The following is a 111,686-nucleotide window of genomic DNA, read 5'->3' as shown; positions in this document are numbered from 1 at the left end:
CGTGACCCTCAACGTGTTGTCGCTGATGGGCCTGCTGCTGGCGGTGGGCATGCTGGTGGACAACGCGGTGGTGGTGGTCGAGAGCATCTACCAGGAACGCGAGAAGATGCCCGAGCAGCCGCAACTGGCCTCGATCATCGGCACCCGCCACGTCGCCATCGCACTGTCGGCCGGCACCTTGTGCCACTGCATCGTGTTCCTGCCGAACCTGATCGGCGAGACCAACAACATCAGCATCTTCATGTCGCAGATCGCGATCACCATCTCGGTGTCGCTGCTGGCGTCGTGGCTGGTCGCGGTCAGCCTGATCCCGATGATCTCGGCGCGCATGAAGACGCCGCCGGCGGTCAACAAGACCACCGGCCTGATCCCGCGCCTGCAGCGCAACTACGCGCATTTCCTGCGCTGGACTCTGGAGCATCGCGGCCTGAGCGTGATCGGCATCATCCTGGTGGTGGCGCTCAGCATCGTGCCGATGATGCTGACCAAGTTCGACATGTTCGGTAACGACGGCGGCAAGGAAGCCTTCATCTCCTATCACTGGAAGGGCAACTACACCCGCGATCAGATGTCGGCGGAAATCCTCAAGACCGAGCAGTTCCTGGAACCTCGGCGCAAGGAATTCCACATCAAGCAGATCTACTCGTTCTTCAGCGAGAACAACGGCGGCAACGCCGGCACGCGCCTGCAGTTCGTCGATGGCGAGGTGGAAAACACCAAGGCCATGACCGAGCGCATCAGCAAGGTGCTGCCCAAGTCGGCCAAGGCCGAAATCGTCGTCAGCCTGGACGGCGGCGACGGCGGTGGCGGCGGCGGGCAGGACGGCAAGAGCGTGCAGGTGCAACTGGTCGGCGATTCGACCGAAACCCTGTCGGAACTGGCCGGCGATATCGTGCCGATCCTGTCGCGGCGTTCGGAACTGCGCGATGTGCGGGTGGACGTGGGCGATCGCAATTCCGAGCTCAACGTGCGGGTGGACCGCGAGCGCGCGGCCTCGTTCGGTTTCAGCGTCGAGGAAGTCTCGCGCTTCGTCGGCCTGGCCTTGCGCGGCGCCCAACTGCGCGATTTCCAGCGCGGCGAAACCGAAGTTCCGGTGTGGGCACGTTTCGCCGGCGCGGAGAAATTCGGGATCGAGAACCTGTCCGAATTCACCGTGCGCTCGCCCGACGGCCGCAGCGTGCCGCTGTTGGCGATGGTCGATGTCAACGTGCGCCCGACCGCCAGCCAGATCAACCGCAACAACCGCCAGACCACGCTGACCATCCAGGCCAACCTCAACGCCAAGACCACCACGCCCGAAGCGCGCAAGGCGATGGAGGAGACGCTGAAGAAGGTCGCGTTCCCGGCCGGCTACAGCTACAGCTTCGACGGCAGCTCGTTCGAGCGCGACGACGACGCGGGCAAGCAGATGATGATCAATCTGGTGCTGGCGCTGGTGATGATCTACGTGGTGATGGCGGCGGTGTTCGAGTCGCTGCTGTTCCCGGCGGCGATCATGAGCTGCGTGGTGTTCTCGATCTTCGGCGTGTTCTGGCTGTTCTGGCTGACCGGCAGCTCGTTCACGATCATGGCCTTCATCGGCATCCTGGTGCTGATGGGCGTGGTGGTGAACAACGGCATCGTCATGGTCGAGCACATCAACAACCTGCGCCGGCGCGGCTTGTCGCGCAACGAGGCCTTGGTGGAAGGCAGCCGCGAACGTCTGCGTCCGATCATGATGACGATGGGCACGGCGATCCTGGCGATGATTCCGATCTCGCTCAGCGACACGGTGGTGCTCGGCGGCCTGGCGTATTCGCCGATGGCGCGCGCGGTCGCCGGTGGCCTGGCGTTCTCGACCGTGGTCAGCCTGCTGTTCCTGCCGACGATCTACGCGATCCTCGACGACATGCGCGAAGGCACCTCGGTGCTGGTGAGTCGCGCGCGCGGCAAGCCCGCGCGCGGCGGTGAGGCGCCGGCGTTGGCGTAATCGCCGACAGCGGTGCCGTCTCGATGAAATGCAGTTCCCCCCTTTGAAAAAGGGGGGGCTTCTACCCGCGCAAGCTCACCGACCCGCGTCCAACACGCAAAGCAAATCCCCCGCGCGACGATTCAGCCCGAAACGAACCACCGTCGGGCGCTCGCCCCCTTTTTCAAAGTGGGCACCGATTCAAAGGGGGCGCCGAATTCCGGCAGCAGCGCTGTCTCGATGAGAGGCAGTTCCCCCCTTTGAAAAAGGGGGCACGGGGGATTTGCTTCTACCCGCGCAAGCTCACCGGCCCGCGTCGAACGCGCAAAGCAAATCCCCCGCGCGACGGTTCAGCCCGAAACGAACCCGCGTTGGGCGCCTGCCCCCCTTTTCAAAGTGGGCACCGATTCAAAAGGAGGCGCCGAATTCCGGCAGCAGCGCCGCATCGATAAGAGGCAGTTCCCCCTTTGGAAAAGGGGGGGGGGCAGGGGGGATTTGCTTCTACCCCACCAACTTGCTGGCAATCCGAAACCCCGCCAACCAAACCCCGATACCCGTACCGATATTGGTCAGCATGAAATTCAAAACCACGCGCGCCACCCGATTGCGATACCACCCCTTCACCGTCTGCGCATCGTCGCGCAAGGCCATGAAATCGCCGTAAGCCGGCTTGCGGCGATGCACTTCCACCAACGCGCTCAGCGCGCCGGTCGGAACGCCGGGACGGAACGGCTTGAGCGGCGCGACCACAGCGGCGGTGATGATGCTCAAGGGATGGCCGCCGGCGATCAGGCAACCCAGCGCGGCCAGACCGCCGGTGAACAGCACCCACTGCAGCAGCAGGTCCGCGCCCATCGCCGCGCCGCCCTTCCAGAAGCCCCAGCCGATGCCGGCCAGGATCAGCGAGGTGATCACGATCATCACCCACGGCACCTTGCTCTTGGTCTGCACCTGCTCCAGCGCGGTGCGCTGCGCGATCGGGTCTTCCTTGTCTTCGCGCAGATGCTTGGCCAGACCCTGCAGGTGGCCGGCGCCGATCACCGCCAGCACTTCGCGCGACTCGCCGACGGTTTCGCGCAGGCGCGCGGCCATGTAGCTGTCGCGCTCGGCGATCACGGTTTCGTACAACTGCGGGCTCTCGGCGGCGAACTCGCCGAAGCTCGATTCGAGCATGTCGCCCTGCTTGAGCTTCTCGATTTCTTCCTCGCCGACCTCATCGGCGGCGAACAGGCTGCTGATCAGGCCGACGCCGAGCTTGGCCCGGCCCCAGAAACCCAGCCGCTGCGAAGCGCGGCGGAAGGTCAGGCCGACTTCGCGGTCGATCAGATGCACCGGCAGCTCGCGCTGGCGCGCTTCCAGCACCGCGCGCTTGAGTTCGGCGCCCGGTTCGATGCCCAGTTGCTCGGCCAGCCGGCGCTGATACGCGGCCAGGGCCAGATTGGCCGCGAACAACGCGGTCTTGCCCGAGCGGATCACCTGGATCAGGTCGAGCTTGGCCAGTGCGTCCGGATCGGTCAGCGCCTGCAGGCGCTGGGCATCGAGCTCGACCGCGACCGCGTCGTACCGGCCGCTGCCGATCGCGTCGCGAACCGCATCGACGCTGGCCTGGGAGACGTGCGCGGTGCCCAGCAGGGTGTAGCGGACGCCGTCTCGTTCGACGATGGCATGCGGTTGGCCTTGCAGGCCGTCGTTCAGCGGTTCATTCATTCGGGATCGGGCTTCTGGGCTCGCGCGGCGAAGTGCTGTGCCGGAGCACAGAAAGGCCCGCAGCATAGAGGCTGCACGGGGTGCCGGCAAACCCGCGACGGCGGTCTCGGCAAGGCCCGCGGCGGCTGCCCAGGCGGGCGCCGGTCACCGCCGCCACCGGCTAAAGCGCGGTTCGGCGGATCGGTTTGCCGAATGAGCGAACGGCCTGGCCGAAGCGGGAGGGGGAGCCTCGGCCAGACCGATCGCGTTTGCTCGTCGGCTTTACGTTGTTAGATGAGCCGCGCGGCTTGAACAGCGCGGCGCGAACTCGAACGACAGCGCGGCTCGGACAACGCCGCTGCGTCAGGCGAACCCGTAAGGCAGGTTTTCGCTCGAAACCACTTTGTCGCCGACCTGCTCGCCGTGCAGGAACCGCAGTGCCGCGCCGATCACGTTGCCGTCGTCGGCGATGCGGTTGTGGCCCAGCCCCTGCGTGCTCAGCAGGCGCGAGTCCGGCCAGTAACGCGCGTAGCGTTCGCCTTCCGACCAAGGCACTTCGCGATCGTCCAGGTCGTGCACGATCAATGCCGGACTGGCGATGGTCGGCGCATTGCGATGCGCCTGCTGCGAATCGAAGCTGATGCCGATGTGCGACTCGTAGTAAGCGAACATGCGCCGGCAGATATCCTCGCCGACCCACAAAAAGCGCGCAAAACGCTTCACCGCGGCGACCGGATCGGCGGCCGGCGCGATCAGCACCACGCGTTCGGCGCGCATGCCGCGCGCCATTGCGAGCAGCGCCGCCGCGCCGCCCAGCGAATGGCCGATCACCAGCGCCGCCGGGCCGTAGTGCTCGCCGACCGCGAACAGGTGACGGGTGAAATCGGGCAGGGTGGCCAGGCGCCCGCCGCTGCGGCCGTGGCCGAGCTGATCGAAGGCGACCACGGCGTAGCCTTCCGCGCGCAATTGCGGCAACCACTTGGCGACGCGGGTGCCATGGCTCGACCAGCCGTGTGCAAACAGCACATACGGCTGCTGCTGCGGATCGCCCCAGACATAGGTGGCGATGGCGTGGCCGTCGATCTGGAGAGTCTCTTCGCGCGCACCGAAGGTAGGCGCAGCCAGGGCGCGCCGGCGCGAGGACGCGAACGGCGTGCAGAACAGCGTCGCGGCGCGGTGCATGGTCGCGTTGGGCGCGAGCCAGGCGCCGAGCAGGAAGCCGAAACGCAGCCGGTAGAGCTTGATTGCATTACGAACGGTCGTGCTAATTTTGGCGATAAGCGGATACATGACGGAACCTCGTCGGTCGCTCAGGCGGTGGGGGAAGCGTAGGAGCGGATCAGGCGCTCGAAGGCGCGGCGGCCGCGTTCGGTGGCCGAGTCGTAACCGAACAGACCCGAGTCGTGGTGCACGACCAGGGCCAGTCCGTAGATTTCGAACGCCAGCTGCGCGGTATCGGTGTCGGCGCCGAGTTCGCCGCTGTCGATGGCCAGTTGCACGGCCTTGCCCAGGACCTGATACCAGCGTTTTTGCTGATCGACCACGGCGGTGCGCAGGGCGCCGGGGCGGTCGTCGTACTCGCTGACCGCGCCGAGCAGCACGCAGCCGCCCTCGGTGTGGCGGGCCCAGTCGAACCAGTTGTCGGCGATGGCGCGCAGCCGCGGCAGACCGCGCGGCTGCTTCAGCGCCGGCATCATCACGTAATCGACGAAGCGCTGGCTGGCCATGTCCAGCACCGCCAGTTGCAGATCTTCGCGCGAGCCGAAGTGGGCGAATACGCCGCTCTTGGACATGCCCACCGCGGCCGCGAGCGGGCCGATCGACAAGCCTTCCAACCCGGCCGAGCAAGCGATGCCGTAGGCCTGGTCGAGGATGGCCTCGCGGGTGGCGGCGCCTTTATTGGTGGCGGTCAGAGCTGACATGGGGCGAAAATAGCACGTCCGTTCGTTTTATTGCGACCGTTCGTCGGTCGAACGGGCAAAGTCAGCATAGCGAGTTCGAGGTGCCGCAGCCGGGCCGTGCGGCACACAGAATGTGTTCAATTGTGTTTGCCGAGGCCGGCGCGGCGTTGGGCGCTGTTGCGGGGTGCGCGCGCCGCGAGCCGCGACAGCGCGTCAGCCGCGCGACGTGGGTGAAACGCCTAGCGCAGCGGCAGCCCGGGCACGTTCTCATCCGGCTCGCCGACCTTGCCGTCGCCGAGCGCGAGTACCATCTGCACGGTATCGAGCCAGCGCCCGTGCTTGCGGCCGATGCCGGGAAACACCCCGGCCAGCTGGAACCCGAGCCGCTCGTGCAGGCTCACCGAGGCCGCGTTGCTGCCGTCGCCGATCACCGCGACCATCTGCCGGAAGCCCAGCGCGGTGCAGTCCTGGATCAGCTGCCGCATCAGCGCGCGGCCGACGCCGCGGCCGTGGCAGGCGGGTTCGACATAGACCGAGTTCTCCACCGTCCAGCGATAGCCGATGCGGGTCCGGTACGAGGTCGCATAGGCATAGCCGGCGAACGTGGCGGCGCCGGCATCGACGAACTCCGCGACCAGATAGGGATAGCCGGCCTCGACGATCGCGCGCCAGCGACGACGCATTTCGGCGTCGTTGGGCACGTCGTACTCATAGGTCGCCACGCCCTCGCGCACTTCGCGGGCGTACAGCGCGGCGATCGCGGCCAGGTCGGCCTCGACGGCCGGGCGCAGCCGCAACTCGGGGTGCGGCGCGGCGCTCAATCGCGATACCGCTTGAGCAGGTCGCCGTAGGCGTCGATGCGGCGGTCGCGCAGGAACGGCCAAATCCGCCGCACCTGCTCGCTGCGGCCCAGATCGACTTGCGCCATCACGATTTCCGGCTCGGCGGTCTTGGCTTGCGCAAGGAACTCGCCCTGCGGCCCGAGCACATGGCTGGAGCCCCAGAACTGGATGCCCGAGGCGCCGATCGGCGAGGGCTCGTGCCCGACCCGGTTGACGCTGAGCACCGGCAAGCCGTTGGCGACCGCGTGGCCGCGGTGGCTGAGGATCCAGGCCATGCGCTGGCGGTCTTTTTCGTCCTGCTGATCGTCCGGGTCCCAGCCGATCGCGGTCGGGTACAGCAGCAGTTCGGCGCCGGCCAGCGCCATCAGCCGCGCGCCTTCCGGGTACCACTGGTCCCAGCACACCAGCACGCCGAGGCGGCCGACCGAGGTCTGGATCGGCTCGAAGCCGATATCGCCCGGAGTGAAATAGAACTTCTCGTAGAAGCCCGGATCGTCCGGGATGTGCATCTTGCGGTACTTGCCGGCGATGGAGCCGTCGGCTTCATAGACCACCGCGGTGTTGTGATACAGCCCGGCCGCGCGGCGCTCGAACAGCGAGCTGACCAGCACCACGCCGTGCTGCTTTGCCAGCGCGCCCAGGCGCTGCGTGCTCGGGCCCGGGATCGGCTCGGCCAGATCGAACTCGGCCACCGACTCGTGCTGGCAGAAATACGGCCCGTTGTGCAGTTCCTGCAGCAGGACCAGCTTGGCGCCCTGCTTGGCGGCTTCGCCGACGCGGCTTTCGATGTTGGCCAGGTTGGCCTCGCGCGAGCCGTGGTCGCGGTCCTGGATCAGGGCGACGGGGAGGGTGGTGTGCTTCATCGAATCGGATCCGTTTTCGTTGGACGCTATGGTAGCTTGCCGGCCATGAGCGGACTCACTCGCAGCCCACGCGGCCGGCGCTTTGCGGCGGCTGCATTGACAGCGCTGGCGCTGTCTTCATCCATCCAGGCCGCGGCCGGCGAAGCCGGATCGAGCCGCTATTCGAGCCTGATCGAAAAAGATTGCACGGCCGCGCCGGTGCCGAAGGACGAGGAAGGGCAAGGCGGCAGTTCGGTCTGCCCGGGCGTGGACGGCTATCGCTTGCAGGTGCTCGACGGCGATGCGCGCATGTCGATCGATGTGGTGACGCCGGCCGGCAAGATCCTGCCGCTTGAGTTCTGGAGCACGGTGGGTTCGGGGTTCAGCAGCCTGGGCAACTCCGCCGAGTGGCGTTATCCGGCGTCCGGCGGCCGTGTCCCGAAGGCCTTGATCGTGCGCCTGAACATCAGCGAGAACCCGGAGCGGTCCGAGCTCACCACGTCCTATCTGGTGGTCAGCAAGCTCGGCGCCGACAGCGCCTGCGTGACCGCCAAGGTCGCGCCGGGCAAGGGGCAGAACGAAGCGGCACGCAAGGCGGCGGATATCGCGCCCGCTGCGCCGTGCCTGCGCTCGAAAGACTGAGGCGGCCCGCCGCCGGGCGGGCACCGTTCGAATCGATTCGTACCGGCCGCAGGGCGGGGCGCCGAAGCGGCCCCGCTCAAGCGGATCAGCCGGCGACCACGCCCTGCGGCAGCTGCATGGTCACGCAATGCAGGCTGCCGTTCTGCCAGATCAAGGGCCGGCAGGGCACGGCGACGATCTCGCGATCCGGGAAGGCCTGCGCCAGCACCGCCTGGGCTTCGCCGTCGCGGGCGTCGCCGTAGGCCGGCATCAGCACGGCTCCATTGATGATGAGGAAGTTGGCGTAACTGGCCGCCAGTCTTCGGTTTTCGTCGATGATCGGCTGCGCCCACGGCAGCGCGAACAGGCGGTAGGGTCGGCCGTCGCGGGTGCGCAGGGCGGCCAGCTCGGCGGCCATGGCCTGCAGCTCGGGATAGTGCGAGTCGGCCGGGTCGTCGCAACCCTGGTAGACGATCGCATCCTCGGCGGCGAAGCGGGCCAGGGTGTCGATATGGGCGTCGGTGTCGTCGCCTTCCAGGTAGCCGTGATCCAGCCACAGCACCCGGTCCTGCTGCAGCCAGGCCGACAGCTTGGCGGTGATCTCTTCGCGGCTGGCGTCGGGGTGGCGCTCGTGCAGGCACTGCCAGGTGCTCAGCAAAGTGCCGGCACCATCGGTCTCGATGCCGCCGCCTTCCAATGCAAAATCAATATTTTGGCGATCACTCTTCGCGAAGATTCCCTGGTCGTGCAGGCGTTCGACCAGCAGATCGTCCTGGCTGGCGTCGAACTTGCCGCCCCAGCCGGTGAAGCGGAAGTCGAGCAGGCGGAAGCCGTCGCCGGCCTTGAGCGTGATCGGGCCGGAGTCGCGCAGCCAGGTGTCGTCGTAGGGCGCATCGATGAAGCGCACCCGCTCCATGTCGATGCGCGCCGAGGACAGGCGCGCGCGGGCGTAGGCCTGGACGTCGTCGTCGGCCACGCAGATCAGCACGGGTTGGAAGCGGGTGATGGCCGCGACCAGGGCGATGTAGGTCTCTTCGACCTCGCCCAGGCGTTGCGCCCAGTCGGTGTCGGCGTTCGGCCACGCGATAAGGACCGCGGACTGGGGTTCCCACTCCGCGGGGAAGCGCAATGCGTTGTTAGTCATAACCTCAAAGGATAGGCGGTTTCGGCCCGACTTCGTTGGCGTCGGCCTTGTTCGCGACCACGTCGATCACCCGGCTCTTCTCGAAATACACGGTGAAGGCCGGATAGACCCAGCGGTTGATCTGCGGCCACTGCTTCTTCTGGCCGCCGCGCGCATCCAGGCGCTGAGTGGGCTCGCCGTAGCGGGCCTTGACCTGGTCCATGCTCTGGCCGCGCGAGGGCAATGCGGACTTGCCCTCCTGCTGCACGCGCTGGATCAACAAAGTCTCGGCCGAGGCGGTGCCGCAGAGGGCGAGCAGGGCGAGCAGCGGTGCAACGGCAATGCGCAGTTTCATGGCAAATCCACCTCGTCAAAGGACGCGGGATTCTAGGCACAAGGTGACGCTTAACGGCAGCGTGCGGCCGTCACGGTTTTGCGAAGCTGGGGGCGAAAGGGGTGGAATAACGAAGAAAGCCGCCTCGCGGCGGCTTTCGACTTGAACCTCGGGCGGCGGCTGACGCCGCCGGCGAGTCTTAGCGCTGACGCGCCTTGAAACGCGGGTTCGACTTGCAAATCACGAAGACCTTGCCGCGGCGGCGGACGACTTTGCAGTCGCGGTGACGGGCCTTCGCCGACTTCAGGGAGGACAGGACCTTCATGACAGACCTCGGCAAAAAATAGGTGGAAGAAGCGGGGTGGAAAAGTTAGCCCGCGATTATAGAGGACAAATCTTCGCCGGATCAAGTGCTTGCGTAGAAAAAATCCAGCCGGCGCCGGCGAAGGGTCTTGGAAAGCGGCAATTGCCCGGATAAAGCGGGCCGGCGCAGCGCCGGATCGGCCGGCCGCGGCGGCGATCGCGCCCCGGTCCGGGCGGCGCGAGCGCGGCGCAGGATAGCCGATCCATCCGCCGCCGAATCGAAACCGCGTCCGGCCGCCGCATAATAGGCCGCATGAACAGCGCATCTTCCGACAACAGCAGCATCCCCGTCCTCACCATCGACGGGCCCTCGGGCTCGGGCAAGGGCACCATCAGCCGTCTGGTCGCGCAGCGACTGGGCTGGCATTACCTGGACTCGGGCGCCTTGTACCGGGCCGTCGGCGTCGCCGCCGGTTGGGCCGACCTGGACCTGGCCGACCCGGCGGCCCTGGTTCGCTGCGCCTTCGACACCCGTATCGGCTTTCGCGACGACGAAGCCGGTGAGCTGCGGGTGCTGGTCAACGAGCAGGACGCCACCGACGAATTGCGCACCGAAACCGCCGGCGCGGCCGCCTCGGCGATCGCCGCGATTCCGGAGGTCCGGGCCGCCCTGAAGGACCGCCAGCGTGCCTTCCGCCAGCCGCCGGGGCTGGTCGCCGACGGTCGCGACATGGGCACGGTCATCTTCCCGGACGCCCCGTTCAAGGTCTTTCTGACCGCCAGTGCCGACGAGCGCGCGGAAAGGCGCTATAAGCAGTTGAAAGACAAAGGGGTTTCAGTTACTTTAGATGGTCTGCTGCGGGAGATTCTTGCCCGCGACGCCCGTGACGCCCAGCGCGCGGTGGCTCCCTTGCGACCGGCTGAAGATGCCGTCCGCATCGATACCACCGGGCTTGGAATCGACACGGTAGTCGAACAGGTGCTGGCGTTGTTGCCTGCGCGCTGAACGACGCGGCGCGAGCCGGGCGCTGTCGCAGCGGAAGGCGTTACCCCCAACCATCCCATCGCAATTCCGCGATGGATCAACCACAACACATGATGCAGTTCCACCGCATCACATAACGGGTGGGTCGACCACGTTCTGCTTGCGTTGCCACGACGGCAACGATGTCAAACGGTGCGATCCGTGTGTTCAACTGAGATATTCAATCCAATGACCGAATCATTTGCCGAACTGTTCGAAGCCAGCCAGCAATACCTGGCCAAGCTGAAGCCGGGCGCGATCGTCACCGGTACCGTTGTGGAAGTCCGCAGCGACGTGGTGGTGATCAACGCGGGCCTGAAGTCTGAAGGCATCGTGCCGATCGAACAGTTCCGTAACGACGCCGGCGAGATCGACGTCGCCGTGGGCGACGAAGTCAAGGTCGCGCTCGACTCGATCGAGAACGGCTTCGGCGAAACCGTACTGTCGCGCGAGAAGGCCAAGCGCGCCATGGTGTGGGACGAGCTCGAAGAGGCGCTCGAAAAGAACGAAACCATCACCGGCCGCATCAGCGGCAAGGTCAAGGGTGGTTTCACCGTCGACATCAAGGATGTCCGCGGCTTCCTGCCCGGTTCGCTGGTGGACGTGCGCCCGGTGCGCGACTCGGCCTACCTGGAAGGCAAGGAACTCGAGTTCAAGCTCATCAAGCTGGACCGCAAGCGCAATAACATCGTCGTCTCCCGCCGCGCGGTGGTCGAGAGCGAGTACAGCGTCGAGCGCGAACAGCTGATGGAGAAGCTGCAGGAAGGCGCGATCCTCAAGGGCGTGGTCAAGAACCTCACCGATTACGGCGCGTTCGTGGACCTGGGCGGCATCGACGGCCTGCTGCACATCACCGACATGGCGTGGAAGCGCGTGCGTCACCCGTCGGAAGTCGTGGAAGTCGGTCAGGAACTCGACGTGCGCGTGCTCAAGTACGACCGCGAGCGCAACCGCGTCAGCCTCGGCCTCAAGCAGCTGGGCGAGGATCCGTGGGACAACATCGCCCGTCGCTACCCGGCCAACACCCGCGTGTTCGGCAAGGTCAGCAACGTCACCGATTACGGCGCGTTCGTCGAGATCGAGCCGGGCGTCGAAGGCCTGGTCCACGTCTCCGAAATGGATTGGACCAACAAGAACGTCAACCCGTCCAAGATCGTGCAGGTCGGCGACGAAGTTCAGGTCATGGTGCTGGACGTCGATGAAGAGCGTCGTCGTATCTCGCTGGGCATGAAGCAGGTCACCTCGAACCCGTGGGAGACCTTCGCGGCCATCCACAAGAAGGGCGACAAGGTCGAAGGCCAGATCAAGTCGATCACCGACTTCGGCATCTTCATCGGCCTGGACGGCGGCATCGACGGCCTGGTGCACCTGTCGGACATCAGCTGGAACACCACCGGCGAAGACATCGTGCGCAACTTCAAGAAGGGCGACACGCTGGAAGCCGTGGTTCTGGCCGTCGATCCGGAGCGCGAGCGCATCTCGCTCGGCGTGAAGCAGCTCGAGCAGGACCCGATGGGTCAGTACGTGGCTTCCAACGCCAAGGGCACGATCGTCAAGGGCGTGGTGAAGGAAGTGGACGCCAAGGGCGCCACGATCGAACTCGCCGACGGCATCGAAGGCTACGTCGCCGCGCGCGACATCGCCAAGGAACGCGTCGAGGATGCCTCGCAGTACCTGAAGGTCGGGCAGGAAGTCGAAGCCAAGATCATCGGCACCGACCGCAAGGGTCGCAGCATGCAGCTGTCGATCAAGGCCAAGGACGAAGCCGAGCAGCAAGAGGCGCTGGCGGACTACAACCGTCACTCCGAAGCGGCCACCGGCACCACCAGCCTCGGCGCGCTGCTGCGCGAGCGTCTGGGCGGCAAGTCCGAGTAATCGCGGTATCGCCTGCCGTCCCGGTCCTGCCGGGGCGGCGGCAACAGGTAACAACGGCGCCGCTGGCCGGCGCCGGTTTTTGCAGTCAGAGGTAAGGCAGTGCGGTCCGGCGGTTGCCGGACGGCGCTACCTCCGCCAGGGCGGCCCGGCCAAGCCGGTCCGCTCCGGCCTGCGGCAGGGGATCGCGCATGAGCGCGGTGCCGCATCTTCTTCAACGACCTTCTATAAGGCCAGGCAACACTCCGCATGACCAAATCCGAGCTCATCGAGATCCTTTCGCAGCGTCAGGCCCACCTCAAGGGCGACGATGTGGATCTGGCGGTGAAGGCCTTGCTGGAAATGATGGGCGGTGCCCTGTCGGCCGGCGAGCGGATCGAGATTCGCGGTTTCGGCAGCTTCTCGCTGCACTACCGTCCGCCGCGCCTGGGCCGCAACCCCAAGACCGGCGAATCGGTCGCGCTGCCCGGCAAGCACGTGCCGCACTTCAAGCCCGGCAAGGAATTGCGCGAGCGCGTCAGCGGCGTAACGCCGTTGGACGAGGAAGCCTGAGAGCGGTTGAGCAGTGAGTTGAGAGGAGTGAGAAGTGAGCGAAAGCCGCTTCTCGCCGTCCCTCCCATGCCCGACAGCGCCTAGCCTGCACCCGGACGGCTCGGTCCCGATGCCTTCGGCTTTTTACTCGTTCCTCACTCCTCTGAACTATTCGCTGCTCCCAAAGTCGGCCGCAGCCCCCGCATGCCCCCTATACGCGGTGTCCATCCGTGTCCGTTAAGCTAGGCGCGACACGCACGAGATCGTGCACGACTGATCGGAACCCCACATGCGCGTGATCCGTCTCCTCATCGCCCTGGTCTTTCTGGCCACCGGCGCGATCCTGGGCGCCCTCAACCGGCAACTGGTCAGTATCGACCTGGGCATCGGCTTCATTCCGGCGACCTCGCTCGGCATCGCCCTGATCGTGGCGCTGCTGATCGGCGCCTTGATCGGCGGCCTGGCCATCAGCGCCAGCGTCGTGCTGCCGCTGCGCCGCCGTCTGGCCCGCGCCGAACGCGACGCGCGCGGCGGCCCGGCGACCAGCGCGCCGACGCTCACCGGTCCCGAGGTCTGAGCATGGAATTCATCAGCCAGTGGTTCTGGTTCTTCCTGTTGTTGCCGATCGCCGCCGTCAGCGGCTGGGTGATCGGCCGCCGCGGCGGCGAACGCCATAGCGACAATCAGGTCAGCCGCCTGTCCACCACCTATTTCCGCGGCCTGAACTACCTGCTCAACGAGCAGCCCGACAAAGCCATCGAGTTGTTCCTGCACATCGCCGAACTCGACAAGGACACCTTCGAAACCCAGGTCGCGCTCGGCCATCTGTTCCGCCGCCGCGGCGAAGTCGATCGCGCGATCCGCCTGCATCAGGCGCTGGTGCAACGCCCCGGGCTGAGCGACCAGCAGAAGGTGCAGGCGCTGCTGGCGCTGGGCGAGGACTACATGCGCTCGGGCCTGCTCGATCGCGCCGAAACCGTCTTCAGCGATCTGGTCGCGCTGGACATGGCGCCGCTGGCCTTGCGCCACCTGATCGGCATCTACCAGTCCGAACGCGACTGGGACAAGGCGATCGAGAACGCGCAGCGCTTCGAAGCGGCGACCGGCGAGCCGATGGGCAAGCTGATCGCCCAGTTCGAATGCGAACTGGCCGACCGTTATCGCGCCGCCGGCGACAGCGACGCGGCGCGCGCCGCGGTCAAGCGCGCCTACGAGGCCGACGCCAATTCGGTGCGCGCCGGCATGCTGGAAGGACGGATCGAAGTCGAGGCCGGCAACGACACCGCGGCGATCCGCGCCTTCGAAAGGGTGGCCCGCGCCGATCCGGACTATCTGCCCGAAGTGCTGCCGGCGCTGCTGAGCTGCTACGAGCGCAACGGCGATCCGACCGGCGCGCGCGCGTTCCTGGCCGAGATGTGCGAACACTACCGCGGCATCGCGCCGGTGCTGGCGCTCACGCGTATGGTCGAGGCCGAGGACGGCGTGCCGGCCGCGCGCGCGTACCTGGCGCGCCAGCTCAAGGATCGCCCGTCGGTGCGCGGCGAGGCCGCGCTGATCGACCTGACCCTGGCCGAGAACGCCGACCCGCTGGCGACCCTGCACGATCTCAAGCACATCACCGACCAGTTGCTGGTGCGCAACCCCAGTTACCGTTGCAACCGCTGCGGCTTCGGCGCGCGCAGCCATCACTGGCAATGTCCCAGCTGCAAGGAATGGGGTTCGATCAAGCCGCTGCTGAATTACGCGGTGGTCTGAGTCATGGGGTCATGGATCGCGATCTTCGCGGCGCTGGGCGCGGCGGGCACCTGGCTGGCGCGCGCCTACGCCTTGCGCCGCAATATGGTCGACGAGCCCGGCGAGCGCCGCAGCCACGCCGTGGCCACGCCGCGCGGCGGCGGCATCGCCATCGTCGCCGCGCTGTTGGTCGCGGCGATCGCGCTGGGCCTGCGCTTTCCTTCCTACGCGCCGAAGGCGCTGGTGTTCGGGCTCGGCCTGAGCCTGGTCGCGGCGATCGGCTGGGTCGATGACCACCGCCCGCTGTCGCCCTGGCTGCGCCTGGGCGTGCATGCGCTGGCGGCGGCCTTGCTCGCCTTCGCGCTCTGGCACGGCGGCAGTCCGAACTGGCTGGTGCTGGCCGCGTTCGTGTTGGCGCTGGGCCTGACCAACGTGTGGAACTTCATGGACGGGATCAACGGCCTGGCCGCTTCGCAGACCGTCCTGGTCGCGCTGGCGGTGGCCTGGATGGGCGGCGGGGAGGTCTGGCGCTGGCTGGCGCTGGCCCTGCTGGCCGCCAGCCTGGGCTTTCTGCCGTTCAATTTCCCACGCGCGCGGATCTTCATGGGCGATGTCGGCAGCGGCGCGATCGGCTTTGCCGTGGCGGGGCTGATCGTGCTGGGGGCCGACGCGGCCCGGCCCTGGCGCGGCATGACCCTGGCGCTGCTGCTGATCCCCCTGGCCGCATTCATGGTCGATTCCAGCCTGACCTTGCTGCGGCGGGTAAGGCGCGGCGAACGCTGGTGGACCCCGCACACTCAGCACGCCTATCAGGTGTGGGCCAGGCGCATCGGTCACGCCCGAGTCACCTTTGCCTATGCGGTTTTCACGGGGCTGGCCGTAGCCTCCCTAAGCCTTGTGACCGAAGTCCGATTCGGTTTCATGCTGTGTATGGGAGCCGGGTGGTATATATCCGGCGCTTTTTTTTGGTGGCTGATCCAACGGACCGAAACCGGTTCCGGCGGCGCGGACAGCTGAGCGAACCGACGATATGTATTGCAGACGAGGCAGGGAATGAGCTCATTGCGTGATCGACTCAAGAGCGGACTGCCCCGATTGGCGGTGGTCGCGCACGATCTCGCGATGGTCTGGCTGGTCTGGCAAGCCCTGCACAAGCTGCGCTTCGGCATCGTCGCCACGCCGCCGCCCCTGCCGCTGTGGTCCACCGAGATCGCCCTGGTCCTGGCCGCGCAAGGCCTGGTGTTCTGGCAGGTCGGTCTGTACCGCGGCCTGTGGCGCTTCGCCGGCGTCCCCGATCTTTGGAACATCTTCAAGGCCTGCATGCTGGGCCTGTTCGCGATCGTGCTCGGCCTGTTCCTCTACAACCGCGTCGACCAGGTGCCGCGCACGGTGCTGGTGCTGTATCCGCTGGTGCTGATGGGCATGCTCGGCGCGCCGCGCCTGTTGTACCGCGCCTGGAAGGACAGCCGCATCGACAATGCCAACTCGGTATCGGTGCGCATCCTGATCCTCGGCGCCGGCCGCGCCGGCGAAGCGCTGGTGCGCGACCTGCGCCGCTTCGGCACCTATCACCCGGTCGGTTTCCTCGACGACGCCGCGCGCCTGCGCGGCAGCAAGGTGCAGGGCGTGCCGGTGCTGGGCAAGGTCGATGACGTCGCCGAAATCGCCCGCGAGACCGCGGCCAAGCTGCTGGTCATCGCGATGCCCTCGGCCGACGCCAACGCGATGCAGCGCATCGTCATGGCCTGCGAACGCACGGCGGTGCCGTTCCGCATGGTGCCGCGTCTGCAGGACGTGCTGGAAGGGCGTTCGCTGCCGGGCGAGCTCAAGGAAGTCGCGATCGAAGACTTGCTCGGCCGCAAGCCGGTGTTGCCCGACTGGAAGGCGATTCGTGGCTGGCTGGGTTCGCGCTCGGTGTTGGTCACCGGCGCCGGCGGTTCGATCGGTTCGGAACTGTGCCGCCAGTGCGCGCGCCACGGCGCCGGCCGCATCGCTCTGATCGAGATCGACGAACTGGCCCTGGTCACCACCGAGACCGCGCTGCGCCGCGATTTCCCCGACGTCGAATTCATCCCGATCCTGGGCGACTGCGGCGACAAGGCCGTGATCGAATACGCGCTGAAGCTGGCCGAGCCCGATGCCGCCTTCCACGCCGCCGCCTACAAGCAGGTGCCGCTGCTGGAAGCGCAACTGCGCGAAGCGGTGCGCAACAACGTGCTGGCCACCGAAACCGTCGCGCGCGCCTGCCGCGCCGCCGGGGTGGGCACCTTCGTGCTGATTTCCACCGACAAGGCGGTCGATCCGGTCAACGTGCTCGGCGCGACCAAGCGCCTGGCCGAGATGACCTGCCAGTCGCTGGCCGACCAGCGCAAGACCCGCTTCGTCACCGTGCGCTTCGGCAACGTGCTCGATTCGGCCGGCAGCGTGGTGCCGCTGTTCCGCGAACAGATCCGTAGCGGCGGCCCGGTCACTGTCACCGACCCGGAAGTCACGCGCTTCTTCATGACCATCCCGGAAGCCTGCCAGCTGATCCTGCAGGCCTCGGCGATCGGCACTCACGAAGCCATCTACACCCTCGACATGGGCGAGCCGGTACCGATCCGCCTGTTGGCAGAGCAGATGATCCGCCTGGCCGGCAAGCAGCCGGGACGCGACGTGGCCATCGTCTACACCGGCCTGCGCCCGGGCGAGAAGCTGCACGAGACCTTGTTCCACGCCGACGAGCGTTACCGCCCGACCGTGCATCCCAAGATCCTGCAGGCCGAGCCGCGCGACGTGTCGACCAGTTCGCTGGAGCATTCGCTGCAGCAACTGCGCGAGGCCTCGATCCGTTACGACCGCGAAGCGCTCGGCATCTTGCTGCGCATCGCCGTTCCGGAGTTCCAGCCGGTGGGTGAACACCCGGATTACAAGGAATCGGCTACCGTGGTCGCATTCCCCGCCCGTAACGCCAGGAAGATTTGATGGCTGCACGCATCCGCAAAGCCGTTTTTCCCGTCGCCGGCCTCGGCACCCGATTCCTTCCCGCCACCAAGACCGTTCCCAAGGAAATGCTGCCGATCATCGATCGGCCGCTGATCCAGTACGCCGTCGATGAAGCCATCGAAGCCGGCTGCGACACGCTGGTGTTCATCACCAATCGCTACAAGCACGCGGTCGCGGATTACTTCGACAAGGCCTACGAGCTCGAACACAAGCTCGAACGCTCGGGCAAGCTGGAACAACTCGAACTGGTCCGCAACGTGCTGCCGCCGGGCGTGCGCGCGGTGTTCGTGACCCAGGCCGAAGCGCTGGGCCTGGGCCATGCGGTGTTGTGCGCCAAGGAAGTGATCGGCAACGAGCCCTTCGCGGTGCTGCTGCCCGACGACGTGATCTGGAATCGCGGTCCCGGCGCGCTCAAGCAGATGGCCGACGCGGCCCAGGCCACCGGCGCCAGCGTGATCGCGGTGCAGGACGTTCCGCACGAGCAGACCGGCAGTTACGGCATCGTGGCGACGCAGAGCTTCGACGCACGCCAGGGTCGCATCACCGCCATCGTCGAGAAGCCCAAGCCCGAGGTCGCGCCCAGCAACCTGGCCGTGGTCGGCCGCTACGTGCTCAATCCGGGCATCTTCGAACTGCTGGAAAACACCACTCCGGGCGCCGGCGGCGAGATCCAGCTCACCGACGCGATCGCGACCTTGCTCCAGCGCGAGACCGTCAACGCCTACCGCTTCCAGGGCACGCGTTTCGATTGCGGCACGCATATCGGTTTGATCGAGGCGACCATCCGCTACGCGCTGGATCACGAAAAGCTCAGCGACTCGGCGCGGCAGCTGATGCAGAACGCGCTGGCCGAACTGGGCGTGGAAGACCTGGAATAAGCGCTGCGGCATTCTCTCCGGACCCTTCTCCCGAAAGCGGGAGAAGGTGGCCCGAAGGGCCGCATGAGGGCCCGCGAGGTTTCACGATTGCGGCGATGCCGGCAGTTGCGCACCCTCACCCCAGCCCTCTCCCGCGCGGCGGGAGAGGAGGCTCGAAGCAAGGCATGTATGGGTCGGTTCGCTTCTCACCGCCGCTCAGCTGAGCCAGAACCACGCCGCCAGCGTCGCGGCCGCGAAACCTCCCGCGGCATACAACGCGATCCCACCCATGCGCTCAGTGCGTCGCGACCAGTCCTGGGCGGCGCGATCGCGCAGCACGCGCACGTCGCGATAGGTTTTCCATTCGCGCGGCGGAAAGCGGTTTTCCGCCTGCGCGGCCGCGCCCAGGCGACGCAGGCTGCGGCCCCACAGGGACAGCGGCAGCGACGGCGCGAACACCACGCCGGCGATCGCCCAGCGCAGCCAGCGCCGCGCCTGTTCGGCGTCGCCGGCCTGCACGTGGCTCTGCACGACCTGCAGCCACCCGTGCAATTGCCACAGCCCGACCGCGCACAGGCCGACTATCGTCGACAACAGCCACAGGCTGCGTCTGCGGTAGGCTAAGTCGGCGCGGTGGATTTCCATCGTCTCGATCCCGGCAAGCGACGGCACGGTCCGCGATGGACGGCGCTGCGGTCGCAGGCCGCCATCAAACCGTTCCGACCCGTCCATGTCCATACCCGCCGAAAACTATTACCGCGCCAGTGTCGGCCACGACCGCCGGTGGCCGCCGCTGGAAGGCCCGGCGCAGGCGAGGGTGTGCGTGATCGGCGGCGGCTTCGCCGGGCTCAACACCGCGTTGGGACTGGCCGAACGCGGCGTCGACGACGTGCTGCTGATCGAGGCGCAGCGCATCGGCCATGGCGCCTCCGGACGCAACGGCGGCTTCGTCTTCGGCGGCTTCTCGCGCGGCGAGGACGCGCTGCTGCGCGAGCTGGGGCCGCAACGCGCGCGCGCCCTCTACGCCGGCAGCCTGGAGGCGGTCGAGCTGATCCGCTCGCGCATCCATCGCCACGGCATCGACTGCGATGCGACCGAGGCCGGCATCATCTGGGCCAACTGGTTCCGCGATCCGGACGTGCTGCGCTCGCGCCAGCGATTGCTGGCCGAACACTACGACACCCACTGGCAATGGTGGCCGCGCGAGCGCCTGCGCGAACGCGTGCGCAGCCAGCGCTATCACGATGCCTTGTTCGAACCGCAGGCGTTTCATTTTCATCCGCTCAAGTACGCGCAGGGCATCGCCGCGCTCGCAGCCGAGCGCGGCGTGCGCGTGCACGAGGGCACCGCGGCGCTCGCGCTCGAACGCGGCCCCTCGGGCTGGCGCGTGCGCACCGAGCGCGGCGAGATCCATGCCGAGCAGGTGGTGCTGGCCTGCGGCGGCTATCTGGCCGGGCTGCGACGCGAAGTCGATGCGGCGGTGATGCCGATCGCGACCTATGTGATGGTGACCGAGCCGCTCGGCGATCGCCTGGACAGCGCGCTGCGCACGCGCGCGGCGGTCTACGACAGCCGCTTCGCCTTCGACTACTACCGGCCGCTGGCGGACACGCGGCTGCTGTGGGGCGGGCGCATCTGCGTGCGCGAGCGCTCGCCGCGGCAGGTGCAGCGCCTGCTGTATCGCGATCTGCTCAAGGTATTTCCGCAACTGGCCGGGACCCGGGTCGATTACGCCTGGTCCGGGCTGATGAGTTACGCGCGGCACCAGATGCCGCAGATCGGCCGGGTCGATGACGGCCTGTGGCTGGCGCAGGCCTTCGGCGGCCACGGCGTCGCCCCGACCACGTTCGCCGGCGAAGTGCTGGCCGCGGCGATCGCGCACGGCGACGAGCGCTGGCGCGAATTGTCCGATTACGGTCTGGTCTCGGCGATGAAACCCGCCGGTCTGCTGGCCGCGCAGCTGAGCTACAGCTGGGCGCAGTTCAAGGACCGATGGAAAGACATGACAGAAGGAAGCAAACGATGAGTCACGGCAATGCGGGCGAGGGCGGCGGCGAACAGGCGCACGGCCTGATCGCGTGGAGCGATTTCGAGAAGGTGCTGATCTGCGCCGGCACGGTCACCCAGGTCGAGGAATTCCCGCAGGCGCGCAAGCCGGCGTGGAAGCTGTGGGTGGATTTCGGCCCGCACGGGCTGCGCAAGACCAGCGCGCAGATCCGTCATCTGTATTCGGCGGAAGAACTGCTCGGACGGCAGATCGTCGGGGTGATCAATTTTCCGCCCAAGCAGATCGGGCCGTTCGTGTCCGAGTTCCTGCTGACCGGTTTCCCGACCGAGGAGGGCGTGGTGATCACCACCATCGAACGGCCGGTGCCGAACGGAACGCGGCTGGCCTGAGGTCACTGCGCGGTGCGGGGCTTAGCGCCACAAAGCGCTCAAGCTTGCGCCGTTGCTGCGGATTGGCCGCAGCGAAGACACAACTTACGGGCCCGGTTGCCACTCCCGGGCCACACCAATACAAAGCGGGCCGCAAATTAATCGGGTTCATTAAGTAAATTTAATGCCACTAACACGCAATAGCGGCACATCGATTGCTAGCATCCGGCTGCGATCCACATTCCGGTCGCGTTTCAGGGAGATCCTCTATGCGCCGTACGCTCGCCGTTTCGCTCGCTTCCCTCCTTCTGTCCTTGAGCCTCGGCGCCGTCGCCGCGCCGCAGCCCGCGCCCGCCACCCAGCCCGCACCCACGACCAAGTCGGCGCCGGCCGCCACCACCGGAGCCAAGCCCATCGCCGCAGCCCCCGCCAAGTCGGCGCCGGCCAAGGCCGCGACCGAGCGTTGCCGCGACGACAAGGGCAAGTTCATCGCCTGCGCCAAGAAGGCCGAAACCAAGCATTGCCGCGACGCCAAGGGCAAGTTCACCGCCTGCCCGAAGTAAGCCGCGCCGCATCGGCTCGCGTTTTATTTGCCAGACCGCCAGACCGCCAGACCGCCGGTCGCGCGCTTGCGCGGCCGGCACTGACGACCCGCTCCGGCGGACGATCAGCGTCCGCCAGGGTTTTTCCTGAGATCCGGGCCGTCGCCGAGGCGGCGGAATCGCCCGACGGATCGGCAACGCAAGCCGAGGCCACTGGCAGCCAGCGAACACCGTCGCGGCCGCGAAGCGGTGGATGCGAATCCAAACGCGGCCAACGCGCTTCAGAACACGCCCGGCACCAGCCACCAACTGCGCTTCTTGTACGCGGCCCATTGCGGATAACGCGACATGCTGGCTTCCTTCATCGCCATGTTCACCGCGAACAGACCCAGCCATACCCAGGCCAGCACCAGCGCCGGCAGCCAGTGCCAGACCATCAGCGCGAAGCTGCCGTAGATCATGATTTCGCCGAGATAATTCGGGTGGCGGACATAACGGAACATGCCGTCGTCGATCAGGCCACGGCGCAGGCGCAAGGTGAAATACTTCTGCGCATCGGCGGCGATCATGATCGCGCAGCCCAGGATGCACAGGCTGATGCACAGGCAGAACCAGGCCGCGTCCGGCAGCGGATAGTCGGGCCGCGCGGTGCCGGAGATCAGCAACCAGCCGAACACCCAGTACCAACCCAGCACGCTCAGGAACGAGTTGATGCCGCCGCCGATCGTCACCTTGACCTGCCAGCTCGGGTCCGGAAACGTCAGGTCCTTGATGATCCAGACCAATCCGTAACTGCCGTGCATCGCCAGATAGATCCATGCCGCGGTGGAGGTGTTGTGGTAGCAGGCGATCAAGGCGCCTAGAAAGAAGAAGGTGCCGGCCTTCTGGAAATTCACTACCCAGGCGAGTTTCCATGGCCGCGGGCCGCCGAGGAAATCCTGCGACAGGTAAGTGGTGAAGCGGCGCATCGCAACGGCCCAGGCGGGCGGGGCGGACGGCGAGACTGATTCGCTCATGGGGGGCCGGTTCCGAAGGACGTGCGTATCGACGCTGCATCCCATCATGCCGCCCGCGTCGGATACAGGGGCGGATGCGGCCAAATGCGCAGGCAAAAAAGAACCCCGGGTTTTGCCCGGGGTTCTTTGACGTAAAGCGCGATGCCGGATTCGACTTACAGCGACTCGAACACGCCCGCCGCGCCCATGCCGGTGCCGATGCACATCGTCACCAGGCCGTACTTCTGCTTACGGCGCTGCAGGCCGTGCACGATGGTGGCGGTGCGGATGGCGCCGGTCGCGCCGAGCGGATGGCCGAGCGCGATGGCGCCGCCGAGCGGATTGACCTTGGACGGGTCCAGGCCGCTGTCGCGGATCACCGCCAGCGCCTGCGCGGCGAAGGCTTCGTTGAGCTCGATCCAGTCGATCTGGTCCTTGCTCAGGCCGGCCTGCTTCAGCGCCTTCGGAATCGCCGCGATCGGGCCGATGCCCATCACTTCCGGACGCACGCCGGCGACCGAGAAGCTGACGAAACGCGCGAGCGGAGTCAGGCCGTAGTCCTTCACCGCCTGGCCCGAAGCCAACAACACCGCCGCGGCGCCGTCGCTCATCTGCGAGCTGGTGCCGGCGGTGACGCTGCCGCCGAACTGGCCGTTGCGGAACACCGGCTTGAGCTTGGCCAGCGCTTCCAGCGACGCGTCCGGACGCGGACCTTCGTCGAGCTCGACCAGGGTCTTGCGCAGCTTGATCAAATTGCCGGACAGATCGGGCTGATGCGAGATCACTTCATACGGGCTGATCTCGCTCTTGAACTCGCCGGCCTGCTGCGCGGCGATGGCCTTCTGGTGCGAGGCCAGCGCGAACGCATCCTGATCCTCGCGCGAGATCTTCCATTCCTCGGCGACTTTCTCGGCGGTGATGCCCATGCCGTAGGCGATGGCGACGTGGTCGTCGTTGAACACCGACGGCGACAGCGCGACCTTGTTGCCCATCATCGGCACCATCGACATCGACTCGGTGCCGCCGGCCAGCATCAGGTCGGAATTGCCCAGGCGGATCTCGTTGGCCGCCAGCGCCACGGCCTGCAGGCCCGACGAGCAGAAGCGGTTGATGGTCTGCGCGGCGATGGTGTTGGGCAGGCCGGCCAGCAGCACGCCGATGCGCGCCACGTTCATGCCTTGCTCGCCCTCGGGCATGGCGCAGCCGATGATCGCATCGTCGATGCGGTTGACGTCGATGCCCGGCGCCTGCGCGATGACCGACTTGAGCACATGCGCGAGCATGTCGTCGGGACGGGTATTGCGGAACACGCCGCGCGGGGCCTTGCCGACCGGGGTGCGGGTGGCGGCGACGATGTAGGCGTCTTGAACTTGCTTCATGTGCTTTCTCCGAAAGCGGGATTCGGGATTAGGGATTCGGGATTAGGGGAGAGGATTCGGAATTCGCTTTTGCGAATCCCGAATCTCGAATCACCAATCTCAGTTCCTCAACGGCTTGCCGGTCTTGAGCATGTGCGCGATGCGCTCCTGGGTCTTGGGCATCTGCGCCAAGGCCACGAAGTGTTCGCGCTCGAGCTTGAGCAGCCATTCCTCATCGACCAGCGCGCCGCGATCGACTTCGCCGCCGCAGATCACGGTGGCGATGCGGGTGGCGATCTCGTAGTCGTGGGGCGAGATGAAACGGCCTTCCAGCATGTTGACCAGCATCATCTTGAAGGTGGCGATGCCGACGTCGCCGGCGACCTGGATGCGGCGGCCGGGCAGGGGCGGGCGGTAGCCGCTTTCGGCCAGCGCGCGCGCCTGCGCCTTGGCCACGTGCAGCAGTTCGAAGGCGTTGAACACGACGCGGTCGCCTTCGCGGGCCAGCTTGAGTTCGCGCGCTTCGAAGGCCGAGGTCGAGACCTTGCCCATCGCCACGCTCTCGAACGCGGTCTTGAGTTCGGCGAACACGTCGCCGCCCGGACCGGCCGCTTCCGAAGCGCGCACCGCGAATTCCTTCAGGCCGCCGCCGGCCGGCAGCAGGCCGACGCCGGCCTCGACCAGGCCGATGTAGCTTTCCAGCGCGAACACGCTGCGCGCCGAATGCATCTGGAACTCGCAGCCGCCGCCGAGCGCGAGACCGCGCACCGCCGCGACCACCGGCACCAGCGAGTACTTGATGCGCTGGCTGGTGGCCTGGAAGTTGGCGACCATCGCCTCGAAACCCTTCAGATCGCCGGCCTGCAGCAGGCCCAGCGCGCCGGACAGGTCGGCGCCGGCCGAGAACGGCTCCTTCGGCTGCCAGATCACCACGCCCTTGAACTTCTTCTCGGCGATGGCGATGGCTTCCTGGATGCCGTTGAGCACATGGTCGTTGACCGTGTGCATCTTGGTCTTGAAGCTGATCACCGCGATGTCGTCGCCGTCGTCGGCCCACAGGCGGATGCCGTCGTTCTCGAACACGGTCTGGCCCTGCGAGAACTTCTCGCCGAGCAGCGCATCGGGGAAACGCTGGCGCGCATACACCGGATTGGACGAACGCGGCACCTGGGCGTTGCGGCCCGGGCTGTAGCTGCCGTCCTTGCCGTGCACGCCTTCGCGGCCGTCGAACACCCAGTTCGGCAGCGCCGCGCTGGCCATGGCCTTGCCGGCCACGATGTCTTCCGCGATCCAGTCGGCGACCTGCTTCCAGCCCGCGGCCTGCCAGGTTTCGAACGGGCCCAGCGACCAGCCGTAGCCCCAGCGCATGGCGAAATCGACATCGCGCGCGGTGTCGGCGATCGATTCCAGGTGGAAGGCGCTGTAGTGGAAGCTGTCGCGGAACACCGCCCACAGGAACTGCGCCTGCGGGTTGGTGCTGGCGCGCAATGCGGCGAACTTCTTCGCCGGATCCTTTTCCTTCAGCAGCGCGGCGATGTCGGCATCGAGCTCGCCGGCGCTGACGCGGTAATCCTGCGCCTTGAGGTCGAGAACGAGGATGTCCTTGCCCTTCTTGGTGTAGAAACCGGCGCCGGCCTTCTGGCCAAGCGCGCCTTTCTCGACCAGCGCGGTCAGCCACTTCGGCGACTTGAAGTACGGGTGCCACGGATCGTCGGGCAGGGTGTCGGCCATGGTCTTGATGACGTGGGCCATCGTGTCCAGGCCGACCACGTCGGCGGTGCGGTAGGTGGCCGACTTCGGACGGCCGATGGCCGGACCGGTCAGCGCATCGACGGTGTCGAAGCCCAGGCCGAATTGTTCCGTGTGGTGCATGGCGGCCAGCATCGAGAACACGCCGACGCGGTTGCCGATGAAGTTCGGGGTGTCCTTGGCGATCACCACGCCCTTGCCCAGAGTCGTGGTCAGGAAGGTTTCCAGGCCTTCCAGGACCGAGGCGTCGGTGGTCTTGGCCGGGATCAGCTCGGCCAGGTGCATGTAGCGCGGTGGGTTGAAGAAGTGCACGCCGAGGAAGCGGTGGCGCAGCTGCTCGGGCAGCACTTCGGAAAGCTTGTTGATGCCAAGGCCGGAGGTGTTGGAGGCCAGCACGGTGTGATCGGCCACGAACGGGGCGATCTTCTTGTACAGGTCCTGCTTCCAGTCCATGCGTTCGGCGATCGCCTCGATGATGAGGTCGCAGCCGCGCAGTTGTTCCAGGCCGGTGTCGTAGTTGGCGGCGGTCAGGCGCTCGGCCAGGGCCTTGCTGGCCAGCGGCGCCGGGCTGAGCTTGGCCAGATTGGCGATGGCCTTGTTGACGATGCCGTTGGGGTCGCCTTCTTTCGCGGCCAGGTCGAACAGGACCGTATCGACGCCGGCATTGGTGAGGTGCGCGGCGATCTGGGCGCCCATGACGCCGGCCCCGAGGACCGCGGCGCGACGGACTAGCAATTGGTTGGACATCGTCTACAACTCCTTGAAGGAATTCGAGAATCTGGGACGTGGCGAGGGGAGGTGCTCACGCGGGCACTGGCTGGATCCAGCGCGGGCTCGCTGAGCGCGGACGGGTGGAATTCACCGGTGCACTGGGCACGCCGGCGGCGCCGGTCCCCGCCGGGACCGGGCCTGCGCCGCTCAGCTCTTGAAGCCGGCGGCGGCGAAACGGATCAGTTCGCGGGCAGCGCGTTCACGATGCGCCGCCTCGGTGACACCGGCGGGACGCTTGATCAGGCCGAAGTCGGCCATGGCGTAGGTCAGCGAGCCGGCCAGGAAGTCCAGGCGCCAGTACAGCTCTTCCTTGGTCAGCCCGGGCACCGCCACGGCGATGGCCTTGGCGAACTCACGCAGCACGTGGCCGTAGTGGTCGGACAGGAACTTGCGCAGGCTGTCGTTCTTCTCGGCGTAGGCGCGGGCGATCACCCGCACGAAGGCGCCGCCGCCGTTGCGGTCCTGAGCCAGGGCCAGGGCGGGTTCGACGAACGCGGCCAGGATCGGCTCCAGTTCGCCCGGGTGCTGGGCGACGGCGGCCTTGAGCGCGCTCATGCGCTGCTCGGTCATCTCGTCCATGCGCCGGCGGAATACCTCGTTGACGAGGTTTTCCTTGCTGCCGAAGTGGTAGTTGACCGCGGCGATATTGACATCTGCGCGGCTGGTGACCTGGCGCAGCGAGGTTCCGCTGAAGCCGAACTGGGCGAACAGCTCTTCGGCGGCGCCGAGGATGCGGTCCTTGGTGGAAAAATGCGCGGTAGTGGACATGCGGTCGGGCGGACTCCGGAAACAGTGGGGGACGGCTGGCGGCGGTCTTGAAGCGGCGGCATGAATCAAACGCTTGTTTGATGCTAGTCCCCGGGGCGAGGGCGCGTCAATCCGCCCGCCTGACCGGATCGGTCGGTTCGCAGGCCGGCCGGGGTGCCGGCAATGTGTCGTGGTTTGCACAATCGTGTGCCGGCCGCTCCGGAGCGATCCCGGTCTCATCGCGAAATCGACTTTGGTGTCGCCGGAAACCGGTGTGCCATCGCATCACGGGTGTGGCGACGGGCTCGCGGTTACATGTAGAATTACGGGAGCCATATCGGCTAAACCCGCGTTTCGTCGCGGGTTTTCTGTTATTCTCAGGGCCGACCGTAAGCGGCCCGCCTACCCGGAGACTTTCCATGGCGCTGGAGCGCACCCTGTCCATTATCAAGCCCGACGCCGTCGCCAAGAACGTCATCGGCGAGATCTATTCCCGTTTCGAAAAGGCCGGCCTGAAGGTCGTGGCTTCCAAGATGAAGCACCTGTCGAAGCAGGAAGCCGAAGGCTTCTACGCCGTGCATCGCGAGCGTCCGTTCTTCGCCGCCCTGGTCGAGTTCATGATCAGCGGTCCGGTGATGATCCAGGCGCTGCAGGGCGAGAACGCCGTGCTCAAGCACCGCGACCTGATGGGCGCCACCAATCCGAAGGACGCAGCGCCGGGCACGATCCGCGCCGACTTCGCCGACAGCATCGACGCCAACGCCGTGCACGGCTCGGACAGCCTGGAGAATGCCGCGATCGAAATCGCGTACTTCTTCCCGGCCACCGACGTGTATCCGCGCTAAGCCACGCAACGAGTACGAAGTGAACGATATCCGCGACACCGCAAACGATCTTCCGCTCGCCGGCGACACGCCCACGACGGACTCCGCTGCGCGCGCGGACATCGAGATCGTGAACGTTACCGGCAAGACCACGGCGCCGATGTCCCTCGGCGCCATGGTCCCCGACAACGGCAAGACCAACCTGTTCGACCTCGACCGCATCCAGCTCGAAGATTTCTTCGAGCAGACTCTCGGCGAGAAGCGCTATCGCGCGCATCAGGTGATGAAGTGGATCCATCACCGCTACGTCACCGATTTCCACGACATGACCGATCTGGGCAAGGTGCTGCGCGCCAAGCTCGAAGCGCATGCGCAAGTGCGCGCGCCGATGGTCGTGTTCGATAAACCCTCCACCGACGGCACGCACAAGTGGCTGCTCGGCATGGACCCGAAGAACGCCATCGAGGCGGTCTTCATCCCCGACAAGGGCCGCGGCACGCTGTGCGTGTCCTCGCAGGTCGGTTGCGCGCTGAACTGCCAGTTCTGCTCGACCGCGACCCAGGGCTTCAACCGCAATCTGTCGACCGCCGAAATCATCGGCCAGGTCTGGGTCGCGGCGCGTCACCTCGGCAACGTCCCGCATCAACAGCGCAAGCTCACCAACGTGGTGATGATGGGCATGGGCGAGCCGCTGGCGAATTTCGACAACGTCGTGCGCGCCATGAGCATCATGCGCGACGACCTGGGCTACGGCCTGGCCAACAAGCGCGTCACCCTGTCCACCGCCGGCATGGTGCCGATGATCGACAAGCTCGGCGAGGTCAGCGACGTGTCGCTGGCGGTGTCGCTGCACGCGGCCAACGACGAGTTGCGCAGCCAGCTGGTGCCGCTCAACAAGAAATACCCGATCGAACAACTGATGGACGCCTGCGTGCGCTACGCGCTGCGCAAGCGCGGCACCTCGGTCACCTTCGAATACACCCTGATGAAGGGCGTCAACGACCAGCCGACCCATGCGCGCCAACTGGTGCGCCTGCTGCGCCAGTTCGACAACGCGGTGCAGATGAAGGACGCGGCCAAGGTCAACCTGATCCCGTTCAATCCCTTCCCCGGTACGCGCTTCGAGCGCCCGGACGAAGCGGCGATCCGCGCCTTCCAGAAACTGCTCAACGACGCCGGCATGATCGCGCCGGTGCGGCGCACCCGCGGCGACGATATCGACGCGGCCTGCGGCCAGCTCAAGGGTCAGGTCATGGACCGCACCCGGCGCCAGGCCGAGTTCCGCAAACAACTGCAAGCCCAGGGCTTGGATGGACAGAACACGGATGTCGGCGATGCCGCGGCTTGATTCACCGTTTCAACCTTCGCAAGGGCGCGGCGTTCGCGCCGCCCGCTGGGTGCTGTTGTCGGTCTTGGTCGTGCTGGGCGCGGGCGCCTGCAACCGACTGAGCTTCATCAAGCCGAACTTGCAGCGCCACGACTTCGAGCACACCGGACCGACCTACGATTTCAAGGACAAGCGCAAGGACGCCGACGGCAAGGGCGCGGCGACCGGCCGGGCGTTGTCGGCTCAGCGTTACCTGGAAGCCGGCGACGTGCCCAAGGCCCGCGAAGAGCTCAAGCAGGCGCTCAAGTACGACCCCCGTTCGGCCGAGGCCTACAGCCTGATGGCGTTGCTGGCCGAGCGCGACAACCAGAACGCCGAGGCCGGCGGCTACTACCGCAAGGCGGCCGAGTACGCGCCGACCCGCGGCGCGGCGCTCAACAATTACGGTGTGTGGCTGTGCGCCAACCAGCGCGCCAGCGAGGCGATGGCGTATTTCGATCGCGCCCTGGCCGATCCGCAGTACTCCACGCCGGCGGTGGTGCTGGCCAACAGCGGCGCCTGCGCCGACAAGCTGGGGCAGGGCGAGCGCGCCGATGCCGACCTGCGTCTGGCGCTGTCCATCGATCCGGGCAATTCGATGGCGCTGGGCGCGATGGCCAGGCGCCAGCTGCGCCTGGGCAACGCCTTCGAGGCGAGGGCGTTTTCTGAACGGCGATTAGCCGCGGGCCCTATTTCAGCTGAAGCGCTGATGACTGCGTCACAGATCGAACAAAAACTCGGCGACACGGCAGCCGCCGCGAGATACGTTCAGCGAATGAGGGCGGAGTTCCCTGACGCGCAGGGCTCCGAATCGGGGGATGGCGGTAAGTGATGATGCAGTCGAACGAATTCGCGACTGAGGTCGGCGGAAGCTGTGGCGCGCGTCTCAAACAGGCTCGCGAAACAGCGGGGCTGTCCATCGAGGACGTGGCCGCACGGCTGAAAATGCCGTCGCGTGTCGTCAGGTCGCTGGAAAGCGACGACATCGCCAGTCTCGGCGCGCCGGTCTTCGTGCGCGGCCAGCTGCGCAGCTACGCGCGCCTGGTCGGCATCGACCTGGAAAGCCAGCTCAGCGGTACGCCGGTGGCTTCGACCGCGCCGTCCGAACTGGTCAGCCACACCCACACGCCGCGCTACCGCCGCGTGTTCGAGCAGACCACGCGCCGCGCCGTCTACATCGTCATGACCGCGGCTATCGCGGTGCCGATCTGGATCGCCACGCGTCATCCCAACAGCAATTCCACCGTGCAATCGCTGGACATGGCGGCGTTGCCGGCCGGTCCGGCGGGCGCCGCGCCGTCGCAGACGGGCGCCGCCGCGCCAGCCGATTCGACGCCGCCGCAGCGCACGCCGCTGATCGCTTCGATGACGCCGCCGCTGCCGCAGGCGCAAGCCCAGGCCGCGAAGACCCTCAATTTGAAGTTCAGCGGCGACAGCTGGGTGCAGATCGTCGGCACCGACGGCAGCAAGCTGGAAGAAGGCATCCTCGGCGCAGGCCAGGAGCGCAGCTACACCCCGGGCGACGTCGCCAGCGTGCGTCTGGGCAACATCTCCGCGGTCGAAGTCCGCAACGCCGGCCAACCGGTCGATCTGGCACCGTTCAGCCGCGCGAACGTCGCGCGCTTTACGCTATCCTCTGACGGTTCCCTCGCGCCGGTCTCCGACTGACCCGCGCTGCGGGTCCGCGAACACCTTCATCGGCCCGACGCTGCATCGAGTGCGGCTTCGGGCCGGTCCATTACGGCCCATTCCACCGCGCCCGCGCGGCGGCGGGCCGTTCAGTCAGCTTACCGACGGCGCATCATGGCGATTGACGACCTGCTCGACGAACACGAACAAAGCGAACGCGTACTGTCCTGGTTGCGCGCCAACGGCGCCGGCCTGATCGGCGGCATCGCCCTGGGCCTGGCCGCGATCGGCGGCTGGAAGTGGTGGGGCAACCACCAGCTCGAAGAGCACGGCAAGGCCGCCACGCAGTTCCAGGCCGCGACCGACGCGGTCGATGCCAAGGACAAGGCCGCCGCGGCCAAGGTCAAGGCGCTGCCGGACGGCATGTACCGCACGCTGGCATCGCTGGATCTGGCCAAGTCGCAGGTCGAGACCGACCAGCGCGACGCCGCCATCGCCACCTTGCAGGGCATCAAGACCGACGACGCGGCGATCGCCGAGATCGTCAACCAGCGCCTGGCGCGCTTGCTGATCGACGCCAAGAAGCCGGCCGATGCGATCAAGCTGCTCGGCAAATCGACCTCGCCGATGGCGATGGAAGTCCGCGGCGACGCCCAGCTCGCGCTCGGCAAGGCCGATCTGGCCCGCAACGACTACACCGCCGCGCTCGGCAAGCTCGATGAAGCCTCGCCGCGCCGCCGCCTGCTCGAACTCAAGCTCACCGAAGCCGGCGGCACGCCGGTCAAGCCCGAGGCCAAGTCTTAATGATCCAAGCCCAGAAGATGTCCTCCGGCGGCGCCGTCGTGCGCGCCACCGCCGCTGTCGTGTTGTGCGCGTTCGCACTGAGCGGCTGCTCCACCGTCAAGGGCTGGTTCGGCGGCAAGAAGAAGGACGACGGCAAGCCGAACGAGCCGACCGAACTCACCGATTTCACCCCCAGCGTCAAGGTCGACAAGATCTGGTCGGTCAACGCCGGCAAGGGCGAGGAGCGCATCGGCGTGGGCCAGGGCCCGACCGTCGCCGACGGACGCGTCTATGCCGCCGCGCTCAAGGGTGGCGTGCACGCCTACGACCTGCAGACCGGCAAGGAAGTCTGGCACTACGTGCCCATGCGCAAGGACAAGGACAAGAAGGACAAGGACATCCGCCTGTCCGGTGGTCCCGGCGCGGGCGAAGGCCTGGTCGTGATCGGCGGCCTGGACGGCGAAGTGATCGCGCTCGACGCGGCCACCGGAGCCGAGAAGTGGACGGCCAAGGTCACCAACGAAGTCATCGCCGCGCCGAGCATCGGCCTGGGTCTGGTGTTCGTGCGTTCCAACGACGGCCGCGTCACCGCGTTCGACGCCGCCAGCGGCGAGCGTCGCTGGTTCTGGAACCATGAAGTGCCGATGCTGTCGGTGCGCGGCAACGGTTCGCCGGCGGTGGGCCCGGGCTTCGTGTTCGTCGGCAACGACGACGGCACGGTCAGCGCGCTGGCCTCCAGCGACGGCCACACCACCTGGGACCAGTCGGTGTCGCAGCCCGAAGGCCGCAGCGAGCTCGATCGCATGGCCGATGTGGACGGCACTCCGGTGCTGGAAGGCACCACCTTGTACGCGACCAGCTTCAAGAAGCAGACCGTGGCGATCGACGCGCCGAGCGGCCGTCCGTTGTGGTCCAGCGAGCACGGCGGCGTCGGCCGTCTGGGCCTGAGCAGCGACAAGCTGATCGTCAGCGATCCGTCCGGCACGGTGTACGGCCTGGACAAGAACGGCGGCAGCGCCCTGTGGTCGCAGCCGTCGCTGGCGCGCCGCAACCTGACCGGCGCGGCGGTGCAGGGCGATTACGCCGTGGTCGGCGATTTCGACGGCTACGTGCACTGGATGAAGCTGGACACCGGCGAGTTCGCCGCGCGCGCCCGCGCCGGCGGCAAGCCGCTCAAGGCCGCTCCAGTGGTTGCCGACGGCGTGCTGATCGTGCAGAACATCAAGGGCGAGCTGACGGCGTTCAAGCTGCAGTGAAGTGAGCCAGGCAGCGCGGAGTCGGGAATAGGGAATGGACGGTTCGGCGCGGTCTTACCGCTGCGCAGCCTTCGTTCCGGTTCCCGATACCACGTCCCGGCATGCGCGGCCCGGGCGGCGAACAGCCGTTCCGGGCCGTTCGTTTTATCGGTATCCATCCGCCGGGGGCCGTTCGGCGCCCGCGGCGATCCGGGCGGGAGCACGGTTCGGCGGGCGTGCGAAAGCGTCTTCGCGCCCGCTCTGGCACTATGGCGGCCTGTTTCATGACGGCCGGCCTCGCAGAACCGGTTTCATGGCCGCCGGATTCCCGTCGATCCGACGGCATGACGGCGGTTCGACCATGGTCTGCTCCGCAAACCCGCGCTACATGAATTAGTTCCGTCGGGATCCGAAGGCCGACGCCGCTGCCCGCAGCCGCGCACCTTCCAGTCCCGATTCCCCATTCTCCATTCCCGGCTTCAAACACATGCTGCCCCTAGTCGCCCTCGTTGGCCGCCCCAACGTCGGAAAATCCACCTTATTCAATGCCCTCACGCGTACCCGCGACGCGCTCGTCCACGACGAGCCCGGGGTCACCCGCGATCGCCACTACGGCGTGTGCCGGCCCGAAGGCCAGCGACCGTTCGCGGTCGTCGATACCGGCGGCATCGCCGGCATCGATGAAGGCCTGGCCGGCGCCACCGCGCGCCAGGCCCGCGCCGCGGCGGAGGAAGCCGATCTGGTCCTGTTCGTGGTCGATGGCCGCGAAGGCGCCTCGGCCCTGGACGACGAAATCCTGGCCTGGCTGCGCAAGACCGCGCGGCCGACCCTGCTGGTGGTCAACAAGACCGACGGCCTCGACGTGCGCGCGGCGATCAACGACTTCGCCCGCTACGGCATCCGCGACGCGATCGGCGTGTCCTCGGCGCATCGCCAGGGCATCGACGAACTGCTCGCGGAAGTGTTCGCGCGCCTGCCCGAAGAAGGCGTCACCGCCGAGCTCGACAACGATCCCAACCGCATCCGCGTGGCCTTCATCGGCCGCCCGAACGTGGGCAAATCGACCCTGGTCAATCGCCTGCTCGGCGAAGAACGCATGATCGCCTCCGAAGTGCCGGGCACCACCCGCGATTCGGTCGCGGTGGATATGGAGCGCGACGGCCGTCTGTACCGGCTGGTCGATACCGCCGGCGTGCGGCGCAAGTCCAAGGTCGAGGAAGCGGTCGAGAAGTTCTCGATCATCAAGACCCTGCAGGCGATCGAGAACTGCCAGGTCGCGGTGGTCATGCTCGACGCCGGCGAAGGCGTGACCGACCAGGACGCCAGCGTGCTCGGCTACGCGCTCGACTCCGGCCGCGCGCTGGTGGTCGCGGTGAACAAGTGGGACGGGCAGACCGAGTACCAGCGCCAGCAGACCGAAAACCTGCTGATGCGCAAACTCGCCTTCGTCGAATGGGCGGAGAAGATTCGCATCAGCGCCAAGCATGGTTCGGGCCTGCGCGAGTTGTTCGCCGCGATCCATCGCGCGCACGCCTCGGCGACCACGGAAATCGGCACCAGCGAAGTCACCAAGGCGATGGAAGTCGCCTACGAGACCAATCCGCCGCCGGTGGTGCGCGGACACGTGGCCAAGCTGCGCTTCGCCCATCCGGCCGGTTTGAATCCGCCGACCTTCGTCGTCCACGGCACCCGTCTGCGCACGCTCGCCGACAGCTACAAGCGCTATCTGGAGAACTTCTTCCGCAAGCGCTTCAAGCTGGTCGGAACGCCGGTGCGCTTCGTGTTCAAGGACAGCACCAATCCGTACGAAGGCAAGAAGAACGTGCTGACCGAGCGGCAGGTGGCCAAGAAGAAGCGTTTGATCCGGCATGTGAAGCGCGGCAAGTAAGCGCCTGGGCTTTTGGCGGCCTCGTAGTAGTTGCGGGCAGTCGCATCTCGTGCCGGGGCTGAAGCCTTTCCCACAAAAAACCTCGCGGCTTGCGAGGTTTTTTGTTTTTCGGCGAGGCATTGGAATGCATTCGGTTCCGTGTTTCAGCCAACGCATCGAAGCGTTGCGAAGCACCGAGGCCTTTTGTGGGAAGGGCTGAAGCTTCACGGGCGAAGTAAGTCCAAACAACGCCAAGGCCTTACGAGGCAACGAAGTCTTTTGCGGGAGGGGCTTCAGCCCCGACTCGAAGCCCCGACGGCGAGGCAAGCCCGAGGCAACGCCGACCTTCAGCGGCCGCCTCCCCATCGCGACACGCCTCCCACCGCGGCCATCCGGATCAACGGCACAATACGAAGCGAATCCCGCGAGCCCGAACGCATTCCCCATGACCATCGCCGCCTCCGAGCTGACCCTGACCCTGGGCCTGTTGGCCGGCGGCCGCGCCTCGCGGCTGGGCGGCATCGACAAGGCCTGGCTGCGGCGCGACGGCGAAGCGCAGGTGCTGCGCCTGGCGCGTGCCCATGCGCCGCGGGTCGCGCAGGTGCTGGTCAGCGCCAACCGCGACCCGCAACGCTATGCCGCCAACGGTCTGCGCGCCGTCGGCGACGCCACCCCTGATCTCGGCCCGCTCGGCGGGCTCGACGCCCTGGCCTCGGCCTGTGCCACGCCCTGGTTGTTCACCCTGCCGGTGGACGCGGTGAACCTGGACGAAAACCTGTTGCCGGCGCTGATCGCCGCGCAGACCGGGCAGGGTGCCTATGCGATCGACGACGACGGCGTGCAGCCGCTGTTCGCGCTGTGGCCGGTCGAACCGTTGCGCGCGGCGCTAGCCGAAGCCCTGCAACGCCGCGCGCTGGCGGTGCGCGCGCTGCAGGCCGCACTCGGCATGACCGCGCTGCGCCTGGATGGCCTACGCTTCGGCAATCTCAACACGCCCGAGGATCTGGCCGCGGCCGGCTTCATCGCCGATCCGGATCCGTGACGCCCACATTCACCCGTTGCGCGCCGCGCGACCGCAGAGCGATACGCCCATGACCGATTTCCCGACCGGCCTGTTGTTCGACGAGGCGATGACGATCCTCGCGCAAGTCGCCGCCGAGCACCGGCTGAACGCCGAAACCCTGTCCTTGCCGCGCTGCCACGGCCGCGTGCTGGCCCAGGACGTGGACGCGCCGCTGTCGCTGCCGCCGTTCGACAACAGCGCGATGGACGGCTTCGCCCTGCGCCATGCCGACTTGGACGGCGAGCACACCGCATTGAGCCTGATCGGCGAACAGTTCGCCGGTCTCGCCGCGGGCCTGAGCCTGGGCGCCGGCCAATGCGTGCGCATTACCACCGGCGCGCCGATGCCGGCCGGCGCCGACACGGTCGCGATCAAGGAAAACGTGCGCATCGAGGGCGATCGGGTGATCGTGCCCGCGCTGGCGCGCGGCCAGAACGTGCGTTACGCCGGCGAGGACGTGGGCGAGGGCGAGCGCGTGCTGCGCGCCGGCCAGGTGCTGACGCCGGCGCGCGTGTCGCTGGCCGCGTCGATGGGACTGGCCTCGCTGAGCGTGCGGCGGCGGCCGACGGTGGCGGTGTTCACCAGTGGCGATGAACTGGTCGAACCGGGCATGCCGCTGGCGCCGGGGCAGATCTACGACAGCAACCGCGATCTGCTGATGGGCCTGCTGCGCGCCGACGGCCTGGAGCCGACCGCGTGGCCGCGTCTGCCCGACGATGCCAAACAAGTCGAGATCGCGTTGCGCGACGCGGCCTGCGCCTTCGATCTGGTGTTCACCTGCGGTGCGGTCTCGGCCGGCGAAAAAGACCATATCCCGTCGGTGCTGCGCGAATTCGGCCGCATCCATTTTTGGAAAGTGAAGATGCGTCCGGGCATGCCGTTGTTGTTCGCCAGCATGGATCAGGCGCGCATGCTCGGCTTGCCGGGCAATCCGGTGTCGGTGATGGCGACTTACCTGAGTTTCGGCCGCGCGTTGATCGACGGTCTGCAGGGCCGCGCCGAACCGCGCACGGTATTGCGCGCGAGGCTGGTCGGGTCGATCGAGAAGACCCATCCGCGCCGCGAGTTCATCCGCGCGCGTCTGCTTAGCGACGACGACGGCGTGCTGCGGGTGGATCCCAACCCCGCGACCGGCTCGCACCGGCTGCGCGCGGCGGCCGATTCGGATGCGCTGATGGTGGTGCCCGAAGGGCCGCAGCGTCTGGGCGAGGGGGCAGTGATGGATGTGTTGCCGTATTCGTTGGGGTGAGTGGATTCGATCGTGGCTCGCAGCCACGCGGCCCTCACCCCAACCCTCTCCCGCAAGCGGGAGAGGGAGAGGGAGCCAAACTACGGGTAGCGGGCGGACAGTCTGCGAAAGCGCTCTTAGCCCCTCTCCCGCTTGCGGGAGAGGGGTTGGGGTGAGGGCCGCCGCCGCGCAACACAGCATCGCGCCCCACGCCCGCCGCCGCTCCCGCCACAGGCGATAATCCCCGCATGAGCATCGAATCCATTTCCCCGGCGCAGGCGCGCCGGCGGCAACAGGCCGGCGCGATCCTGATCGACGTGCGCGAAGCGCACGAGCGCGCCGCCGGCCACGCCGAACATGCGCGGGGCATCGCCAAGGACGCGCTGGAAGCCGACCCGCACGCGAGCCTGCCCGACCACGAAGCCGACATCCTCCTGATCTGCCAGTCCGGCGCGCGTTCGCTGCGCGCCGCGCAGACTCTGCTCGATGCCGGCTACGCCCGCGTGGCCTCGGTAGAAGGCGGCACCACGCGCTGGCTCGCCGAAGGCCTGCCGATGACAGTGCCGCAACAGTCCGAGGACGAGCGCGACTTCCACGACCGTTATTCGCGCCATCTGCGCCTGCCCGAGGTCGGCGAAGCCGGCCAGCGCAAGCTGCAGGCCGCGCGCGTGGCGATGGTCGGCGCCGGTGGCCTGGGCTCGCCGGCCGCGTTCTATCTGGCCGCCGCCGGCATCGGCACGCTGGTGCTGGCCGACGACGACGTGGTCGATCGCAGCAATCTGCAGCGACAGATCCTGCATACCGAGGACCGCATCGGCGTGTCCAAGGTCGAATCGGCGCGGATCGCGCTGGCGGCGCTCAATCCGCGGGTGAAGGTCGAGACCTTCGCCGAGCGCATCGGCTCGGACAATGTCGAGCGCCTGATCGGCGCGGCCGACGTGGTCTTCGACGGCGCGGATAATTTCCCGGTGCGCTATCTGCTCAACGACGCCTGCGTGAAGCTCGGCAAGCCGCTGGTGTACGGCGCGATCCATCGCTTCGAGGGCCAGGTCAGCGTGTTCGACGCCGGACGTCATCGCGGCGTGTGTCCGTGTTACCGCTGCCTGTTTCCGGAACCGCCGCCGCCGGAAGCCGCGCCCAATTGCGCCGAGGCCGGCGTGCTCGGAGTGCTGCCGGGCGTGGTCGGGCTGATCCAGGCGACCGAGGTGATCAAGCTGATTCTGGGCCTGGGCGAATCGCTGGCCGGGCGTTTGCTGCACTTCGATGCGCTGGGCATGCGATTCCGCGAGACCCGGCTGCGGCCGGACCCGGAATGCCCTCTGTGCGCGGCTGGGCGCGAGTTTCCGGGGTATATCGACTATCAGGCGTTTTGCGCAGCGCAGTGACGGCCGCGCGTTTGCGAATCACGAGAGAGAGGATGATGACGAAAACTTCGGCTGTGGCTGCCGGCGTGGACCGGAGCGGTGCGAGCGCGATTGACCCGAATGGCTTCGCCGGTCGGCGTGGGCGAACATTGTCCGCGTTCGCCATCGCCGGGTTGTTCGCGTTGAGTCTGTGCACGATTCGTGGCGAGGCCGCCGAAGCGCCGACCGCGATGAAGCGTCTGGCCGAGCTGAGCGCGCAACGCGTGCTGCTGGCCGATACGGTCGCGGCGAGCAAGCGCCAGTCGGGCAAGCCGGTCGAGGATGCGGCGCGCGAACAGTCGCAGTTGGAACAACTCGGTGCGCAGGCCGCCGCGCTAGGTTTGGCGCGCGAGCAGGCCACGGCGTTCTTCAAGGCGCAGATCGAGGCGAACAAGCTGGTGCAGTACCGTTTGCTGGCGCAGCCCTCGCGCAAGCCGGCCGCGGCGATCGATCTGGGGCCGGTGCGGCAGCGGCTGGATGGGATCAATGCCGAATTGCTGACTGCGCTGGCGCCGGCCTTGGCGGAAGCGAAGGAAGAAGGTTGCCTCGTGCGCGCCCATGAAGCGCAGCGGCAAGCGGCGCGGCTGCATCGGCTCGACGATCTGCATCGCATCGCGTTAACGCGTGCGTTCGGCGATTTGTGCGCGATGCCTTGAACCCGGTGGTGGTGGGATCGTTCCATCACCTCTGCGCTTGCATAAGCCGATTTAGTACAAGCGCGATCGGTGCGCGGGGTCTGTTGTGGGAGGGGCTTCAGCCCCGATGCTTTTCGATCAGCCGCCTTGGATCAGCGCAACCTGAGCGAACAGCATCGGGGCTGAAGCCCCTCCCACAATAGACTTCGCAAGTCCGCGCCCGGGGGTGCCAGGTCGCGCCTGGTAACGCGACCTGAGCTTGCGGATCGTCATCGAATTCCGGACTGCGAACCCTCGAAACTCCGAATCCCGAATCAGGCCGCCGCCACCGCCTCGATCTCGACCATCCAGCCTTCCTCGTACAGCTCGGCGATGATCACCGTCAGCGCCGGCGTGTGTTTGCCGAGGATTTCATGGCGGATTTCGTAGTTGCGCTGGCGCAGGCGGCGCTCGGTGAGGTAGGTCGTGACCTTGACCAGGTTGCTGAAGTCCATGCCGGCCTGCTTGAGCTGCTGCTCGACGTTGGCCCAGGCGCGCCGGCATTGGCCGTCGAAGTCCTTCGGCAGGACGCATTTCTCGCATTGCGGCAATTGGCCGCTGATGAACAACAAGCGCTGGAAACCACTGATCTCGTGCGCTTGGGCATACGAAACTTCGGTAGGCTGGATCGCGTTGCGTTCCATGATTGCGCCTTCGTGGTTGTACCGCGTTGGAAAGTGAGCGGCGAGGGCGAAAGCGCGGCCGGGCACTGTCCCGGCCATGGCTGTCGAGGGCTCGCGCTCGCCGTGTCGCTCAGTCGATGAACTCCTTCAATGCCTGACCGTACTCCGGATACAGAGCGATGTTGTGATGGTCCGCGCCTTTCAGCTGGACCACGTCCACGCCTTGCGGACGGGTCTGCAGCGAATGGATCAGACGGGTCGTGTTGGCCGGCGGTACTACGTCGTCGGCGGTCGCGCGCACGACCAGGATCGGGCCGAAATAGCCACGCAGGTTCGCGATGGAGTCGTAGCGGTCGCGCACCAGCCAGCGCGTGGGCAGCCAGCGGTAGTGCGCCTGCGCGGTTTCGCTGAGGCTGTCGAACGGGGTCACCAGCGCCAGCCGCTGCACCGGCCGCTTGCCGGCCACGAAGCTGGCCACGCCGCTGCCCAGGCTGCGGCCGATCACTGCGATCGGTTGTCCGGGATGCTCGCGCGCGACCTGATCGAAGATCGCCAGCCCGTCGGCGACCAGCGCCGCTTCCTCCGGCGCGCCGTCGCTGGCGCCATAGCCGCGGTACGACAGCAGATAGATGGTGCGATCGGGAAACCACTGCGCCAGGGTCTCGCGCATGTTCTCGATGCGCTCGGCGTTGCCGCCGAAATAGATCAGGGCCTTGTCGCGCCCGGCGTTGAGGCGCCAGCCGCGCAGGACGATGTCGCCGCGCGCGATGGTGTAGTCGGTCATGTCCACGCCCAGGCGCGTGCCCTGGGGGAAATACATGAGCTCGCGTTGCTTGAAATACATCCAGCCGCAGATGCTCAGATATCCGGCGGCGGCGACGCCGGCCAATGCAGCCAGCGATTGAAGCATTCGGGGATTACGTGCCATCGATGCGGAAGCCTTCCTAGCGATGCGGAGGACGCGCGGTCTGCGGCCGCAGACGGCCGCCGGCGCGGTGTGCGATTACCGCGACGATAACCCGCCGCGACGATACCCGCCAGCGCATCGTTTGCATGACAGCGCGACACGATCACGCGACTTGCACGGACAATGGCTAGGCTGGCCGCAGGCGGGCTCATCCAGTCGTGCCAGCAACCCTGCGTTCGCCGATGTCGCGGACGCATCGCCCTGCGGAGATCGCCGATGTTGCACAAGTTCGCCCTCGCTTTGCTGATCCTGGCCGCGCTGAGCGCGCCGTCCGGCGCCGCCCGCGCCGCCGACCCCTGTCCGGCGCTGCGGACGCAGGGCGGGGCGGCCGACACCGCGACCCGTATCGCCGCCGCGGCGTGCCTGGAAAACCTGCAGTGGTTCCGGCCTTTCATCGACACGCAGGGCCGGCTGGCCAGCGCCAGCGTGAGCGAAGCGGAAACCTCGCGCCTGGAAGACGGCGCCACCGAAACCTGGCGCCGCACCGCCAGCTACTGGCGCGACACCGGCCTGCTGCAGCGCATGGGCGGCTTCGCCGGCGCCGAGCAGTGCTTCGATCCCTACGGCAGCGGTTATTCCACCGTGGCCTGCCGCGCGTTTTTGATCGACAACCCGTGGTCGGCCGCGTTCGTGTCCTACGTGATGATGAAGGCCGGCGTGCGCGGCTTCCGGCCCTCGGCCAGCCATTACGACTACGTGCGCGACGCCTACCGGGCGCAGGACCAGAGCCCGTTCCTGTACCTGGACCCGGCCAGCTCGACCGCCGCGCCCGGCGATCTGCTGTGCGCGGTGCGTTCCAGCAACCGCGTCTACGGCTACCAGGGCCTGATCGCTGCGCTCGATGGCGGCAACGGCGGGCTCAACATGCATTGCGACGTCGTCGTCGGGGTCAATCCCAATAACGACGGCAAGGCGTACCTGATCGGCGGCAACGTCCAGCAGGGCGCGACGATGCGGCTGATGGCGGTCAACCGCAACAACCAGTTCTGGCCGCTGCCGCTGCGCAGCGAGACCCAGGTCGAGTGTTCGCCCGACACCGTCGCCGCCTGCGACATGAACAAGCTCGACTGGGCGGTGCTGCTCAAGCTCAAGCCCGAGGCCGCGCTGGCCCAGCTGGCGCCGCCGACGCCGTTGTTCGCGCCGCAGCAGGCGCCGGCCTCGGCGCAGCCGTCGGGTTGTTGCGTGCAATGCGTGCTGGGGTCGAACGTGCCGCGCTGTCCGAATCCGAATGCGCCGGGGATCAAGCCGCAGACGCAGGACTGATCGTCGCCGTCGCGGTCGCGGTCGCGCCGGTCGGCCGCTCAGCCGTGATGTTTCTGCGACGCCTCGAACGCCGCCAACTGCTCCGGCGTCGCGTCCTTCTGGAACTGGGCCTTCCATTCGCCGAACGGCATGCCGTAGACGGCCTCGCGCGCCTCGTCCTTGCTCATGCTGATGCCGCGCGCCTGCGCCGCTTCGCGGTACCAGTCGGCCAGGCAGTTGCGGCAGAAGCCGGCCAGGATCATCAGGTCGATGTTCTGCACGTCGCTGCGCTCGTGCATCAGGTGCGCGAGCAGGCGGCGGAAGGCGGCGGCCTGCACGGCGATGGTTTCGTGATCGGCCGGGGCGTGGCCGGAAGTCGGGTCGGGCAGGCTCATGACGGGGCTCGCGGTGCGATTAAGGGGCGGGATCGGCGAAAATCGCGCGAACGAATGGGGGATAATGCGCGGCCACGACTTTACCGCAGAGCCTTCGACCCCGCATGACGCCCGCATCGCACCCGGCCCGCATCCTCGACGGCAAGCGCATCGCCGAGGACCTGCTCGACAACCTCAAGGCCCAGATCGACGCGCGCGTCGCCGCCGGCCTGTCGCGGCCCGGGCTGGCGGTGGTGCTGGTCGGCGCCGATCCGGCCTCGGCCGTGTACGTGCGCAACAAGCGCCGCGCCGCGCAGAAGATCGGCATCCGCGCCATCGACTACGACCTGCCGGCCGACACCGGCAACGATGAACTGCTGGCCCTGATCGACCGGCTCAACGCCGATCCCGATGTCCACGGCATCCTGGTGCAGTTGCCGCTGCCGGACCGGCGCGACGCGACCGCGCTGATCCACCGCATCGACCCGAAGAAGGACGTGGACGGCTTCCATCCGGAAAACGTCGGCCACCTCGTGCTGCGCCAGTTCGGCCTGCGCCCGTGCACGCCGCGCGGCATCACCATGCTGCTGGGCTATACCGACCGGCCGGTACGCGGGCAGAGCGCGACCATCGTCGGCGTCAGCAACCACGTCGGCCGGCCGATGGCGCTGGAGCTGATGATCGCTGGCTGCACGGTCACCAGTTGCCACAAATTCACCCCGCCGGCGGTGCTGGAAGCCTCGGTGCGCGGCGCCGACATCCTGGTGGTGGCGGCCGGCCGCCCGGGCCTGATCCCGGGCGAATGGGTCAAGCCGGGGGCGGTGGTGATCGACGTCGGCATCAACCGCCTGGACGACGGCCGCCTGGTCGGCGACATCGGTTTCGAGGCCGCGGCCCAGCGCGCCAGCTGGATCACCCCGGTGCCGGGCGGGGTCGGGCCGATGACGGTCGCGACCCTGATGCAGAACACGCTGGAAGCGGCCGAGGCGGCGGATCGGGGCTGAGCGGGACGCGCAGACGGCTGGGACAGGTGGTCTCGGTCGTGCGCCGCTTTGTTGCTCGTCATGTCCGCGAACGCGGGAATCCAGTGACTTTAGCCGGTACTTTCCTGGCCCAGGTTCGGCCGGACTTCAAGCGTTCTCGCGCGAAAGGCCCTGGATTCCCGCGTTCGCGGGAATGACGAGCAAAAACGCCCAAGCCGAAGCCCAAGCGCCACTCGGCCCCCAGCACCCAAAGCCCCGCTTAATCCCCTGCGAAAAGCCGCAAACAGAACGCCCCTTTCCGCCCGCAACCCCAGCGCCGGACCCCCGGTTCGGGTTAGAATGGCGCGCTTCATCCTCCCGGGCCCGCCCATGCTGCGCATCCAGGCTGAAGCGCTTACTTACGACGATGTCTCTCTCGTCCCCGCGCATTCGATCGTCCTGCCTAAGGACGTAAACCTCTCCACCCGCCTGACCCGCGACCTGTCGATCCGTCTGCCGATCCTGTCGGCGGCGATGGACACCGTCAGCGAAGCCCGCCTCGCCATCGCGCTGGCCCAGCTCGGCGGCATCAGCATCATCCACAAGAACATGAGCCTGGAAGCCCAGGCCGCGCAGGTCGCCAAGGTCAAGAAATTCGAGGCCGGGGTGATCCGCGAACCGTTCACGGTGGGGCCGGAAACGACCATCGGCGAAGTGCTCAAGCTGACCCGCGCGCGCAACATTTCCGGCGTGCCGGTGGTCGACGGCGGCCAGCTGGTCGGCATCGTCACCAGCCGCGACATGCGTTTCGAGACCAAGCTAGACGATCCGGTCCGCCACATCATGACCAAGCGCGATCGCCTGGTCACCGTGCGCGAAGGCGCCAGCGACGATGAAGTCGTGCAGTTGCTGCACAAGCACCGCATCGAGAAGATCCTCGTGGTCAACGACGGCTTCGAGCTGCGCGGCCTGATCACGGTCAAGGACATCCAGAAGAAATCCGACAACCCCAACGCCGCCAAGGACAGCGCCGAGCGCCTGCTGGTCGGCGCGGCGGTCGGCGTCGGCGGCGACACCGAGGCGCGGGTGGAAGCCCTCGCCGCGGCCGGCGTGGACGTGGTCGTGGTCGATACCGCGCACGGCCATTCGCAGGGCGTGCTCGACCGGGTGAAGTGGGTCAAGACGCGCTTCCCGCAGTTGCAGGTGATCGGCGGCAACATCGTCACCGGCGAAGCGGCGTTGGCGCTGATGGATCACGGCGCCGACGCGGTCAAGGTCGGCGTGGGCCCGGGTTCGATCTGCACCACCCGCGTGGTCGCCGGCGTCGGCGTGCCGCAGGTGACGGCGGTGGCGATGGTGGCCGAGGCGCTGCAGGATCGCATCCCGCTGATCGCCGACGGCGGCATCCGCTATTCGGGCGATATCGGCAAGGCGCTGGTCGCCGGCGCGTCCACGGTCATGGTCGGCGGCCTGTTCGCCGGCACCGAGGAAGCGCCGGGCGAAATCGAACTGTTCCAGGGCCGCAGCTACAAGAGCTATCGCGGCATGGGCAGCATCGGCGCGATGGAGCAGGGCTCCAAGGACCGTTATTTCCAGGACGCCTCCGACGCCGACAAGCTGGTGCCGGAAGGCATCGAAGGCCGCGTGCCGTATCGCGGCTCGCTCAGCGGCGTGGTCCACCAGCTCGCCGGCGGCCTGCGCGCCACCATGGGCTACGTGGGCTGCGCGACCATCGAGGACATGCGCAAGAAGCCCAGCTTCGTGCGCATCACCAACGCCGGCTCGCGCGAAAGCCATGTGCACGATGTGCAGATCACTAAAGAACCGCCGAACTATCGCGCCGGCTGACGCCGGCGCGCGGGATTCGTGATTCGGGATTCGGGATTCGGTAAAGCCGAACCCTTCCCGAATCCCGGCGTTCCGCCTTTACCGAATCCCGAATCCCGAATCCCCAATCCCGGCCCCCATGACCGACATCCATAGCGACAAGATCCTGATCCTCGACTTCGGTGCGCAGTACACGCAGTTGATCGCGCGGCGTATCCGCGAACTGGGTGTGTATTGCGAAATCTGGGCCTGGGACCACGATCCGGCGGAAATCGCCGCGTACGGCGCCAAGGGCATCATCCTGTCGGGCGGTCCGGAATCGACCACCGAGCACGGCTCGCCGCGCGCGCCGCAGCAGGTGTTCGACGCCGGCCTGCCGATCCTGGGCATCTGCTACGGCATGCAGACCATGGCCAAGCAGCTCGGCGGCGAGACCGAAGCGGCGGATCAGCGCGAGTTCGGCCACGCCGAAGTGTCGCTGGTCGCGCACGATCGCCTGTTCGACGGCTTGAAGGATCACCCCGGCTCGCCGCCGCGCCTGGACGTGTGGATGAGCCACGGCGACCACGTGTCGAAGGCGCCGGAAGGTTTCGTCGTCACCGCCAAGACCGACCGCATCCCGGTCGCCGCCTTCGCCAACGACGCGCGCGGCTGGTACGGCGTGCAGTTCCATCCGGAAGTCACCCACACCAAGCAGGGCCAGACCCTGCTGCGCCGCTTCGTGGTCGATATCTGCGGCTGCCAGACGCTGTGGACGGCCGCGCACATCATCGACGATCAGATCGCGCGCGTGCGCGAGCAGGTCGGCAGCGACGAAGTGATCCTCGGCCTGTCCGGCGGCGTCGATTCCTCGGTAGTGGCCGCGCTGCTGCACAAGGCGATCGGCGATCAGCTGACCTGCGTGTTCGTCGACACCGGCCTGCTGCGCTACAACGAAGGCGACCAGGTGATGGCGATGTTCGCCGAGCACATGGGCGTCAAGGTCGTGCGCGTCAACGCCGCCGACCGCTATTTCGAAAAGCTCGCCGGCGTCAGCGATCCGGAAGCCAAGCGCAAGATCATCGGCAACCTGTTCGTCGAAATCTTCGACGAGGAATCGCAGAAGCTCGCCAACGCCAAGTGGCTGGCGCAGGGCACGATCTACCCGGACGTGATCGAGTCGGCCGGCAGCAAGACCGGCAAGGCGCACGTCATCAAGAGCCACCACAACGTCGGCGGCCTGCCCGAGCACATGAAGCTCGGCCTGGTCGAGCCCCTGCGCGAGTTGTTCAAGGACGAAGTGCGGCGCCTGGGCGTCGAGCTCGGCCTGCCGCGCGAGATGGTCTACCGCCATCCGTTCCCGGGCCCGGGCCTGGGCGTGCGCATCCTCGGCGAGGTCAAGCGCGAATACGCGCAGCTGCTGGCCCAGGCCGACCACATCTACATCGACGAACTGCGCAAGGCCGGCCTGTACGACAAGACCAGCCAGGCCTTCGCGGTGTTCCTGCCGGTCAAGTCGGTCGGCGTGGTCGGCGACGCGCGCGCTTACGAGTGGGTGATCGCGCTGCGCGCGGTGGAGACCATCGACTTCATGACCGCGCATTGGGCGCATCTGCCGTACGAGTTCCTCGGCACGGTGTCCAACCGCATCATCAACGAACTGCGCGGAGTTTCGCGCGTGGTCTACGACATCAGCGGCAAGCCGCCGGCTACGATCGAGTGGGAATGAGGCAAGCGCGCGCGGCGCGCTGAGCGAAGCGATATCGACCGCCTGCGCATTCGTGCGCAGGCGGTTTGCGTTTGTAGGGGCGAATCGAAATCTGCCTGCGTGTCGCGCCGTCGATGTCGCGGCCCCGAAGACGCGTGGCCGCTGATAGAGCGAGCGCATCGCCATCCGCGATCGCGCGCGCTGTCGCAGCGTAGAGCAGGCGACCGGCATCGCACCGAGGCGACGGACGCCGGATATGTGATAGCTAACGCGTTTTCGCCCGCATCCGGCGACTAGGGTTGGTTTGCCCCCGCGCACCGAAAACCGTCGCCACCGGTACAAGGATGTTCGAAAGGGATGGACGAACTCGTTATCGTCAGCCTGTTTTCGTCGTCGGCCCGCCGGCCGTTGCGCCGCGGCCGTCGCCGCGCCCATGCCGCGATCGTTTCCAATCCGGCGCCAACCGCGCGCATCGCTGTGTTCGCAACCCCGAACCCCAACGGCGACGTTCGTGTCCATGCGAACGCCGGCAATCGCCGGTCGCGACGCATCGGCGACATCGCACAAGCGACACGAGCCGCGGACGGAGTCGCGGCGAACCGCGCTGGACGGCGCCCGCCGTCGGCGTTCGAGACGGCTGGGAAAGGATGCTCCCGGTTGTCCCTCATCAATGGAGAGGACGATGAACAGGAAGCCCCGTATCAAGCTGCTGATGGCGTGCTGCGCGTTCGCGATCGGTCTGGGCGTCAGTCTTAGCGCGTTCGCGCGGCCGTGCTGCAGCAGTTGCGATCCGGACGATCCGGATTCGCGCTGCTGGGCCATCTGCACACCGGACTGCTGAGCCGGCAGCGGGGAAGGGGCGGTCGTCCGCCCCTTCCCTCAACGCATCCACCGGCACCGACCCGCGGCCCAATTAGGACCGATCCTGTCCGCAACATCCCGTAGCCTGATCTCAATCCGGCCCGCCGCCGGCCTTCGCGACGCCCAGGGCGGTCTTCGCTGCGGCCGTCGCCGTCTTGTCGATTCGCGCCGTCCCGATTCGTCGTCTCAGACAAGGGCGGCCGAATCCGCGCGATGCGCAAGCGGAACCGCGCCGTCCGACATCGATCAGGAGCAATGCCATGTCGAGAACTCTGCCGATAACCGCGGCCCTGCTGGCTCTGCCGCATCTGCTGGCGATAGCCGCGTCGCGCAACGAGCCGGCCGCGCGTCCGCGAGCCGTGGCGACCCCGCCCGACATCGCCTGCGTGGCGGCGGCGCCGCGCGACAAGGCCGTCGCGCGCGGTGCGGGGGCGGTGGCGGCGCGTTATCTGCAGCGCTGACAGCGCCATCGTGGGGCTGGCGCTGCGCCGTACGCGCCGGCGTCAGCGCCCAGGCCAGACCCGCAACGCGGTGCGCAAGACTTCGTGCAGCTGCGCCGCGCTGGCGCCGTCGCGCGCCTGGATCGACAGGCCTTGCACCACCGTGGCGAGGAATTTCGCCAAAGCGGCCGCGTCGGCGCCGGCGTCGACATCGCCTTCGCGCTGGCCGCGTTCGATGCGGGCGCGGAAGCCGGCTTCGATGGATAAACGGTGCGCGCTCAGTTCCTCACGCAGATGCGCGGCCGCGCTGCCGCCGCCGACATCGGCGGCGATCAGCATGCAGCCCGAGGGGTGTCCGCAGCCGCTGAATCCGTTCGCGATGGCTGCGAACAAGCGGCCGAACGCCTCGCGCGCAGTCACTTCCGGCGCTTGCAGAGTGGCGGCGTGATTGCAGCGGAACTGCTGCAGATAGCGCCCGATCGCCTCGCGGAACAACTGCTCCTTGCTGCCGAAGGCGGCGTACAGGCTGGGCGGGGCGATGCCCATCGCCGTGGTCAGATCGTTCAAGGACGTGGCCTCGAAGCCCTGCCGCCAGAACAGCTGCATGGCCGTTTCCAGTGCCTGCTCGCGGTCGAACGCGCGCGGCCGCCCGCGCGGCCGCGAGGGCTTTTTCGCGGGCGCGTCTTCGCCGCCGGCGGCTTCCGGATTCGCAACATCTATTTCCATAGCGATTGATAATAAATTCATTGACCGGCCCCGGGCAAGCGCTCAGACTCGCGCTCGGCCAGCGCCGCCGGCGCCGGTCCGCGCCGCTTCCACCGGGCGCGTCCTTCTGTTTCCCCGCCACGAAAACAGGATTCCCCCCATGAGCCTTTCGCTCTACGACGTCTCCGTCCCGGCCTTCAGTCGCGGCCTGGACGTGCTGTCCCATCTGCTCGACAAAGGCGTGGCCTACGCCGACGAACAAGGCCTGGACCATTCGGTGCTGATCGCCGGCCGCCTGGCGCCGGACATGTACACGCTGACCGGGCAGGTGCAATCGGCCAGCGACGCGGCCAAGTTCGGCGCCGCGCGCCTGGCCGCGATTACGCCGCCGAGCTTTCCCGACACCGAAACCAGCGTGGACGAGCTGCGCTCGCGCATCCTCAAGACGCAGGATTTCCTGCGCAGCGTGTCGCCGGAGAGCATGGAGGGCGATGAGGAGCGCGAGATCGTGATCCGTCCCGGCGGCCGCGAACTCAAGTTCACCGCGCGCGACTACCTGCGCGGCTTCGTGCTGCCGAACTTCTACTTCCACCTGACCACCGCTTACGGAATCCTGCGCAACCAGGGCGTGCCACTGGGCAAGATGGACTACCTGCGCGGCTTCTGAGCCCGCGCCGGCCGCGCGCACCGCAGCCGCGCGCTGCGGATGCGCGCGCCGGGCCAGTGAACGATAATCGCCTCCGACGCCGTGCCTTCGCCGCGGCCGGACCCGCGCGACGCCCGTGAGCGAACAAGCCGACATCGACGAATACTGGATGCGCCGCGCGCTGGATCTGGCCGAGCGCGCCGAACGCGAGCACGACGAGATTCCGGTCGGCGCGCTGCTGGTATCGGCCGCCGGCGAGCTGCTGGGCGAGGGCTGGAACCAGAACATCGGCCGCTTCGATCCCAGCGCCCATGCCGAGATCGTGGCCTTGCGCGAAGGCGGCCAGCGCCTGGGCAATCACCGTCTGCTCGGCACGACCTTGTACGTGACCCTGGAGCCGTGCGCGATGTGCGCGATGGCCGTGGTGCATGCGCGCGTCGCGCGCGTGGTGTTCGGCGCCAGCGATCCCAAGACCGGTGCCGCCGGCAGCGTGTTCGATCTGTTGACCGATCCGCGGCATAACCATCGCGTGACGGTGCTGGGTGGGGTGCTTGGCGAAGAGGCCGGGGCGCGGCTAACGGCGTATTTCCGTCGCAAGCGGGGCAAGCCGGGCTGAGGCGGGGTTGGGAGCCTGTTCGAAGGCTCTCGAAAAACAGTCAGTCATTCCCGCGAAGGCGGGCTCCGCTTTGCTTCGGCGGAGCCGAACATCCAGAGACTTCAGCGCCATCCTCCAAGCCGTCATTCCCGCGAAGGCGGGAATCCAGAGACTTCAGCGCGATTCCTCCAAACCGTCATTCCGCGAACGCGGGCTCCGCTTTACTTCGGCGGAGCCAAACATCCAGAGACTTCAGCGCCATCCTCCAAGCCGTCATTCCCGCGAACGCGGGAATCCAGCGACTTCAAGCGTTCTCGCACGAAAGGCCCTGGATGTTCGGCTCCGCCGAAGTAAAGCGGAGCCCGCGTTCGCGGGAATGACGAGCAAAAAGCAGGCGGGCGACAACGCTCGATACACGAGGTGGATACTTTGAATACGCGCAGGCTGCAGAATCCCGGCACCGGCCCAGCGTCAACGTCCGAGAGAGCTCAACGCAACGCGTCTAACGCCTTGCGAGCATCCTCGATGAAACGCCGCGCCTCTTCCGGGGAATTCAGATTCGTCGCCAATTGCGCGACCACCTGCTGCGGCGTGCTGAGCGTCTCGAACGCTTCGTCGCACAGCATCCCCGCGATCGGCCCCAGGTAATTCACCGCCGCCTGTTCGATCGCATCGCGCACGCGCCGGTCCACCCGCACCGGCGATGCCGCCGGCGTGGGCGTGGGCAGGCGCCGTGCCGCCAGGTCTTGTTCGAACCCGCCCAGCAACCATTGCATCGAGCTCTCGCTCAATGCCGACTTGGCCGAGGCCGGCGAGTCGCCGGACTGGAAGCGCAGTTTGGCCGAGGCGACCATCGCCAGGCGCTGCACCGCCTCGTCGTTGCGCATCATGCGGAACAGCACTTCCTGCACCTGTCCGCCGTTCAAGCGGATGATGCAGGAGTGGTTTTCCTCGGTGACGATGAACAAAAAGCCGGAGGCGCGTTTTTGCACCAACGTCCTCAGCTCGCGCAGGACCTCGATCAGCGGTCGGAAATCGTTGGACATGAAGAGGTCTACCTCGCGTCGCCGCGCCTGGTCGGAATACTGCGGCTCAGCGTTGCTTGCTGAGCCGTTCCATCGCTACCCGGACACTGTAGGACAGACGTGAGATCGCACGGGCCAGTTTGCCGATTTCATCCTTGAGGTCGGCTTCGACGATGGTGTGATTCCACTTGCCGACGCTGAGCTCCTCGGCCACCGCGGTCAGGCGCTGGATCGGGCGCAGCACGCGATTCATGATCAGGCTCCATTGCAGGCCCAGCAGCAGCGCGCAGACCATCAGGCCGATGCCGCCGATCCACAGCGACTGCCGCAGGATCACCCGGTTGACGTCGCTCTTGGGATAGGCCGCGATCAGGTTGAAGCCCCAGCCGGGCACTTCCTGCTGGGTCACCACCCAGTCCTGCGGCATCTCGCGCACGACCCGCTCGACTTCCTTCGGATCGATGGTGGCGCCGGTCTTGGATTGGAAGCGCAGCTTGTCCTTGCCGTCGAACACGGCGATGAAGCCGGACTCGAGCACGTGGCTGTCGCTGACCACCTGGTTCAGGGCCTGCAGGTCGGTCTTGTAGCCGACGTACCAGATGCCGACCGGGTGCTGATCGTCCAGGCCGGCGAAGATCGGCTCATAGCCGGTCACGTACGGATTGCCGAGGATGTCCACCACGCCGTAGAAACTCTGCGCCTTGCGGATCTGCGCGATCGCCTGGCCCTGCGGGTCGAGCACGGTGCCGACCGCGCGGCTGCCGTCGTCCTTCTTGACGTTGGTGGCGATGCGCACGAAGTCGTCGCCGGCGCGCGAGAAAATGGTGGCCGTGCCTTCGGCGATGGAGGTGACCGAATCGACCAGGGTGTAGTTGTTGGCCTGCGGCACGCCGCCGAACAGCAAGTCGTTGGTCAGGCGCCCGTCGATCCGGATCTGCGGGCCGACGCTGGTGGTGCCGACGCGATCGGCCTCATGACGCAGCAGGCGCATCGAACTGTGTACGCGGTCGAGCATGACCGAGCGGGTGACCGCGAACAGGCTCTGCAGCGCGACGGTCTGGCCGTCGATCACGCGGCCGGCATTGGCGCGCACGCGGTTGGCTTCGGTGACAGCCAGGATGATCGTGAGCGCGGCGACCACGACCAGGACCAGGGCCAACACCGGCAGCAGCAGGCGCACCCGCAACGAGTGACGAAGCATCGCATTCTCCCCGAACGCAATTAATAGAAGTAGTCAAGGCGTCGCCGCATGAGCACGTCTGCGTCGGTGATGCGGACGCAGTGGCTTCCTTCCCGTCATGCTTAAGCGAATGCGACTTGTGGCGGCACGATAACTTATCGATCCGGTGGTCGCAGCCTTTTACTGTGCGCAAATCAGCTGGATTTCTCGATCTCGCAAGCGATCAGTTGGGCGGCTGATAGGGGTGGGAATGTATCTCGTAGTGAATGGTGATGTATTCGAAGTGCCAATTATTACGTGACGCGGTAGGGTTTGTTATGGATTATTTTATTGGGCGCGATATTCGGGCGATGAGCTCGGAGCGGCGCGCTGCAAAGGTCTCGTCACGGTCCGTGGCGCAATCGTAGTGGCTTGCGTTATCCGGTGTTGTGACAAAAATGCAAGATCGGACAGGCGTCTCATCACGAGCTGTCGCCAGGCTGTCGATCCGGATTCGGATTAGTACGAAAGTAGTAGGGCGGAGTCGCCGCGCGCGGGCGACGCAGTTCACGAAATCATTCGGCTGTGCGCGCGAATGCCGCGCCGGATGCGGCTCGCGGTTGCGGTTCATGGGCGGCATTCGCGTTCGCGGATATACCGCGCCGATAGCGCGGTAATCGCGATCAGTCGGATTTTTTCTTGCGACCGTTGTCGCGATCGAACTCCCGTTTCACTTCGGCGTCGAGCATGCTCACGCTCATGCGCGCCTCGCGACCCATGTTGATGCACGCGGCCAATACCAGCAGCACGCCGCACATGGCCAGCGCGGTCGGCACGCCGGTGATGCGGTAGTCGGTGAACTGGTCGATGCCGATCGACAGGCTGGTGGCGACGAAGGCGGTCATCGCGCCGTACAGCAACTGCAGGCAGGTCAGAATCAGGCGCACCCGCCGCCGGTGCAGGATGATGCGCGCTTCGAGAAACTGGCGCGCATGATCGTCCACGGTGTCTTCCAGCGTCGCCAGTTGCTGGCGCATGCGATCGACCACGCGCGCCAGGCGATTGTTGGACGACACCAGGAGCGAGGCGGTCGCGGTCAGGAAAAACGCCGGCGTGATCATCGCCGAGACCACGGTGTAGTGCGAATTCAATTGGACCAGGTCGGCCATGACGGGCTCCGTCTTCGTTGCGGCGCGCTCGATGATGCGGCAAAGCGTGCGGGCCGGCGTGGCTCCGGGTGCTGCGCTCGCGGTTTCAGTCGTGCTTTCCTTGGGGCGGCTTGGCCCAGCGTTTCATCGCGCTGATGTGGCCGTGATCCATTTCCTCGTTGACCGCCTCCACCGCGAGCGAGGACTCGCGCGCCAGCAGCAGGCTGGCGGCGAACATCGACAGCACGCCGAACGCGGCCAGCACGGTCGGGACGACGCCGAGCCGGTAGCCGAGCACCGCGTCGCCGGCGACGGTCAGGCTGGTGCAGACGAAGAAGCTGATCGCGGTGTAGAGCAACTGGCTGCCGCGCAGGATGATGCGGCTGCGTTTCTTCTGGCGCAGGATGTGGCGCTCGATCAGGTCGCGCTCCTCCGGATCGTCGGCCTCGGCCAGTTCCTTGATCAACACCCGGGCGCGGTCGATGACCCGGGCGAGGCGGTTGTTGGCCGACAGCAGCAGCGAGGCGGTCGCGGTCAGGAAGAAGGCGGGCGCCAGCATCGCGGTCAGGATCGCGTAGTGGGCGAAGGTGACGTTCTGGTTCATTGCGGTGCGGCGGGCTCGGGCGAGAGGCTGTGGGCTATCATGCCGCGACATGGACATGACGGCGAGGCTATGACGGACAAGACTGGGCACGAGCACCGGCTGATCTGGATCGATCTGGAGATGACCGGCCTGGATACCGACCGCGATTCGATCCTGGAAATCGCCACCGTCGTCACCGACGCGCAGCTCAACGTGCTGGCGCAGGGCCCCGAACTGGCCATCGCCCACCCGCTGGAGCGCCTGGGCGCGATGGACGAATGGAACCGCAACCAGCACGGCAAGTCCGGGCTGTGGAAGCGGGTGCTGGAGCAGGGCGTGCCGATGGACGAGGCCGAAACGCGGACCCTGGATTTCCTGGCCCAATGGGTCCCGGCCAACGCCTCGCCGATCTGCGGCAATTCGATCTGCCAGGACCGCCGCTTCCTGCACCGCTGCATGCCGCGGCTGGAGAAATACTTCCACTACCGCAACCTGGACGTCAGCACGCTCAAGGAGCTCGCGCGCCGCTGGGCGCCGGACGTGCTGGCCGGGTTCAGCAAGGAAAGCAAGCACACCGCGCTGAGCGATGTGATGGATTCCATCGCCGAGCTCAAGCATTACCGCGCGGCGATGGGGAAGCTGGGCGGGGTGGGGTAAGCTGATGCGCTCGCGAGCCATCGGCTCGTGCATCGGTGAATGTCGGGGTGCAGAGCGTTCACCGTATACCGGTAGCGAAAGTCGCTGGATTCCCGCGTTCGCGGGAATGACAGGCTGGAGTGAACGCGGCTTCGAGAAATATCGCGCTCAACACTACCGTCATTCCCGCGAACGCGGGAATCCAGCGACTTTCGTACAAGTCGCCAGGCACTCGCCCATCAGGCCTTAGGCTTCGTCACCGGCGCCGGCACATCCCCGTCATCCGCCACGGCCTTGGTCAGCAACTCCGCGATCGGCCGCCCATCCGCATCGTGGTGATACACATGCAGATCGCGCTGCGGATACGGAATATTGAGCCCCTTGCCGATCAGCTCGTTGCGGATGCCTTCGACCAGGTCGCTGCGGGTCCGTACCAGGTTGGCGGTCTTGACCCAGGCGCGCAGCTCCAGATTCACGCTGCTTTCGGCCAGCGCGGTAACCAACACCTCCGGCGCCGGGTCGGCCAGCACGTTGGCATGCGTCTTCGCAAGGACCAGCAGCGTTTCCTTCGCGGTCTTTAGATCGTCGTCGTAGCCCACGCCGACGGTCAGGTCGATCCGGCGCTTGGGATTGGCGGTGAAATTGATGATGGCCGCGGTGGTGATCAGGCTGTTGGGCAGCACGATCACCCGGTTGTCGATGGTGCGCAGCCGGGTCTGGAACACCCGGATCTGCTCGACCGTGCCTTCCACGCCCGCCGCCTGCACGGTGTCGCCGGCGCGGAACGGGCGCAGCACGATCAGCATCACGCCCGAGGCGATATTGGACAGCGAGTCCTTCAGCGCCAGACCGATCGCCAGACCGGCGGCGCCGAGCACGGCCAGCACCGAGGTCATCGGCACGCCGACCGCCTGCAAGGCGGCGACCGCCACGATCACCACCATCGCCGCATAGGCGATGTTGCGCAGGAAGCCACGCAAGGTGACTTCCATGTTGGCGCGGGTCATGACCCGCTCCAGCGCGCGCGACATCCATTTGGCCAGCCACAGGCCGATCAGCAGGATCGCCAGCGCGCTGAGCAGCTTCAGGCCGGCGGTCTGGCCCCAGACCGCCAACTTGTCGATATCGAACCCGGCCTCAAGTCCCAGCAGGGACTTGGGCACCAGGGCCTGCGCTGCGTCCTGTTTCGCCATGCCGGACTCAGGCCTTGGCCTTCGCCTTGGCCAACCGCAGCCAGGTATCGACCACGGTGTCGGGATTCAGCGACACCGACTCGATGCCCTGATCCATCAGCCACTCGGCCAGATCCGGATGATCGCTGGGACCCTGGCCGCAGATGCCGACGTACTTGCCCTTGGCGCGCGCGGCCGAGATCGCCATCGACAGCAGCTTCTTCACTGCCGGGTCGCGTTCGTCGAACAGCTTGGCGACGATCGCCGAGTCGCGGTCCAGGCCCAGGGTGAGCTGGGTCAGGTCGTTGGAGCCGATCGAGAAGCCGTCGAAGATTTCCAGGAACTCGTCCGCCAGCAGCGCGTTCGACGGAACCTCGCACATCATGATGATCTGCAGGCCGTTCTCGCCCTTACGCAGGCCGTTCTTCTCCAGCACTTCGATCACGCGCCGGCCTTCGTCCAGCGTGCGCACGAACGGGATCATGATCCAGCAGTTGGTCAGGCCCATTTCCTCGCGCACCTTCAGCACAGCCTGGCATTCCAGGGCGAAGGCGTCGGAGAAGGAGGGATCGACGTAACGGCTGGCGCCGCGGAAGCCGATCATCGGGTTTTCTTCATGCGGCTCGTAGCGCGAGCCGCCGATCAGGTTGGCGTATTCGTTCGACTTGAAGTCCGACAGGCGCACGATCACCGGATGCGGCGCGAACGAGGCGGTGATGGTGGCGATGCCCTCGGCCAGGCGGTCCACGTAGAACTGCACCGGATCGGCGCCGTAGCCGGCGATCTTCTCGTCGATCTTCTTCTTGGTCGCCGCATCCTGCGAGGCGTATTCCAGCAGCGCCTTGGGATGGATGCCGATGTGGCTGGCGATGATCATCTCCAGCCGCGCCAGGCCGACGCCGGCGTTGGGCAGCATCGCGAAGTCGAACGCGCGCTCGGGGTTGGCGACGTTCATCATCACCTTGAGCGGCGCCGGCGGCATCTTGTCCAGATCGGCGACGTGGCGCTCGAAGGGCAGGGCGCCGTCGTAGATGTAGCCGGTATCGCCTTCTGCGCAGCTGATGGTGACGAGTTGGCCTTCCTGGATCGCGTCCAGGCCGTTGCCGGTGCCGACGACCGCCGGCACGCCGAGTTCGCGCGCGATGATCGCCGCGTGGCAGGTGCGGCCGCCGCGGTTGGTCACGATCGCCGCGGCGCGCTTCATCACCGGCTCCCAATCGGGGTCGGTCATGTCGGCGACCAGCACGTCGCCGGGCTGCACGCGGTTCATGTCGTCCAGGCTGCGCACGACGCGGGCGATGCCCGAGCCGATCTTCTGCCCGATGGCGCGGCCTTCGGCGACCACCGGGCCGCGCTTTTCGAGCTGGTAGCGTTCGATCTGGGTGGCCTTGCCGCGCGACTTCACCGTTTCCGGGCGCGCCTGGACGATGAACAGCTTGCCGCTGACGCCGTCCTTCGCCCATTCCACGTCCATCGGGCGGCCGTAATGCTTTTCGATCACCAAAGCTTGCTTGGCGAGCTCATGGACATCGGCATCGTTGATCGAGAACTTGGAACGCAATTCCGCCGGCGTGTCTTCGGTGCGCACGCGCTCGCCGGCCTTGTCCGAATACACCATGCGCAGCTGCTTGGCGCCGACGCTGCGGCGCAGGATCGCCGGCTTGCCCTGGGCCAGGGTGGGCTTGTAGACGTAGAACTCGTCCGGGTTGACCGCGCCTTGCACGACCATCTCGCCCAGGCCGTAGCTGGAGGTGATGAACACCACGTCGCGGAAACCCGATTCGGTGTCCAGGGTGAACAACACGCCGGACGCGCCGACGTCGGAGCGCACCATCAGCTGCACGCCGGCCGACAGGAACACGTCCTCGTGCTTGAAGCCGTGGTGCACGCGGTAGGCGATGGCGCGGTCGTTGTAGAGGCTTGCGAAGACTTCCTTCACCTTGCGCACGACATCGTCTTCGCCGGTGACGTTCAGGAAGGTTTCCTGCTGGCCGGCGAAGGAGGCGTCGGGCAGGTCTTCGGCGGTGGCCGAGGAGCGCACCGCGACGGCGACATCGCCGCCGCCGTTCTCGCTGCACAGCTTGCGGTAAGCGGCGCGGATGTCCTGGTCCAGGTCCGGTTGCAGCGGGGCGTCGATGACCCAGCCGCGGATTTCGCCGCCGGCCTGGGTCAGCGCCGGGACGTTTTCCACGTCCAGCGTGGCGAGCTTGTCGAAGATGCGCTGGTGCAGGTTGTTGTGGGCGATGAAGGCCTTGAAGGCCTCCGAGGTGGTGGCGTAGCCGCCTGGGACCGACACGCCCAGGTTCGCCAGATTGCCGATCATCTCGCCAAGCGAGGAGTTCTTGCCGCCTACGCGGGCCAGGTCGTTGAGGCGCAGCGCGTGCAGCCAGAGGATGTTCTCGTTCAAGACACACTATCTCCGTGGGGGGCGAGGACGCGTCCGGGCGCGGCCAAGCGGATATGATCGCCCGGGTGTCGGGTGCATACAAGCTTGATCCGGCGAGGTTTTTCGTATTGGTGCAGCTTTCTGACGAGGTTATCGATGGCAGGGACCAGACCGGTTTTCTACGTTTCCGACGGCACGGGTATCACCGCCGAGACCATCGGGCATAGCCTGCTGACCCAGTTCACCGAGACCCGTTTCGTGACCGACCGCCTGCCTTTCGTAGACAGCGTCGAGCGCGCGCAGGAGGCCGCGGCCAAGATCCGCGAGGCCGCGGTCGCCCACGGTGTGCGCCCGGTGGTGATCAATTCCTGTATGGACGGCGACGTCGGCGCGGCGCTGGCCGAGAGCGGGGCGCTGATGCTGGACGTATTCGCGCCGTTCATCGAGCCGCTGGAGCGCGAACTGCACGAAACCCGCCAGCGCCGGATCGGCCAGGCCCACGGCATCGCCGATTTCGATACGTATCACCGCCGCATCAACGCGATGAACTTCGCCCTGACCCACGACGACGGCCAGAGCGTGGACTACAACGAGGCCGACCTGATCCTGGTGGCGGTGTCGCGGGCCGGCAAGACCCCGACCTGCGTCTACCTGGCCCTGCATTACGGCGTGCGCGCGGCCAATTACCCGCTGACCGAGGAAGACCTGGAGCACGACCGCCTGCCGCCGCGGCTGCGGCCTTACCGCAGCAAGCTGTTCGGCCTGACGATCGACCCGGTCCGCCTGCAGCAGATCCGCCAGGAGCGCCGACCGAACTCGCGCTACGCCCAGTTCGAGACCTGCAAGCGCGAGGTCGCCGCGGCCGAGATGATGTTCCGCGCCGAGCGCATCCCGACCTTGAGCACCACCCACACCTCGATCGAGGAGATCGCCAGCAAGGTGCTGACGACGCTGGGGATCCATCGGGAAATGTTCTGAGGCGCGCGCGGGCAGGGCGGCCCGCCGCGGCCGCCGTTGCCTGTCTGCGTCGCTGCGGATGCGCTCGCCGGGCCTGATTTCAGGGTGTTTTCGGCTGCTCGCGGTCTGCGGTCGCTAACCGCGGCAACCGGGCCGCGCCCGAAATGGCGGCGATGAACCGCGTCCGGCCCGGATGCGCACGCAACAACGCCGACCGCGGCGGACAGCGGTCATCGAACAAGCGTAGAAGGAAGGCCGATCCGGTGTGCGGAAGGCTGAATGGCCGCGGGCTCGGAAAGCTCGAAAGCGGCTTCGAAGACCATCGCGAAAGAGCCTATAAATTAAGGGTTTTTCGTCATTCCGTCAATCCTGCCGCGAACGCCCGCACAAGAGTAGGATCGCCTGCATGACTCAATCCGCCTCCCGCTTCGCGCGCATCCCCAAACTCAGCCGCTTCGGCTGGTTGATGGGCCTGTACGCGGAGAACCACGATCGTCTGACCCGCATGTTCGCGCCGGCCGAACTCGCGCGCGGCACCTATCTGTCCGATATCGGCGACGGCCTGAATCTGCGCCTGGACGTGATCGAGCAACACCGCTACACCACCGAAATGCGCTTGACGTATGCGCTGTTGGACCCGCTGACCGGCGAGCCGGATCCGTCCGCGTATCTGCGCCTGTACCACGACGCGCATCAGGTCGAAGCCACGCACTGCTACATCGGCCGGCGCTGGCAGGACGTGATCGGCATGTACCCGCCGCCGGCCGAAGTCATCGGCCATCGCATGCGGATGAATACTTTTTTAGGAAAGTGGCTCGAGTATCTAGCGGAACGTGGTCATTGCATGGCAACATTGCGCCCCGTCGAGCACGACCCGGCGTTACCCGATCCACACGGACCTGGTTTCGCCGGAACGGCAAAAAAAGTTGGCGATGACCGCTTGACGACATCGCTGAACAGCCGCTAAGATGTTCGTCTTTCCAGCACGTGGGGCCATAGCTCAGCTGGGAGAGCGCTACAATGGCATTGTAGAGGTCGCCGGTTCGATCCCGGCTGGCTCCACCACTCTTCGAAATTGAAAGGGTTTTCGACGAGTTAGCTGCAAGAACAATCAGTTTTGTCCCCATCGTCTAGAGGCCTAGGACATTACCCTTTCACGGTAGCGACCGGGGTTCGAATCCCCGTGGGGACGCCAAAAAACGCAGAAGGCCGCCGAAAGGCGGCCTTCTGCGTTTCTGTGTTCGCGATATCGTAGTCGCGACGATCCGGGGCGCGTCCTCGACGCCAAAATTGCGTAAGCAGATGCAGATCAATCCACCAGATTTTGGTTGGGGTTGCCGACGCGACGTGCTTGGCGCAGTTTCATGGAACCAGCCCTGGCAGGAAGGAACCGCGATGCCTCGCAAGCGACCGGCAAGACACGCAGTGTTGTCGCTCGGCCTGGCTGCGTTATCGGCCTGCGCTCAGCCTTCCACGGATGCGCACAAGGATCGGCCAATGATCGAAGCAGACTCCTCTATTACCGCAATGAACGAGGCCGCCAAGGCCGCCGAACGCGCGCAGGATGCGCGGCGACTGAAGAGTTTGAACCCGCCGGTGCAACAGGTCGAACGTCGCGACGCCGTGGCGCCGACGATTTCAGTTGCTGAGCTGCGTGCTCGCATCCTTCGGCTCACAGCTAGCTTGCACAGCGCGGCCGACTCGGAAGCGGCGCATGTTGGTCAGATCATGGGAGTGGAGTTCTCCCCAGCCTTACTTTCAATCAATGAGGGCGATTCCGTGGGGACGCTCAGTGATCTGGGTGGACTGCCCAGCAGCGTCGGTGCATTGTCTCGGGTTTAGGGTCCAATAGGCGTTAGGCGCTGGGGGAGATTTCAAAGTGCGATTGTTTGTTGCTCATTTCGTGCTCTGCGAGGAGAACCTTTGGTTCACTGACGAATTTCAGAGCACGGTACTTAGGCGTTCTCGCACCCACTATTTGTCAGCGCAGCTTTTCTCAGCTGATGACGCTAAGGCTGCCTATGAGAGAGTCATCGGCTTGGTGGATGGATTCAGCGATGCGAATCATGATGGCCCCGGCGATCTGACTACCTATGAGTGCATTGGAGTGCATGAATTAGAGGATGTCACCCCAGCAGGCGAGACGTTGGAGGTGGCATTGAGCACAAATTACGGCATAGATGTCGGACAGATTGCTCTGGGTGAAGATGCTCCACCTATTGCGAGTAAAAGCGATCTGCTCTTGATGGCACAGGGCGAGTATTGGAAGCCATCTTCCCGTCGATAGGCTTCAGGCAATAAAAAACCTGGGCAATTCATTTGGCGGGCTATCGATAGAGCGATGCCCCGGTCGCGATGACGCATCACGCCGATCCCCGACAAAGCAAACACAACGCGCAACGGCGCAGAGGCCGTTGCGCGTTCGTGCGACGACTCAGTCCGCCGACGGCGGCGTTTCCAGCATGCCGTCGGTGACGAACTGGAGGATCTGGTCGGCGCCGTTGGTGAGCCAGGGCTTGCCCGGGAAACCGTACAGCGACATGGTGCCGTTGATGGTGCGGGTGTTGCCGCCGGCGCTGGCGAATGCCTTCTGGTAACCGGTGAAGACTTCCAGCGCGACCTTGGTCTTGATCGACTTGGGCGCGCCCTTGCTTTCCAGCCGCTGCTGCAGGCCGCCATCGATCGCCGGCACGCGGCATTCGTAGGTCACTTCGGCGATTTGCTGGCCCTGGATGTATTCGTTCGGATGGGTCTTGCTGGACAGAGCGCGGCACTCGGAACCCGAGGCGGCCGCGCTCTGCGCCAGCATCGCCGAGACCAGCACCGGCTTGGCTTTCTTCGCGGAGACCTTCGGCATCTCGGCGAGCAGGCCGTCGGCGAACTGGCTGTACTGGGTCTGGAACGACTGTTGCGACTGCTCCAGGGTGGCGATGTCGAACTGATCTTCGCCGGAGAACTCCGGGCGCACGTAGTCGTTGAGGCGCTTGGCCGTCTCGACATCGTTCTTGAGCATGACCTGGATGTACATGTCGGCGACTTGTTCCGGCTTGAGCCCGGCGCCGGGGACTTTCGCGGCTTTCTTCGCCTTGGCCTTGGCCGACTTGGCGCTCTTGCCGGCGGGAGCGGCGATCGACGGCGGCGCGACTGCGCAGATCAACAGTGCGGCCAGGGCGGTGTTCAAGATCCTGTTGGGAGACATCGTGCTTCCTTTGCGGTGGGAGTTGGAGGCGCCGGCCCGCGGCGTGGCGCGGGTCGTGGCGAACGGGTCCGGCGATGCCGGGCCCGGGGAAAGTGGTTTGAACATACTGCGGTCCTTTGCGGGAAGCGGTGGCGAGCGCCTAGGGCGCGGCCTTGAGCGGCGCGGGGGCGGGGCCCGGCGCAGAGGACAAGACGAACGAGGGCACCCGTTCCAGTACGCCGCCGGCGTAATCGCGTTGAAACGGCAGGTCCTTGCGGTGGGCGTAGCCGATGTAGCAGTCGCAGCGCGCGTTGGGGCAGGCGCGCGGGCGCAACCGCGCGGCGAAGCTGCCGTCGTAGAGATTGCCCAGCGGCTCGGCGACGAAATGGCAGCGGCGCACATTGCCGTCGCCGTCCACCGAGACCACGTTTTCGCCGGTCAGGCACGGCGCGCCGAGGCTGGGCGAGGGTTCCAGGTTGTAGCGGAAATGCGGGTCGATGGCCTGCAGCCGGGCGATCTGGGCGTCGTCGTAGTAACCCGGCGGGCGTTCGTCGTAGGCGTTGAGCCACAGCGGCGTGGCCGCGGGCAGTTCCTGGCTCAGGGCCTCGATTTCATCCAGGTGTTCGTGCATGGCGACCATGCCGACGCTGTGGCGCACGCCACGCCGGCTCAGCTCGCGGCAACGCGCCACGAACGCCGCGCGGCTGACCTGACTGGGGTGATAGGTGCACCACAGCGCGAGCTTGTTCAGGTCGGCCTGATCGAGCCAGCGCATGCCCACGCACAGATTGGTCTGGATCGCGACCCGGCGCAGCCGCGGCAACTGGCTCAGCCGCACCAGCGCGTCGCGGTAGTGGCGGCGCACCAGGCCTTCGCCCCAGGGCGTGAACAGAATCGACAACGGCATCGGCTGCTGTCCGGCCCACTCGACGAAGCGCGCCAGGTCCTCCGCGTCGCGGCGCAAGGCGGCGCGGGTGTCGTAGGTCTTCGCGAACGGGCAATAGCCACAGTCGTAGTTGCAGCTGCTCAGGCGGCCGCGATAGAGCATCGACAGATGCATGTCAGCGGCGAGCATGCTCAGCCCAACCTGTAGTCGTGCATGCGTTCGGCGATCTGCGCCGAAGTCAGCCATGGGCCGATGGTGTCGGCGCGGGCGAGGCCGGCCTGGGTCAGTTCGATCAGGTTGTCATCGGCCACGGCCAGGCCGAGTTCGAACAATTCGCGCAGTTGCGGCAGATCGTCCAGGCAATCGGCGCTGAAATGGCGGCGATAGTCGGCGCGATCCAGGCCCGGGCGGATCAGCAGCGACTGGATCGCGTGCCGGCGGCGGCGATCGTCGGCGCTCAGGCGGATGCCGTAGTCGGCGCTGGCGAAGGAGGCTTCGTCGCGGGCGAGGTAGTGATCGAGTATCTCCGCGACGCTGCGCCGCGCCACGCCGTATTCGCTGGAGTAGTGCAGGGCCGAGGTGTAGGAACGCGCGCCGCAACCGATGCCGACCATGCCGTCGCTCTGGCAGCAGTACACCGGCCCGCTCAGCTCCGGCGCGTGCGGCGCGCGGAACATGCGCATCGACACCTGGCTGTAACCGGCCGCGAGCAGGCGTTCGCGGCCGGCTTCGTACAGGGCCAGGCGATCGTCCACCGGTTCGGCCTGCAGGGCGAAACCGCCACGCGCGCCGTTCTTGGCTTCGATCCGGCCCAGGCCGGTCAGCGGGCGCACGTACAAGGGATACAGATAGAGTTCTTCCGGAGAATGCGCCAGCGCGCTGTCGATGGACGCGAGGAAACTCTCGCGGGTCTGGCCGGCGATGCCGTAGATCAGGTCCAGATTCATGGTGGCGATGCCGGCTTCGCGGATCGCGGCGATCGCCTGTTCGACCACGGCGCGCTGTTGCGGCCGCACCAGCGTGCGCACCTCGGCGTCGCTGAAACTCTGGATGCCCATGCTGACGCGGTCGATGCCGCGCTCGCGGCACAGGCGCAGTTTTTCGAGATCGACGGTTTCCGGCGACACCTCGATGCCGGCGGGCACGGCCTGCAGATCGATCGCGGCATGGCGCTCGACCAGATCGAACACGCGCCGCAATTGCTCGGTGTCGAGATAGGTCGGCGTGCCGCCGCCGAGGGCGAAGCGCACGAAGCGATGCTCGCCCAGCGCCGCCGCGGTGGCGCGCAACTGGTGTTCCATCTGCTGCAGATAGGCCGCGACCTTGGCCGGCTCCGGCCGCGCCAGCGCGAACAGATTGCAAAAGCCGCAGCGGTAGGAACAAAACGGGATGTGCAGGTACAGGAACAAGGCGTCGCGGGGTTCGTCCGCCCACAGCTGCGCCAGCGATTGCGCCGGCTGCAGCGGCCGGTACGCGGTCTTGTGCGGATACGAATACGAGTACGCCTGATACGGCGGCAGGCGCAGCAGATCGGCGAGACGGTGCAGCGCGGCGGGTTGGGCGATGGCGTTCATGGATTGAGCAGAAAATGCGCGTAGGGCACGGTCATCACCGTGTCGTGGGCGAGGCGGTGGCCGTGATAGCCGTCCTCGCCGTAGGCGGTGCCGTGGTCGGAGCAGACGATCGCGAACGCGCCGCCGCGCTCGCGCAAGGCCGCGAACAGCGGCGCCAGCGCGCCGTCGACGTAGCGCAGCGCCGCGCAATGACTGTCGTAGCCGTCGCGCTCGGCGCCGGGCAGGTAATGGCGATTGGGCTGGTGCAGGGCGGAGACGTTGATGAAGACGAAGCAGCGGCTCTCGCGCAGCTCGTCGCTGCGCAGTCGTTCGCAGGCCAGCGCGACCTGGCGCTGGGTCGAATCCACCGCGGTGACGCCGAAGCCCGGGTTCCAGTGGCCTTCGTCGAACAGGTCCGGAAACTGCGAGCCCAGCGGATTGCGTTTGTTGAAGAAACCCACGCCGCCGATGCAGATGGTGCGGTAGCCGGCATCGCGCAGGCCGGACACGATGTCGGCGCGGTCGCGGAATACCCAGGTCTCGGCCGCGGTGGTTTCGCTGCCTTCGAAATCCAGCGCGAACAGGCGCGGATGCGGGCCCGGCCGTGCCGGCGTCGGCAGGAATCCGGCGAAGAACGCGGCGTGCGCGGCGTAGGTGAAGCTTCCTGGGGTATGCCTGGGCTCCCAGCCGGCCGGCGGCAGGTGTTGCGCCAGCACCGGCAGTTCGCCGCGTTCGAAGCAGCTCTGGGCGGCGTCGAAGCGCAACGTGTCGAGGGTGATCAACAGCAGATCGCGATGGCTGACGATGGCGCGCATGTCGGGATTGGCGAAGCGGGCGGGCTCAGACATGGGCCGGCTCGGCGATGCGGCGGGGCGGATGGGCCGGGTGGGTCGCCGCCATGCCGGCCTGATCCTGATACGTGCTCAGGCCCTGCCATTGCAGGTTCAACAGCAGGTCGCCGAAGGCGTTGGCTTCGAGAATCCACGCGCGGCCGTCGCGCAGGATCAGGTCGAAACCGATCATGCGGCTTCCGGCGAATGCCGTCGCGGCGCGTTCGGTCGCTGTATCCAGTGTGCGCATGGCGTCGGCGTCCAGCCAATCGTCCAGCTCGGCGCGGCGATTGCCCAGGTGCAGGTTGGTCAACGGCCCGCGGCCGATCCGGGCGATGCGATGGCGCGCGCGTCCGTCCAGGGCGATGGTGCGAATGTCGTAGTGACCGGTCCCGCCATCGGGCGCGCGCGGCTTGGCGATCCAGCGTTCGGCGTAGGCTTCCTGCGCTGCGACTGCGTCGATCAGTAGCGCGATCCGGCGGCTGTCGCCGTAACGTCGCGGCCGCAGCGAGTTGAACACCCGCACCGCGGCCTCGCCCGGCAACCCGGTTTCGACCAGTTCGGCCGAGCCGTACAGCGCTTCGCCGCCTTGGCGATTGCAGCGATACGCCAGCACGCCGGCGCCGGAGGAGCCGTAACGCGCCTTGACGAACACCTGCGCGCAGTCGTGTTCGCGCATGAGTTCGCGCAAGTGCGCGTAGCCGTCGATGCGGCCGAGCAGCGGCGCGGTTGCGACGTCGTGCGCGCGCAGGCGCTGCTGGCAGGCGAGTTTGTCGTTCATGCCGGCGATGTCGTCGGGCGGGTTGAGATAATTCGCCTGCGCCGGCAGAGCATCGAGCAGATCGCGAAATCCCGCGAACCAGTAGTGTTGATAGGCGAGTTCGCCGTGTTCCAGCTCACGCGGCCGCGGCGCGGGCTCGCCGAGCCGGCGCCAGCCGCGCTCGATCAGCGCCGCATGCAGGCGCGGCGCTTCTCCGGGCGATTCGATCTTCACCAACGCATGCGGCCGCCGCGCGATCGCCTCGAAGGCGAGACCGGGATCGTCGAGTAAGCCCTCGTAATGCAGTTCCTCGGCCGCGCCCAGGCCGCGCTCGCGCAGGGCCTGTTGCAGCCCCCGGAGCCGGCGGCTGCCGCGTGGACCGATCAGCAGCCAATCGGCGGGCACGGGTTACTCGGATACGGCGACGTAACGGTCGCCGTCGTCCTCGTCTTCATGGTCGTCGAGCACCACCGTGCACGGCAGCGCCTGCAGTTTCTGCTGCCACGGCGGCGAGATGTAGTGATGGCTCAGGTCGATGCGCTCGATCGTGCCAAGGTGCGGGCTTTCGGCCAGCGCTTGCGCGCCGACATCGCCGATCGTGCCCAGCGACAGGTCCAGGGTCTGCAGCGATCCCAGCCACGGCTGTTGCGCCAGCCACACCGCCAATTCGTCGCTGATTTCCGAATCGCGCAGACCCAGATAACGCAGCCGCCGCGGGTCGATCTTGGCGAGCAGGTTCTGATACGGAGCGATGCCGCCGTCGAAACCGTAGCCGTCGCTGCCCAGCCACAGTTCCAGGTGATTGAGCGCCGGCAGGGTCGAGGCGGCGATGGCGTCGGTGATGTTCGAGGGCAGGCCGCCGCATTCGATCGCCAGTTCTTCCAGGGCATCGTGCCCGAACGCTTGCAGCTCCAGATTGGTGGAGCCGCGGATGCGCAGCGATTGCAGATTCGGGAACGCCGTCAGCAGCGGGTTGTACGAGGTCTGGATGATCCAGGAGATCTCGCAGTCTTCGTAGGTCATATCGCCGATGAACAAAGCCTTGAGCGCGGGCAACTGCGCGCGGCGCTCGATCAAACCATCGAGATAGCCGTCCGGGCCTTCTTCCTGCGCCTCGCTCCATGCGCCGATGATCAGCGCTTCGAGCTGGGACGGATCGACCTGCGACAGAAAGTTGTCGAGCAGATCGCGCTGGCTTTCGGCGCTGTCGTAATCCTGGGTCAGGCGATAGACCACATCGCCGCCGGCGGGCGTGTCGCCCATGCTGAAGTTGACGACGCGTTTGCCGCGGTAGATCTGTGAGTATTCGCCGATGGTCACGTAGGGCTCCTTGCCTGCACCTGCTGAAGAGAGCGCCAGCATAACCAAGGTCCCGGCTTATGTGGGAGGGCTGAAGCACCTCCCACAACAGACTTCGTGCTTACGCTCAGACCAGCCCGGTCGCGTAGTACAGGCCGATCACCACGAACACCGCCGCGGTTTTCACCAAGGTAATCGCGAACACATCCTTGTAGGCCTGGCGATGGCTTAGACCTGTCACCGCCAGCAGGGTGATCACCGCGCCGTTGTGCGGCAGGGTGTCCATGCCGCCGGAGGCCATCGCCGCGACTCTGTGCAGCACCTCCATCGGAATCGATGCGGCGTGGGCGTTGGCGATGAAAGTATCGGCCATCGCCGCCAGGGCGATGCTCATGCCGCCGGAGGCCGAGCCGGTGATGCCGGCCAGCGCGGTCACGGTGATGGCTTCGTTGACCAGCGGGTTCGGAATCGCCGCCAGCGCATTGGCCACCACCAGGAAGCCCGGCAGCGCCGCGATCACCGCGCCGAAGCCGTATTCGCTGGCAGTGTTCATTGCGGCCAGCAGCGCGCCGCCGATCGCCGCCTTGCTGCCTTCGGCGAAACTGGCCATCACCGGTTTCCAGGCGAAGACCAGCACCGCGGCGATGCCGATCAACAGCGCGCCTTCGACCGCCCAGATCGCGGCGATCTTGGACACCTCCTGCACCACCGGCGCGGCGTCGCCGATCACCGCCGGGTCGAAGCTGTGCTGTTTGCCGTAAGCCTGCGGCAGCCACACGCTGAAAACCTTGTTGGCGATGCCGACCAGCAGCAGCGGGGCGATCGCCAGCAACGGATGCGCCAGCTTGCCGCCGGCGAACGGCGCCGGTTCGTTGATGAGATTGTCGCCGTAGCCTTCGCCGGCCTTCAGCGCGGCGCGGCGGCGCCAGTTCAGATAGATCAGGCCGGCGATCAGGATGAACACGCCGCCGAGCGTGCCCAGCACCGGCGCGGCCCAGGTGTCGGTGCCGAAGAACGCGGTCGGGATGATGTTCTGGATCTGCGGCGTGCCCGGCAGCGCGTCCATGGTGAAGGTGAACGCGCCCAGGGCGATGGTGCCGGGAATCAGGCGCTTGGGAATATCGCTCTGGCGGAACAGCTCGGCCGCGAACGGATACACCGCGAACACCACCACGAACAGCGACACGCCGCCGTAGGTCAGCAGCGCGCACACCGCGACGATGGCCAGCATCGCGCGCTCGCGCCCAACCAATCTGATCGTTGCCGCGACGATCGATTTGGAGAACCCGGAGGTTTCGATCAGCTTGCCGAAGATCGCGCCCAGCAGGAACACCGGGAAATATAGCTTCAGGAACCCGACCATCTTGTCCATGAACAAACCGGTGAACATCGGCGCGACCAGGCTGGGATCGGTCAGCAGCACCGCGCCCAGCGCGGCGATCGGCGCGAACAGAATCACGCTGTGGCCGCGGTAGGCGACATACATCAGAAAGCACAACGCGGCCAGCACGATCAAAAACGCCATCGGTTCGATTCCCCAGCGGACAACGCCGGCGGCTTGGCCCGGCTGCGCGCAGTGTCGGCAATGCGCGGGTGGGCGGGGCATTGTCCGAAGGTACAGCTGCCCGGCGCGGGTCGCGACTCATAGGCTGTGCGCCATGACGGGGGAGCTCGCCTCCACCGCCGCTGTTCGCATGTGCGGCATGGATGCGGCTGGGATGCGGCGCCTCGGGCGGCGCGAATCGCGCGGGATGCGGCCGGATCGGGCCGCGCTCGCCGCCTCGCGCTTTGGCCACGATGCGCGGCCCGCAGGACGCGGGGCACATGCGGCCGGGGGCAAGGAACGCAACGACAGCGGCGGTGGCGGCGACGCGACTGCTTGTGCGCAGGCCGCCCGCAGCGGATTCGGAACCGGCGCGCGCACCAATCGGATTGGGGAGAACACACTAGTGAAACTAAGCATCAACCAGCACCTTCGCCGCCAGGGCTTGAGCCTGGCCATCGCCAGCGCATTGATCGCGCCGGCCGCCTGGGCCCAGGACGCCGCGCCGGTCGGCGAGGCCAAGACCCTCGGCGGGCTCACCGTGACCGCGCGCAAGCGCGAGGAAACGCTGCAGGAAGTACCGATCTCGATCACCGCCTTCACGCCCGAGGCGCTGGACCGGCTCAATGTCGAGGACCTCAGCGATCTCGACGCGCAGGTGCCCAACCTCACCATCTACGCCGCGCGCGGTTCCAGCAGCACCATCACCGCCTACATCCGCGGCGTCGGCCAGTCCGATCCGCTGTGGGGCGTGGACCCGGGCGTGGGCATCTACATGGACGATGTCTATATCGCCCGTCCGCAGGGCGCCTTGCTCGACGTGTTCGACGTGGAGCGCATCGAAGTGCTGCGCGGCCCGCAGGGCACGCTGTACGGCAAGAACACCATCGGCGGCGCGATCAAGTACGTCTCGCGCGGATTGCCGACCCATTTCGACGGCTTCGCCTCGGTCACGGTCGGAAATTACGGCCAGCTCGACGTCAAGGCCGCGGTCGCCGGCCCGATCGGCGGCCCGACCCAGGGCGGCGACGCGACTTTGCGCGGACGCCTGTCGGTGGCCAGCCTCAACCGCGACGGCTTCGGCAAGAACACGTTCACCGGCCAGGATGTCAGCGACAAGGAAGTGCTGGCCTTGCGCGGCAGCCTGGGCGCCTATGTCAGCGATGCGCTGGATTTCCAGTTCGCCTTCGACTGGATGGACGACCAGTCCGGCGTGCGCGGCGCGAAGATGCTCGCGGCCAACCGTTTCGCTCCCGGCTTCCAGCCCTTGAGCGACCGCTACGACATCCGCAGCGGCATGCCCAACATCAACGACACCACGATCAAGGGCGCTTCGGCCACGATCAACTGGCGCGCCAACGAAGACTGGACCTTCAAGTACGTGCTGGCCAAGCGCGAGTCCGACACCGAAACCAACATCGACTTCGACACGCTGCCGAACAAGATCGCCGACGTGAAGGCGTTCTACAGCGATCAACAGGTCAGTCACGAGCTGCAGGCCAACTACGACAGCGGCGGCCGCGCGCGCGGAGTGATGGGCGTGTACGCCTTCGACGGCGAAGCCGGCGGGCAGGTGCTCAACAACTTCTTCAACGCCAGCTTCGGCGACACCCAGGGCACGGTCTACACCGATTCGATCGCGTTCTACGGCGACTGGACCTTCGATCTGACCGACAAGCTCAAGCTCGACGTCGGCGCGCGCTACACCGACGAGGACAAGCGCGCCAAGGTGCTCAACCGCGGTTATCGCGATGCGAACTTCACCATTCCCAACGGCGTGGTTGCGGCCAACTTCGACCGCAGCATCAACTTCAAGAACACCTCGCCGAAGGTGTCGCTGGATTATCAGGTCACGCCCGACATCCTGCTGTACGGCCTGGCCACGCGCGGCTTCAAGTCCGGCGGCTACAACATCCGCGCCCAGGCCGCGGCGGTGCCGCGCTCGGCCGAGCCGTTCGACGACGAAGTCGTGGACAGCTATGAAATCGGCAGCAAGATGGCGTTCTTCGATCAGCGCATGTTCTTGAACCTGTCGTACTTCCACAACAAGTATGAGGACATCCAGTTGTCGGTGTTCACCGCCTACGACAGCAACGGCGACGGCACCAACGATGCGTTCTTCGGCGATTTCACCAACGCCGGTTCCGGCACCGTGCAGGGTCTGGAAGTCGAGTACCAGTGGCTGCCGAACGAGCACTGGCTGGTCTCGGGCAACGTGGCGTGGCTGGACGCGAAGTACGACGAATTCATGTACGCCGGCGTCAACATCGCCAATGAGCAGGAATTCACCAACGCCCCGGATTTTTCCGGCGCGGTGAACGTGGAGTACCGCACCGACCTGTCCAGCGGCGGCAATCTGTCGGCGCGGGTGGGTTACAGCTATCAGAGCGACGTGGTCGCCACGACCGAGATCGTGCGCACCGGCGCGAAGCCGATCACTCAGGACGGCTACGGCCTGGTCAACGCCGGGGTGACCTGGAAGAGCGGCGGGCCGTGGACGGTGGCCTTGCAGGGCAGCAATCTGGCGGACAAGGAATATCGCACCACCGGTTACAGCCTCAATTCGGCGCTAGGCGTTTACACCGGTTTCTACGGGCCGCCGCGTCAGTACACCTTGTCGGTGAAGTACGACTTCTGATCGGCTGCGAACGGGCAGTGCGGCTGGGGGGCCGCGGTGAGCCTCCGTCTTTTGGGCGGGGGCTCATTTTTTTTGGAGCAAAGGCAAATCCCCCTTAATCCTCCGGCCCACAGGCATAGCCTGCGGGCGTTCAGTGCCGCGCGAACCTGCGGTTCGCAAGCGCGGCCCTTCACCCTTTTTCAAAGGGGGAGACCCGGTAGGTAGGTGATAGGGGGCTGATAGAGCGCCGCGGTCCGTAGCAGTTGCTTTCGCTACTGCCGTCGCCTTTGCTGTTCCCCCCCTTTGAAAAAGGGGGGCAGGAGGGATTCGCTTTTGCTCTTCCCACCAAACAGCACGCTATCCTGCCCCGATGCCTTCCCGTGCGTGCCCATGCTGAGCCTCACCACCGTAGCCCTGGCCAGTCTGGCCTGGCTGGCGTTGATGTTCGGCACCGCCTTGTACGCCGAGCGCCGGCCAGGCGTGCTGGCGCGGCACTGGCGGCATATCTACGCGCTGTCGCTGGCGGTGCACTGCACCTCGTGGACGTTCTACGGAACCGTCACCCAGGCCGCGCGCTACGGTTGGCCGCTGCCGCCGACCTTTCTCGGCTCGATCCTGCTCTACGCACTGGCCGTGGCCTTCATGGTCCGGCTGGTCAAGCTGGCGCGCGAAACCAATGCGACCTCGCTCGCGGATCTGATCGCCACGCGCCTGGGCAAAGACGCGTGGCTGGCCGCGACCGTCACCCTGGTCGCCGCGCTCGGCCTGATTCCTTACATCGCCCTGCAGCTCAAGGCGGTGGCGATGAGTTTCGCGATGCTGACCACGCGCGCCACCGACGGCGCCGCCTTGCCGGCATGGCGCGACAGCGCGCTCTATGTCGCCCTGGCGATGGCCTTGTTCGCGATGCTGTTCGGCACCCGCCGCGCCAGCGCGGCCGAACACAATCGCGGGCTGGTGCTGGCGATGGCGTTCGAGTCGGTGTTCAAGCTTGCCGCGATGCTGGCGCTGGGCGTGTTCGTCTGGTTCGGCCTGGACGATATGCCGAAGGCCGCGGTGGCCGCCGCGCCCGCGCCGCCGGCCGGCGGCTTCGCGCCGTTCGTGCTGCTGGGCGCGCTGGCGATGTTCATCCTGCCGCACCAGTTCCATGTCGCGGTGGTCGAATGCCGCGACGAGCGCGACGTGCGCACCGCGCGCTGGCAGTTTCCGCTGTATCTGCTGTTGATCGCCTTGCCGGTGTTGCCGCTGGCCAAGGTCGGCCAGTCCGTGCTCGGCGCGCAGGTGCCGTCGGACCTGTACGTGCTGGCGCTGCCGTTGGCGCAGGGCCACGAAGCGCTGGCCCTGTTCGCGTTTCTCGGCGGCCTCAGCGCCGCCACCGGCATGGTCGTGGTCAGCACGCTGACCTTGAGCCTGATGATCGGCAACCACTGGTTCGCGCCGAATCTGCTGCGCGGCGCGTGGTCGCGCAATCGCGATCTGCGCGGACGGGTGCTGGCGCTGCGGCGCGGCGGCATCGTCGCGATCATGCTGCTGGCCTGGGGCTACAGCCGATTGATCGCTGGCAGCGAGGCGCTGGCCGATGTCGGCGCGGTGTCGTTCTCGGCGCTGGCGACGCTGTCGCCGGCGCTGGCGTTCGCGGTGTGGCGGCCGCAGACGCCGGCGCGCGCGGCGATCGTCGGCATCGCCGCCGGTTTCGCCGCCTGGGCCTGGGTGCTGCTGCTGCCGCTGTTGTTCGAGGCGCGCGGATTGTCGCCGGAGTGGTTGCGCAGCGGGCCGTTCGGCCTGCAAGCGCTGGCGCCGGAAAATCTGTTCGGCCTGACCGGCTGGAGCCGCCTGGGCCGCGCGGTCGGCGCCAGCTTGTTCGTCGGCACGCTGGCGACGGTGCTCGCGGCGATGTGGCGGCGCGAGTCGCCGCGCAGCGCTCAGCCGGGCCTGGATGCGCAGACCTTGCGCGACGCCGGCCTGCGTTTCCTGCCGCGCGAACGGGTCGCGCAATTGCTCGACGGCGTGCCGCTGGGCGCGCCGGTCGAGGCGTCGGTGGAAGCCGGCGTGGAACGCGAACTGGCCGCGGTGCTGGGCTCATCGTCGGCGCGGGTGCTGCTGGACGCGGCGCGGCGCGAAGCCGGGCGCGATCTGGATACGGTCGCGGCGATCGTCGGCGAAGCCTCGGCCGATCTGCGCTTCAATCAGCGCGTGCTGGAAGCGGCATTGCAGAACATGAGCCAGGGCATCAGCGTGGTCGATGCGAGCCTGCATCTGGTGGCCTGGAACCGGCGTTACGCGGAGCTGTTCGGCTATCCGCCGGAGTTGTTGCAGATCGGCCGGCCAATCGCCGACCTCGCGCGCTGGGCGATGCAGCGCCTGCCGCCGCCCGGCGATCTGGAGCAAGCGCTGGAGCGGCGCCTGGCCTTCATGCGCGCCGGCACCCCGCACTTGTCCGAGCGCGTGCTGGCCGACGGCAGCATCATCGAAATCCGCGGCAATCCCATGCCCGGCGGCGGCTTCGTCGCCACCTTCACCGACGTCACCGCGTTCCGTCGCGCGCAGGCCGGGCTGATCCAGGCCAACGAAACGCTTGAGCAACGCGTCGCCGAACGCACCGCCGATCTGGAAGTCGCAACGCGCGAAGCCGAGCGCGCCAACGAGGCCAAGAGCCGCTTCCTCGCCGCGGTCGGCCACGACCTGATGCAGCCGTTGCACGCCGCGCAATTGTTCACCGATGCGCTGAGTCAGCAGCTCAACGATCCGGCCCAGCGCGAGACCGCTGCGCAGATCGGCGGCGCGCTGGATTCCACAGGCGATCTGCTGACCGGATTGCTGGACATGTCGCGCCTGCAGGCCGGCGGCCTGGTGCCGCAGCCGCGTGAGTTTCCGCTGAGCGAAGTGCTCGAACCGCTGGCCGCGCAGTTCGCCGCGATCGCCGCCGCGCGCGGTCTGCGCCTGAGCTACGTGGCCACCCGCGCCTGGACCCGCAGCGATCCGCAACTGCTGCGGCGGGTGCTGCAGAACTTCCTCGCCAACGCGGTGCGCTACACCGCGCACGGCCGGGTGCTGCTGGGCGTGCGCCGCCGCGACGGCATGCTGGCGATCGAAGTGCACGACACCGGCCCGGGCATCGAAGCGGCGCAGCGCAGCGCGATCTTCGAAGAATTCCGCCGCGGCCCGGACGCGCCGGGGCAGGGCCTGGGCCTGGGGCTGTCGATCGCCGACCGCATCGCGCAATTGCTGCAGGCGCCGTTGACACTGCACAGCCGCATCGGCCGCGGCACCGCGTTCGGCGTGCGCTTGCCGATGGTGCATGCGCCGCGATCGCTCGCCTCCGCCGCAGTTGCGGCACCGCAGCGCGGCCTGAGCGGCGTGCGCGTGCTGACGGTGGACAACGATCCGCAGGCGCTGTCGGCGCTGGGCGAGGTGTTGCGGCGCTGGGGCTGCGAGGTCGAAGCCGTCGCCGACGGCGAGCAAGCGCGCACGGCGATGCGGGCGCGGTCGGCGGCCTTGTGGCTGTTCGACTTCCATCTCGACCGAGACGACACCGGCCTGGCCTTGGCCCAGCGCTTGAGCGAGGAGTTCGGCGCGCGGCCGTGCCTGCTGCTCAGCGCCGACACCGGCGCGCAGGTCCGTCAGGCCGTGCACGCGGCCGGGCTGTCGCTGCTGGCCAAGCCGGTCAAGCCGCTGGCGCTGAAGTCAGTGCTGGACCGCTTGCTGGCCGCGGGCGGCATGGAGCGCGGAAGCGTGACGGCGGGATAATTGCGTCGAAGTTTCGGTAGACGCGCGTCGTGAAGACAAAGTCAAGAAAATTCCGTGGCGATTTTTTAGCCAAACCTATTGCAATGCTTATGTCATAAAGGATTGCGCGGACTCTTCCCGATCTGTCCGCAGGTTTGTCCACAGGCTGTGTGGACAAACCTGAGCAGGCGGTTTGATGAAGCAGGTGAACGAAAATCCGTTTGCGGTGAGCGACCGTGAGCGTGCGTGCCAAGCGCGGGCGTCGGCTGTGAATTCCCGGCCGCGAGATTCAGCCGCAGAGTTTCAGTCTTCGATCCGGCGCGCCGGGTCCGACAGTTCCAATTCGCGCAACACCACGCCGGCCTGGGTGCGATTGCGCACGCCGAGACGGTCGAAGATCGCGGACAGATGCGCCTTCACCGTCCGCTCCTGCACGTCCAGGCGATCGGCGATCTGCTTGTTCAGCAATCCTTGCGCGACCAGGCTCAGCACCCGGAACTGCTGCGGCGACAGACTGGCCAGACGCGAAGCCAGATCGGCGTCGCCGCGATCGCTGTGGGTGCGCGCGACCGCCGCGCGCAACGATGCCGGCAGCCATTGCTCGCAGGCCAGCACCGCGCGGATCGCGTCGCGCAGTTCGTCAAGGCCGGAACTCTTCGGCAGATAACCGGCCGCGCCGTGATCGAGCGCGCGCCGCACCACGCGCGGATCGTCGTTGGCCGACACCACCGCGACCGCGGTGCCCGGGTACTGGGCGCGGATCGCCGCGAGCCCGGCCAGGCCGTGATTGCCCGGCATGTGCAGATCCAGCAGCACCAGATCGATACCGGGCTCGGCTTCCAGCGCTGCCAGCGCATCGTCGAGCGTGCCGGCCTCGCGCACCACGGTGTCGGGCACCGCATCGGCGGCGGCCTGGCGCAGCGCGGCGCGGAACAGCGGATGGTCGTCGGCGATCAGCAGGGTCGGCATCGGCGGTAGCCTAGCAGGCCCGTCGCGGCCGCTCCGCGCCAGGACGGGCCAGGCTGTACGAAAGTACGATGAGGGCGGGGCGGCGACTTGCTAGCCTGCGGGCATGAGCGCCCATTGCCTACGCACCGCCGCGGTTTGCGCCGCATTCGTCCTGTCGGTCTGCATCGCCTCGCCCGACGCCGCCGCGGCTACCGCGCGCGCCGCCAGGCCGGCCGAACCGGGCACCGTCAAGGATTCCAAGCCGATGTTCACTCAACAACGCCAGACCGAGCATCGCGGCGAGCAAGACGATCTGCTCAGCGCCGGCCTGGGCCTGGACGGTTTGCGCGCGATGGTGCCGCCGGCGTTTGCCGACGCGGCCCATCCCACCGCGGCCGAATTGCGCCGTCGCGCGCTGTGGGCGAACTGGCGCGGCATCGCCGATCTCGCTCCCGGCGGCGGTTACGGCGAGCTCTACGGCAGTCTGGCGCCGGTGCCGGGGCGCGAGTTCAGCGCTTTCGCGATCGTGCCCGGCGCGCGCCAGCCGCATCGCGTGCTGGTGCAGGTGCCCGATGGGTTCGATCTGAACAAGCGTTGCGTCGTGGTCACCGCGTCGTCGGGATCGCGGGGCATCTACGGCTCGATCGCCGTCGCTGGCGCCTGGGGCCTGCCGAAGGGCTGCGCGGTCGCGTACACCGACAAGGGCGCGGGCACGGATTATTTCGATCTCGACGCCGGCCGCGGCGTGCGCGCCGACGGCACCCTCGGCGGCGCCGACGACGCGCTTGCGTTCACGCCGAAGGCCGGTCAGCGCGAGGGCGGGGCCGGCATCGCCTTCAAGCACGCGCATTCGCAGGACAACCCCGAGGCCGACTGGGGCCGGCACGTGCGTCAGGCCGCGCAGTTCGCGCTGGCGTCGTTGGATCAGGCGTTCCCGCAGCAGGCGCCGTTCACCGCGGCCAACACCCGCATCATCGCCGTGGGCATTTCCAACGGCGGCGGCGCGGTGCTGCGCGCGGCCGAACTCGGCGGCGACGGCGCGCTCGCCGATGGCTGGCTCGACGCGGTCGTCGCAGGCGAACCGAACATCTACGTGCAAGGCGCGCGGCCTTTGTACGACTACACCACGCAGGCGGCGCTGTTGATGCCGTGCGCGCTGCTGCACAAACCGCTGGCGGCGATGCCGGTGGCGCCGATCACCGGCGACAGCGCGCAGTCGTACTGCGATTTCGCCGCGTCCGTGGGCTTGCTGGGCGATGAGGCCAGGCAGGCCGACACGCCGGCGCGCGCGCAGGCCGCTTACGAACGCATGCGCGACAGCGGTTGGAGCGACGATGCGCTGCGCGCCGGCGCCTTGTCGGTGAATTTCGATCTGTGGCGTGCGGTCGCGGCGACCTATGCCTCGGCTTACGGTCGTTTCGTTCCGGCCGCGCAGGCGCGCAGCAAGGACCCGGATCAACCCTGGGTGCGCTACGTCTATGCCGCGGCCACGCCCGCAAGCAAGGACGTGCCGGCGGCGTCGCGCGCGGCCAACGACAACGAGCGCGCGGCGTGGTGGGCCGACGCCAGCGGCATTCCGCCGGGCGCGGGCGTGCAGTTGTTCGGCCCGGCCGCGAGCGATCCGCAGCAGCGCCTGGCGCCGCTGGCGGGCCTGCGCGAATTGTGGAGCGGGCAGTTGCTGCAGTCGGCGATCGCGCCCGACTCGGCGCAGGCGCTGACGCGCGCGCACGAACGCGTGCGCAAGGGCATCGAGGAAACCCGCGCCGGCGCGCCGCGCAAGGGCTTGCCGATCGTGGTGGTGCACGGCCTGGACGACGGTCTGATCCCGCCCGCGTTCAGCAGTGCGCCGTACGTGGCGATGGCGCGCAAGGCCGGCGCCCAGCTGAGTTACTGGCAGGTGCGCAACGTTCAGCACTTCGATTCGTTCCTCGGTCTGCCGGCCCTGAGCGCGCGCTATCTGCCGCTGTTGCCGTATGTGTACACGGCGCTGGACCGGGTGGACGCGTACCTGGATCGCGGCGAGCCGCTGCCGGCCGATGCGGTCATCGAGACCACGCTGCGCGCGCAGGGGCAGGGTTTGAAGGCGGAGAATCTCGCGATTCCGAAGTGAAGTCGGGCGGGCGTCGCGGTCGGCGACGCTCGCGGCCTTGCAGGCGCATCGGCCTCGTGATTTAGGCCGGAAGCCCCGTCGCTGCGACTTCGCCGCTGGTTTACGACCGTCGCGCGTGCGCCGGCGCCGATTCATTCCGACCCTTTAGACGCGAGCCCGCGCCGGCTTTGCGACTTTGGCCCCTTGCGGCCTACGCGCCTGCTTTGGCACGCTGAACCTCCCCTTGAACGGCCCACGCGCCGTTCGCCACGGAGCAGCGCCGCATGCAGCGTCATTTTTCGATGCTCCGCGAATTCCATCTCGCGGATTGGTTCACCCTCGCCAACGCCTTTTGCGGCACCGGCGCGATCTTCGCCGCGATGCGTTTCCTGCAGGAAGGCGGCGTGCGCGATCTGATGATCGGCATGGCGCTGATCCCGCTGGCCTTCATCTTCGATGCGCTCGACGGCCGCGTCGCGCGCTGGCGCAAGTCTTCGTCCACGCTGGGGCGCGAACTGGATTCGCTGGCCGACGTGATTTCCTTCGGCGTCGCGCCCGCGGCGCTGGCCTATGCCTGCGGTCTGCAGGGCGGCTGGGACTGGGTAGTGCTCAGTTACTTCGTCGGCTGCGGCGTCAGCCGTCTGGCGCGTTACAACGTCACCGCCGAGGCCTTGTCGGGCGATGAAGGCAAGGTCAAATACTTCGAGGGCACGCCGATTCCGACCAGCCTGGCGCTGGTGATCGTGCTGGCGATCGCGGCGTGGCAAGGCGCGATAGGCGCCGATCTGTGGTTCGGCGGCGTGCGCATCGGGCCGTGGTTGTTCCATCCGATGGTGCTGATGTTCGCGCTGTCTGGGTCGTTGATGATCAGCAAGACATTGCGGATTCCCAAACCCTAATCGCGGCGGCTGTGGCTGTTCCCCCCTTTGAAAAAGGGTGAAGGGCCGCTGCTTGCGAACCGCAGGTTCGTGCGGCACTGAACGCACGCAGGCTATGCCTGCAAGCCGGAGGGCAGGGGGGATTTGCTTCTGCTCTGAGCAAAGCAACAGCAAAAGCTCAAATCCCCCGCGCCTGCTGCGCAGGCGCCGCCCCCTTTTCTAAAGGGGGCAACGGCAGGGGCTGCATTGGTGATCGTGTCGCTCACACCCCTGAATACGCCTACCAACGCACACCCAGGCACCACGCCGATTCCCTGCGACGCCGTCACCACCGCCATGCAACGCGCCATTGCTATGATCGGCGCAAACCATGGAGACGGCGATGGCGAATTTCGGTTTCGGCTCGAACAATCCCGGCGATTTCGGCGCAGGCGTCAGTGCGCAGGATTTCGACCGGCTCGCGCGACAATACTGGGGCGCATGGGGCGAGATGATGCGCGGCGCTACGCCGCAGTCCGCGCAACCGTCGGTGCCGGGCTGGAACGAGGCGATCAACTGGTGGTCGCAGATGGCCAAAGGCGGCAATCCGCAAGTCGAAGACACCCTGGACCGTTTCAACAGCCAGGCGCGCGGTTGGTTCGGCGAAATCCAGAAACTCGCCGCGCAATTCGCCGGCAGCAACGCGTCGGCCGGCGACATCGCCGGTGCCTGGAAGCAGGCGCTGGGCGGTGGCGGCGCCAATCCGTTCGCGGACATGTTCGGTTCCATGCGCGGTCCGGGCCAGCAGGACTTCAGCCGATGGGCCGAGCAGATCGCGCCGTTCCTGGAGCGCGCACAGCACGAAGGCCAGTCGTTGCTCGGCTTGCCGGCGTTCGGTTTCGCGCGCGAGCATCAAGAACGCGTGCAGCAACTGGTCCAGGCCAATGCCGATTACCAGAAGCAAAGCCAGGCCTATAACGCGCTGATGGCGCAAGCCGGACAAGAGGCGTTCTCGCGCTTCGAAGACAAACTCGCCGAGCGCAGCGAACCGGGTCGTCAGATCACCTCCGCGCGCGGCCTGTTCGATCTGTGGATCGACGCCGCGGAAGAAGCCTACGCCGAGATCGCGTTGTCGCCGCGCTTCCGCGACGCTTACGCCGCGCTGGTGAATTCGCAGATGCGTCTGCGCGCCGGCGTGCAGAAAGAGATCGAACAGGCCAGCGGCAGCCTCGGCATTCCGACCCGCACCGAGATCGACTCCGCGCATCGCAAGATCGTCCAGCTCGAACGCGAGCTGAGCCGTCTGCGCGATGAACTGCACAACGCCAAGCCGGTGCGCGCCGCCGAGCCGCAGGCCAAGGCCGAACCCGCGGCCGCGCCGCCGGCCAGGGCGGGGGTGAAGAAAGTCGCGACCAAGGCCTCGGCCAAGGCGCGCACCGCCGCGGCCAGCGCCGCGGTGCCGAGCAAGTCGGCCGCGCCGGCTCGGCTCAAGGCCGTGCCGTCCGCCGCCGCAGCGCCGTCGCCGGCGAAGAAGGCGGTGAAGAAAACCGCGATCGCGCGACCGCAGCCGCCGTCGAAACCGCTCGCCGCGGCGGTGAAGCCGGGCAAGCGCGCCAAGACCGCCAAGCTGGCCAAGCAGGGAGCGCGCTGAGATGACCGCACCGATCAATTTCAGCGCCGAATCGCTGGCGCAAGAAGCGATGGCCGCGCAGAACAAACTGCGCGCCGGCCTGGACACGCTGCGCGAGGTCGGCGACATCGATTACGGCGCGACCGAGCGCGAAGAAGTCTGGCGCGACGGCAAGGTCGTGCTGTACCGCTTCCGCGGCGACAAGGCGCCGACCGCGAAGGTGCCGCTGCTGATCGCCTACGCGCTGGTCAACCGCCCGTATATGGTCGATCTGCAGGCGGACAAATCCATCGTGCGCGGCCTGCTCGAACGCGGCCAGGACGTGTACATCCTCGACTGGGGTTATCCGGACCGTTCCGACCGTTATCTGGAACTGGAGGATTACATCCAGCGTTTCCTCGGCGGCGCGGTCGATCATCTGCGCCGCGAATACCGCATGGATTCGGTCAACCTGCTGGGCATCTGCCAGGGCGGCGCGTTCTCGCTGTGCTACTCGGCGTTGAATCCTGGCAAGGTGCGCAACCTGATCACCATGGTCACGCCGGTGGATTTCCACACCAGCGACAACATGCTGTCGAACTGGACGCGCGGGCTGGACATCGATCAATTCGTGGACACGCTGGGCAACGTTCCGGCCGACGTCATGAACTGGTGCTACCTCACGCTCAAGCCGTGGCGCTTGTTCGTGCAGAAGTACGTGGGCCTGATCGACATCCTCGACGACAAGCGCGCGCTGGAAGATTTCCTGCGCATGGAAAAGTGGATCTTCGATTCGCCGGACCAGGCCGGCGAGGCCTTCCGCCAGTTCATCAAGCAGTTCTACCAGGGCAACGGCTTCGTCAACGGCGGCATCGATATCGGCGGGCGCGCGGTGGACCTGGGCTATGTGCAGATGCCGGTGTTGAACATCTACGCCGAGCAGGATCATCTGGTGCCGCCGGCGGCGTCGAAGGCGTTGGCCGATCTGGTCGGCACGCAGGACTACAGCGAACTGTCGTTCAAGGGGGGCCACATCGGCATCTACGTCTCCGGCCGCGCCCAGCGCGAAGTGCCCGGCGCGATTCACGACTGGCTGAGCGAGCGTTCGCGCTGAGTCGCTTCTCTGACTGAAACTTCCCTTGATCTCTTGATCTCTTGATCTCTTGATCTCTTGATCCCTTGATCCCTTCTCCCGCTTGCGGGAGAAGGTGGCCCGAAGGGCCGGATGAGGGCAGCGCGGCCGCTTCGGCCCTCACCCCAACCCCAGCCCAGCCCAAACGCATAGCGTTTGGGCGTTCGTGAACGCGCGAGCCAATGGCTCGCAAGCCGCGTCCACTCACCCCGCACAGCGGGAGAGGGGCTCACAAGTGCAGTCGGTCGATAGCTGCCTGCTTCAGTGCAAGCCGCCCGATCAAGTCTCGATCCCCCGATCCCGCCCGGGTTAGGCTGGACCCACCTTTGCCATTGGGAACCCGGTATGCGCCGCATCCTGACCGCGTTGCTGTTCACCGTATTGACGGCCTGCGCCGTCGCTCCGGGCAAGGATGCCGCCGCCCCCGCAAGCGCCGCCGTCGCGGCCGACCCGTCGCCGCCCGGCACCGCGCCGCGCGATTCGCGCGAATGGGAACCCACGGTGCAGGCCTGGGAAGCGCAGGACGCGCGCGTGCGCCGCATGCCCGGCGCGGTGGTCTTCGTCGGCAGTTCCTCGATCCGCCTGTGGGCCACGCTGAGCGAAGACTTCCCCGGCGTGGCCACGATCAATCGCGGCTACGGCAGCTCGCGCGTCTACGACTCGGTGTATTTCGCCGATCGCATCGTCAACGCCTACCAGCCGCGCGCGGTGGTGTTCTACGCCGGCGAGAACGATCTCAACGAAGGCCGCACGCCGCGCCAGGTGCGCGACGATTTCGTCGCCTTCGTGCGCCGCGTCCAGGCCGGCACGCCGAAGGCGCGGATCGCCTTCATCTCGATCAAGCCCAGCCCTTCGCGCAGCGCCTTGTTGCCGCAGGTACGACAGGCCAATTCGCTGATCCACGACTATATCCGCGGCGCCCGCGGCGTGGACTACCTGGACGTGTTCACGCCGATGCTAGATCCCGCCGGCGAGTCGCGGCCGGAGCTGTTCGTGGCCGACCGCCTGCATATGAACGCCGAGGGATACGCGATCTGGACGCGGGTGGTCGGCGCCTGGCTGGACAAGCTCTAATCGAGCACATGACCTCGATTCGAAACATCCTGCGCCAGCCGATCGCCTCGGCCTGGCTGGCCCTGACCCTGCTGACCGCGGGCGCCGCCCAGGCGGCGCCGTCGGCGGCGGCCGAACGCGAAATCCAGCAATTGGTGCAAGCGCTGGGGCGGTCGGGCTGCCAGTTCGAGCGCAACGGCAGTTGGTACGACTCGGCCCAGGCCCAGGAACACCTGCAGAAGAAGCTGGCCTACCTGCGCAAGCGCGACCTGGCCGACACCGCCGAGCTGTTCATCGAGCGCGGCGCCAGCCAGAGCAGCCTCAGCGGCAAGCCCTACCACGTGCGCTGCGGCAAGGGCCCGGCGATGACCGCGGCGTCCTGGCTGCAGGCCAGACTCGTTCAGCTGCGCGCCGCCGCGCGGGCGACGCCGCCATCACCGTGACGCGATAAACTGGCGCCGACCCTCGCCGTCGAGCCGCCCGGAGAGCGCCACGATGACCAGCGCCACGCGCCCGCTCTGCCGTTCGCGCCATGACCGCATGCTGGCCGGCGTAGCCGGCGGCATCGCCTTGCGCCTGCACTGGAATCCGGTGCTGGTGCGCGCGGCCTTCGTGGTGCTGGCCCTGGCGACCTTCGTCCTGCCGGTGGCGCTGGCGTATCTGATCCTGTGGCTGCTGTTGCCGGAAGAGGGCTGCTGACTGAGCGCATGGTTGCGAATCGCCGCTGCGATCGTCGGCGCGGTGTGGACCTCGCCGGTCACCGCGCTCGGCCTGCTCGCCGGTGTGCTGGCCACGCCGTTCGGCGCGCGTCCGCGCTGGCGCGGCGAAGACCTCGCCCTGGTGTTCCACCACTGGCCGTGGGGGCCGGGCGGGGCGATGACATTGGGCAACGTGATCCTGCACACCGGCGACGACCTGGATTCGCCTTGCCGCACCTACGCCCACGACGCCGGCCATCGCGAGGAACCGCCGATCCGCCTGGCCGATCACGAACGCGCGCACGTCTATCAGTACATGGTGCTCGGCTTGTTGTTTCTGCCGCTGTATCTGGCTTGCGGCGGGATCAGCGTGCGCAACCGCTTCGAGCGCGCGGCCGATCGTTATGCGCAGACCGGCCGCGGCTGGTGGCCGTGGGCGAAGTGATCGCGACGCCGCCGCGCCGGCTGAATACGCCGGCACGCGGATTCAGCGATCACGCATACGAATCCGATCACGAAATTTTGATCCTTGCCTAACGCCGGCGGCGTTATCCTGCGCGCGTCGGAGAAAAACCAACGGACGCAAGTCCGATGCAATCGCTCCGACGACGGAAGGCCCGGACACCCGAAGAACATCTTCGAGGCCTGGGCCTTCTTATTTGCGTCGGGCGTGCACGAGGCGCGTTGTTCGGAACATCGAAATCGCGGCCCGGATCGCGATTGCCTCAACCGCGCCGCAACGGCAACTCCACCGCCGTTTCGCCGCCGGTCGCGCCATTGGGCCCGTAGCGCCGTTCGATAAAACCGATCGAATCCTCGCCGATCAGCACGATGCTGCTGCAACGCGTGCCGTAGCGCTCGCCGAGCACGAACGGCGGCGACAGCATGCGTTCCAGTTCCAGGCCGACACCGGTGTCGGGCAGGGCGGTGTCGGGCGCGACGGTGGTGTCGGCCATCGCCGCGAGCAGCATCGCCAGTCCCGCGTCGTGGCTGTTCGGCGGCTGCTTGTGATCGGCTTGCTGCGAGGCCGGCGATTCCAGCCATGCCGACAGCGCGCGCGTGGCCAGGCCGCTCTTGGGCCAGGGCGCGTCGAAGGCGCCGTTGGACATCGCGTGCACGCCCGGTTTGACCGCATGCGCCTGGAAGTAGGGATGGTTGCTGCCGAACATCAAGTCGCCGCCGTCCCATAGCAGCAGATTGAAACGGCCGAACCGCATCGCCTCGGGGCGCAGGGTCTGCAGATATTCCGACGCGGTCATCGAGCCGTGGACGAAGTCGCGCACCAGGGCGCCGCGCGAACGCGGCGCGGCGTCGGGATTGAGTCCGTCGCGCACGTTGGTCACCGCGGCCAGGCGGCCGCGATCGGAAATCATCAGCCAACTGCCGCCTTGCAACAGATCGCGTCCGCCGAAGGCGTGCGCGTCGTCGGGATCGGCCGCGGCCGGCGCGGTGGGGCGTTGATGGGCTTCGTCGCGGTTGGCGATCAGCGCCAGCCGGTAACGCGGATGGTGTTGCCAGGCGAGAGCGATCAGACACATGCGGCGATTCTAACCAACCCCGGCGAGTATGACGCGACGGCCGTCGCCGTCCGCAGTGTTCGCTCGAGGGCGGAAATTGTTCACAAGCCGCGCCGGCGCGCAACCGACAGGCGGCGCAAATGCGCCAGGACCAATGGCAGATGCAGCGCCGCGGGGCTGGCCATAATCTGGCCACCGTCTCAACAGATGAGACCGCTCCACTGTCTGCTAGCCGGCGCAGATGGGGAGAGGTAAGCGATGAATCGTGGTGCCAGGATGTTGCTGCAGCTGTTCGCGCCGGCGTTGGTCGTGGCCGCGGGCGGCATGGCGGCCGGTGCGTTATTGCTGCAGACCGGTGTCGCATCCGCCGATCTGGCGTCGGCGACGGACGAATACGCGCGGATCGCGCGATGGCTGCAATTCGGCAGCGCCGGTGCCGGCGTAATGATGACGATGTACTCGTTGTGGCGTTTATGGCGATGGGAGCGCGGCATGGAACCGCAGTGCCCCTGCGGCGGCCTGTTGTCGCGACCCGTCAGCGGTCGCAACGGCCGCGCTCGCCGCTGCCTGGGCTGCAGGCGACCTCACCCGGAGAACTGATCATGCTCGCAACCGCCGCCGCCATCCGCTGCATCGTCGCCGCATGGCCGAACGTTGCGCGCAGCGCGCCGGCGGAGCGCGCATGGCGGGACGAGGTGGGCGAGGGCGATGAGGACGCCGTTCACTCGGCGTCGATCGCGTATCCGGACGGCGAGGACGGGGAAGAGTCGCACTGAGCTTCGGACGGGCGCTGCATGGGCGCGCTGGTGGATCGGTTCGGCGCGGGATCTTCCGGTACGCCTCTTCGAATCGCGTTACGCAATATTGCCGGCACAAACTCCTGTTGCCGCGCGACGCAATGCCTTCACTGGAACGCCAGCGTGAGAACGCGCAAGGCATCGCGCGTGCGCCGGTCGCTGAGGTTGCTGTAGAGCATCACGTCCTGCGAGCGGATCGGCGGCAGCGACAGCAGCCCGCTGACATCGACCGTGCCCGGCGGTGCCGCGCGCCGCGCCAGCACCGCCACCGCCAGGCCGGCGACCGCGGCGGCGCCCAGGATCGCGGCGCCCTTGCCGAGGAACACTTCGCGCCATTCGATGCCGGCCCGGTCGAGCGCGCGTACCGCCTCCGTGCGGATGCGGCACGACTCGCCTTGCGTCGCCAGCGGCAAGGGCTGGCCGGCGCGCGGCTGCCAGCCGGCCGCCGCGAACCATGAAAAGGTTTCCGCGAATGCGATTTTTCCGCGCTTGCCGCGATCCTCGGGGCGCAGCACCAGCACGGCGTCGAGTTCCCCGCGTTCCTGGCTTTGCAACAGTTCGTTGGTGCCGGCGATGCGCATCTCGACCAGCAGGTTCGGATCGTGGTCGCGCATCTGCCGCAACAAATACGGCAGTTCGCTGCCGACCAGCAATTGGTTGATGCCGATCGCCAAGCGGCGTTGTTCGGTCTCGAAGGCGGCGGCCGCGCGGTCGTGGGACGACACCAGTTCGCGCGCCACGCCGAGAAAAGCCAGTCCCTCGGCGGACAGGCGTACATGCCGCGGCGTGCGTTCCAGCAGGCGGCGGCCGAGTTGTTCTTCCAGGCGCCGCAGCTTGATGCTGATCGCGGACTGGGTGGTGCCCAGCACGTCGGCGGCGCGGGTGAAGCTGTGCAGATCGGCCGCCAGCAGGAACGCCCTGACCGCATCCACGTCCATGGCTTTCATCTGGATAGATTCGATTTTTAAATGCCAGATATCTTTTTAGATGCATTTTTCATATCTATCAAGCGGCTTAAGATGAACCGGTCGATCCCAAACGTAAGGACTTACCGCGATGAAACTACTGAGCGGCGCATTCGTCGCAGTGCTGGCGGGGCTGGCCGCGCCCGATGCGCAAATGCCGGCACGCGCGTTTCCACTGCAAGGCACCTGGAGCCTGGTCGCCGCGGACAAGATCCTGCCGGATGGGCGGGCGACGCGGGACTACGGCGAGAACCCGAAGGGCAGGCTCGTCGTCGATGACAAGGGGCGGTATTCGCTGCAGATCTTCAAGTCCGAACGCCCGCGGTTCGCCAGCGACAGCAAGGCCGACGGCAGCGCCGGTGAATTCAAGTCCGCGGTCATGGGCAGCAGTACCCACTACGGCGCGATGACGATCGACCAAGGGGCAGGGGTGTTGGCGTTTTCGATCGAAGGCTCGTCCTTTCCCAACTGGGAAGGCACGACGCAGAAGCGCCGGTACACGTTCGACGGCGCGCAGCTGCGTTACGAGGTGCCGCCGCGGGCGGACGGGAGCATCCCGGTTTCCGTGTGGCGCAGGCTCGATTGAACCTGTCCTCAACGAGTTCGGAGGCGGTCGCCTCCTCCGTATCCACCTTGCAAGCGATGGAGCCGTCATGCCGCACTTCGTAGTCGATTGTTCTCAGGGAATACTTCAGATTCACGATGAGGAATCGATCATCGCCCGACTGCATCGAGTGGTGAGTTCAACGGGGTTGTTCGAAGAATCGGACATCAAGGTCCGCCTGCACCCGTTCCGCACCTATGCCGTCGGCGGCGGGCGGGAAGATTTCATCCACACCTTCGCCTGGATCATGCAGGGGCGCAGTGTCGAGCAACGCGCTGCCTTGGCGAAGGCCATCGTCGGCGAGCTGGCCGGGATGTTTCCGCAGCTTCCGCGCATTGCGGTGAACATCGACGAGTTCGAGCGGGCGACCTATTTCAATCGAACCATGCTGTGACCCCCGGCCCGGTTTCCGGTGCGGTCGGCATGTCGGTTAGTACCGGTTGGCGGATATTCCGCTGTCAGCGGGGAAGGCGCTTCCAAGTGAACGATATCCGCGCGAGCAGGCGAGCGCGGAGAGGTCGGCCGTCGCGGAGCCTCTGGCCGGCAGCAAAGCCCGGGCGCAGCCCCGAACAAGCACAAAAAAGCCCGCGATCGCTCGCGGGCCTTTTTTTTGGTGCCGGAGGTGGGACTCGAACCCACACGCTTTTAAGGGCGGCGGATTTTGAGTCCGCTGCGTCTACCGATTCCGCCACTCCGGCAGCGGGCAGGCAGTATACCCAGCTCGGGGCCGCGAGTCTGCCCCCTCCGCGGTCGTGACCTCCGGCGAATGTGCGGTGGTCTAGAGTGAGTTCCCGCCGCCCCGGAGCCATCCCATGGCCAACCTCGCCCAACCGCTGCACTGCGCCTACGTTCTGGCCGTTCCCGACGCGGAAGCGACGGCGCGGTGGTGGCAGACCATGTTCGGCTTCGAGCGCTGGCTGGAGCCGCAGGGGTGGGTGTTCGTGCGCCGCGGCGCCTGCGATCTGCGCCTGGGCAGTTGTCCCGACGCGCTGGCGCCGCATGAGACCGGCGATCACAACTATTTCGGCGTGGTCCTGGTCGATGCGATCGACGCCCTGTTCGAAGAGGCCCGCGCGCGAGGCCTGAGCTCGCTCGCGCCGCCGCAGGACCAGCCCTGGGGCATGCGCGAGATGATCGTGCAGACGCCCGACGGGCACCGGCTGGTGTTTGCACAACAAATGCACGCGGACGTCGAGGAATCCTGAGCGCGGGCGGGGCGCGCGGCCGGGTATCCCTCCGGGCCGGCGCGCCCGAGGCGCGGGACGCCACTTCCCGGTTGGCCTGGAGTCCTCGACGCACCGCGCAGAGGGCGCGGCGCCGCGCTTGCCGATCCGCCGCGAAATGTCCGCCGGGCGGTGGTTTCCGCGAACGCCCGCGGCGGCGGCGCGCGCCTTTGTGACGCGGTCGCGCCTTCGCCTGTGATCCAGGCAGGCGCGCCGATCCGATCGACGCGGTTATCTATCAGCGCCCGTCGAACGGTTCATCAGGAAGGACTTCGCGACGGGTCGCGATCGCGTCCGTGCGCGCTTGCGGATTTTCTCATCGCATCCAATCCAGGAGGTTTTGTATGCAATCCACCGGTTTTTCCTCGCGCCGATCCGGCGCTCACGTTTGCGCTTTGTCCCTGCTGTGCATGGTCGCCTTCGATGCGGCCGCGGCAACGGATCTGCAGGTCAGCCCGACGCTTCATCAGGCCGCGCAACACGATCTGGGCCTGTCGTCGGCGCAGGTCGATCAACTGCTGCAGGTGCAGCGCGATGCGCCCGCGCAAGAGGCGCTGGCGCGGCGCCGTCTGGGCGCCCATTTCGGCGGCGCCTGGGTCGAACGCGCAAGCGACGGCCGCTATCGGTTCGTCGTCGGATCTTCGGACCCGCGCGGCCCGCTCAAGCTCGACGGCGTGCAGTTGCGCCAGGTCCGCTACAGCCTGAGCGAGCTGGAAGCGGCGAAGGCGCGCCTGGATCGCAGCGTGCGTGCGCGCGTGTCCGGCATCAGCCGGCCGATCGACGGCGTGCATTCGTGGTACGTCGATCCGGGCAGCAATTCGGTACTGGTCAGCGTCGCGCCCGATGCCATGGAGCGCGCGATCGATTTGGCCGCGGTCAGCGGCGCCGACAGCGGCCTGTTGCGCTTCCAGCAAACGCCGGGCGTGCCGCAGCCGACCTCGTCGGTGTACGCCGGCCGTTCTTACGAGAAGAACGGCGCGCTCTCGTGTTCGGTCGGATTCGCGGTCATGCAAGGCGCGACCAAGGGCTTCGTCACCGCCGGCCATTGCGGGACGGCGGGCGAGACGATCGGTCTCGACGGCGCGCCGGCCGGCTACTTCGCCGCGTCGGAATTTCCCGGGACCGACCGTGCCTGGGTCGCCTTGAACGCCAATCACGAGTTGTTTCCGCTGATCACCAATTACGCCGGCGGCTTTTTCGCCGTGCGCGGCAGCGTCGAGGCGGGCTATTCCGCGGTGGTGTGCCGCTCGGGTTGGAAGACCGGCTACCAGTGCGGGCTAATCACCGCGCAGAACGTCACCGTCAACAGTACGCGCGGCGTCGTGTTCGGCCTGACCCAGAGCAACGCCTGCGCCGGCTTCGGCGATTCCGGCGGCGGCTGGATCGATGTCCATGAGCAGGCGCAAGGCGTGCTGTCGCTCGCCAGCATCGCGCCAGGCGCGCAGAACAACTGCGGCACGGGGATCTTTCAGGTGAGCTGGTTCCAGCCGGTGAACCCGATCCTGCAGCAGTACGGATTGACCCTGGTTACGCCCTGAGTCTTCGGCTCAGGCCGCGGCGCCGTCCGATCGGGGCGGCGTCGCGGATCGCGGCGGTGCGCTCAGAACCCGCCGAAGCGCGCCATCGCCGCGGCGCAGACCAGGATCACCGCGACCAGTACCAGCTCGAAGCGGATCAGCAGGCGCAGGGTGCCGACTTCGCTCGCGGCCGGCAGGAAGTTCGGATCGGCCTTGAGCGCCTTGCGCCAGCGCAGGAAGCGCACGGTCGGCAGGATCGACAGCAGCGCGATCAGGATGAAGGCGCCGAGCTTGGCGTGGAACCACGGGTTGTGCTCGTAGAAGTCGAGGCCTTTGACGCCGAACTTCAGCCGCGACAGGCCGACCACCAGCAGCAGCACCGCGCTGGCGCCGTAACCGGAGTCGAGCCCGGCCAGGCGGCGCAACACCGTCGCGTCGATAGGGCCGCGCAGCAGCACCGATTCGGCCACCAGCATCGCGATCAGGGCGAACACCAGCAGGTGGTGGGCGGAGGCGAGCAACAGATCGGTCAGCATCGGCGGAACTCCGGGCGGCGGCTGGGAGGGGACTGCGAGTGCGACGGTGGGAGGCGGGGATGTCGGAAGGCGATCGAGGTGCGAGCGCGGCGCACCCACATATGACGCCTGCGGCCCGCGGCGAAAGCTATGCGCGGGCTTGAACCGAGTATCCGGCCCGCAGCCGGATTTGCGTACTGACCGATGTCAGCGCTCGGCGCTGAATCCCGGCGGGCCCGGCCGGTGGCGGGCGCGGTCGGGCGAGGGCGCGACTCAGGCGGCTTCGTCGGTTTCCAGCGCCTTGTCCACGCGGCGGAACCACTCGCCGTCGTTGGGCACGAACATCGAGCAGCACTCCATCGGCGCCTTGTAGATGTGCAGCGACACCGCCACCGAGTCCTCGCTGGCGTTGCGGATGGTGTGGTACTCGTGCGGCGGAATCAGGCTGCCGGCACTGCCGGGGCCGGCATGCATGCCGCCGGCGGCGCGGAAGCGGAAGTTCTCGCCGTTGCGTTCCAGCAGCTCGAACTGGGTGATTTCCAGCTCGCCGTCCCACACGCCTTCCACGCACCACAGGCCGCTGTGATCGTGCATCGGCGTGCCCTGGCCCGGGCCCCAGGTCATCGCGACCACGCTGTAGCCCAGTTGCGGGCTGCGGTAGAGCTCGCGGCGCGCGTAGTGATCCTGGATCGGGTCGAACACGCAGTCGGGCAGGTTGACGTCGCGGTCGCGGATCATCTTGCACAGGGTGTTGCGCAAGGCCGCGGTAACGGCGTGCTCGTCGCCGGCGGCGACGGCGGCGTCGATCGCGGCGACCAGCTTGTCGTGGCCGGGGAAGTCGAAATCGGGCAGGGTGTCGATGGCGTTCATGCCACAGATTCTACGCCCGTCCGCAGCTCGGAAAGAAATCCCGCCACCGCCGGGCCGAAACGGCCGATATCGACCAGGAACGCGTCGTGGCCCTGCGGCGATTCCAGCGGCAGGAAGCGCGAATCGGCGCCGCCGGCGCGCAGGCCGTCGGCGATTTCCTGCTGTTGCTGCAGCGGGAACAGGATGTCGGTGTGCACACCGATCGCCAGGGCCTTCTCGACCCGGATCGAAGCCAGGCCGCGATGCACCTGTTCATCATTGTCGAGGCCGTCGCTGCCGCCGCAGTAATCGCCGATGTCGAACCAGTCCATCGAGCGGCTCAGGTACAGGTAGCAATTGGGATCGAAGCGGCGCACGAAGCGGCGGGCGTGGCCTTCCAGGTAGCTTTCTACCTGGAATTCCAGGCCGAAGGGTTCTTCGTCGGCGCGATCGGAATCCAGGCGCACGCGGCCGAAGCGGCCGTCCCACTCCAGCGCCGAGCGGTAGGTGATCACGCCGAGCTTGCGCGCCATGCGCATGCCCGATTCGGGGTAGTGGGCGTCGTCGTACTCGCCCTGGTTCCACTGCGGGTCCAGGCGGATCGCTTCGCGCTGCAGCGAGCGGATCGCGATCGAGAACGGCAGCGCGCGCGCCGCGCCGGAGATGTTGATGTGGTTGCGCGCCAGGCCCGGATGGCGCACCAGCAGCGCCAGCGCGGTCATGCCGCCCATCGAATTGCCGATCACGCAGGCCAGCCGTTCGATGCCGAGCGCGCGCACCACGTGCGCGGCCGCGTCGGCGCCGTCTTCGACCGACAGCTCCGGGAAACTCAGCCGATAGAGCTCGCCGCTGGCGGCGTCGATCGAGGCCGGGCCGGTGGAGCCTTTGCAACTGCCGAGCGAGTTCACGCAGATCACGAACCATTGCTCGCTGTCGATCGGCTTGCCCGGGCCGAGCATGGCTTCCCACCAGCCCGGCTCGGGATTGCCCGCGTTGGCCGCGGCGTGCGCGTCGGGCGACAGGCCGGTGACGATCAGAATGGCGTTGTCGCGTCGGGCGTTGAGCTCGCCCCAGGTTTCATACGCCACGCGCGCGCCGGTGAGGGCGCCGCCGCGTTTCATCGGGAACGGCGAGGGCAGGTCGATGTGGCGGGTGCCGGGCGGGATGAATTCGGTCATGCCTTGCTCGTGTGGCCGGCGAAGCCGGTGTCCTTGCGTCGGGTGGAAGCGGTGCCGCGATGAGCGGCGCGAGGGTCGCGTTGCAGCCTAAACCATCGTCGCTGTTCGCGGTCGGGATCGGAATTGCAATTGCAATTGCATTATCGGCGCATGTCCGGGGTGTGGGGTCAGTGGTGTGTAGACGAAAGCGTCGGGCCTGAAGGGCCCTCCCACAAAAGACTTCGCTGGTTCGCGGCGATCATGATCCGAAGCGCTGCCTCGAAAACTTTTGTAGGAGGGGCCTTCAGGCCCGACGCTCTTGTCCCAGTTCGCGGCAAACCCTACTCGACCACGCGATCGATAATGACGACGACCTGGTCCTTGCTGTCGGTGCGCACGCTGACCGGCTGCGAAGCCAGATCGCCGGGCTGCGGAATCGCGTTGCCCGAAGCCGACACGCGCGCGAGCACCTGCACTTGTTCGAGCTGCGACAGCTTCATCGTCGGCATCGGGCTGTCGCCGTCGTCGAGGACGACTTCGAGCGGGAATTTACCGGCCGCATGCTTCTCGACCGCGACCGGCATCGGTGGGCCGGCGACCTGGCGCGCGATCACGAACACGCTCGCGTTCGCCGGCAGCTTGGCCTTCATCGCCGCCGACAGCTCGACCTTGATCTTGAGCCCGCCGCTCGCGTCGGCCGCGGCGATCGGCGCCGGCGGCGGCAGCGGTTCCAGGCCGGCTTCCTGGCGCGCGCCGTTGATCTGTTCGAGCAGGCTGTGGGCGGTGCCGGCATCGACCACGCTCAGCAGCGGCTCCCAGGTCCGCGCCGCTTCGGCCGGTTGTTCGGCCTGGCGCTGGGCGATGCCCAGGAACCAGCGCGCGCGCTGATGCATGGGTTGTTTTTCGATCGCATGCTTGAGCATGGCGACCGCGTCGGCGTCGAAGCGGCGGTCGCGGGTGGCCAGCGCGCGCGCTTCGGCGGCTTCGGCCAGCAGGTCGGGATTGTCCGGCGCGAGCTTCACCGCGCGCGCGTAGGCGTCTCGCGCTTTCGCGCTCAGGCCTTCGGCGGTGTAGGCGCTGGCGAGCAGGCGCCAGCCTTCGATCTGATTCGGATCGCGTTCGAGTTCGGCTTCCAGTTGGCTCACGGCCTCGGCCAGCGTCTCGGGTTCGCGTTGTTGTTGCGGGTTGAACGCGTTCGGCGTGCCGACCAACAGGTACAAGGCGACCGTGGCCGAGGCGAGGGCCAGGCCCAATCCGCCGCCCAGCAGCGGACGCGCCTGCCATAGCGGACGCAGCGCGTAGCCCAGCGCGAATACCACCAGCGCCGCGCCGGACGCCACGAACACGGCCATCGGGGCCGAACCCATCGTCACCGCCATCACCACTCTTGTTCCTCGTCGTTGCGCGCGGAGCCGTCATGCGCGTTGGCGCCGCGAGCGCGGATCACCCGCGCGACCACGAAGCCGCCGGCCAGCAACACCAGCGCCGGGCCGAACCATAGCAGCCAGGTCTTGGATTCCATCTGCGGCCGGTACAGCACGAACTCGCCGTAGCGCGCGACCAGGAAATCCTTGATCTCGCCGTCGCTCTTGCCCTGGCGCATCAGTACCAACACTTCGCGGCGCAGGTCGTGGGCGATCTGGGCGTTGGAATCGGCCAGCGACTGGTTCTGGCACATCACGCAGCGCAGCTCGGCGACCAGGGCGTGGAAGCGGCGTTCTTCGGTGTTGTCGTTGAAGCTCAGCGGCGCGGGATCGCTGGCGGGTTGGGCGATCGCTGGTGTGGTCAGGGTGAGCGCTAAGGTCAGGATCAGGGCGGCGGTGGCCAGGAGCGTGCGGGGAAAAGCAAATCCCCCCTGGCCCCCTTTTTCAAAGGGGGGAACAGCACGACACTCTCGATCGTGTCGCATGCGGCCGAAGCACTCCCCCCTTTGAAAAAGGGGGGCAGGGGGGGATTTGCTTTTAACCGCGCCCCTCATCGACCCTTCTCGATCTTGTCCAACACCGGCAGCAATTCCTCGACGATGACCTTATCGGTCAACGGCCCGACGAACTTCCATCGCACGATGCCCTGCCCATCGACCAGGAAGGTTTCCGGCGCGCCGTAGATGCCCCAGTCGATCGCCGCCTTGCCTTCGTAATCGGCGACCACGACGAAATACGGATTGCCGAACTCTTCCAGCCAACGCAGCGCATCGGCGTGTTCGTCCTTCCAGTTGAAACCGATCACGCGCAGGCGCTTGGTCTCGGCGAAACGGGTCAGCACCGGGTGTTCGTCGCGGCAGGCCGGGCACCAGCTGCCCCAGACGTTGAGCAGATACGGCGCGCCGCGCAGTTCGTTAGTCGACAACAGGCGGCCGGCTTCGTGCAGCACCGGCAGCGAGAATTGCGGCGCGGGCTTGCCGATCAGCGGCGAGGGCAGTTTTTCGCGATCGGGGTTGCGCGCGAGCCACAAACCGTTGGCGAGCAGGATGGCGAGCAGGACGAAGGATGCCAGTGGAAACCAGCTGCCTTTGCCGCTTTTCGGAGTCGGGGTGTTCATGCGTGCTGCTCTCCAGCGATATTGCGTGCCGCGCTTGCGTGATTCGGCGTCTCCAGCATGTCAGGATGCGACAAGGGCTCGCGCTCATCATTGCGCGCTTCGGCCTTGACCCGGAAACGCCGGTCGGCCGCGGCGACGAAGCCGCCGAGCATCATCAGCAAGGCGCCCAGCCAGATCCAGCGCACGAACGGCTTGACGTGCACGCGCACCGCCCAGGCGCCGTTGCCCAGCGGCTCGCCGAGCGCGACGTACAGATCGCGGGTGATGCCGCGCGCGATCGCCGCCTCCGTCAGCACCTGGCCGCCGCTGGCGTAGGCGCGTTTTTCCGGATGCAGCACGGTCAGCACTTCATCGCCGTCGAAGACGGTAACGGTGCCGTAATCGGCCTCGTAGTTCGGGCCGACACTGTGCTTGACGTTGTCGAAGCGGAACGAATACCGGCCCAGGTCCAGGCTCTTGCCCGGCGCCAGCGCGACTTCGCGCTGCACGCTCAGGCCTTCGACCAGCAAGGCGCCGATCAGGAACACGGCGACGCCCAGATGGGCGAGGGTCATGCCGAGCATCTCGGCGGTGAAGGCCGTGCCGTTGCCGCGAACGCGTGTCCACACGAAGCGCGCGGTGCCGGCCGCGACCCACACCGCGCCGCCGACGCCGGCGGCGACTTTCCACGGCCCTTGCGGGGCGAGGAAATACGCGGCGATGGCGGCGCCGAGCGCGAGCCCGGCCCACGGCACCAGCATCGCCAACGGCCGCGACACTTGCTCGCGCTGCCAGCGGAACAGCGGCCCGAACGGCAGCAGCAGCACCAGCGGCGTCATCAGCAACACGAACATCAACGCGAAGTAGGGCGGGCCGACCGAAATCTTGCCCAGTTCCAGCGCATCGGCCAGCAGCGGATATAGCGTGCCGAGCAACACCATCGCGCAGGCGGTGGTCAGCAGCAGATTGTTGGCCAGCAGCAGGGTTTCGCGCGACGCCAGTTCGAACGGCTTGCCGGCCGCGTCCTCGCCCGACGGCGCACGCAGTGCGTACAGCAGCAGCGAACCGCCGATGACGATGCCGAGGAAGATCAACACGAACAGGCCGCGGGTCGGATCGGCGGCGAAGGCGTGCACGCTGGTCAACACGCCGGAGCGGACCAGGAAGGTGCCCAGCAGCGACAGCGAGAACGCGGCGATCGCCAGCAGCAAGGTCCAGCCGCGGAAGCTGCCGCGCTTTTCCGTGACCGCCTGCGAATGCAGCAGCGCCGCGCCGGCCAGCCACGGCATGAAGCTGGCGTTCTCGACCGGGTCCCAGAACCACCAGCCGCCCCAGCCCAGTTCGTAATACGCCCACCACGAGCCCAGAGCGATGCCGAGAGTCAAAAACGCCCAGGCGACATTGGTCCACGGCCGCGTCCAGCGCAGCCAGCGCGCATCGACCTTGCCGTCGAGCAGCGCGGCGATGGCGAACGCGAACGGCACGCTGAAACCGACGTAGCCGGTGTAGAGCATCGGCGGATGGATGATCAGGCCCGGGTCTTGCAGCAGCGGATTGAGATCGCGGCCTTGCGCCACCGCCGGCAGCAGCCGCGCGAACGGATTGCTGGTGAAGATCAGGAAGGCGAGGAAGCCGACGCTGATCACGCCCATCACCGCGAGCACGCGCGCGATCACCTGCGGCGGCAGCGCCTTGGAGAACTTGGCCACCGCGCCCGTCCACAGCGCCAGCACCAGCGCCCACAACAGCAGTGAGCCTTCGTGGGCGCCCCACACGGCCGAATAGCGATACGCCATCGGCAGCAGCGTGTTGCTGTTTTCGGCGACGTAGCGCAGCGAGAAATCCTGCGCAACGAAGGCCTGGGTCAGGATCACGAAGGCGAAGCCGACCAGCAGCAACTGCGAATACGCCGCCGGCCGCGCGATCGCCATCCACGACTCGATGCCGCGATGGGCGCCGAGCATCGGCAGCGTGGCCTGCACGATCGAGATCAGCAGGGCGAGGATGAGGGCGATCTGGCCGAGTTCAGGCAGCATGTCCGGTCGCCTTGTCGCGGGTGGAGCGAAGAGCGAATCCCCCTCGGTTCCCCTTTTGCAAAGGGGGAAGACAAGCGGGCTTCGGCGAAAAAATTTCGACGCCGCCGTTCGGCCGCGTCATCGACGTCAGTACGTTACCGGCACCATCCCCTGCTGTTCCCCTCTTTGAAAAAGGGTGAAGGGCCGCTGCTTGCGAACCGCAGGTTCGCGCGGCACTGAACGCACGCAGGCTATGCCTGCGGGCCGGAGGGCAGGGGGGATTTGTCTTTACTCCAAGACCGACAGAAATCAACGAGCCGCCTCCGCGCCGCCAGGCGCGGCGACATCATGCTTCTTATGCGCCTGCCCCATCTTGTCCGCGACTTCCTTCGGCATATAGGTCTCGTCGTGCTTGGCGAGGATTTCCTCCGCGACGAACGTATCGCCCTGCATGCGCCCGGTGGCGACCACGGCCTGCTTCTCGCGGAACAGATCCGGCAGGATGCCGGTGTACTTCACCGGCAGTTCGGCGTCGCCGTCGGTGACGCGGAAGCTGGCGTCCATCGAACCGGGCGCGCGCTGGAACGAACCGGCCGCGACCATGCCGCCGAGGCGGAAACGCGCGCGTTCGCCGGCTTCGCCGCGCAGGATTTCGGCCGGCGTGTACAGATAGGCGACATTGCGCTGCAAGGCGGTGGCGACCAGCGCGGTCGCGATGCCGGCGGCGGCGACCAGGCCGAGCACCCAGAGCAGACGGCGGCGGCGGGTTGGATTCATCGGCTCAGGTCACTGTTGGTGCTGCGCGCCGCGCCGCGTGCCGCGCGCTGGCGCGCGTTGCGCAACTCGCGGCGGATCTGCAGCCGGCTGGCGAGGAAATCCCAGCCCAGCACGATGGCGAAGACCGCGTAGGCGGCAATGATGTAGTTCCGGTATTCCATCACCGCGCGTCCTGCGTGCTGGATCGGGCCTGCGGGACGCCGGCGAGTTCGGCCACCCAGGCCTTGCCCTGTTCGCGGCGCAGATTGTCGGCGCGCGCGCGCGTCAGCAGCGCGCCGATGAACCACAGCTTGGTGCCGACGATCATCCAGATCAGCGGCGCCAGCATGCTCGGGTCCATCGTCGATTTGCCGAACAGGCTGATGGTCTGGCCCTGGTGCAGCGAGTTCCACCACACCACCGAATACCGGATCACCGGCAACAGGGCGACGCCGACGATGGCCAGCAGCCCGGCCGCGCGCGCCGCGGCGCGGCGGTCGTCGATGGCGTGATACAGGCCGATCACGCCCAGGTACAGGAACAGCAGGATCAGTTCGGTGGTCAGGCGCGGGTCCCAGTCCCACCACGTGCCCCACATCGGCTTGCCCCAGATCGAACCGGTGGCGAGGGTGATCAGGGTGAAGCCGGCGCCGATCGGCGCGCAGGCCATGGCCAGGATTTCGCACAGCTTGATCCGCCAGATCAGCGCGATCGCGGCGTACAGCGCCATCAGCCCGAACACCGCCATGCTCATCCAGGCGCTGGGCACATGGATGTAGATGATGCGGAAGCTGTCCTTTTGCTGGTAATCGGCCGGCACCTGGAACAGGGCGCCGTACAGGCCCCAGGCCATGACCAGCAGGCCCAGCGCGTAGCCCCACACCGCCCAACGCGCGGCGAAGCGTTCGAAGTAAGGCGGCGAGCCGAGTTTGTGGAACCAGCGGACGAGTGGATTCATTCAGTGGTTCGTTCGAAGGTGTTCGGCATCTGGGTCGCTGGGCGGCCTGGACGGTTGGAGCGCGCCAGCCGGGCTGCCGCGCGGGTTCGATCGCATTGAGTTCCGACTGTGCAACCGCGCCGTCAGTTCAGCGCGATGCGAATCGCCGCCGCCGCCGCCAGCGGAGCCAACAGCAGCGCTACCACCAGACCGGCGGCCAGCAGCAACAGGGCGCCGACCGGGTCCAGTCCCTGGGCCGAGCGGGCCACGCTGCCTGCACCGAACACCAGCACTGGAACGTACAACGGAAGCGCCAACAAGGCGACCAGGATACCAGAGCGCCGCATCCCGACCGTCAGCGCCGCGACCACCGCGCCGAGCAGGCTCAGCAGCGGCGTGCCCAGCGCCAGCGAGGCCAGCAGCACCGGCAGTTGCTCGTGCGGCAGGTATAGCAGTTCGCCCAGGAACGGGGTCGCGATCAGCAACGGCAGCGCGGTGGTAGCCCAGTGCATGAAGGTGCGCACCGCGACCAGCCAGCCCAGCGGCACCGGCGCCAGCATCCATTGCTCCAGCGAACCGTCTTCGGCATCGCCGCGGAACAAGGTGTCCAGCGACAACAGCCCGGCCAGCAGCGAGGCCAGCCACAGCACCCCGGCCGCGACCCGGGACAAGGCCTGTTTCTCGCCGCCCAGGGCCAGCGCGAACAGCACCACCATCAGCAGCGCGAAGAGCGCCGGCTGCAGCGCGTCGCCGCGGCGGCGCCAGAGCAGGCGCAGGTCGCGCGCGAGCAGGGCGCGGGCCGAGCCGATCAGGCCGGGCATGGCCGCGCCGTCGCTGGGCGTTTGCGCGAACGACTTGATCTGCGTGTTCATGCGGCCTTCTCCATCACCAACAGCCGCGTGCGCACCGGCGGCGCCGCGTAGGCGCCGTGGGTGGTCACCAGCGCCGCGCCGCCTTCGCGCAGGTGCGCCTGGACCATGCGATTGACCAGCTCGATGCCTTCCAGGTCCAGGTTGGCGTAGGGCTCGTCCAGCAACCATAGCGGCGCCGGCGACATCCACAGCCGGGCCAGCGACAGGCGTTTCTTCTGCCCGGCCGACAACTGGCGGGCGAGGGCGTCTTCATAGCCGGCCAGGCCGACGATGGCCAGGGCGTTGGACGGCAACTGGCTGCGCCGGCGGCCCTGCAGGCCGCACAGGAAATCCAGGTTCTCCATTGCGCTCAGGTCGGCCTTGAGCCCGGGCAGGTGGCCCAGGTAGGTGATCGCGCGCGCGCGCCGGGCCGGGTCGGAGGGGTGGCCGTCGAGTTCGATCGCGCCTTCCTCGGCCCGCAGCAGTCCGGCCAGGACCCGCAGCAGCGTGGTCTTGCCGGCGCCGTTGTCGCCCTGCACCAGCAAGGCTTCGCCGGCATCGACGGCGAAGTCCAGCGGCCCGAACACGGGATCGTCGTTGCGCGTGAAGCGCAGGCCGCGGGCCTGCAGCAGCGGCGGAGCGTGGTGTTCGGAAGAGGGCATCAGTCAGGGACATACGGCCGACGGGGCCGCGGGACCGGCATTTTATGCGAGTCGCCGGGCCCATAACCGTGGCGGGGCGTCGCGGCGGACCGGCGGGGGTGATCGGGGCGGCCGCCGGGCGGGCGACACATATATATGTACGGGCCGCGGCGGCTGGTCAGTCCTCGACCCAATCGGTATGTTCCGCCGACTCCGCGTCCGGCGGCCGCGCGATCAGCATCCGCAGCCGCACCGGTTCGCCGCGTCGCCAGGCCAGTACGCCGGCCTGGCCGAAGTCTCGGGCCAGGGCGTTGGCGAGGGCATCGTCGAGATCGGCCAGCAGCCAGCCCGGTTCGCGCCATTGGCCGGTCTGGTCCTGGGCCCAGGCGGCGTGGCGCTGCACGCCCGCGGCGACCAGGCGCGCGACCAGGCGCTCGTCGGCGGTCTGGTTGGCGCTGTCGGAATGCGGCTGCGAGGCCGGGTTCCAGGCGCTCACGAACACATAGCGCGCGGCCGGCCAGTAAGCTTCCAGATCCCGCGCCGGACGGCCGACCCGCAGCGGCAACGCGTCGCCGTCCAGGGCTACCGCGTATTCTGCCGCGGCGTAGGCGAGCGCGAGTTCGGCGGCATCGACGACCTGCAATTGGCGCATGTCAGCAGTCTCCCGGGACGATTGCGGCAGTGCAAACGGCGCCGACGAGCGGGCGTCGTGCCGACGCTGAACCCTGAGCGGCCGGTCTGTCCACCGTTGCGGCGACATATGGATATGTCCGGGCGTCATCGCCGCCGCCGCGGCCGGTCTAACGAACCGCAACCCACATTCCGTACACTCGGCCTCCTCGCAGGCCTCCCGTTTCCAGCTCATGACGCTAGCCACCAAGCTGCCGAAAGTCGGCACCACCATTTTCACCGTGATGTCGCAGCTCGCACTCGAGCACCAGGCCGTGAACCTCGGCCAGGGCTTCCCGGATTTCGATGTCCCCGAGCGCCTGATCGAGGCCCTCAACCGCGCCATGCGCGAGGGCAAGAATCAGTACGCGCCGATGACCGGCATCCCGGCGTTGCGCCAGGCCATCGCGGCGAAGACCGAGGCCTGCTACGGCTACCGCCCCGACGCCGACAGCGACATCACCGTGGTGTCTGGCGCCAGTGAAGCGATATTTGACGCGATTCATGCGGTCGTGCGTCCGGGCGAAGAAGTGATCGTGCTCGATCCTTGTTACGACAGTTACGAGCCGGCGATCGATCTGGCCGGCGGCGTCGCCGTGCACGTGCCGCTGGATCCGCGCACTTTCGCCGTGGATTGGGATCGGGTGCGCGCGGCGGTGACGCCCAAGACCCGCATGCTGATGATCAATTCGCCGCACAACCCGTCCGGCGCCATGTTCGATGCCGACGACATCGCCCGGCTCGGCGAACTGCTGCACGACACCGGCATCTGGCTGTTGTCCGACGAGGTCTACGAGCACATCGTCTTCGACGGCCGCCGCCACGAGTCGGTGCTGCGCTATCCGCAGCTGCGCGAGCGTGCCTTCGTGGTGTCCAGCTTCGGCAAGACCTATCACTGCACGGGCTGGAAAATTGGGTACTGCATCGCACCGGCCGCTTTGTCGGCCGAACTGCGCAAGGTCCATCAGTACAATAGTTTCTGCAGTTTCGCCCCGGCACAGTGGGCGTTCGCGGAGATGATCGAGGCCGAGCCCGAGCACTATCTGGGGCTCGGCGCGTTCTATCAGGACAAGCGCGATAGTTTCCGCGAGCAACTATTGACCACCCGGCTCAAGCCGTTGCCGGTGCCGGGCGGGTACTTCCAGTTGGTGGACTACTCCGAAGTCAGCGATCTGGCCGATGCCGAGTTCTGCCGCTGGCTGACCGTGGACAAGGGTGTGGCGGCGATCCCGCTGTCGCCGTTCTACGAGTCGCCGCCGCACGGACAACGATTGGCGCGGCTGTGCTTCGCCAAGAATCGGGCCACATTGGACGCCGCTATCAAGAGGTTGGTCGCACTTTAATTGCATTCTTGAGATGGATATCTCATACACTCTTGTCGTAAGCTTCAGGTTCGGTCTACTCTTTGGGTACGAGTGTCGCTAACGCTCGGAAAGAGTTCGTCGTCAGTAGGGGGAGTTCATGGACAGAACGATCATCGTGAACCGTGCGTCCGGCACGGTCATGCAGTCGCCGCCTGATGCAGCGCGGGCAGACGTTATGCGCCCGCATGCAAGAAGCGTGTCCTTTGTCTCAGTTTGGTCGGCCTTAGTCTGGCCGCCTCAATTCCGATAACACCGCAAACACGGTGCCATGCGCTTGTGCCCGAATAGGCCGGCGCCAAGGCACCGTCCGGACGACTGCGCGCACAAGATCAACCTATGGCAGGGGAAAGCGTGAGAAATTCAATTGCAATCAGCCCGCGTCTGTGGACCGCGATTCTGCTGGCGGTCGCGCTGACGGGCTGCGCCACTCGCCCGGCGCCCGACTTCGGCGGCCGTTGGAAACCGGTGAATCGTTACGCCGAGATGCCCGACGAAATTCCGCTGCACAAGTCGTACGTGTTCTATCCGTCGCCGATGGACGGCACGCTGAAGAACATGCTGACGCGCTGGGCGAAGGATTCGAACCTGAAGCTGGATTACCAGCATTACTCGGACTTCACCCTGCATCAGGGCGTGGCCCAGATCAACACCACCAGCCTGCCGGACGCGGTCGCGCAGTTGAACACCGCGTACGCCGGCCATGGTGTGTTGATCGCCCGCGAAGGCGACCAGATCGTGGTGCGTTCGGCGGTGTCCGCGCCGGCCGCTCCGTCTGCGTCCTCCGGCGGCTCCGACGCCTCCTCGCACGCCACCGTCGCGGCGCCTACGCCCTGACCGGCCGTCGTCGCACTCAGGCGAAGACATCGCACCGATCGGATCCGGATCCGATCGGTGCGCAGCGAATTTCCATCGATATGGATGCAGCATAGATGTTCGGAAAAAAGAACGTAACTCCGCAGGTGGAAAACGCCATAGCCAAGGCGGCCAACTTCGAGGTCACCGTTGCCGATATGGCCCGGCGCAGCGAGAAGCGCGCATGGATCGTCGCGTTTACGTCCATCGTGATGGCGCTGATCCTCGCAGGCGGCTATTTCTACTTCCTGCCCTTGAAGGAAAAGGTCCCGTACCTGGTCATGGCGGACGCCTACACCGGTACGGTCACGGTCGCGCGGCTGCGCGACGATTTCAGCGAGAACAGCATCACCTCCAGCGAGGCGATCAACAAGAGCAACATCTCGCACTTCGTGATGGCGCGCGAATCCTACGATTACTCGCAGATCGGCGACCGCGACTGGGCGACGGTGTTCGCGATGGGCTCGCCCTACGTGACCAAGTCCTACGAGAACGTGTACCTGGGCTCGAACCCGCAGAACCCCATCACCTTGTTCGGCAAGAGCAAGACGATCCGCGTGCGCATCCTCAGCATCCAGTTGCATGCCGCCGCCGGCGACAGCGCGGTCAAGACCGCTTCGGTTCGCTTCCAGCGCAGCTTGTTCAACAAGGAAAGCGGCACCCAGCTTCCGATCGACAGCAAGATCGCGGCGATCGAATACACCTACAAGTCCAACCTGAAGATGGACGAGACCAATCGCGTCCTCAATCCGCTGGGCTTCCAGGTCACCAGCTACCGCGTGGACAACGATTACGCGCCGTCGCCGCCGGCCGCTCCGGAATTCCCGGTCGGCTCGCCGCCCGCCGCGGGCGGCGTCCCGGCTGCGGCTGCGGCTGCGGCCGCGCCGGCGATCGATCCGGCCACCGGCCAGCCCATCCCGGGCGCGGCACCGGCTCCGGCCGCGTATCCGCCGGGCACCGTCCCACCCCAACAGCCCGGTGTCGCGCCGCAACCAGGCGTTGCGCCGCAGCCAGGCGTCGCGCCGCAACCCGGCGTGGCGCCGGCCCCGAATCCCGCCAGTCCGGCCGGCGCGCCGACGGCACCTGCACCCGCACCGACCGGTACTGCGAATGGAGTCAGCACCCGATGAACTGCTTGCGTAAACACAGTCTGATCGCCCTGTTTTTGTTGGCGGTCTCCGGTCTGGCCCTGCCTGCCTCAGCGCAGGTGGTGCAGGAATATGAGTACGAATCCAACCGCATCTACCAAGTGCGCACCGGCCTGGGCATCACCACCCAGATCGAACTGAGTCCGAGCGAGAACATCCTCGACTACAGCACCGGTTTCAGCAGCGGTTGGGATCTGAGCCGTCGCGACAACATCTTCTACTTGAAGCCGAAGAACGTTGACGTCGACACCAACATGATGATCCGGACGACGACCCACTCGTACATCCTGGAACTGAAGGTGGTGGCGACCGACTGGCGCGTGCTCGAGCAGGCCAAGCAGGCCGGCGTGCAGTACAAGATCAAGTTCGTGTACCCCAACGGCACCGAATTCTCCGCGGCCAAGGAAGCCAGCGAAGAAGACCAGCCGATGACGGAGTTGAACACGCGGCTCGACAAGAACCGCCTGTACAACTTCGACTACCAATACTCCAGCCGCAAGAAGCAATCCTGGCTGGTGCCCAGCAACGTGTACGACGACGGCCAGTTCACCTACGTCAAGATCAGCGGGCTCAAGAACCTGCCGACCGGCAACTTCCCGGCGGTGTTCGGACGCGAGCGCGAAAGCGGTGAAGACTTCGTCGTCAACACCACGGTCGAGGGCAACACCATCGTGGTCCACGGCACGTACCCCTACTTGATCATCCGTCACGGCAACAACGTCGTCGGTCTGCGCAGGAAGAAGCAGAAATGAGCCAGAACATGCCTCCCAATCAGCCGGGTCAGCCCGAAGGAAACAACGGCACTCCGCAGGAAGGCGGCAGCTACGGCTACGCCGGCGCCAATCCCTACTACGGTCAGCAGGGCGGCGCGGCAGACGCGCCGGACCTGGACGCCAACGCGCCCATGCTCAAGAGCGCCGACGTACAGCGGTTGAACCGCAAGGCGTTGCTGTTCCTCGGCGCTATCGTGCTGCTGTTGCTGGCGGCCGCGTTCTTCCTGCTCAAGAGCGCTACCTCCGGTAACGAAGAGCCGAAGAAAGTGGACGAGGAAGTCGTCAACGTGCCGGAGGCACCGGTAGGCACGCAGTCCACGCCGTTGCCGCCGTTGCCGCCGCCGACCGTGGCGGCCGATCCGATCGGCATGGTGCCGCCGCTGCCGCCGGAACAGGCGGAGTCGCAGGGCACCGTCGCCGAAGCCGAACCGCGCGATCGTGGTCCGAGCCTGCTCGAACGCCGCATGGCGGGCGAGGTGGGTTCCTCCGGCGGTGGCCAGGGTGGCGAAAATTCGGCGATGACGCCCAGCCAGCAGTATCTGGCGATGGTCGCGGCGCAGAACGGGCAGGGCGGTCAAGCCGCGCAGCCGGAGAAGCCGGAAGTCGCGTCGGCTCAGCCGCTGTACAACCCCGACACGTTGTTGCTGCGTGGCACGTACATCCGCTGCATCATGGAAACCCGCATCGTCACCGACATCCCGGGCTTCTCCTCGTGCGTGGTGACCGAGCCGGTGTATTCCGTCAACGGCCGTCGCCTGCTGCTGCCGAAGGGCTCGAAGGTGTCCGGTCGTTACCAGGGCAACGCCGGCGACCTCAAGCGCGTGGCCGTGCTGTGGGACCGCATCACCACCCCGACCGGCCTGGACGTGAACATGGCCAGCCCGGGCATCGACGGCCTCGGCGGCGCGGGCATCCCGGGCCAGTACGACGCGCATTGGGGCAGCCGCATCGCTTCGGCGCTGCTGATCAGCCTGATCAGCGACGCGTTCAAGTACGCGGCGGCGGAAAACGGCCCGGAAAGCACCACCGTCACCCAGGGCGGCACCGTGATCACCCAGCCCTACGAGAGCAACACGGCGCGGGCGATGGAACGTCTGGCTAACCAGGCGCTGGACAAGAGCGTCAACCGTCCCGCGACCGTCACCGTGAACCAGGGTTCGGTGGTGAATATCTACGTCGCCAAGGACGTGGACTTCTCCTCGGTACTGCGCTGAGATGGATTCTGATAATTCACCGATCGCGCAGGTTTCCAACGACTTCCTGGAGTATCAGTACCAGGTGCTCGGCATCCTGGAGTACATGAGTTCTCCGGACGTCACGGAAATCTGCATCAACCGGCCGGGCGAGCTGTACCTGGAGACCCGTGCCGGTTGGGAGCGTCTGGAAGTGCCGAGCCTGACTTTCGATCGGGCCCGGCAGTTCTGCACCGCGGTGGTCAATGAGAGCAACACCGGGCAGCGCATCACCGATGCCGACCCGGTGGTCTCTCTGACCTTTCCGACCGGCCAACGCGCCCAGTTCGTGATCCCGCCGGCCTGCGACTCGGGCAAAGTCTCGATCACCATTCGTCTGCCGTCCAAGCACAGCAAGACCCTGCAGCAGTACCAGGAAGACGGCTTCTTCGAGCAGATCCTGGAGACCACCGCATCGGTCAGCGAGCACGATCGCGAGCTGCTGGAAATCCGCGCCCAGCGCAACTACGCCGAATTCTTCAAGAAAGCGGTGCAGTACAAAAAGAACATCGTCGTCGCCGGCGCCACCGGCAGCGGCAAGACCACCTTCATGAAATCGCTAGTCGGTCACATTCCTGACTACGAACGGCTGGTCACGATCGAAGACGCGCGTGAACTATTCATCACGCAGCCGAATGTCGTGCACTTGCTCTACTCGAAAGGTGGACAAAGCACCAGCAACGTCACGGCCAAGAGTTGTATGGAAGCGTGCCTGCGCATGAAGCCGGACCGGATCATCCTGGCCGAGTTGCGCGGCGACGAGTCCTTCTACTTCATCCGAAACTGTGCGTCCGGTCATCCAGGTTCCATCACCAGCTGCCACGCTGGCAGCACGGCGCAGACCTGGGACCAGCTGTCGCTGATGGTGAAGGCCTCGGCCGAGGGGTCCGGCCTGGAGTTCGCGGTGATCAAGCGTTTGTTGCAGCTGACGATCGATATCGTCGTGCACATCAAGGCCCATGCGGGGCAACGCTATATCACCGGCATCGACTTCAGTCCGGAGCGTCAACTGGCGGCGAATTGACGACAGCCGGGCAGTGGTTTCGTTGACAAAGCTGGCTGCCGCGTGAATGATAATGTCGGCGGCTTGGGTTCGCAGCACCGCCGGTATCCGTTTAATAGTGAAAGGAATTGTTGCCAGGATTGGCGCAGGGGGGGACTAGGGAATGTTGCCCGGTATAGAACTGACAAATTGCACGGGCTTGGCGGTTCCGCACGAAGTGATGCATCACGTCGTGCGCGTGGAATCGTCCTTCAATCCCTATGCCATCGGCGTGGTGGGCGGCCGTCTGGTGCGCCAGCCCAAGACTCTGCCCGAAGCGGTCGCCACCGTGCGCATGCTCGAACGCCGTGGCTACAACTTTTCCCTTGGCGTCGCCCAGGTCAATCGCTACAACCTCGGCAAGTACGGCCTGGATTCCTACGAGAAGGCCTTCGAGGTCTGCCCCAATCTGCAAGCCGGCTCGCGCATCCTCGCCGAGTGCTATCAGCGCTCGCAGGATTGGGGTAAATCCTTCAGCTGTTACTACTCCGGCAATTTCGTCACCGGGTTCCGCCACGGTTACGTGCAGAAGATCTACGCCTCGATGCGCGGCAACCAGGCCCTTGGGGCCGGTGTCGAAGCCATCGCGGTAATCGGCGATCCCAAGCAGCCTTCCAGCGGCATGAAAGCGGCGACGATGGCGCCGGCCGCGGCCGCGATCTATGCACCGGCCCGCCGTAGCGGTTCCTCGCGCATGGACGCGTTGATCGCCTCGCGCGTGCGCGAGCCGGACACCGCCGCGACCCAGGCCGCCGCTTCGGCGCTGGTGGCCGCGTCCGCTCAGCCTTCCAACCTTGCCGCGGCGATGCCGATGGCAGCCCCTCCGGCGCCGATGGCGCCCGTGGCCGCCGCCGTGCCTCAACCGCAGCAACCGGTCACCGTCTCGCTGGTAAGGCCGGGCGTGACCAGCAACGCGCCGGCGCAAAAAACGCCCTCGCAAGGCGGCGACCAGGCTTTTGTCTTTTAGTAATCGATCCGCTTCCGGTTGAATCCGTTTCCAGCATTTGAATCCGTATCGATCCGAACCCGTTTCGCCTCCACCGACTGCATCACCCACGTACCTAGCTCGACTACGCCCACAACGAACAGAAGGGATATCTCATGAACTCCAACATTTATTTCAAGAACTTCCTGTCGGCCTTCGCCATGGCCACCGCTTTCGTCGTCCTGCTGATGCTGCCGGAAGTCGGCTTCGCTCAGACCGACGCGAAGAGCCGTGTCAGCAACTTCTTCACCAATCTGAACTCGCTGCTGAACATCGCCTCGATCGCCGTCGTCACCATCGCGGTGATCTTCGCCGGCTACAAGATCGCGTTCGCCCACAGCAAGATCTCCGACGTCGCCCCGGTTCTGATCGGCGGCTTCCTGATCGGCGCTTCGGCCCAGCTGGCCAAGATGGTCATTCCGGACGATTCCAAGCTGAACGAAGGCGGCAAGGCCGTCGTGCACATGATTCTGCAGAACTATGCATAAAAACGTGCTTTTCCGGGGCTGTACGCGCCCGCCCATGTTCCTGGGCGTGCCGTACGTCCCGTTCGTGTTCGGCGCGGGCAGCTGCCTGCTGATCACGTTCTACGCGAATATGTATTTCATAGTTTTGCTGCCGGTCGTGATCTTCATCATGCGTCAGATGGCGCGTCGCGACGAAATGATCTTCCGCCTGCTCGGCTTGCGGCTGCAGTTCCGTTTCAGAATGCGGAACCTGCAGCAGCATCAGGGCATGTGGGTGTTCACGCCCAACTACTATCGCAACCCGGGCGACAAGAAAAGCTGATGATGACCGTAGCCGCCATGCGTTCGCGCATGGTGGCTGCGGCCAACTCAGGGCCATGCATTAGCTAGGTCCCGGCATCGGCAGCGACACCCGATTCGTTTCCCACCTCAACGGATACGCCAGCCTCTTCATGTTCACACCCGATACCCCCATCAGCGAATTCATCCCGCTGTCCACGCATGTGGCGCCCACCGTGCTCAAGACCACCGGTGGCGATTTCCTGATGGTGTGGCGTCTGGGCGGTCTGCCGTTCGTCGGCCGTGAAGAGTGGGAGCTGGAGCACCGCCACAACACCTTCAACCGGTTGCTGCAGACCCTGCGCGCGCCGGATTTCACCAACGTGGCGTTCTGGGTGCACGATCTGCGCCGCCGCCGCCGCATCAAGACCGAAAACAAGTTCGACCAGCTTTTCAACCAGGACTTGTCCGACGGTTACTTCGCCTCGTTGTCGGCGCAGAAGCTGATGCAGAACGAGCTGTACCTGACGATGATTTACCGCCCGATCGTCGGCAGCAAGCGTTTCGTCGAGAAGTCCACCAGCACGCAGCGGCTGCAGGACCAGCAGGACGAGGCGATCAACAAGATCCAGGAACTCGCCGGCAACGTCGAGGCGGTGATCAAGGACTATGCGCCGGTCCGCCTGAGCATGTACGAAGCCAAGAACGGCATCGTCTTCTCCGAGGCCCTGGAGTTCTTCGGCTATCTGCTCAACCGCCTGGACGAGCCGGTACCGGTGCTCAGTGCGCCGGTCTACAACTATCTGCCGGTCAGCCGCCTGACCTTCTCGGCCAAGAGCGGCGATTTCGTCGTGACCACGCCGACCGGCGCCAATCATTTCGGCGCCATCCTCAACATCAAGGAGTTTGCCGAGGGCACCTATCCCGGCATCCTCAATGGATTGAAGTATCTCGATTTCGAGTACGTCATTACCCATTCCTTCAGTCCGATGGGCCGTCAGGACGCGCTCAAGGCGCTCGACCGCACCAAGGGCATGATGGTGTCCTCCGGCGACAAGGCGGTCAGCCAGATCGTCGAACTCGACTACGCAATGGATCAGCTGGCCTCGGGCAACTTCGTGCTCGGCGAGTACCACTTCACCTTCGCCGTCTACGCCGAAAGCCAGGAAAAGCTCTCGGCGCAGATCGCCTCCGCGCGCGCCGAACTGTCCAACGCCGGCTTCGTCTCGGCCAAGGAAGACCTGGCGGTCACCGCGTCCTTCTATTCGCAGTTCCCGGGCAACTGGAAGTACCGCACCCGCCTGGCCAACGTCAGCTCGCTGAACTTCCTCGGCTTGTCGCCGCTGCATAACTTCGCCACCGGCAAGCAGCACAACAATCCTTGGGGCGACAGCGTCACCACGCTGCAGACCACCAACGGCCAGCCGTACTACTTCAATTTCCACGCCACTCATCCGGCCGAGAATTCGCTCGGCGAGAAGGCCATCGCCAACACTATGGTGATCGGTAAGTCCGGTACCGGTAAGACCGCGCTGATCAACTTCCTGCTCAGCCAGGTGCAGAAGCTCAAGCCGACGCCGACCATCTTCTTCTTCGACAAAGACCGCGGCGCGGAGATCTTCGTGCGCGCCTGCGGCGGCAACTACCTCGCCCTCGACAACGGCCAGCCGACCGGTTTCAACCCGTTCCAGTGCGAGAACACGGAGGAAAACGTCCAGTTCCTCTCGGACCTGATCAAGGTGCTGGCCGCCAAGACCCAGTATTCGGCGCGCGAGGACGAAGACATCCATCGTGCGGTCGAGAACATCCTCGACACGCCGGTGCACCTGCGCAGCATGACCAACCTGCAGAAGAGCCTGCCCAACATGGGCGACGACGGCCTGTATGCGCGCCTGCGCAAGTGGACCGCGGGCAATTCGCTGGGCTGGGTGTTCGACAACCCGGTGGATACGATCAACCTGGAAAAGGCGAACATCATCGGGTTCGACTACACCGAGGTGCTCGACAATGCCGAAGTCCGCGTCC

109 protein-coding genes and 3 tRNA genes (2 of these 112 running past the window's edge) are annotated in these 111,686 nt (G+C 66.7%); 65 read left to right on the top strand and 47 right to left on the bottom strand.

What is annotated here, in order from left to right; translation table 11 throughout:
• Positions 1–1,969 carry the 3' portion of an efflux RND transporter permease subunit gene (locus LG3211_RS13235; protein ID WP_057943252.1) on the top strand. It extends 1,136 nt beyond the left edge of the window, so 1,969 of the gene's 3,105 nt are visible here — the last part of the coding sequence; the start codon falls outside the window, past its left edge; it ends in the stop codon at positions 1,967–1,969.
• Between the two features lie 480 nt (positions 1,970–2,449).
• On the opposite strand, the gene LG3211_RS13230 is transcribed toward LG3211_RS13235, so the two are convergent.
• The 5 genes from LG3211_RS13230 to LG3211_RS13210 form a co-directional block, all read right to left on the bottom strand.
• Positions 2,450–3,655: a TraB/GumN family protein gene (locus LG3211_RS13230; RefSeq protein WP_057943251.1), complete on the bottom strand. Its 1,206-nt coding sequence runs from the start codon at positions 3,653–3,655 to the stop codon at positions 2,450–2,452.
• A 342-nt stretch (positions 3,656–3,997) separates the two neighbouring features.
• Positions 3,998–4,924: an alpha/beta hydrolase gene (locus LG3211_RS13225; RefSeq protein ID WP_057943250.1), complete on the bottom strand. Its 927-nt coding sequence runs from the start codon at positions 4,922–4,924 to the stop codon at positions 3,998–4,000.
• Positions 4,925–4,944: 20 nt separating this feature from the next.
• Entirely contained in the window at positions 4,945–5,556 is a 612-nt protein-coding gene (locus LG3211_RS13220) for a TetR/AcrR family transcriptional regulator (protein ID WP_057943249.1), read from the bottom strand.
• Positions 5,557–5,774: 218 nt separating this feature from the next.
• Positions 5,775–6,356 carry a GNAT family N-acetyltransferase gene (locus LG3211_RS13215; RefSeq protein ID WP_237049758.1) on the bottom strand — a complete coding sequence of 194 codons (582 nt, stop codon included), beginning with the start codon at positions 6,354–6,356 and terminating at the stop codon, positions 5,775–5,777.
• Positions 6,353–7,240: a carbon-nitrogen hydrolase gene (locus LG3211_RS13210; protein WP_057943248.1), complete on the bottom strand. Its 888-nt coding sequence runs from the start codon at positions 7,238–7,240 to the stop codon at positions 6,353–6,355. Before LG3211_RS13210 ends, LG3211_RS13215 begins: the two co-directional genes overlap by 4 nt.
• Before the next feature lie 45 nt (positions 7,241–7,285).
• Between LG3211_RS13210 and LG3211_RS13205 the strand changes: the two genes are divergently transcribed.
• Positions 7,286–7,861: a hypothetical protein gene (locus LG3211_RS13205; RefSeq protein ID WP_148648892.1), complete on the top strand. Its 576-nt coding sequence runs from the start codon at positions 7,286–7,288 to the stop codon at positions 7,859–7,861.
• Positions 7,862–7,946: 85 nt separating this feature from the next.
• Here the strand turns inward: LG3211_RS13205 and LG3211_RS13200 are convergent, their stop codons facing one another.
• From LG3211_RS13200 to ykgO, 3 genes are all read right to left on the bottom strand, one after another.
• Complete coding sequence (locus tag LG3211_RS13200; RefSeq protein ID WP_057943246.1) at positions 7,947–8,984, bottom strand: agmatine deiminase family protein; 1,038 nt, start codon at positions 8,982–8,984, stop codon at positions 7,947–7,949.
• 4 nt (positions 8,985–8,988) lie between these two features.
• Complete coding sequence (locus LG3211_RS13195; RefSeq protein WP_057943245.1) at positions 8,989–9,318, bottom strand: hypothetical protein; 330 nt, start codon at positions 9,316–9,318, stop codon at positions 8,989–8,991.
• 178 nt (positions 9,319–9,496) lie between these two features.
• Entirely contained in the window at positions 9,497–9,622 is a 126-nt protein-coding gene (gene ykgO, locus LG3211_RS13190; RefSeq protein ID WP_010342887.1) for a type B 50S ribosomal protein L36, read from the bottom strand.
• Between the two features lie 291 nt (positions 9,623–9,913).
• Between ykgO and cmk the strand changes: the two genes are divergently transcribed.
• The 8 genes from cmk (at position 9,914) to galU (ending at position 18,624) form a co-directional block, all read left to right on the top strand.
• Entirely contained in the window at positions 9,914–10,606 is a 693-nt protein-coding gene (gene cmk, locus LG3211_RS13185; protein ID WP_057943244.1) for a (d)CMP kinase, read from the top strand.
• Positions 10,607–10,813: 207 nt separating this feature from the next.
• Positions 10,814–12,499 (top strand): 30S ribosomal protein S1, encoded by a 1,686-nt coding sequence (gene rpsA, locus LG3211_RS13180; RefSeq protein WP_057943243.1) that lies wholly within the window; start codon positions 10,814–10,816, stop codon positions 12,497–12,499.
• Positions 12,500–12,745: 246 nt separating this feature from the next.
• On the top strand, positions 12,746–13,048 hold the full coding sequence (locus LG3211_RS13175; RefSeq protein ID WP_031371666.1) for an integration host factor subunit beta: 303 nt from the start codon (positions 12,746–12,748) through the stop codon (positions 13,046–13,048).
• A 268-nt stretch (positions 13,049–13,316) separates the two neighbouring features.
• Complete coding sequence (locus LG3211_RS13170; protein WP_057943242.1) at positions 13,317–13,604, top strand: lipopolysaccharide assembly protein LapA domain-containing protein; 288 nt, start codon at positions 13,317–13,319, stop codon at positions 13,602–13,604.
• Positions 13,605–13,606: 2 nt separating this feature from the next.
• Complete coding sequence (lapB, locus tag LG3211_RS13165) at positions 13,607–14,782, top strand: lipopolysaccharide assembly protein LapB (protein ID WP_057943241.1); 1,176 nt, start codon at positions 13,607–13,609, stop codon at positions 14,780–14,782.
• 3 nt (positions 14,783–14,785) lie between these two features.
• Positions 14,786–15,778 carry an MraY family glycosyltransferase gene (locus LG3211_RS13160; protein WP_057943240.1) on the top strand — a complete coding sequence of 331 codons (993 nt, stop codon included), beginning with the start codon at positions 14,786–14,788 and terminating at the stop codon, positions 15,776–15,778.
• Between the two features lie 36 nt (positions 15,779–15,814).
• On the top strand, positions 15,815–17,725 hold the full coding sequence (locus tag LG3211_RS13155) for a polysaccharide biosynthesis protein (protein ID WP_057943239.1): 1,911 nt from the start codon (positions 15,815–15,817) through the stop codon (positions 17,723–17,725).
• Positions 17,725–18,624, top strand: coding sequence for a UTP--glucose-1-phosphate uridylyltransferase GalU (gene galU, locus LG3211_RS13150; protein WP_057943238.1), 900 nt, complete (start codon positions 17,725–17,727; stop codon positions 18,622–18,624). Before LG3211_RS13155 ends, galU begins: the two co-directional genes overlap by 1 nt.
• Positions 18,625–18,819: 195 nt before the next feature.
• Here the strand turns inward: galU and LG3211_RS13145 are convergent, their stop codons facing one another.
• On the bottom strand, positions 18,820–19,248 hold the full coding sequence (locus LG3211_RS13145; RefSeq protein ID WP_057943237.1) for a hypothetical protein: 429 nt from the start codon (positions 19,246–19,248) through the stop codon (positions 18,820–18,822).
• Positions 19,249–19,333: 85 nt separating this feature from the next.
• Between LG3211_RS13145 and LG3211_RS13140 the strand changes: the two genes are divergently transcribed.
• The 3 genes from LG3211_RS13140 (at position 19,334) to LG3211_RS13130 (ending at position 21,542) form a co-directional block, all read left to right on the top strand.
• Positions 19,334–20,629, top strand: a complete 1,296-nt coding sequence (locus LG3211_RS13140; protein WP_057943236.1) for an NAD(P)/FAD-dependent oxidoreductase — start codon at positions 19,334–19,336, stop codon at positions 20,627–20,629.
• A complete protein-coding gene (locus tag LG3211_RS13135; protein WP_057943235.1) occupies positions 20,626–21,000 on the top strand; it encodes a tRNA-binding protein in 375 nt (124 codons plus the stop codon). The genes LG3211_RS13140 and LG3211_RS13135 overlap by 4 nt, the downstream gene beginning before the upstream one ends.
• 248 nt (positions 21,001–21,248) lie before the next feature.
• Positions 21,249–21,542 carry a hypothetical protein gene (locus LG3211_RS13130; RefSeq protein WP_057943234.1) on the top strand — a complete coding sequence of 98 codons (294 nt, stop codon included), beginning with the start codon at positions 21,249–21,251 and terminating at the stop codon, positions 21,540–21,542.
• Between the two features lie 260 nt (positions 21,543–21,802).
• Here the strand turns inward: LG3211_RS13130 and LG3211_RS13125 are convergent, their stop codons facing one another.
• The 4 genes from LG3211_RS13125 to LG3211_RS13110 all read right to left on the bottom strand — a co-directional run bounded on the left by LG3211_RS13125 (position 21,803) and on the right by LG3211_RS13110 (position 27,162).
• A complete protein-coding gene (locus tag LG3211_RS13125; RefSeq protein WP_222837501.1) occupies positions 21,803–22,537 on the bottom strand; it encodes a methyltransferase family protein in 735 nt (244 codons plus the stop codon).
• Between the two features lie 155 nt (positions 22,538–22,692).
• A complete protein-coding gene (locus tag LG3211_RS13120; RefSeq protein WP_057943233.1) occupies positions 22,693–23,895 on the bottom strand; it encodes an acetyl-CoA C-acyltransferase in 1,203 nt (400 codons plus the stop codon).
• Between the two features lie 99 nt (positions 23,896–23,994).
• Positions 23,995–26,370: a 3-hydroxyacyl-CoA dehydrogenase/enoyl-CoA hydratase family protein gene (locus tag LG3211_RS13115; RefSeq protein WP_057943232.1), complete on the bottom strand. Its 2,376-nt coding sequence runs from the start codon at positions 26,368–26,370 to the stop codon at positions 23,995–23,997.
• 171 nt (positions 26,371–26,541) lie between these two features.
• Positions 26,542–27,162: a TetR/AcrR family transcriptional regulator gene (locus LG3211_RS13110; RefSeq protein WP_057943231.1), complete on the bottom strand. Its 621-nt coding sequence runs from the start codon at positions 27,160–27,162 to the stop codon at positions 26,542–26,544.
• 398 nt (positions 27,163–27,560) lie between these two features.
• On the opposite strand from LG3211_RS13110, the gene ndk reads away from it, so the two are divergent.
• The 11 genes from ndk (at position 27,561) to aroQ (ending at position 39,195) form a co-directional block, all read left to right on the top strand.
• On the top strand, positions 27,561–27,986 hold the full coding sequence (ndk, locus tag LG3211_RS13105; RefSeq protein WP_057943230.1) for a nucleoside-diphosphate kinase: 426 nt from the start codon (positions 27,561–27,563) through the stop codon (positions 27,984–27,986).
• A gap of 139 nt (positions 27,987–28,125) precedes the next feature.
• Positions 28,126–29,313, top strand: coding sequence for a dual-specificity RNA methyltransferase RlmN (rlmN, locus tag LG3211_RS13100; protein WP_057945469.1), 1,188 nt, complete (start codon positions 28,126–28,128; stop codon positions 29,311–29,313).
• Between the two features lie 55 nt (positions 29,314–29,368).
• A complete protein-coding gene (gene pilW / locus LG3211_RS13095) occupies positions 29,369–30,163 on the top strand; it encodes a type IV pilus biogenesis/stability protein PilW (protein ID WP_187313012.1) in 795 nt (264 codons plus the stop codon).
• Positions 30,163–30,999 (top strand): RodZ domain-containing protein, encoded by an 837-nt coding sequence (locus LG3211_RS13090; RefSeq protein ID WP_057943228.1) that lies wholly within the window; start codon positions 30,163–30,165, stop codon positions 30,997–30,999. Before pilW ends, LG3211_RS13090 begins: the two co-directional genes overlap by 1 nt.
• Positions 31,000–31,134: 135 nt before the next feature.
• The gene (locus LG3211_RS13085) at positions 31,135–31,764 is read left to right on the top strand and encodes a YfgM family protein (RefSeq protein ID WP_057943227.1); all 630 of its coding nucleotides are present in this window, start codon (positions 31,135–31,137) and stop codon (positions 31,762–31,764) included.
• A 17-nt stretch (positions 31,765–31,781) separates the two neighbouring features.
• The gene (gene bamB / locus LG3211_RS13080) at positions 31,782–32,999 is read left to right on the top strand and encodes an outer membrane protein assembly factor BamB (RefSeq protein ID WP_057945468.1); all 1,218 of its coding nucleotides are present in this window, start codon (positions 31,782–31,784) and stop codon (positions 32,997–32,999) included.
• Positions 33,000–33,465: 466 nt separating this feature from the next.
• A complete protein-coding gene (gene der, locus LG3211_RS13075; protein WP_057943226.1) occupies positions 33,466–34,866 on the top strand; it encodes a ribosome biogenesis GTPase Der in 1,401 nt (466 codons plus the stop codon).
• Between the two features lie 424 nt (positions 34,867–35,290).
• On the top strand, positions 35,291–35,887 hold the full coding sequence (gene mobA / locus LG3211_RS13070) for a molybdenum cofactor guanylyltransferase (RefSeq protein ID WP_057943225.1): 597 nt from the start codon (positions 35,291–35,293) through the stop codon (positions 35,885–35,887).
• A gap of 49 nt (positions 35,888–35,936) precedes the next feature.
• Complete coding sequence (locus LG3211_RS13065) at positions 35,937–37,157, top strand: molybdopterin molybdotransferase MoeA (protein ID WP_057945467.1); 1,221 nt, start codon at positions 35,937–35,939, stop codon at positions 37,155–37,157.
• A gap of 227 nt (positions 37,158–37,384) precedes the next feature.
• Positions 37,385–38,521: a molybdopterin-synthase adenylyltransferase MoeB gene (gene moeB / locus LG3211_RS13060; RefSeq protein WP_057943224.1), complete on the top strand. Its 1,137-nt coding sequence runs from the start codon at positions 37,385–37,387 to the stop codon at positions 38,519–38,521.
• Complete coding sequence (aroQ, locus tag LG3211_RS13055) at positions 38,458–39,195, top strand: gamma subclass chorismate mutase AroQ (protein ID WP_237049757.1); 738 nt, start codon at positions 38,458–38,460, stop codon at positions 39,193–39,195. The genes moeB and aroQ overlap by 64 nt, the downstream gene beginning before the upstream one ends.
• A 293-nt stretch (positions 39,196–39,488) precedes the next feature.
• Here the strand turns inward: aroQ and LG3211_RS13050 are convergent, their stop codons facing one another.
• The gene (locus tag LG3211_RS13050) at positions 39,489–39,857 is read right to left on the bottom strand and encodes a RidA family protein (RefSeq protein WP_083512519.1); all 369 of its coding nucleotides are present in this window, start codon (positions 39,855–39,857) and stop codon (positions 39,489–39,491) included.
• Between the two features lie 109 nt (positions 39,858–39,966).
• Positions 39,967–40,746, bottom strand: a complete 780-nt coding sequence (locus LG3211_RS13045) for an alpha/beta hydrolase (protein ID WP_057943222.1) — start codon at positions 40,744–40,746, stop codon at positions 39,967–39,969.
• Between the two features lie 273 nt (positions 40,747–41,019).
• Between LG3211_RS13045 and LG3211_RS13040 the strand changes: the two genes are divergently transcribed.
• Positions 41,020–42,066, top strand: coding sequence for a DUF2272 domain-containing protein (locus LG3211_RS13040; RefSeq protein ID WP_057943221.1), 1,047 nt, complete (start codon positions 41,020–41,022; stop codon positions 42,064–42,066).
• A 38-nt stretch (positions 42,067–42,104) separates the two neighbouring features.
• On the opposite strand, the gene LG3211_RS13035 is transcribed toward LG3211_RS13040, so the two are convergent.
• The gene (locus LG3211_RS13035) at positions 42,105–42,440 is read right to left on the bottom strand and encodes a DUF1244 domain-containing protein (RefSeq protein WP_057943220.1); all 336 of its coding nucleotides are present in this window, start codon (positions 42,438–42,440) and stop codon (positions 42,105–42,107) included.
• A 104-nt stretch (positions 42,441–42,544) separates the two neighbouring features.
• On the opposite strand from LG3211_RS13035, the gene folD reads away from it, so the two are divergent.
• The 5 genes from folD to LG3211_RS13015 all read left to right on the top strand — a co-directional run bounded on the left by folD (position 42,545) and on the right by LG3211_RS13015 (position 48,217).
• Positions 42,545–43,423, top strand: a complete 879-nt coding sequence (gene folD / locus LG3211_RS13030; RefSeq protein ID WP_057943219.1) for a bifunctional methylenetetrahydrofolate dehydrogenase/methenyltetrahydrofolate cyclohydrolase FolD — start codon at positions 42,545–42,547, stop codon at positions 43,421–43,423.
• A 348-nt stretch (positions 43,424–43,771) separates the two neighbouring features.
• Positions 43,772–45,229 carry an IMP dehydrogenase gene (gene guaB / locus LG3211_RS13025; RefSeq protein WP_057945465.1) on the top strand — a complete coding sequence of 486 codons (1,458 nt, stop codon included), beginning with the start codon at positions 43,772–43,774 and terminating at the stop codon, positions 45,227–45,229.
• A gap of 118 nt (positions 45,230–45,347) precedes the next feature.
• On the top strand, positions 45,348–46,916 hold the full coding sequence (gene guaA, locus LG3211_RS13020; protein WP_057943218.1) for a glutamine-hydrolyzing GMP synthase: 1,569 nt from the start codon (positions 45,348–45,350) through the stop codon (positions 46,914–46,916).
• Positions 46,917–47,577: 661 nt separating this feature from the next.
• A complete protein-coding gene (locus LG3211_RS26410; RefSeq protein WP_187313011.1) occupies positions 47,578–47,736 on the top strand; it encodes a hypothetical protein in 159 nt (52 codons plus the stop codon).
• A 280-nt stretch (positions 47,737–48,016) separates the two neighbouring features.
• Positions 48,017–48,217 carry a hypothetical protein gene (locus LG3211_RS13015; protein WP_057943217.1) on the top strand — a complete coding sequence of 67 codons (201 nt, stop codon included), beginning with the start codon at positions 48,017–48,019 and terminating at the stop codon, positions 48,215–48,217.
• 42 nt (positions 48,218–48,259) lie between these two features.
• Here the strand turns inward: LG3211_RS13015 and LG3211_RS13010 are convergent, their stop codons facing one another.
• A complete protein-coding gene (locus LG3211_RS13010; protein WP_148648891.1) occupies positions 48,260–48,943 on the bottom strand; it encodes a TetR/AcrR family transcriptional regulator in 684 nt (227 codons plus the stop codon).
• Positions 48,944–49,061: 118 nt separating this feature from the next.
• Here LG3211_RS13010 and LG3211_RS13005 point away from each other — a divergent pair, with 118 nt between their 5' ends.
• Together LG3211_RS13005 and tadA are read left to right on the top strand one after the other, a co-directional pair.
• Complete coding sequence (locus tag LG3211_RS13005; RefSeq protein ID WP_057943216.1) at positions 49,062–49,568, top strand: DUF1993 domain-containing protein; 507 nt, start codon at positions 49,062–49,064, stop codon at positions 49,566–49,568.
• A gap of 148 nt (positions 49,569–49,716) precedes the next feature.
• A complete protein-coding gene (gene tadA, locus LG3211_RS13000) occupies positions 49,717–50,163 on the top strand; it encodes a tRNA adenosine(34) deaminase TadA (RefSeq protein WP_057945464.1) in 447 nt (148 codons plus the stop codon).
• 467 nt (positions 50,164–50,630) lie between these two features.
• On the opposite strand, the gene LG3211_RS12995 is transcribed toward tadA, so the two are convergent.
• The 4 genes from LG3211_RS12995 to LG3211_RS12980 all read right to left on the bottom strand — a co-directional run bounded on the left by LG3211_RS12995 (position 50,631) and on the right by LG3211_RS12980 (position 54,078).
• Positions 50,631–51,188, bottom strand: a complete 558-nt coding sequence (locus LG3211_RS12995) for a DUF8082 domain-containing protein (protein ID WP_057943215.1) — start codon at positions 51,186–51,188, stop codon at positions 50,631–50,633.
• A 46-nt stretch (positions 51,189–51,234) separates the two neighbouring features.
• A complete protein-coding gene (locus tag LG3211_RS12990; protein WP_057943214.1) occupies positions 51,235–52,368 on the bottom strand; it encodes a Cache 3/Cache 2 fusion domain-containing protein in 1,134 nt (377 codons plus the stop codon).
• Between the two features lie 641 nt (positions 52,369–53,009).
• Positions 53,010–53,495, bottom strand: coding sequence for a DUF2721 domain-containing protein (locus tag LG3211_RS12985; RefSeq protein ID WP_057943213.1), 486 nt, complete (start codon positions 53,493–53,495; stop codon positions 53,010–53,012).
• Between the two features lie 85 nt (positions 53,496–53,580).
• A complete protein-coding gene (locus LG3211_RS12980; RefSeq protein WP_057943212.1) occupies positions 53,581–54,078 on the bottom strand; it encodes a DUF2721 domain-containing protein in 498 nt (165 codons plus the stop codon).
• Between the two features lie 69 nt (positions 54,079–54,147).
• Between LG3211_RS12980 and orn the strand changes: the two genes are divergently transcribed.
• A complete protein-coding gene (gene orn, locus LG3211_RS12975; protein ID WP_057943211.1) occupies positions 54,148–54,714 on the top strand; it encodes an oligoribonuclease in 567 nt (188 codons plus the stop codon).
• A gap of 218 nt (positions 54,715–54,932) precedes the next feature.
• Here the strand turns inward: orn and LG3211_RS12970 are convergent, their stop codons facing one another.
• Both LG3211_RS12970 and ppsA read right to left on the bottom strand, forming a co-directional pair.
• On the bottom strand, positions 54,933–55,886 hold the full coding sequence (locus LG3211_RS12970) for a mechanosensitive ion channel family protein (RefSeq protein WP_057943210.1): 954 nt from the start codon (positions 55,884–55,886) through the stop codon (positions 54,933–54,935).
• A gap of 7 nt (positions 55,887–55,893) precedes the next feature.
• Positions 55,894–58,272 carry a phosphoenolpyruvate synthase gene (gene ppsA, locus LG3211_RS12965; protein ID WP_057943209.1) on the bottom strand — a complete coding sequence of 793 codons (2,379 nt, stop codon included), beginning with the start codon at positions 58,270–58,272 and terminating at the stop codon, positions 55,894–55,896.
• 135 nt (positions 58,273–58,407) lie between these two features.
• On the opposite strand from ppsA, the gene ppsR reads away from it, so the two are divergent.
• From ppsR to LG3211_RS25710, 6 genes are all read left to right on the top strand, one after another.
• Positions 58,408–59,229, top strand: coding sequence for a posphoenolpyruvate synthetase regulatory kinase/phosphorylase PpsR (ppsR, locus tag LG3211_RS12960; protein WP_057943208.1), 822 nt, complete (start codon positions 58,408–58,410; stop codon positions 59,227–59,229).
• 385 nt (positions 59,230–59,614) lie between these two features.
• Positions 59,615–60,175 carry a DUF1249 domain-containing protein gene (locus LG3211_RS12955; protein WP_083512516.1) on the top strand — a complete coding sequence of 187 codons (561 nt, stop codon included), beginning with the start codon at positions 59,615–59,617 and terminating at the stop codon, positions 60,173–60,175.
• Positions 60,176–60,197: 22 nt separating this feature from the next.
• A tRNA-Ala gene (locus LG3211_RS12950) sits at positions 60,198–60,273 on the top strand.
• A gap of 54 nt (positions 60,274–60,327) precedes the next feature.
• Positions 60,328–60,403: transfer RNA gene (locus LG3211_RS12945), tRNA-Glu, on the top strand.
• Positions 60,404–60,705: 302 nt separating this feature from the next.
• Positions 60,706–61,050 (top strand): hypothetical protein, encoded by a 345-nt coding sequence (locus tag LG3211_RS12940; protein ID WP_057943207.1) that lies wholly within the window; start codon positions 60,706–60,708, stop codon positions 61,048–61,050.
• 37 nt (positions 61,051–61,087) lie between these two features.
• Positions 61,088–61,495 (top strand): hypothetical protein, encoded by a 408-nt coding sequence (locus LG3211_RS25710; protein ID WP_148648890.1) that lies wholly within the window; start codon positions 61,088–61,090, stop codon positions 61,493–61,495.
• A 147-nt stretch (positions 61,496–61,642) separates the two neighbouring features.
• Here LG3211_RS25710 and LG3211_RS12935 read toward each other — a convergent pair whose 3' ends face one another.
• The 7 genes from LG3211_RS12935 to LG3211_RS12905 all read right to left on the bottom strand — a co-directional run bounded on the left by LG3211_RS12935 (position 61,643) and on the right by LG3211_RS12905 (position 69,239).
• On the bottom strand, positions 61,643–62,407 hold the full coding sequence (locus LG3211_RS12935; RefSeq protein WP_148648889.1) for a hypothetical protein: 765 nt from the start codon (positions 62,405–62,407) through the stop codon (positions 61,643–61,645).
• Positions 62,408–62,546: 139 nt separating this feature from the next.
• Complete coding sequence (locus LG3211_RS12930; RefSeq protein ID WP_057945463.1) at positions 62,547–63,446, bottom strand: STM4011 family radical SAM protein; 900 nt, start codon at positions 63,444–63,446, stop codon at positions 62,547–62,549.
• 17 nt (positions 63,447–63,463) lie between these two features.
• The gene (locus LG3211_RS12925) at positions 63,464–64,846 is read right to left on the bottom strand and encodes an STM4012 family radical SAM protein (RefSeq protein ID WP_057943205.1); all 1,383 of its coding nucleotides are present in this window, start codon (positions 64,844–64,846) and stop codon (positions 63,464–63,466) included.
• The gene (locus LG3211_RS12920; protein ID WP_057943204.1) at positions 64,843–65,673 is read right to left on the bottom strand and encodes an STM4013/SEN3800 family hydrolase; all 831 of its coding nucleotides are present in this window, start codon (positions 65,671–65,673) and stop codon (positions 64,843–64,845) included. Before LG3211_RS12920 ends, LG3211_RS12925 begins: the two co-directional genes overlap by 4 nt.
• Positions 65,666–66,820, bottom strand: coding sequence for an STM4014 family protein (locus LG3211_RS12915; RefSeq protein ID WP_237049756.1), 1,155 nt, complete (start codon positions 66,818–66,820; stop codon positions 65,666–65,668). Before LG3211_RS12915 ends, LG3211_RS12920 begins: the two co-directional genes overlap by 8 nt.
• A gap of 3 nt (positions 66,821–66,823) precedes the next feature.
• A complete protein-coding gene (locus tag LG3211_RS12910) occupies positions 66,824–67,735 on the bottom strand; it encodes an STM4015 family protein (protein WP_057943203.1) in 912 nt (303 codons plus the stop codon).
• Positions 67,736–67,841: 106 nt separating this feature from the next.
• A complete protein-coding gene (locus LG3211_RS12905) occupies positions 67,842–69,239 on the bottom strand; it encodes a GntP family permease (protein ID WP_057943202.1) in 1,398 nt (465 codons plus the stop codon).
• A gap of 424 nt (positions 69,240–69,663) precedes the next feature.
• Between LG3211_RS12905 and LG3211_RS12900 the strand changes: the two genes are divergently transcribed.
• Both LG3211_RS12900 and LG3211_RS12895 read left to right on the top strand, forming a co-directional pair.
• Positions 69,664–71,895, top strand: coding sequence for a TonB-dependent receptor (locus LG3211_RS12900; protein ID WP_235114494.1), 2,232 nt, complete (start codon positions 69,664–69,666; stop codon positions 71,893–71,895).
• A 369-nt stretch (positions 71,896–72,264) separates the two neighbouring features.
• The gene (locus tag LG3211_RS12895; RefSeq protein WP_057943201.1) at positions 72,265–75,621 is read left to right on the top strand and encodes a hybrid sensor histidine kinase/response regulator; all 3,357 of its coding nucleotides are present in this window, start codon (positions 72,265–72,267) and stop codon (positions 75,619–75,621) included.
• A 282-nt stretch (positions 75,622–75,903) separates the two neighbouring features.
• On the opposite strand, the gene LG3211_RS12890 is transcribed toward LG3211_RS12895, so the two are convergent.
• The gene (locus LG3211_RS12890; protein WP_057943200.1) at positions 75,904–76,569 is read right to left on the bottom strand and encodes a response regulator transcription factor; all 666 of its coding nucleotides are present in this window, start codon (positions 76,567–76,569) and stop codon (positions 75,904–75,906) included.
• A 103-nt stretch (positions 76,570–76,672) separates the two neighbouring features.
• Here LG3211_RS12890 and LG3211_RS12885 point away from each other — a divergent pair, with 103 nt between their 5' ends.
• The 8 genes from LG3211_RS12885 to LG3211_RS12850 all read left to right on the top strand — a co-directional run bounded on the left by LG3211_RS12885 (position 76,673) and on the right by LG3211_RS12850 (position 84,431).
• On the top strand, positions 76,673–78,658 hold the full coding sequence (locus LG3211_RS12885; protein ID WP_237049755.1) for a D-(-)-3-hydroxybutyrate oligomer hydrolase: 1,986 nt from the start codon (positions 76,673–76,675) through the stop codon (positions 78,656–78,658).
• Positions 78,659–78,921: 263 nt separating this feature from the next.
• Entirely contained in the window at positions 78,922–79,536 is a 615-nt protein-coding gene (gene pssA / locus LG3211_RS12880; protein ID WP_057943199.1) for a CDP-diacylglycerol--serine O-phosphatidyltransferase, read from the top strand.
• A 361-nt stretch (positions 79,537–79,897) separates the two neighbouring features.
• Positions 79,898–81,145, top strand: coding sequence for a class III poly(R)-hydroxyalkanoic acid synthase subunit PhaE (phaE, locus tag LG3211_RS12875; RefSeq protein WP_187313010.1), 1,248 nt, complete (start codon positions 79,898–79,900; stop codon positions 81,143–81,145).
• A 1-nt stretch (position 81,146) separates the two neighbouring features.
• A complete protein-coding gene (locus LG3211_RS12870; RefSeq protein ID WP_057943197.1) occupies positions 81,147–82,217 on the top strand; it encodes a class III poly(R)-hydroxyalkanoic acid synthase subunit PhaC in 1,071 nt (356 codons plus the stop codon).
• A gap of 363 nt (positions 82,218–82,580) precedes the next feature.
• Positions 82,581–83,309, top strand: coding sequence for an SGNH/GDSL hydrolase family protein (locus tag LG3211_RS12865; RefSeq protein ID WP_057943196.1), 729 nt, complete (start codon positions 82,581–82,583; stop codon positions 83,307–83,309).
• 8 nt (positions 83,310–83,317) lie between these two features.
• Entirely contained in the window at positions 83,318–83,731 is a 414-nt protein-coding gene (locus LG3211_RS12860; protein ID WP_057943195.1) for a YfeK family protein, read from the top strand.
• Positions 83,732–83,783: 52 nt separating this feature from the next.
• Positions 83,784–83,987, top strand: coding sequence for a PspC domain-containing protein (locus LG3211_RS12855; RefSeq protein ID WP_057943194.1), 204 nt, complete (start codon positions 83,784–83,786; stop codon positions 83,985–83,987).
• Positions 83,988–83,999: 12 nt separating this feature from the next.
• Positions 84,000–84,431, top strand: coding sequence for a hypothetical protein (locus tag LG3211_RS12850; protein WP_237049754.1), 432 nt, complete (start codon positions 84,000–84,002; stop codon positions 84,429–84,431).
• Positions 84,432–84,711: 280 nt separating this feature from the next.
• Here the strand turns inward: LG3211_RS12850 and LG3211_RS12845 are convergent, their stop codons facing one another.
• The gene (locus LG3211_RS12845) at positions 84,712–85,524 is read right to left on the bottom strand and encodes an NRDE family protein (protein WP_057943193.1); all 813 of its coding nucleotides are present in this window, start codon (positions 85,522–85,524) and stop codon (positions 84,712–84,714) included.
• 255 nt (positions 85,525–85,779) lie between these two features.
• Here LG3211_RS12845 and LG3211_RS12840 point away from each other — a divergent pair, with 255 nt between their 5' ends.
• Entirely contained in the window at positions 85,780–86,103 is a 324-nt protein-coding gene (locus LG3211_RS12840; RefSeq protein WP_057943192.1) for a hypothetical protein, read from the top strand.
• Between the two features lie 2 nt (positions 86,104–86,105).
• Positions 86,106–86,279: a hypothetical protein gene (locus LG3211_RS26405; protein WP_187313009.1), complete on the top strand. Its 174-nt coding sequence runs from the start codon at positions 86,106–86,108 to the stop codon at positions 86,277–86,279.
• A 128-nt stretch (positions 86,280–86,407) separates the two neighbouring features.
• On the opposite strand, the gene LG3211_RS12835 is transcribed toward LG3211_RS26405, so the two are convergent.
• Positions 86,408–87,247, bottom strand: coding sequence for a LysR family transcriptional regulator (locus tag LG3211_RS12835; RefSeq protein WP_057943191.1), 840 nt, complete (start codon positions 87,245–87,247; stop codon positions 86,408–86,410).
• Positions 87,248–87,356: 109 nt separating this feature from the next.
• On the opposite strand from LG3211_RS12835, the gene LG3211_RS12830 reads away from it, so the two are divergent.
• Together LG3211_RS12830 and LG3211_RS12825 are read left to right on the top strand one after the other, a co-directional pair.
• The gene (locus LG3211_RS12830; RefSeq protein ID WP_057943190.1) at positions 87,357–87,851 is read left to right on the top strand and encodes a lipocalin-like domain-containing protein; all 495 of its coding nucleotides are present in this window, start codon (positions 87,357–87,359) and stop codon (positions 87,849–87,851) included.
• Between the two features lie 67 nt (positions 87,852–87,918).
• Entirely contained in the window at positions 87,919–88,263 is a 345-nt protein-coding gene (locus tag LG3211_RS12825) for a 5-carboxymethyl-2-hydroxymuconate Delta-isomerase (RefSeq protein ID WP_057943189.1), read from the top strand.
• Between the two features lie 217 nt (positions 88,264–88,480).
• On the opposite strand, the gene LG3211_RS12820 is transcribed toward LG3211_RS12825, so the two are convergent.
• A tRNA-Leu gene (locus LG3211_RS12820) sits at positions 88,481–88,567 on the bottom strand.
• 114 nt (positions 88,568–88,681) lie between these two features.
• Between LG3211_RS12820 and LG3211_RS12815 the strand changes: the two genes are divergently transcribed.
• Both LG3211_RS12815 and LG3211_RS12810 read left to right on the top strand, forming a co-directional pair.
• Positions 88,682–89,074 (top strand): bleomycin resistance family protein, encoded by a 393-nt coding sequence (locus LG3211_RS12815; protein ID WP_057943188.1) that lies wholly within the window; start codon positions 88,682–88,684, stop codon positions 89,072–89,074.
• A 362-nt stretch (positions 89,075–89,436) separates the two neighbouring features.
• Entirely contained in the window at positions 89,437–90,630 is a 1,194-nt protein-coding gene (locus LG3211_RS12810; RefSeq protein WP_083512515.1) for a S1 family peptidase, read from the top strand.
• Between the two features lie 62 nt (positions 90,631–90,692).
• On the opposite strand, the gene LG3211_RS12805 is transcribed toward LG3211_RS12810, so the two are convergent.
• The 13 genes from LG3211_RS12805 to LG3211_RS26400 all read right to left on the bottom strand — a co-directional run bounded on the left by LG3211_RS12805 (position 90,693) and on the right by LG3211_RS26400 (position 101,502).
• On the bottom strand, positions 90,693–91,145 hold the full coding sequence (locus tag LG3211_RS12805) for a DUF2214 family protein (protein ID WP_057943186.1): 453 nt from the start codon (positions 91,143–91,145) through the stop codon (positions 90,693–90,695).
• A gap of 252 nt (positions 91,146–91,397) precedes the next feature.
• The gene (locus LG3211_RS12800; protein ID WP_057943185.1) at positions 91,398–91,994 is read right to left on the bottom strand and encodes a cysteine dioxygenase family protein; all 597 of its coding nucleotides are present in this window, start codon (positions 91,992–91,994) and stop codon (positions 91,398–91,400) included.
• A complete protein-coding gene (gene metX / locus LG3211_RS12795) occupies positions 91,991–93,151 on the bottom strand; it encodes a homoserine O-acetyltransferase MetX (RefSeq protein ID WP_057943184.1) in 1,161 nt (386 codons plus the stop codon). Before metX ends, LG3211_RS12800 begins: the two co-directional genes overlap by 4 nt.
• 320 nt (positions 93,152–93,471) lie before the next feature.
• Positions 93,472–94,482 carry a tetratricopeptide repeat protein gene (locus LG3211_RS12790; RefSeq protein WP_057945459.1) on the bottom strand — a complete coding sequence of 337 codons (1,011 nt, stop codon included), beginning with the start codon at positions 94,480–94,482 and terminating at the stop codon, positions 93,472–93,474.
• Between the two features lie 26 nt (positions 94,483–94,508).
• On the bottom strand, positions 94,509–94,958 hold the full coding sequence (locus LG3211_RS12785) for a cytochrome c-type biogenesis protein (protein WP_057945458.1): 450 nt from the start codon (positions 94,956–94,958) through the stop codon (positions 94,509–94,511).
• Between the two features lie 146 nt (positions 94,959–95,104).
• Positions 95,105–95,671 (bottom strand): DsbE family thiol:disulfide interchange protein, encoded by a 567-nt coding sequence (locus tag LG3211_RS12780; protein ID WP_057943183.1) that lies wholly within the window; start codon positions 95,669–95,671, stop codon positions 95,105–95,107.
• Positions 95,668–97,686, bottom strand: a complete 2,019-nt coding sequence (locus LG3211_RS12775) for a heme lyase CcmF/NrfE family subunit (protein WP_083512513.1) — start codon at positions 97,684–97,686, stop codon at positions 95,668–95,670. The genes LG3211_RS12780 and LG3211_RS12775 overlap by 4 nt, the downstream gene beginning before the upstream one ends.
• A 288-nt stretch (positions 97,687–97,974) precedes the next feature.
• Positions 97,975–98,442, bottom strand: a complete 468-nt coding sequence (gene ccmE, locus LG3211_RS12770) for a cytochrome c maturation protein CcmE (RefSeq protein WP_057943182.1) — start codon at positions 98,440–98,442, stop codon at positions 97,975–97,977.
• Positions 98,439–98,603 carry a heme exporter protein CcmD gene (ccmD, locus tag LG3211_RS24890; RefSeq protein ID WP_083512512.1) on the bottom strand — a complete coding sequence of 55 codons (165 nt, stop codon included), beginning with the start codon at positions 98,601–98,603 and terminating at the stop codon, positions 98,439–98,441. The genes ccmE and ccmD overlap by 4 nt, the downstream gene beginning before the upstream one ends.
• A complete protein-coding gene (gene ccmC, locus LG3211_RS12765; RefSeq protein ID WP_057943181.1) occupies positions 98,603–99,379 on the bottom strand; it encodes a heme ABC transporter permease CcmC in 777 nt (258 codons plus the stop codon). Before ccmC ends, ccmD begins: the two co-directional genes overlap by 1 nt.
• Before the next feature lie 122 nt (positions 99,380–99,501).
• Positions 99,502–100,179: a heme exporter protein CcmB gene (gene ccmB / locus LG3211_RS12760; protein ID WP_057945457.1), complete on the bottom strand. Its 678-nt coding sequence runs from the start codon at positions 100,177–100,179 to the stop codon at positions 99,502–99,504.
• Positions 100,180–100,226: 47 nt separating this feature from the next.
• On the bottom strand, positions 100,227–100,871 hold the full coding sequence (gene ccmA / locus LG3211_RS12755) for a heme ABC exporter ATP-binding protein CcmA (RefSeq protein WP_057943180.1): 645 nt from the start codon (positions 100,869–100,871) through the stop codon (positions 100,227–100,229).
• Positions 100,872–101,028: 157 nt separating this feature from the next.
• Positions 101,029–101,502 (bottom strand): DUF3293 domain-containing protein, encoded by a 474-nt coding sequence (locus LG3211_RS26400; protein WP_057943179.1) that lies wholly within the window; start codon positions 101,500–101,502, stop codon positions 101,029–101,031.
• A gap of 211 nt (positions 101,503–101,713) precedes the next feature.
• Here LG3211_RS26400 and LG3211_RS12745 point away from each other — a divergent pair, with 211 nt between their 5' ends.
• From LG3211_RS12745 to LG3211_RS12700, 10 genes are all read left to right on the top strand, one after another.
• A complete protein-coding gene (locus LG3211_RS12745; protein WP_057943178.1) occupies positions 101,714–102,862 on the top strand; it encodes a pyridoxal phosphate-dependent aminotransferase in 1,149 nt (382 codons plus the stop codon).
• Between the two features lie 372 nt (positions 102,863–103,234).
• Entirely contained in the window at positions 103,235–103,717 is a 483-nt protein-coding gene (locus LG3211_RS12740) for a hypothetical protein (RefSeq protein WP_235114523.1), read from the top strand.
• Positions 103,718–103,812: 95 nt separating this feature from the next.
• The gene (locus tag LG3211_RS12735) at positions 103,813–104,865 is read left to right on the top strand and encodes a VirB8 family type IV secretion system protein (protein WP_083512511.1); all 1,053 of its coding nucleotides are present in this window, start codon (positions 103,813–103,815) and stop codon (positions 104,863–104,865) included.
• On the top strand, positions 104,862–105,635 hold the full coding sequence (locus tag LG3211_RS12730) for a TrbG/VirB9 family P-type conjugative transfer protein (protein ID WP_057943176.1): 774 nt from the start codon (positions 104,862–104,864) through the stop codon (positions 105,633–105,635). Before LG3211_RS12735 ends, LG3211_RS12730 begins: the two co-directional genes overlap by 4 nt.
• Complete coding sequence (locus LG3211_RS12725) at positions 105,632–106,870, top strand: TrbI/VirB10 family protein (RefSeq protein WP_057943175.1); 1,239 nt, start codon at positions 105,632–105,634, stop codon at positions 106,868–106,870. The genes LG3211_RS12730 and LG3211_RS12725 overlap by 4 nt, the downstream gene beginning before the upstream one ends.
• 1 nt (position 106,871) lies before the next feature.
• Complete coding sequence (virB11, locus tag LG3211_RS12720) at positions 106,872–107,912, top strand: P-type DNA transfer ATPase VirB11 (RefSeq protein WP_057943174.1); 1,041 nt, start codon at positions 106,872–106,874, stop codon at positions 107,910–107,912.
• A gap of 142 nt (positions 107,913–108,054) precedes the next feature.
• Positions 108,055–108,897, top strand: a complete 843-nt coding sequence (locus tag LG3211_RS24885) for a lytic transglycosylase domain-containing protein (protein WP_083512510.1) — start codon at positions 108,055–108,057, stop codon at positions 108,895–108,897.
• Between the two features lie 134 nt (positions 108,898–109,031).
• Positions 109,032–109,403 carry a TrbC/VirB2 family protein gene (locus LG3211_RS12710; RefSeq protein ID WP_057943173.1) on the top strand — a complete coding sequence of 124 codons (372 nt, stop codon included), beginning with the start codon at positions 109,032–109,034 and terminating at the stop codon, positions 109,401–109,403.
• A complete protein-coding gene (locus LG3211_RS12705; protein WP_083512509.1) occupies positions 109,396–109,704 on the top strand; it encodes a VirB3 family type IV secretion system protein in 309 nt (102 codons plus the stop codon). Before LG3211_RS12710 ends, LG3211_RS12705 begins: the two co-directional genes overlap by 8 nt.
• 130 nt (positions 109,705–109,834) lie before the next feature.
• Positions 109,835–111,686, top strand: the 5' portion of a protein-coding gene (locus LG3211_RS12700; protein WP_057943171.1) for a VirB4 family type IV secretion/conjugal transfer ATPase. Its footprint extends 605 nt past the window's final position; the window shows 1,852 of its 2,457 coding nt (coding positions 1–1,852); its start codon is at positions 109,835–109,837; its stop codon lies off the right edge, out of view.

The organism is Lysobacter gummosus (assembly GCF_001442805.1).
Taxonomy (GTDB): domain Bacteria; phylum Pseudomonadota; class Gammaproteobacteria; order Xanthomonadales; family Xanthomonadaceae; genus Lysobacter; species Lysobacter gummosus.
This window is presented reverse-complemented; position numbering and strand designations above follow the sequence as displayed.

Excerpts from the sequence above, each read along its gene's own strand:
- LG3211_RS12930 (WP_057945463.1), bottom strand. The coding sequence starts at position 63,446 with ATGCATCTGTCGATGCTCTATCGCGGCCGCCTGAGCAGCTGCAACTAC.
- LG3211_RS26410 (WP_187313011.1), top strand. The coding sequence starts at position 47,578 with ATGAACAGGAAGCCCCGTATCAAGCTGCTGATGGCGTGCTGCGCGTTC.
- ccmB (WP_057945457.1), bottom strand. The coding sequence starts at position 100,179 with ATGCCCGGCCTGATCGGCTCGGCCCGCGCCCTGCTCGCGCGCGACCTG.
- LG3211_RS12710 (WP_057943173.1), top strand. The coding sequence starts at position 109,032 with ATGAACTCCAACATTTATTTCAAGAACTTCCTGTCGGCCTTCGCCATG.
- pssA (WP_057943199.1), top strand. The coding sequence starts at position 78,922 with ATGCAGCGTCATTTTTCGATGCTCCGCGAATTCCATCTCGCGGATTGG.
- guaB (WP_057945465.1), top strand. The coding sequence starts at position 43,772 with ATGCTGCGCATCCAGGCTGAAGCGCTTACTTACGACGATGTCTCTCTC.
- LG3211_RS13065 (WP_057945467.1), top strand. The coding sequence starts at position 35,937 with ATGACCGATTTCCCGACCGGCCTGTTGTTCGACGAGGCGATGACGATC.
- LG3211_RS13110 (WP_057943231.1), bottom strand. The coding sequence starts at position 27,162 with ATGTCCACTACCGCGCATTTTTCCACCAAGGACCGCATCCTCGGCGCC.
- LG3211_RS13005 (WP_057943216.1), top strand. The coding sequence starts at position 49,062 with ATGAGCCTTTCGCTCTACGACGTCTCCGTCCCGGCCTTCAGTCGCGGC.
- LG3211_RS12885 (WP_237049755.1), top strand. The coding sequence starts at position 76,673 with ATGAGCGCCCATTGCCTACGCACCGCCGCGGTTTGCGCCGCATTCGTC.
- LG3211_RS12855 (WP_057943194.1), top strand. The coding sequence starts at position 83,784 with ATGACCAGCGCCACGCGCCCGCTCTGCCGTTCGCGCCATGACCGCATG.
- der (WP_057943226.1), top strand. The coding sequence starts at position 33,466 with ATGCTGCCCCTAGTCGCCCTCGTTGGCCGCCCCAACGTCGGAAAATCC.
- LG3211_RS13120 (WP_057943233.1), bottom strand. The coding sequence starts at position 23,895 with ATGAAGCAAGTTCAAGACGCCTACATCGTCGCCGCCACCCGCACCCCG.
- LG3211_RS12830 (WP_057943190.1), top strand. The coding sequence starts at position 87,357 with ATGAAACTACTGAGCGGCGCATTCGTCGCAGTGCTGGCGGGGCTGGCC.
- LG3211_RS13085 (WP_057943227.1), top strand. The coding sequence starts at position 31,135 with ATGGCGATTGACGACCTGCTCGACGAACACGAACAAAGCGAACGCGTA.
- LG3211_RS13230 (WP_057943251.1), bottom strand. The coding sequence starts at position 3,655 with ATGAATGAACCGCTGAACGACGGCCTGCAAGGCCAACCGCATGCCATC.
- folD (WP_057943219.1), top strand. The coding sequence starts at position 42,545 with ATGACGCCCGCATCGCACCCGGCCCGCATCCTCGACGGCAAGCGCATC.
- mobA (WP_057943225.1), top strand. The coding sequence starts at position 35,291 with ATGACCATCGCCGCCTCCGAGCTGACCCTGACCCTGGGCCTGTTGGCC.
- tadA (WP_057945464.1), top strand. The coding sequence starts at position 49,717 with ATGCGCCGCGCGCTGGATCTGGCCGAGCGCGCCGAACGCGAGCACGAC.
- LG3211_RS12970 (WP_057943210.1), bottom strand. The coding sequence starts at position 55,886 with ATGGCGAAACAGGACGCAGCGCAGGCCCTGGTGCCCAAGTCCCTGCTG.
- LG3211_RS13145 (WP_057943237.1), bottom strand. The coding sequence starts at position 19,248 with ATGGAAATCCACCGCGCCGACTTAGCCTACCGCAGACGCAGCCTGTGG.
- LG3211_RS13160 (WP_057943240.1), top strand. The coding sequence starts at position 14,786 with ATGGGGTCATGGATCGCGATCTTCGCGGCGCTGGGCGCGGCGGGCACC.
- LG3211_RS13225 (WP_057943250.1), bottom strand. The coding sequence starts at position 4,924 with ATGTATCCGCTTATCGCCAAAATTAGCACGACCGTTCGTAATGCAATC.
- LG3211_RS13115 (WP_057943232.1), bottom strand. The coding sequence starts at position 26,370 with ATGTCCAACCAATTGCTAGTCCGTCGCGCCGCGGTCCTCGGGGCCGGC.
- LG3211_RS12865 (WP_057943196.1), top strand. The coding sequence starts at position 82,581 with ATGCGCCGCATCCTGACCGCGTTGCTGTTCACCGTATTGACGGCCTGC.
- LG3211_RS12730 (WP_057943176.1), top strand. The coding sequence starts at position 104,862 with ATGAACTGCTTGCGTAAACACAGTCTGATCGCCCTGTTTTTGTTGGCG.
- rlmN (WP_057945469.1), top strand. The coding sequence starts at position 28,126 with ATGTCCCTCGGCGCCATGGTCCCCGACAACGGCAAGACCAACCTGTTC.
- virB11 (WP_057943174.1), top strand. The coding sequence starts at position 106,872 with ATGGATTCTGATAATTCACCGATCGCGCAGGTTTCCAACGACTTCCTG.
- LG3211_RS12995 (WP_057943215.1), bottom strand. The coding sequence starts at position 51,188 with ATGTCCAACGATTTCCGACCGCTGATCGAGGTCCTGCGCGAGCTGAGG.
- LG3211_RS13135 (WP_057943235.1), top strand. The coding sequence starts at position 20,626 with ATGAGTCACGGCAATGCGGGCGAGGGCGGCGGCGAACAGGCGCACGGC.
- LG3211_RS12825 (WP_057943189.1), top strand. The coding sequence starts at position 87,919 with ATGCCGCACTTCGTAGTCGATTGTTCTCAGGGAATACTTCAGATTCAC.
- bamB (WP_057945468.1), top strand. The coding sequence starts at position 31,782 with ATGTCCTCCGGCGGCGCCGTCGTGCGCGCCACCGCCGCTGTCGTGTTG.
- metX (WP_057943184.1), bottom strand. The coding sequence starts at position 93,151 with ATGACCGAATTCATCCCGCCCGGCACCCGCCACATCGACCTGCCCTCG.
- LG3211_RS12835 (WP_057943191.1), bottom strand. The coding sequence starts at position 87,247 with ATGAAAGCCATGGACGTGGATGCGGTCAGGGCGTTCCTGCTGGCGGCC.
- ccmD (WP_083512512.1), bottom strand. The coding sequence starts at position 98,603 with ATGGAATACCGGAACTACATCATTGCCGCCTACGCGGTCTTCGCCATC.
- LG3211_RS12745 (WP_057943178.1), top strand. The coding sequence starts at position 101,714 with ATGACGCTAGCCACCAAGCTGCCGAAAGTCGGCACCACCATTTTCACC.
- ccmC (WP_057943181.1), bottom strand. The coding sequence starts at position 99,379 with ATGAATCCACTCGTCCGCTGGTTCCACAAACTCGGCTCGCCGCCTTAC.
- LG3211_RS13040 (WP_057943221.1), top strand. The coding sequence starts at position 41,020 with ATGTTGCACAAGTTCGCCCTCGCTTTGCTGATCCTGGCCGCGCTGAGC.
- LG3211_RS13170 (WP_057943242.1), top strand. The coding sequence starts at position 13,317 with ATGCGCGTGATCCGTCTCCTCATCGCCCTGGTCTTTCTGGCCACCGGC.
- LG3211_RS12925 (WP_057943205.1), bottom strand. The coding sequence starts at position 64,846 with ATGAACGCCATCGCCCAACCCGCCGCGCTGCACCGTCTCGCCGATCTG.
- LG3211_RS13220 (WP_057943249.1), bottom strand. The coding sequence starts at position 5,556 with ATGTCAGCTCTGACCGCCACCAATAAAGGCGCCGCCACCCGCGAGGCC.
- LG3211_RS12860 (WP_057943195.1), top strand. The coding sequence starts at position 83,318 with ATGACCTCGATTCGAAACATCCTGCGCCAGCCGATCGCCTCGGCCTGG.
- LG3211_RS13205 (WP_148648892.1), top strand. The coding sequence starts at position 7,286 with ATGAGCGGACTCACTCGCAGCCCACGCGGCCGGCGCTTTGCGGCGGCT.
- LG3211_RS12735 (WP_083512511.1), top strand. The coding sequence starts at position 103,813 with ATGTTCGGAAAAAAGAACGTAACTCCGCAGGTGGAAAACGCCATAGCC.
- LG3211_RS12840 (WP_057943192.1), top strand. The coding sequence starts at position 85,780 with ATGTTGCTGCAGCTGTTCGCGCCGGCGTTGGTCGTGGCCGCGGGCGGC.
- LG3211_RS12705 (WP_083512509.1), top strand. The coding sequence starts at position 109,396 with ATGCATAAAAACGTGCTTTTCCGGGGCTGTACGCGCCCGCCCATGTTC.
- LG3211_RS26405 (WP_187313009.1), top strand. The coding sequence starts at position 86,106 with ATGCTCGCAACCGCCGCCGCCATCCGCTGCATCGTCGCCGCATGGCCG.
- LG3211_RS13010 (WP_148648891.1), bottom strand. The coding sequence starts at position 48,943 with ATGAATTTATTATCAATCGCTATGGAAATAGATGTTGCGAATCCGGAA.
- LG3211_RS12845 (WP_057943193.1), bottom strand. The coding sequence starts at position 85,524 with ATGTGTCTGATCGCTCTCGCCTGGCAACACCATCCGCGTTACCGGCTG.
- LG3211_RS12990 (WP_057943214.1), bottom strand. The coding sequence starts at position 52,368 with ATGCTTCGTCACTCGTTGCGGGTGCGCCTGCTGCTGCCGGTGTTGGCC.
- cmk (WP_057943244.1), top strand. The coding sequence starts at position 9,914 with ATGAACAGCGCATCTTCCGACAACAGCAGCATCCCCGTCCTCACCATC.
- LG3211_RS24885 (WP_083512510.1), top strand. The coding sequence starts at position 108,055 with ATGTTGCCCGGTATAGAACTGACAAATTGCACGGGCTTGGCGGTTCCG.
- ykgO (WP_010342887.1), bottom strand. The coding sequence starts at position 9,622 with ATGAAGGTCCTGTCCTCCCTGAAGTCGGCGAAGGCCCGTCACCGCGAC.
- moeB (WP_057943224.1), top strand. The coding sequence starts at position 37,385 with ATGAGCATCGAATCCATTTCCCCGGCGCAGGCGCGCCGGCGGCAACAG.
- LG3211_RS12725 (WP_057943175.1), top strand. The coding sequence starts at position 105,632 with ATGAGCCAGAACATGCCTCCCAATCAGCCGGGTCAGCCCGAAGGAAAC.
- LG3211_RS12955 (WP_083512516.1), top strand. The coding sequence starts at position 59,615 with ATGACTCAATCCGCCTCCCGCTTCGCGCGCATCCCCAAACTCAGCCGC.
- LG3211_RS13045 (WP_057943222.1), bottom strand. The coding sequence starts at position 40,746 with ATGCTTCAATCGCTGGCTGCATTGGCCGGCGTCGCCGCCGCCGGATAT.
- LG3211_RS13200 (WP_057943246.1), bottom strand. The coding sequence starts at position 8,984 with ATGACTAACAACGCATTGCGCTTCCCCGCGGAGTGGGAACCCCAGTCC.
- galU (WP_057943238.1), top strand. The coding sequence starts at position 17,725 with ATGGCTGCACGCATCCGCAAAGCCGTTTTTCCCGTCGCCGGCCTCGGC.
- LG3211_RS12895 (WP_057943201.1), top strand. The coding sequence starts at position 72,265 with ATGCTGAGCCTCACCACCGTAGCCCTGGCCAGTCTGGCCTGGCTGGCG.
- LG3211_RS12775 (WP_083512513.1), bottom strand. The coding sequence starts at position 97,686 with ATGCTGCCTGAACTCGGCCAGATCGCCCTCATCCTCGCCCTGCTGATC.
- LG3211_RS13155 (WP_057943239.1), top strand. The coding sequence starts at position 15,815 with ATGAGCTCATTGCGTGATCGACTCAAGAGCGGACTGCCCCGATTGGCG.
- LG3211_RS12940 (WP_057943207.1), top strand. The coding sequence starts at position 60,706 with ATGATCGAAGCAGACTCCTCTATTACCGCAATGAACGAGGCCGCCAAG.
- LG3211_RS12800 (WP_057943185.1), bottom strand. The coding sequence starts at position 91,994 with ATGAACGCCATCGACACCCTGCCCGATTTCGACTTCCCCGGCCACGAC.
- orn (WP_057943211.1), top strand. The coding sequence starts at position 54,148 with ATGACGGACAAGACTGGGCACGAGCACCGGCTGATCTGGATCGATCTG.
- lapB (WP_057943241.1), top strand. The coding sequence starts at position 13,607 with ATGGAATTCATCAGCCAGTGGTTCTGGTTCTTCCTGTTGTTGCCGATC.
- LG3211_RS26400 (WP_057943179.1), bottom strand. The coding sequence starts at position 101,502 with ATGCGCCAATTGCAGGTCGTCGATGCCGCCGAACTCGCGCTCGCCTAC.
- LG3211_RS13125 (WP_222837501.1), bottom strand. The coding sequence starts at position 22,537 with ATGAGCGAATCAGTCTCGCCGTCCGCCCCGCCCGCCTGGGCCGTTGCG.
- LG3211_RS12985 (WP_057943213.1), bottom strand. The coding sequence starts at position 53,495 with ATGGCCGACCTGGTCCAATTGAATTCGCACTACACCGTGGTCTCGGCG.
- ccmE (WP_057943182.1), bottom strand. The coding sequence starts at position 98,442 with ATGAATCCAACCCGCCGCCGCCGTCTGCTCTGGGTGCTCGGCCTGGTC.
- LG3211_RS12870 (WP_057943197.1), top strand. The coding sequence starts at position 81,147 with ATGACCGCACCGATCAATTTCAGCGCCGAATCGCTGGCGCAAGAAGCG.
- LG3211_RS13140 (WP_057943236.1), top strand. The coding sequence starts at position 19,334 with ATGTCCATACCCGCCGAAAACTATTACCGCGCCAGTGTCGGCCACGAC.
- LG3211_RS12935 (WP_148648889.1), bottom strand. The coding sequence starts at position 62,407 with ATGTCTCCCAACAGGATCTTGAACACCGCCCTGGCCGCACTGTTGATC.
- ccmA (WP_057943180.1), bottom strand. The coding sequence starts at position 100,871 with ATGCCCTCTTCCGAACACCACGCTCCGCCGCTGCTGCAGGCCCGCGGC.
- ndk (WP_057943230.1), top strand. The coding sequence starts at position 27,561 with ATGGCGCTGGAGCGCACCCTGTCCATTATCAAGCCCGACGCCGTCGCC.
- LG3211_RS13175 (WP_031371666.1), top strand. The coding sequence starts at position 12,746 with ATGACCAAATCCGAGCTCATCGAGATCCTTTCGCAGCGTCAGGCCCAC.
- LG3211_RS13015 (WP_057943217.1), top strand. The coding sequence starts at position 48,017 with ATGTCGAGAACTCTGCCGATAACCGCGGCCCTGCTGGCTCTGCCGCAT.
- LG3211_RS13035 (WP_057943220.1), bottom strand. The coding sequence starts at position 42,440 with ATGAGCCTGCCCGACCCGACTTCCGGCCACGCCCCGGCCGATCACGAA.
- LG3211_RS13210 (WP_057943248.1), bottom strand. The coding sequence starts at position 7,240 with ATGAAGCACACCACCCTCCCCGTCGCCCTGATCCAGGACCGCGACCAC.
- LG3211_RS12920 (WP_057943204.1), bottom strand. The coding sequence starts at position 65,673 with ATGTCTGAGCCCGCCCGCTTCGCCAATCCCGACATGCGCGCCATCGTC.
- LG3211_RS13090 (WP_057943228.1), top strand. The coding sequence starts at position 30,163 with ATGATGCAGTCGAACGAATTCGCGACTGAGGTCGGCGGAAGCTGTGGC.
- LG3211_RS12815 (WP_057943188.1), top strand. The coding sequence starts at position 88,682 with ATGGCCAACCTCGCCCAACCGCTGCACTGCGCCTACGTTCTGGCCGTT.
- guaA (WP_057943218.1), top strand. The coding sequence starts at position 45,348 with ATGACCGACATCCATAGCGACAAGATCCTGATCCTCGACTTCGGTGCG.
- LG3211_RS12780 (WP_057943183.1), bottom strand. The coding sequence starts at position 95,671 with ATGAACACCCCGACTCCGAAAAGCGGCAAAGGCAGCTGGTTTCCACTG.
- LG3211_RS13050 (WP_083512519.1), bottom strand. The coding sequence starts at position 39,857 with ATGGAACGCAACGCGATCCAGCCTACCGAAGTTTCGTATGCCCAAGCG.
- phaE (WP_187313010.1), top strand. The coding sequence starts at position 79,898 with ATGGCGAATTTCGGTTTCGGCTCGAACAATCCCGGCGATTTCGGCGCA.
- LG3211_RS12905 (WP_057943202.1), bottom strand. The coding sequence starts at position 69,239 with ATGGCGTTTTTGATCGTGCTGGCCGCGTTGTGCTTTCTGATGTATGTC.
- LG3211_RS12810 (WP_083512515.1), top strand. The coding sequence starts at position 89,437 with ATGCAATCCACCGGTTTTTCCTCGCGCCGATCCGGCGCTCACGTTTGC.
- rpsA (WP_057943243.1), top strand. The coding sequence starts at position 10,814 with ATGACCGAATCATTTGCCGAACTGTTCGAAGCCAGCCAGCAATACCTG.
- LG3211_RS12790 (WP_057945459.1), bottom strand. The coding sequence starts at position 94,482 with ATGGCCGTGTTCGTGGCGTCCGGCGCGGCGCTGGTGGTATTCGCGCTG.
- LG3211_RS13130 (WP_057943234.1), top strand. The coding sequence starts at position 21,249 with ATGCGCCGTACGCTCGCCGTTTCGCTCGCTTCCCTCCTTCTGTCCTTG.
- LG3211_RS12980 (WP_057943212.1), bottom strand. The coding sequence starts at position 54,078 with ATGAACCAGAACGTCACCTTCGCCCACTACGCGATCCTGACCGCGATG.
- ppsR (WP_057943208.1), top strand. The coding sequence starts at position 58,408 with ATGGCAGGGACCAGACCGGTTTTCTACGTTTCCGACGGCACGGGTATC.
- LG3211_RS12805 (WP_057943186.1), bottom strand. The coding sequence starts at position 91,145 with ATGCTGACCGATCTGTTGCTCGCCTCCGCCCACCACCTGCTGGTGTTC.
- LG3211_RS13195 (WP_057943245.1), bottom strand. The coding sequence starts at position 9,318 with ATGAAACTGCGCATTGCCGTTGCACCGCTGCTCGCCCTGCTCGCCCTC.
- LG3211_RS12890 (WP_057943200.1), bottom strand. The coding sequence starts at position 76,569 with ATGCCGACCCTGCTGATCGCCGACGACCATCCGCTGTTCCGCGCCGCG.